The sequence below is a fragment of the Pseudarthrobacter sp. MOO13 genome, from assembly GCF_058267655.1.
The window spans coordinates 1587164-1700711 of record NZ_CM177848.1; the positions used below are offsets into that span (position 1 = coordinate 1587164).

Here is a 113548-nt window from a genome sequence, read left to right on the forward strand (position 1 = left end):
GGCCCAGAAGGCGTCGCCGGTGCGCTGGAAGCCGAACATGGAGTAGAACACGTAGACCGGGACCAGCGGCACGCCGTGGGTGGCGTAGGCGGTTCCGGCGGCGGTGAAGGCTGCCACAGCGCCGGCTTCGTTGATGCCGGGGTGGATCAGCTGGCCGGCGGGGGATTCCTTGTAGGCCAGGACGAGGTCGCGGTCCACGGAGAGGTAGTTCTGGCCCTTGGGGTTGTAGATCTTCGCGGTCGGGAAGAACGCGTCCATGCCGAACGTCCGGGCTTCGTCGGGAATGATCGGGGCGATGTGCTTGCCGAAGTTCTTATCCCGCATCAGGTCCTTGAGCAGGCGCACGAATGCCATGGTGGTGGCGGCCTGCTGCTTGCCGGACCCGCGCTTGGCAACCTCGTAGGACTTCGCGTCCGGCAAGGTGATCTCGGAGTGCTTGCTGCGCCGCTCGGGCACGGAGCCGCCCAGTGCTGCACGGCGTTCCATCATGTACTTGATTTCCGGCGCGTCATTACCGGGGTGGTAGTACGGCGGCCGGTACGAATCCTTCTCGAGCTGTTCGTCGGTGATCGGGATCCGGAGGTGGTCGCGGAACTTCTTCAGGTCATCCAGGGTCAGTTTCTTCATCTGGTGGGTCGCGTTGCGGCCCTCGAAGTGTGGTCCGAGTCCGTAGCCTTTGACGGTGTGGGCGAGGATGACGGTTGGTTTGCCCTTGAATTCGGTGGCGGCTTTGTAGGCGGCGTAGACCTTGCGGTAGTCGTGTCCGCCGCGTTTGAGGTTCCAGATCTGGTCGTCGGTGAGGTCCGCGACGAGGTCTTTGGTTTGCGGGGTTTTGCCGAAGAAGTGTTCGCGGACGAAGCCGCCGGATTCGGCTTTGTAGGTCTGGTAGTCGCCGTCGACGGTTTCGTTCATGATTTTCACGAGCGAGCCGTCGGTGTCGCGGGTGAGCAGGTCATCCCATTCCCGGCCCCAGACGACCTTGATGACGTTCCAGCCCGCGCCGCGGAAGAACGCTTCGAGTTCCTGCATGATCTTCCCGTTGCCCCGGACCGGGCCGTCGAGGCGCTGGAGGTTGCAGTTGATCACGAAGTTCAGGTTGTCCAGGTTCTCGTTCGCGGCGAGCTGGAGCAGGCCGCGGGACTCGGGCTCGTCCATTTCCCCGTCGCCCAGGAACGCCCAGACCTGCTGGTCCGAGGTGTCTTTCAGGCCCCGGTTGTGCAGGTAGCGGTTGTTCTGGGCCTGGTAGATCGCGTTCATCGGCCCGATGCCCATGGACACGGTGGGGAATTCCCAGAAGTCCGGCATCAGCCGCGGGTGCGGGTAGGAGGACAGGGCGTGGCCGGCGCGGGACTTTTCCTGCCGGAACCCGTCGAGGTCTTCCTCGGAGAGGCGTCCTTCCATGAACGCCCGGGCGTACATGCCGGGGGAGGCGTGGCCCTGGAAGAAGACCTGGTCCCCGCCGCCGGGGTGGTCCTTGCCGCGGAAGAAGTGGTTGAACCCGACCTCGTACAGGGTCGCGGCCCCGGCGTAGGTGGAGATATGCCCGCCGACGCCGATCTCGGGCCGCTGCGCCCGGTGCACCATGACCGCGGCGTTCCACCGCATGTACGCCCGGTACCGGCGCTCGAATTCCTCATTGCCCGGGAACTCCGCTTCCTGGTCCACCGGGATGGTGTTCACGTAATCGGTGGTGGTCACCATCGGCACCCCGACGCTCTGCGCGCCCGCGCGCTGCAGCAGGCTCCGCATGATGTATTGGGCACGCTCAGTGCCCTGTTCCCTGATCAACGCATCCAGGGACTCAACCCACTCGGCAGTCTCTTCCGGATCACGATCAGGCAGCTGGTTAGTCAACCCGCTGAGGATATGGGAGGTATCTTCTCCTGCAGCCACGTCCAACCTCTCTTTGCGCGCATGAATCGGCGCACTCAGGCCAGGCAGGGTGACTGCCCGGCGTATATACGCCGTGTGCGACGTATCGGTTACAACAGCCCGGTCATGTGTGCCGGGCAGCTTCCTAGCGCTCCTATGCCTGTCCGGAGTCACAGGGGTGTCGTCCCGCGGGCATAGTTGTCACCAGCCACTCTAGCCCTGACGGCAACGCGATGCGTAGCTGCGGTCCAGGTGCTGCTGTTGTATTTCGTTCGTCATACTGGTTGTGTGGCCAATACCCTTGCCGGGCGCAGCCGCAGCTGGATGTGACGCAGAATATGCGCACTCCCGGGGGCGGCAGCTTGAAGCGCAGGCGCAAAGGGTGTTGGCTTGGGAGTAATGGAAATCACTATGCACAACGCATTAATGACGTATTGGAGGAACACGTGAGCGAGGCCGACGCCGCCACTTCGGTAAATGTGGCGGAAAAATTGGGTTTCAAAAATGGGGATCTGATTCAGGAGTTCGGTTACGACGACGACGTCGATTTCGACTTGCGTGACGATATTGAAGACCTCACCGGTTCGGAGTTGCTGGACGAGGACGACCACGAGGTGGCGGACGCTGTCATCCTTTGGTGGCGCGACGGGGACGGAGACCTCGTCGACAGCCTGATGGATTCCCTCACTACCCTGAGCGAAAACGGGGTTGTCTGGGTCCTGACCCCCAAGTCGGGCAGGGACGGTTACGTTTCGCCGGCAGACATCCAGGAAGCCGCACCAACGGCCGGCCTGCATGTCACCACCTCTGCCGGTGTCTCAAAGGATTGGAGCGCGGCGCGCCTGGTCAGCAGGAAGAACAAATGACGGCAGCGGTCGTGGCCGCTTCCGCAGTTGTTCCCGCAGTGGGCACAACCGCGCCCGACTTTGAGCTGGCCAACCAGTACGGTGAGCCGGTGCGCCTCTCGTCCTTCCGCGGACAGAACGTGGCCTTGGTGTTCTACCCGTTTGCCTTCTCGGGGATCTGCACCGGCGAGCTCTGCGAGATACGTGACAACCTTGCCACGTTCGAGGATTCGAATGCCGTCGTTCTGGCAGTGTCCGCTGACAGCAAGTTCAGCCTTCGCGCCTACGCGGCCCAGGAAGGGTACGGCTTCGACCTGCTGGCTGATTTCTGGCCGCACGGGGCCGTGGCAGGCGCCTACGGCGTGTTCGACGCCGGCAGCGGCATGGCCAAACGGGCCACCTTCATCATCGATGCAGAGGGCACGGTCCGGTACAGCGTGGTGAACCCACGGGGCCAAGCCCGCGACTTCGGTGAGTACCGGGCGGCTTTGGCGGATTTGAAGCAGGCCTGAGGCGGATGGCTGAGCAGCGGCGGGGGACAGGCCTGACGGGCTTTGCCAGCATGCCGCCGGTGGCCCCGGCCCCGCCCTCGGGTGCGGATCTTGAGGTGTTGGTCCGGATCCGTGACCTGCTCGCGGGGGTTCGTTTCGCCCTGCTGACCGGGGCCGGGCTCAGCACGGATTCCGGGATCCCCGACTACCGCGGCCCGGACTCGCCGCCCCGTTCACCCATGACCTACCAGGAGTTTGTCCGCGACGCCGCCAACCGGCGCCGATACTGGGCCAGGAACCACATCGGCTGGTCGCATATGCGGCATGCTGATCCAAACCAGGGCCACTATTCCGCAGCCGAACTCGAGCGGCGCGGTTTCCTTACCGGACTCATTACCCAGAACGTCGACCGGCTGCACCAGGACGCGGGCAGTTCAAACGTCGTCGACCTCCACGGCCGGTATGACCAAGTGATCTGCCTGGACTGCGGGCGGACGTATTCCAGGCGCCTCCTTGCCGGTGTTTTCGAGGAACTCAACCCCGGCTTCCTGGAGCGGGCGGCAGCTTCCGGACTCGTGGAAATGGCGCCCGACGCTGACGCCACCGTCGAGGACCAGGCGCTCATCCACAGCTTCGTGGTGGCGCTCTGCCCTGCCTGCGGCGGAACGCTGAAGCCAGACTTTGTCTACTTCGGTGAAAACGTGCCCAAGGACCGGGTGGAGCGGTCCTACGCGATGGTGGACGAGGCAGCCGCCCTGGTCGTGGCCGGTTCTTCCCTGACGGTCATGAGCGGCCTGCGGTTCGTGCGGCACGCCGCCAAGCAGTCAAAACCGGTGGTCATCATCAACCGGGGTGCCACCCGCGGTGATGACAAGGCAACCATCAAACTCGAAGCCGGGGTCAGCCAGGCATTGGGCTACCTGGCAGCTGAACTTCCTCCCCTGTAGTGCGGGAAGGCCCCGGGCGGGCCGATTCGCGTTTGCGGTCCAACGTCGGGTAGAGTTTATGTTCGTTGGTTGCGGCGTTACCGCCGGAAACCGCGCAATTTGGGTCTTTAGCTCAGCTGGTAGAGCGCCACGTTTACACCGTGGATGTCATCGGTTCGATCCCGGTAGGACCCACTCATGTGAAACCCCGTTGTCCCGCCTTCCCGGTGGGGCGGCGGGGTTTTTGCTTTTCGGCTTTTCCAGTCCCGTTGTCAGTGCCCTGCCATACGGTGCAGGGATGGAACACGTCATAGTGCACACAGACAGCGAGGGAATGCCGACGGCGGTGGTGAGCCGCGGCAGGGAATGGGCGGTGGGTGCTGCGCCGGTGAGGTGGTACGAACGCGTCAATTGGTGGGAGACCAAACGCCGGATGCCGAAGGGCAACAGCGGCGTGGATGTGGAAGTCCTGCAGTTGCAGGTGCGGCTGGGTAACAACAGCCGGTCCGCGTTGACCACCATGTATCTCCAGCGTGACGGCCTGGGCGGCAGCTGGCGGCGCAGGGAGTCGGCAGCGGATGCGGCCTGACCGGCCCCGCTTGGTCCGTCGGCTTCGGGGCATTGGAAAACCCTCCACCGCGACTATTGGGGGATGCCGCGGTGGAGGGCCTGGGATGAATATACCGTGAACTCCCGGAAACAAAAAGTCCCGAGGCGCCCGCGTTATCGCCCAGGCGTCGGCGGGCACCGCAGGTCCGCCCAAGCCAGCCACTATGATGGGTTGTGTTCAGCTGAATGGACAGAGCTGATGAGTGCATGCGCCTACCGAAGGAGAATCATGGCCGATTCCCGCACCCCACGTTCCTCCGACGGGCCTGCAAGCGCTTCGCCTGCGCCTGCCGTTACCCGGGCTGCCGCCGTCCTGGAGGCACTGGCTGCGTCCGCAGGGGGACGGCTGACCCTCAGTGACCTTGCCCGCGAGCTGGGAATCCCGAAGTCCTCCACCTCCAACCTGCTGTTGGCGTTGGAGGACGCCCGCCTCATCAGCAGGCAGGGCTCCGAATTCATGCTGGGCCGCAAGCTGGTTGAACTTGGCGCGGCGTATCTCAGCCGCATGGACGAGGTCCAGGAGTTCTACCGGTACTGCGAGCAGGCGCCCACCCTTTCCGGTGAGACGGTGCGGATTGCCATGCTGGACGGGACCTATGTCATCTACCTGGCACGCTACGAGGGGCATCCGGCTGTCCGGCTCACCTCCAACATCGGCGACAAAATGCCGGTCTCCCTCTGTGCTGTGGGCAAGGTCTTGATCGCCAGGCTTCACGACCACGACATCGACGCCTTGTTCCCCGATGACGCCGAGCTGCCCGTCCTCACCCCTAAGTCCCTGCGGACCGGTCGCGAGCTCAAGGATCAGCTGCGGTCCATCCGGGAGCAGGGCTACGCCTTCGAGGACGAGGAATCCACTACGGGCGTGGTCTGCCTGGGCGTGGCCGTCCCCACCCGCGGCTCCCACGGACCCAGCCTGGGGTTGTCGGTGACGGCGCTGAAGGCAACCTATACCCCCGAGCAGGGTGCGCAGATGGTCAAGGAACTTCAGGAACTGGCACGGTCCTTGGGTAATCCCATGAGCTAGGAAGGCGTCCCGCAGGGGACGGTGCATGTACTTTTTGGCTTAACCGCTTGCCTGTTGTCCAACTTGCTGTACTCTGTTCAACATAGTGATCGACATCTCGGGTGTCGTTGCTGACCCGCCAGGCCAACGGGGGCCTGGCGCGTGATGAGGGAGTTCTTGTGACAACTCGTACTAATGCACCGCAGGCCGCGGACGGCACTGCCGTCGACGCCGACCAGCTGCGAAGGGCAACTCTTGCAAGTTCCGTGGGGTCCGCACTGGAGTACTACGACTTCTATATCTACGGCCTGGCGTCCGCGCTGATCTTCGGCCCGCTTTTCTTCGCCCCGCTGGGTGAAAGCGGCGCCGTTATTGCCTCCTTCGCCACCTACGGTGTGGGATTTGCGGCCCGGCCCTTCGGCGGCATCGTCTTTGGCCACATTGGTGACAGGTTTGGGCGCAAGATGGTCCTGATCCTCACCATCGGCCTCATGGGAATGTCCAGCTTCGCCATTGGACTCCTGCCCACTTTCGACCAGGCCGGAATGCTGGGTGCGGTCCTCCTCGTGAGCCTCCGCATCATCCAGGGCCTTGGCGCCGGAGCTGAACAGGCGGGTGCCACCACGCTGATCTCCGAGGTGGCACCGCGCCGCCGTCGTGGTTTCTTTGCCGCGCTGCCCTTCGTTGGCATCCAGCTGGGCACCCTCTTGGGCGCCGGAACATTCGCCTTGATGGCCATGGCCGACAAGTCCGTCCTGCAGGGCTGGCTGTGGCGTGTGCCGTTCCTTGCCAGCATCATCCTGATCGGCATTGCGGTGTTCATCCGCCTTCGCCTGAAGGAGACGCCGGTCTTCCAGGAACTGGAAAAGCACAAGGCTGTGGTGAAGAACCCGGTGTCCCAGATCTGGCGTCATTCCAAGAAGAACGTCCTGGTGGGGATCGGCCTGCGTATGGGTGAAAACGGAAACTCCTCCATTTACTCGGCCCTGCTGGTTTCGTTCATCAGCATGCCTGCCGGTGTCTTCCCGGGCGACAAGTTCATCGGACCAACCGGACTGCTGATCGCGGCCGGCTTTGCCGCCGTCATGGTGGTCGCATTCGGTGCCTTGTCCGACCGCTACGGCCGCGTCCCCGTCTACCGCTACGGTGCCCTGTTCCAGGCGGTCATCGCGCTCCCGGCCTTCTACCTGGTGACCCTCGGCAATGTCACGCTCGTCTGGGTGGTCATGGTGGTGGGCATCGCCCTCGGCGTCCAGGCCATGCTCGGGCCGCAATGTGCCCTTCTGCCCGAGCTGTTCGGTTCCCAGCACCGCTTTACCGGAGTTGCCCTGAGCCGCGAACTCTCGGCCGTCCTCGCCGGCGGCTTCGCCCCGATGATCGGCGTCGCCCTGCTGGCGGCCACCAACCACTCCTGGCTGGTTCCCGCCCTGTACTCCCTCGTCCTCGCTGTGATCTCGTTCATCACCACGTTCTTCACGCCGGAAACCGGCGGCCGGGACCTGGTCCTCGTCGAAGACGCCAGCTGACGCCGGCCTGACGCCCGGTCCGGATCATCCGGGCCGGGCGTTTGGCGTGTGCGGGAGACAAGCCGGCCGGCATCGCGGAGGTCGGGAGGTTCCGAGGGGCGCCGTTGATGCTGCGGCCTGATGGGCAGCAGTCCGGCGCCACAAAAAGAACGGCCGCTGCATCCCCTGGGCAGGGGATGCAGCGGCCTTGCCGGTGCCTTGGCCAAGGGTCAGTAGAAGTGGACCGTGTCCACGAGGTGGGGGAGTTCGCCGCCGTCGAGGAAGGTTCGCAGGTTGCTGCAGAAACGGTCGGTGATCAGCCTGTTCTCCGCGGCGCTCAAAGCTGACGTATGCGGCGACACCAGAACCTTCGGGTGGCCCCAGAGCGGGCTTTCGAGGGGGAGCGGTTCCACTGCGAAGACATCAAGGCAGGCGTAGGAGACCTGGCCATTATCCAGGGCCTCGAGCAGCGCGTCCTCATCCACCACGGTGCCGCGTCCGACGTTGACGAAGACGGTGCCGGGTTTCATGACAGCAAATACGTCCCGGTTGAACAGCTTCTCCGTATACGGGGTGCCCGGAAGGGTGTTCACCACGGCATCGGCGGTGGCAAGGAGGCCGGGAAGGCCGTCGTTTCCGGTCACCTGGTCGATGCCTTCCAGGGGCTCCGGGGTCCTCTTGGTTCCGCTGACGGCCATGCCCAGGGCGCGGGCAAGCCGGGCCGTCTCAAGGCCGATCTCACCGAGCCCCGCAATGACCAGCCGGGAACCGCTCACCAGCCGCGTGGGAGTGCGGAGTTCCGGCCAATTCCTGGCCTGCTGGTCCAGCGCCAGCTCGGCGGTGCGTTTGAACCCGTTCAGGATGCCCATCGCTGCGAACTCGGCCAGGGGAAGCGCGTGCACGCCGGCGGACGTTGTGACCTTGAACTTTTGCAGTGTCTGCTGGTCCAGGCCAGACGCTTTAACCGCGCCGCCTGCGCCGGCTGCCATGGCGTGGACCCACTGCAGGTGTCCGTTGTCCGTGGCAATCCGGGCCAGGCCCGACGGGCTTTCGTTGGGGAATCCGTAGAGGACCTGTGCGCTGTTCAGCATCGCCCAATAGCGTTCTTCCTGTTCCGGGGTCCGCCGGAAATCCGGATCTCCGGCGTGGTCCGCCGGGAAGCGCTCCGGCGGCAGGAGGTCGGGCTCGTACAGGACGGTCACGGACGGATCAACGGCCCTGATCCGGTCCACCAGCTCGGCTTCGAGCGGCACGGCAATGGCCACGGTAGTTATGGAAGTCATGGTGTTCATCATACTGAATCATGGCTAGGATATTGAACAAATCTTTAAAGCACGATGACGTGAGGCTGGGTAAATGGAGGACAAACGCGCAGGCTTTGCAGGCCTGGGATTGATGGGCGGACTGATGGCGGCAAACGCCCTCCGCAGCGGATGGCAGGTCACGGGCTGGAACCGGTCTCCAGGGGCAGCGGCCCGGTTGCGGGACCTCGGCGGAACAATTGTCCCCGCGGTGGAAGACCTGGGCCATCTTCCCGTCATCGTTTTCATGCTTCCAGACCTGCCACACATCGAGGAGGCGGCGGCCGGGCTCCTTGCCCGGTGGAAAAAAGAGCCGCCGGCGCCCCAGACCGTCCTGCTGGTCATGAGCAGTGTCTCGCCCACCGCCGTCCAGGTTTTCGGGCGCCGCGTCACCGAGCTCACCGGCGGGCGCGCCCAGGTTGTCGACGCCCCGGTCAGCGGCGGCACCAAGGGCGCCGCGGACGGCACCCTCGCCATCATGGCCGGCGGCGAGGAGTCCGCGTTCCGCAGGGCAGAGCCGCTCCTGCACGCCATGGGCACCACCGTCCGCCGCCTTGGTCCCCTTGGCGCAGGGTCGCTCGCCAAGGCGTGCAACCAGCTGGTCGTGGGGACGACGACGGCGGCGCTCGCCGAGGCTGCCGAACTGGCAGAGCGTTCCGGGCTCGAACCGGCGGCGCTCTTCGACGTCCTGTCGGGCGGTTTGGCCGGCAGCAGGGTGCTGGATATCGTCGGACCGCGCCTGGTCAGCAAAGACTACGCCCCCACGGGCCCGGCAAAATTCATGCACAAGGATCTTTCCTTCGTGCTCGACGCAGCCCGCGCAGCGGGAACGGCAACCCCGATCGCCACGGCCGCCGCCGAACTCTACGCCGAGCTGAAGCGCCAGGGCCTTGGCGACCAGGACCTCGCAGTAGTGCGCCAAACCATCTCCAACCTCAGCCATAGGGCCGCAGTTGCGGCGGAAGGAACAGCTGCTCCATGAGTTCACTTTTTGATTTGTCGGACCGGGTTGCGTTGGTCACCGGGTCGAGCCGGGGGATTGGCTCGTCGCTGGCCCGGGCGTTGGCGGACGCCGGTGCAACGGTTGTGTTGAATGGCATCAACGGGGAGCGGCTCAAGGAGGCCGAGGCGGCGATGGCCGCCGATTATGCCCCGGGCCGGGTGCATAGTGTCGCGTTTGACGTTACCGATGGCGAGGCGGCAGCCCGGGGTATCGCGTGGATCGAAGAGCATGTGGGTGCGTTGGAGATTCTGGTGAATAATGCCGGGATCCAGCATCGGGTGCCGATGCTGGAGTTGGACGTGGCGGATTGGGAGCGGGTGATTTCCACGGACTTGACCAGTGCGTTCCTGGTGGGGCGGGAAGCAGCCCGGCGCATGATTCCGCGGGGCCGGGGCAAGATCATCAATATCTGTTCGGTGCAGACGGACCTGGCCCGCCCCACGATTGCCCCGTATGTTGCGGCCAAGGGCGGGCTGCGGAACCTGACCCGGGCCATGACGGCCGAGTGGGCCGGGTCCGGCCTGCAGGTCAACGGGATCGCGCCGGGGTATATCCACACCGAGATGACGCAGAACCTGGTGGATGACGAACAGTTCAATGCCTGGATCCTGGGCCGCACCCCGGCCCGCCGCTGGGGCACGCCGAGGGATCTGGCCGGGCCGGTGGTCTGGCTGGCCTCGGACGGGTCGGATTTCGTGAACGGGCAGACCATTTTCATCGACGGCGGAATGACGGTGGTGGTCTGATGCCCGCGAACACACCCGTCCAGCCAGGGGCCCACATGCTGCCCGGCTCCGGGCCGGCCGTGGTGGCCCACGCCGCGGGGGATCTCCGGGTCGATGAGGTCCCGCTGGCCCGGCCGGCGGATGACCAGGCCGTGGTTGAGGTCTTGTACGGCGGGATCTGCGGGTCGGACCTGCATTACTGGCTGCACGGTGCGGCCGGGGAATCCATCCTGAAGGCGCCCCTGGTGCTGGGCCACGAAATCTCCGGCGTGGTGGTCCGCGCCGCCGCCAACGGCCAGGGGCCGCAGCCCGGAACCGCCGTCGCCGTCCACCCCGCCACCCCCGGTCCGGGCGCGGCCAGGTACCCTGTGGACCGGCCCAACCTCTCACCCGGGTGCACCTACCTGGGCAGCGCCGCCCGCTACCCGCACACCGACGGCGCCTTCAGCCGGTACGTGAACCTGCCGGCCCGGATGCTGCGGGCCCTGCCCGAGGGCATCGACCTGCGCACAGCCGCCCTGGTCGAACCCGCGTCCGTGGCCTGGCACGCCGTCTCCCGGGCCGGGGACGTGGCCGGGAAGACCGCGCTGGTGATCGGCTCCGGCCCCATCGGTGCCCTCGCCGTCGCGGTCCTCAAACGCGCCGGAGCCGCGCACATCACCGCTGTGGACCTCCATCCCAAACCGCTGGAGATCGCCAAGGCCGTCGGTGCCGACCAGGTCATCAACGCCGCAGACACCGAAGCGATCGCCGCCGTGGAGGCGGACGTGGTGATCGAATCCTCCGGCAACCACCACGGACTGGCCTCCGCCATCCGCGGCGCGGTCCGCGGCGGGACCGTGGTCATGGTCGGGCTGCTGCCCACCGGCATGCAACCGCTGCCCATCTCGCTGGCCATCACCCGCGAACTGGACCTCAAAGGCTCCTTCCGCTTCAACGACGAAATCGACCAGGTCATCGCGGCGCTTGCCGACCGATCACTGCACATCAGCCCCGTCATCACCCACCAATACCCCGTGGAGGACGCCCTGCACGCCTTCGAGATGGCCAAAGACTCCACCAGCTCCGGCAAAGTCCTCCTCAGCTTCGACGGGAACGGAAGCAGCTGACCGTTACTGCCGGACGGGGATGAACACCCGCGGTTGCTCCGTCCAGGTGTCAGCCATCTGTGACATGGTCCGCCGCATGATCCGGTCCGATGCCTCGCGGGCAGCGGGAGCGTCGCCCTTGGCGATCGCCTCTGCCACATCTTCGTGCCATTGCAGGGCGGCCTGGTGGGGATGGTCCGGCATCAGGCCGTGTACCGTCCGGCCCGTCAGTGTTTCGGCCACCTGCCCCATCAGGTTGGCGAACATCTCGTTGCCGGAGCCGGAGAGCAGCAGCGAATGGAAGCGGATATCCAGTTCCAGGAAGCGGGCAACCTCGCCCTTGTTGCCGGCCTCCCGCATGGCGCGGGCAACATCCACGAGTTCCAGGCGCAGCGGCGCCGGCGCGTTCTCTGCCGCCAGTTCGGCGGCTGCAGGTTCGACGGCGGCACGGAGTTCGGCGAGGGAGCGAAGCTGGGCTCCGCGCGCATCGCTGGCCAGCCGCCACCGGATCACCTGCGGGTCAAAGGGGTTCCAGCGGCTTGAGGGCAACACCCGGATCCCCACCCGCTTGGTGGTTTCCACCAGCCCCAGGGACTGCAGGACGCGCACGGCTTCACGGATTACGGAGCGGGAAACCTTCAGTTCATCCTCCAGCTGCTCGGCGAGCATGACGTGTCCGGCGGGGAGATCCCCTGAGATGATCCGGGTGCCCAGGTTCTCGATGGCACGGTGGTGGAGGCTGCTGGTCATGCTGTAAGCCTAGTTGCTGGCGGATGCGGGATTGCCGGCTGACCCGGACGGCCGGGACAGGGGAGTGCGGCAGTCCTAGACTGGCAGCGACACAATCGGTTTCATGACGCGGACGTTACTTTCGCGTCACCGCCAGAATATATATGCTTTATTCCGACCCCCTGATATGCCCCGGCGTCCCACCCCGCACCGGAACCTGGATCCGGGGCAAACAATGAATTGGAGTTATTGATGTCTGCACACATCGGTGTCACCGGCCTCGCAGTGATGGGCGCCAACCTTGCCCGCAACCTCGCCCGCAACGGGTTCACGGTTGCCCTGCACAACCGGTCGGTGGAAAAGACCGACGCACTGCTGGAGAAGCACGGCTCGGAGGGCGATTTCATCCGGACCGAATCCCTGCAGGAGCTGGTCGATTCCCTGGAGAAGCCGCGCCGGGTGCTGATCATGGTCAAAGCCGGAAAGCCGGTCGATTCGGTGATCGAGCAGCTGGAACCGTTGCTGGAACCGGGCGACATCATCATCGACGCCGGCAACTCACACTACGAGGACACCCGCCGCCGGGAAGCCGCGCTGGCCAAGAAGGATCTGCACTTCGTGGGCGTCGGCGTCTCCGGCGGCGAAGAGGGTGCCTTGAACGGTCCGTCCATCATGCCCGGCGGCTCCAAGGAGTCGTACAAGGCCCTGGGTCCGCTGCTGGAAAAGATTTCGGCAAAGGTGGACGGTGAGCCCTGCTGCGCGTGGATTGGCACCGATGGCGCCGGCCACTTCGTCAAAATGGTCCACAACGGCATCGAATACGCAGACATGCAGGTCATCGGCGAGGCCTTCGACCTCCTGCGCTCCGGTGCCGGCATCGAACCGGCCGAGCAGGCAAAGATCTTCTCCGAGTGGAACCAGGGCGAACTCTCGTCCTTCCTGATCGAGATCTCCGCCGAGGTCCTGGGCCACGTCGATGCCAAGACCGGCAAGCCGTTCGTGGATGTCGTCGTCGACGCCGCGGGCCAGAAGGGCACTGGACGCTGGACCGTGATCTCGGCCCTGGAGCTCGGTTCCCCCGTGTCCGGCATCGCCGAATCGGTCTTCGCCCGTGCGCTCTCCTCCCAGGCTGCCCAGCGCAAGCTTGGCCAGGAGCTGCTGGCGGGCAACGAGGCAACGGTTGAGATCCCCGAGACGTTCGTTGAGGATGTCCGCCAGGCGCTCTACGCCTCCAAGCTGGTCTCCTACGCGCAGGGCCTGGACATGCTGACCTCGGCAGCCAAGGAATACGGCTGGGACCTCAAGCTGGACGAAATCGCTTCCCTGTGGCGCGCCGGCTGCATCATCCGCGCGGAGCTCCTCAAGGACATCACCAAGGCCTACGCTGCGGACGAGAAGCCCGCAAACCTGCTGTTCGCACCGGCGTTCACCAAGGCCATTGGCGACGCCCTCCCGGCGTGGCGGCGGGTAGTAGCCACCGCCGTGCAGCTTGGCATCCCGGTGCCGGTGTTCTCCTCCTCGCTGGCCTACTACGACGGCCTGCGCCGCAAGCGCGTTGCCGCCGCCCTGATCCAGGGCCAGCGCGACCTCTTCGGCGCCCACACCTACGGCCGTGTGGACACCGAAGGCACGTTCCACACCCTCTGGGGCGAGGACAAGTCCGAAATTTCGGCAGTCGACACGCACTAGCCCACGGCGCTTCCGGCGCGGCGGCCGGCGCTTCCCTATACTCTGGGGGCGCCGGCCGTCGGCATTTCCGGCCGCACCGCCCCTGATCCGCGCAGCCCGCCCTCCCTCCGGGGCGGCGTCCCAAGGAGTCCGCCATGAACCAGCCCGTCGCTTTCGTCACCGGTGCGTCCACTGGAATCGGCTTCGAAGCTGCCCGGAAGCTCGCAGCCCGCGGATTCACCGTGTACGGCGGCGCACGCCGGGTGGAGAAGATGGAACCGCTCAAGGCCGACGGCGTCCGGACCCTGGCGCTTGACGTGACGGACGAGGCGACGATGGTCGCCGCCGTCGGGGAAGTCCTGTCGGCCCACGGCCGGATCGACGTGCTGGTCAACAACGCCGGCTACGGATCCTACGGCTCGCTTGAGGACGTCGAATTGGCGGAGGGCCGCCGGCAGTTCGACGTCAACCTGTTTGGCTTGGCACGGATGACGCAGCTCGTGCTGCCGGCCATGCGGGCCGCCGGCCGGGGGCGGATCATCAATATCTCCTCGATCGGCGGAAAGATGTACGAGCCCCTGGGCGCCTGGTACCACGCCACCAAGTTCGCCGTTGAGGGCCTTAGCTATTCGCTCCGGGTGGGGCTCAAGCCACACGGCATCGACGTCTCCATCATCGAACCGGGCGGCACCCAGTCCGAGTGGGGCGCCATCTCCGCGGAGGGCCTGCTGGCGAATTCGGGGACCGGACCGTACGCCGCGCAGGCCAAGGTGGTGGCGGCAGCGCTGGCTTCAACCGACGGTTCGGCGTTGTCCTCGCACCCCGCCGTGATAGCGGACGCAATCGTTCATGCCGCCACCTCGCCGCGGCCCAGGACCCGCTATCCGGTGGGCAAGGGCGCGCGGGCCATCCTGCTGCTGCGCCGGCTGCTTCCGGACCGCGCCTTCGACACCGTGCTGTGGAACATCTACAAGCGCTTCCCCGGCTAACAGGACAGCGGGCCAAGCTAGGGCCCGAACTTCGTCCAGGCAACGCCGGACCCTAGATCCGGTACTCGATATCGTATTCGGCCGGATCCACTGCGGGTTTGGTTTCCCGCTGCGCATCGCGGTGCCGCCACTTGGCAGGAACGCCGGTAACGATCGACTCCGGCGGCGCGTCCTTGACCACGACCGCGTTGGCACCGACCGCGCTGTCCCGGCCAATGGTAATGGGCCCCAGGATTTTGGCTCCCGCACCGATCGTCACGCGGTCCCCGATGGTGGGGTGGCGTTTAATCCGGGCCAGCGATCGGCCGCCCAGCGTGACGCCGTGGTAGATCATCACGTCCTCGCCAATTTCCGCGGTCTCACCGATCACCACCCCCATGCCGTGGTCGATGAAGAACCTGCGGCCGATGGTGGCACCCGGATGAATCTCGATGCCGGTGGCAAACCTGCCCAGCTGCGACAGGAGCCGTGCGGGAAAACGCAGGGCAGGGTTCTGCCACAACCGGTGGGTCAGCCGATGGATCCAGATGGCGTGCAGGCCGGAATAGGCGAAAAAGTTCTCAAAAGAACCTCGAGCCGCCGGGTCGTGGGACCGGGCGGCCTCGAGGTCTTCCTTCAGTCTTGCGAAAAAGCCCACAAAGTTCTTTCTACAGGAAACGGGCGGGCAGCTCAGTCTGCTTAGCCCCGGATGTCGTCATAGAGCACGGTGGAGATGTAACGCTCACCGAAGTCGCAGACCACGGCCACGATCAGCTTGCCCGCGTTTTCGGGGCGCTTGGCCAGTTCCAGCGCACCCCAGACGATGGCGCCCGAGGAGATGCCGCCCAGGATGCCTTCCTTGATGCCCAGCTCGCGGGCAACGCGGACCGAGTCCTCAAGCGAAGCGTCGATGACCTCATCGTAGACGGTGGTGTCCAGCAGTTCCGGAACAAAGTTCGCGCCGAGGCCCTGGATCTTGTGCGGGCCAGGAGCGCCGCCGTTCAGGATGGGGGAGTCCTTGGGTTCCACCGCCACGATCTGCACGCCGGGCTTGCGCTCCTTCAGCACCTGTCCGACGCCGGTGATGGTTCCGCCGGTGCCGACGCCCGCCACGAAGATGTCAACGGCACCGTCGGTGTCGGCCCAGACCTCTTCTGCGGTGGTCTTCCGGTGGATCTCCGGGTTGGCTTCGTTGGCAAACTGCTGTGCCCAGATGGAGTTCTCCGTGTTGGCCACGATCTCCTGGGCCTTTTCCACGGCTCCGCGCATACCCTCGGAGCCCGGGGTCAGCACGATCTCGGCGCCGAAGGCGCGCAGCATGACGCGGCGTTCGGTGGACATGGTTTCCGGCATGGTGAGGATGACCTTGTAGCCGCGCGCGGCACCGACCATGGCCAGGGCGATGCCCGTGTTGCCGGAGGTGCCCTCGACGATGGTGCCGCCGGGCTTCAGTGCACCCGACTTTTCCGCGGCGTCGATGATGGCGACGCCGATACGGTCCTTGACGCTGTTGGCCGGGTTGTAGAACTCCAGCTTGACCGCAACGGTGGCGTCCAGTCCCTCGCTGAGCCGGTTCAACCGAACCAGCGGGGTCCCGCCGACCAGTTGCGTTACATCGTCATAGATCCGTGCCATGTACATACGCCTATCTCTAAGGGGTGAATACTGAGGTCAGCCTAACGAGGCCGCGTAACGCAGGCTAAGCGTTAAGCCATGCAGAGTAATATTTCCTGGCCTTGGCCAGCTTGGGGTTGATGATCACCTGGCAGTACCCCTGTTCCGGGTGCTTGGCGTAGTAGTCCTGGTGGAATTCCTCCGCCACGTGGAACCGCGGCAGGCGGCTGACTTCGGTGACGATGGGGTGCTTCCACAGCGCCTGGTTGCGTTCGATCGCTTCCTCGAACAGGATCTTTTCCTCCGTGGTCTCGTAGAACATGGAGGAACGGTACTGGGTACCCACGTCGTACCCCTGGCGGTTGAGCGTGGTGGGGTCGTGCAGGGCAAAGAACATGTCCAGGATGACTTCGGCCGGAATGACCTCCTCGTCGAAGGTCACGGCCACAACCTCCGCGTGGCCGGTGGTGCCGCTGCACACCGAGTAGTAGTCGGGATGGGGATCGTGGCCGCCGGTATAACCGGACACCACCGAGGTGACGCCCCTGGTCTTCTGGTAGACAGCGTCGAGGCACCAGAAGCAGCCCCCGCCAAGAACAAAAGTTTTCATGACCTCTTCAATGGTTGACGGCCCCGGATGATTCCCGCCGGCCCTTCCCGGCACCGCAACATGCGGCGCCGGGAAGGCGATGGGGTAAAACTAAGACTATGGAACCTGTGGACACCGACGTTACCGGCCAGGCAGATCACGACGGCGAAGCCTCCTCCGACGCGCTGGGCCACGACAGTGCCCCCGAGGCTCCCACCCTGGCCGAATTGTTGCTTGCCGTTGAGGAACTGTGGCCCGAATCGCTGGCGGAGAACTGGGACGAAGTGGGGCTCGTGGCAGGCCACCCGTCCGCGCCCGTCAGCAAGGTGATGTTCGCGGTGGACCCCACCCTGGAGGTCATCGAAGAAGCCGTTGAGTGGGGTGCCGGCCTCCTCATTACCCACCATCCGCTGCTGCTGAAAGGTGTCACGTCGGTGGCGGCAACCACGGCGAAGGGACGGGCTGTCCACCGGCTGATCGAGTCGGGGACGGCACTGCTGACCGTGCACACCAACGGCGACTCCGCCGTCGGCGGCGTTTCCGATGTCCTGGCCGACGCGCTGGGACTGCAGGATGTTGCCCCGCTCACCGCGGCGGCCAACGGGCTGCCGGAGGAAGGCATTGGGCGGGTCGGCGACCTGGCGGACGCCATGAGCCTGGGCGATTTCGCTGCACGGGTGTTCGGCATCCTTCCCTCCGTCGCCGGGGGTGTGCGCGTTTCCGGGGACAAGGACGGCGTGGTGCGGCGGATTGCAGTGTGCGGCGGCGCCGGCGATTCCCTGTTCAACGAGGTCAGGGCCAGCAACGCGGACGTGTACGTCACCGCGGACCTTCGCCACCACCCTGCGTCCGAGGCCCGGGAAGCTGCCCTCAACGGCCGGCCCTACCTGGTGGACGTCTCGCACTTTGCCAGTGAATGGCTCTGGTTGCCGGCCGCCGCCGCAGCCTTGGGCAACGTCCTGGCGGACCAGGGGCACGACCTGGAGATCCGGGTCAGCACCACCAACAGTGATCCTTGGGACTTCATCCTCACTCCGGGCTGAGCCCGGCAGCGAGGCAACGGTTCAGCCCAGGCGATAGAGTCTAGGAAGCGCCCATAGGGTGCCCGGCCCCTGGCCGGAAAGGATCAAGCGGAGGTAACAGTGGCGAAGGCAGCACCGGCGGAACAGTTGAAGTTGCTCGAACTGCAAGGACTGGACGCCAGGCTGACCGGCCTCGCCAACCGCCGTCGGACGCTCGAAAATGATCCCCGGATCAAGGACCTCGAAGCGGCCCTGTCCGTGGCCAACGGAGAACTGGGCGCGGCCAAGGTGGCCGTGCATGACGCCGAAGCCGCGCTCAAGCGGGCGGAAGCCGACGTCGAACAGGTCGCTTCGCGCATCGAACGCGACGAGGCCAGGCTCAACAGCGGAACCGGGCTCTCCAAGGACCTTGTGGCCCTGCAGAAGGACATTGAATCGCTGAACAAGCGGCGCTCAGACCTCGAAGACGTGGAACTGGAAATCCTGGAGCGGCTGGACGCGTTGCGGGAACGGCAGGCCGCCCAGCAGGCGATCGTTGATGACATCCAAGGCTCGTTCGGCACGATCCGGGCAGAGCTGGACGCAGCCCTCGCCGAGGTGGCCGCCGAAGCCGAAGGGCTCGTGGCCCGGCGCGCCGAATTTGCGGCAGGCCTTGACGCAGGCATGCTGGCCGTCTACGAAAAGACCCTCGCCAAGCGGGGCGTGGGCGCCGCGCGGCTCTTCCACGGGACATCGGAGGCCTCGGGGATGAAACTCAGCCCAGGCGACCTTGCCGAGATCAAGGCGGCCGCGGCGGATGACATCGTGTTCTGCCCGGATTCCGGCGCCATCCTGGTCCGCTCGGACGACTGGGCCTGAACCGCCGGCGCCTCAGCCCGGCAGGATGATGTTCAGGGCATGGGGCCTGCGTGCCGTACCCGGCACCAGCTCCGCGTCCCATTTTTCGCGCGCAACCTTCAGCAGGTCCGAGGCCGCAGCCGGAGCCTTCCCGCGGCGGGCCAGGAGGTGCCGGGCCAGTTCGCCGCGGGTGTGCTTGGCGAAATGGCTCACCACTTTCCGGACTCCTGCGGCTTCGGTAAAGACGTTCACCGTGACCGTACGCTCCGGCGGCGCCGCCCAGGCGGCCGCGTAGGTGCTCGAACGGCAGTCAACCACCAGATGGCCCTCCGCGGCGCGGCCCAGCGTGTCATCCAGCTGTGCCTTCCAGAACGAAGCCAGCCGGCCGACGTCGGGCAATGCCGTCCCCATGGAAAGCCGGTAGGCGGGCACGCTGTCGCCAAAGCGGATTGCCCCCCACAGCGCGGAGACCACCAGCACGGACTCGTCGGCCTTGCGCCGCTGCGCGGGCGTCAGGCTCCGGTATCCCAGGGCGTCATACAGAACCCCCGAGTAGATGCTGTGTGCCGGCGCGGCCGGCTCAGCGTGGAGGCGGGTGTTGCGTTCGACGTCGTCCCGCAGCGAGGCGCCCACGCCCAGCAGCGAGAGGGCGTCCGGGTGCCCGCTGACCGCTTCCAGCGCCGCCAGGACCTTGGTGCGGCAGGGATTGAGCTCAGGGAAACTCAGCGAGGGCCAGTCGACGGCGGACCCGCGGCGCGCGGGTGTCTTGCCTTCGGAAGGGGGTAGCAGAATCAGCACCGTCCGATCCTACCGGCGACAAAAGCGGTCGGAGGCGCCCGGTAGACTGGATCCGGATGGGACAGCCAGACGGCCGCGCGCCACGCAAGTGGCTCGAGGAACGTCCGGGCTCCGCAGGGCAGGGTGGTGGGTAACGCCCACTCGGGGTAACCCGCAGGCCAGTGCCACAGAAAACAGACCGCCTGCATGTCCGGCCTTGGCCGGAGAGGGCAGGTAAGGGTGAAACGGTGGTGTAAGAGACCACCAGCTTCCCGGGTGACCGGGAAGGCTAGGTAAACCCCACCCGGAGCAAGGCTAGACAGGACACGTTCGAGGGCTGCCCGCCCGAGTGTCCGGGTAAGCCGCTGGAGGGTGCCGGCAACGGTACTCGTAGATGGATGGCCGTCGCTCCCTTGCCGGCAACGGCAGGGGAGAACAGAACCCGGCGTACCGGCTGTCCCATCCGCAAAACCGGGTTTGACCTTGGGCGCTGTGTTGGGGATGCTGGACCGTGCCCGTTATTACTGATCTCCGGCCGGCCGCCGGAACGGCCGGAACCCTGCCCGGCCTGCGCTCCCAAATTGTCGCCTTTGCGGGCTTCCTTGGACTGTCTGCTGCGGCGTGGGTGCTTGCCTCGATCCCCATCATCCTCAATTCCACGGGCTGGTATGCCGGCTCGCTCAAGGCGCCGTGGATGCCGCCGTCGCTGATGTTCCGGATCACCTGGATGGTGCTGTACGTCGGGGTGGCCGCCGCGGCGTGGCTGGTCTGGCGCAAAGGTGGATTGACCGGCCCGGCCCTGGCAGGGTACTCCGTCCAACTCGTGCTCAACGCCGCGTGGCCGGTGGCGTTTTTCGCGATGTACCCCATGGCAGGCGCCGCGGCTTTGTGGGCGGCATTCCTCGTCATCTGCACCCTGGCCGCGACCCTGGCGTTCCTGATCGTCCGGTTCGGCCCGGTGGACGCCACCGCAGGGCTGCTGGTGTTGCCGTACTTCTCCTGGGTGGTCTTTTCCGCCAGCCTCAACTTGTATGCTGCCATCCACAACTGAGCCCACGGGGTGAGCCGTGTGAGTGATTTCACGCAGCGCAGGCGTGTTCGGGGGGCTGCGCCAAATTAGAATGGATCCCGGACGCAGGAGTTCTACCGCCGAAAGTTGCGTTCGCAGCCGGCGGTTTTTCTTTGCACGCGATCCAGGTGCCTGGGGGCCGACCCCTGCAGGTGCCGGTGCCCCTGGACATCATCAGGTGGCCTACATCTGTGTACGAGGACGTACACGGCTGACCCGAGGAAGGTATTTCAGTGAGCCAGACGTCTGATTCTTGTCTTGATACGTGGATGGGCCGGGAGGCCCTCGCCGAGGCCATGATCCCGGTGATCGGCAGGCTGTACCGGGAAAACAACGTGGTGACCAGCATCCACGGCCGGAGCCTGATCAACAAGTCCACCATGAACATCCTCAAGGCACATCGCTTCGCGCGCCGGATGAGCAAGGACGAACTGCTCCTGGAGGACACGGCACCGCTGCTCAACACGCTGGCCGGGCTGGACCTGGGCGCCGCCGCGATCGACATCGCCCGCCTGAACCAGAAATTCAAGGAAGAGGGCAACGGGGCCACCCTTGAAGAGTTCCTCCGCGCCGAACTCGCCGAGATCGTTGGCAAGCGTGGCGGCGACGAACGCACCAGCACCGATGTGGTGCTCTACGGCTTCGGCCGCATCGGCCGGCTCCTGGCACGCCTGCTGATCGAAAAGGCCGGTGGCGGCCACGGCCTGCGCCTGCGCGCCATCGTGGTCCGCCGCGGGTCCGACAACGACCTTTCCAAGCGGGCCAGCCTGCTCCGCCGGGACTCGGTCCACGGTTCCTTCGAGGGCACCATCCGGATCGATGAAGAGGCCAACACCATTACGGCCAACGGCGTCCGTATCCAGGTGATCTACTCGAACGATCCCGCCACCATCGACTACACCGCCTATGGAATCAAGGATGCCCTGGTGGTGGACAACACGGGCCGCTGGCGCGACGCCGAAGGACTGTCCCAGCACCTCCAGAGCAAGGGTGTTGCACGCGTCCTGTTGACGGCTCCGGGAAAGGGTGAACTGAAGAACATTGTCCACGGCATCAACCACCGGGACATCGACGACTCCGACCGGATCGTTTCCGCAGCCTCCTGCACCACCAACGCCATCACTCCGGTCCTGAAGGCCATCAACGACAAGTTCGGCGTGATCCACGGGCACGTGGAAACCGTGCACTCCTTCACCAACGACCAGAACCTGATCGACAACTTCCACAAGGGCGACCGCCGCGGACGCTCGGCCGCGCTGAACATGGTCATCACCGAAACCGGTGCCGCCAAGGCGGTGGCCAAGGCCCTGCCCGAGCTCCTGGGCAAGCTGACCGGCAGCTCCATCCGCGTTCCCACCCCGGACGTCTCCCTGGCCATCCTGAACCTCAGCCTGGAGAACGGCACCACCAAGGATGAGGTGAACAACTACCTGCGCGAGATGTCGCTGCACTCGGACCTGCGCAAGCAGATCGACTACATCGACTCGCCCGAGGTGGTCTCCACCGACTTCGTGGGTTCCCGCCGCGCCGGCATCGTTGACGGCCTGGCCACGGTGTCCACGGACAAGAACCTGGTCCTCTACGTCTGGTACGACAACGAATTTGGCTACAGCTGCCAGGTGGTCCGGGTCATGGAGGAGATGGCCGGCGTGAACCCGCCGTCGTTCCCTGCCAAGGAAAGCGCGGCCGCCCTGGCCGCCATCGCCGTCTGACCAAAAGCGACACGTCCTGCCAATTCCCGGCTGGTTCACTGGAATCAGCCGGGAAACCGGACCAGACTGGTGGCATGGACAACGAATCGACGCTTCAGCACGAGACCACCCTCGAACACGCACTCGACGTGGCGAAGGCCAACCACAAGGAAGCCCTCAGGCTCCTGGAGGGCGCCCGCGCCGCCCACCAGGCCGGGGACGCCAGCGAGGAGCGCGTCCGCCAACTCGAGGAACTCCTGGCCACCGCGGAGGAGGACCTCCGGAGGGTCACGCGCGAGCAGTAGATGCCGCGGGCGGGTGAGGGATCACCCGTCCTCCACAGTGTGGATATCGGCCGCCGGCCGGGCTCCCCGTCCTAGGCTCGTGGGGTGCCTCCCACTAGTGATCCGGTATCACCGCCGTGACTGTCAGCTGGTCCGACTATCGCCGTGCCCGCCGCCGGTCCCGGCAGGCTTGGGGTCTGCTGGCCGCCTTCGCCGTCTCAGCGGTGGCCGCGCTTTTCTGGTTCTTCACCGCCGGACAGTTCGCGGCAGCCGGACCTGCGGCCGCCGGGCCGACGGAGGCGCCGGTGTTCGATGCCGCCTGGATGAAGCCGGTGGCGGAGCCCCATCCGGTACCGGGAGGGGCCGCCGTTTCTGCCCTGGATGGCCTGGCCGTGAAGGGCAGGGCGCCGAATACGGGCTACAGCAGGGAAGCCTTCGGCCAGGCGTGGCTGGATGCGGACCGGAACGGGTGCGATACCCGCAACGACATCCTGCGGCGCGACCTCGCGGGAGTCATCTTCGCCGACGGTTCCACGTGCCAGGTATCGGGCGGTCATTTCCAGGAGCCGTACACCGGACACGCCATTGAATTCCGCCGCGGCGCCGACACCAGCAGCGCGGTGCAGATCGACCATGTGGTGGCCCTGGGCGACGCCTGGCAAAAGGGAGCACAGGGCCTGACCCCGAAGGAACGCCAGAGCCTCGCCAACGATCCGCTCAACCTGATCGCCGCCGACGGGCAGGCGAACCAGAAAAAGGGTGCCGGTGACGCCGCAACCTGGCTTCCGAAAAACACTGCGATCCGCTGCCACTATGTAGCCCGGCAGATCTCCGTCAAGGCCGCCTACGGCCTGTGGGTGACTGCGGCGGAGAAGGATGCCATGAAGAAAGTGCTGGCATCCTGCCCCGGGCAGCCAACGATCACCGCCGGCTGAGGGGCGGCCCGGGAACCGCTTAGTGGCCGAACGGGTCGGGATCGACGCCGGGCATCCAGGTCAGCCCTGGCACGCCCCACCCGTTCTTCTTGGCCTGTTTCAGGGCCTTCCGGGCGTAGCGGTCCATCAACCGGTTGACGTACAGCTTGCCGTCCAGATGGTCGAATTCATGCTGGATGACCCTGGCAAACCAGCCCGTCGCCTCGAACTTCACCGGCTCGCCGAAACCGTCGAAGCCTTCCACCCGGGCCCACTCGGCCCGCTTCAGCGGGTACTGCTCGCCCGGGAAGGACAGGCAGCCCTCTTCTTCCTCGTCCGGGTCCGGGGCGGCGCCGGAAACCTTGGAGAGGGTGAGGACAGGGTTCACCAGCACACCGCTCAGTGGCGCGCCGTCGTCGTTGGCGTACTTGTAGACGAAGATCCGCTTGCCCACGCCGACTTGCGGCGCCGCGAGACCCACGCCGTTGGCGGCGTCGTTGGTCTCGAACATGTCGGCAATCAGGCTGCGCAGATCGTCGTCGAAAACCTCGACTTCGGCTGCCCGGCGGTGCAGGACGGGCTCGCCCCAGATGGTAATCGGCAGAACGGTCATAGCATTAGTCCTTCGGCTTCGGGGCCGGCAGCGCCGGCGTCCCTGCACGTATCTTGGTGGGACACAACAAAGGAGGCCGCACCGGATATCCGGTGCGGCCTCCTTGTTGACGGCTGCAAGTGCCGCCCCGTGAGGGTGAGCGACGGGGGTTGAACCCGCGACCTCCTGGACCACAACCAGGCGCTCTGCCAACTGAGCTACGCCCACCATGTGTTTCAAGGTCAGGCCGTGTTACCGGCTCCCTGGAAACGCAACTCAAATAGCTTACCTGCTCGGAAGGGGTGCTTTGTCCACTTTCGGCGATTTCCGCGAAATTTCCTCCAAACGTGGCGCAGATTACTCGCCGGCAGGGTTGGCAGCGTCGCCGCTGGTGATGCGCCTGGCGATCTTCTGGGCGGTGGCGCTGTCAGGGCCCGGCGCCGGCACGAACACCGCTTCGCGGTAGTAGCGGAGTTCATCAATGGAGTCCTTGATGTCGCCCAGTGCCCGGTGGCCGCCCTTTTTCGCCGGTGACTGGAAGTACGCCCGCGCGAACCAGCGGCGGGAGAGTTCCTTGATGGTGCTGACGTCAATCACCCGGTAGTGCAGGTGCTCCACGACGGCGGGCATGTCGCGGGAGAGGAACACCCGGTCGGTGCCCACGGAGTTGCCGCCCAGGGGAGCCTTCCGCGGATCCGGAACCCACGCGGAGATGTACTCCATGACGGCGGCCTCAGCCTCCGCCATGGTCTTGCCGTGGGGGAGTTCCGCCAGGAGCCCGGACTTGGTGTGCATGTCCCGGACGAAGTCGGACATCTGGGCGACGGCCGCGTCCTCGGGCTTGACCACCACGTCGACACCGTCCCCGAGGATGTTCAGTTCCGAATCGGTGACCAGGGCTGCCACCTCGATGAGGGCGTCGTTCTTGATGTCCAGGCCGGTCATTTCGCAGTCGATCCAGACGATTCGTTCGTTAGATATAGGCACCGGACCAGCCTACCGTTACCGCCCCGGACGCCCCGCCGATGCTAGGATTTCGGGTACGCGGCGGGTCGCCCCGCCGCCTTCGAAGATGTTCCGGCCGCCCACGCGGTCCGCCGGGTAACAGCGGAAACGCAAGAAGATTGGACATTCCTGAGATGACGGCGCCTGTGCCCGCAACGGGGGAGATGGCGGCGGCTGGTACTGCCCCGGCGGGCGGTGCCGAGGTGGACAATCCCCGCTCTCCACTGCTTGCCGGCTTCCTCGGGTCGATGTTCATGATGTTCGGTTCCGCCGGCGTGGGCTGGCTCGCGCCGGTCTCCGAACTCCGCCGCATGCCGCTGTTCATCTGGATGCGCACCGAAGCGCCGGGCGTGGCCCTGTCCATCGTGCTGGTCGCGGCAGGGGGCATGCTGCTGGTGCGCGCCTGGCTGCGGCTCGGCCAAAAAGTCCGGGTGTGGGGCGGCCAGGCCCGTCGCGCCACGTTGGCGGCGGTGGTGGCGTGGGGGCTCCCCATGATGTTCAGCGTCCCGTTGTTCAGCCGCGACGTCTATGCCTACATCGGCCAGGGGCGGCTGATGGTGGAAGGGTTCAACCCGTACGAAAACGGCATTTCCGCCCTGTCCAACTACTTCCAGCTGGGAGCCGACAAGCAGTGGACCGAAGCTCCGGTTCCCTACGGCCAGCTGTTCCTCTGGATCGAGCAGTTCGTTGTGTGGGTGACCAACGTCCAGCCGGAAGCCTGCATCATGCTGTTCCGGCTGGTTGCCTTGGCCGGCGTGGTGCTCTGCGTGATCTACGTGCCCCGGCTCGCAGAGCTGCACGGCATCAACCCGCACAGGGCCTTGTGGCTCACCGCGGCCAACCCGCTCTTCCTGACCAACTTCATTGCCAGCGTGCACAATGACTCACTCATGATCGGGCTGGCCCTTGCCGGGCTCTACTACTCCGCGACCCGCCGGGAGGTCCGGGGCGTCGCGCTGGTCACGCTGTCCATCGCCGTCAAGCCCATCACCATCGTGTTCCTTCCGTTCATCGGCCTCCTCTGGGCGGGCAGGAACGCGGGGTGGCTGCGAAAGATCGCATTCTGGGCGCTCACGGCCGGCCTGAGCCTGGCGTTGCTGGCCCTGATGAGCCTGGTCAACGGCTTCGGCTTCGGCTGGATCAACGGACTCTCCGCCCCCGGCAGTATCTCCATCTGGTATGCCCCGGTGGGCCTGCTCGGCATGGTGGTGGGGTCCCTTGCCAACGCGTTCGGCCTCGACGGCTCAGTCCCGGCGGGCTGGGTGTTCGACGCCGGCAAGCTGCTTGCCGTGGCCATCCTTGCCTGGCAGATCCTCAAGGGCGACCATGACCGGCTGATGCGCCGTCTCACGCTCGGCCTGGCCGCCGTGGTCCTGCTGGCCCCCATCATCCAGTCCTGGTATGTAGTGTGGCTGATTCCGTTGTTCGCCGTGACGGGCATTCGTAATGACTGGCAGGTCAAGGCCCTGTACTTCGTGGTGTCGTTCTTCATGATCTACGCAATCTCGGACCAGCTGGACGTCTTTCCCTACCTGCAGACCCAGGACCTGGGCTTCGCCCTCCTGCTGGCCCGGATTGCGGCTGCCCTGACCGCCTTGCTCTTTGGGCTTTACCTGATCTTTTGGGATCCCGGCACCCGCCGGCTGTTCCGGAAGTCGCACGAGCCCGTCGTCGAACGTCCCGTCATTTAGCGGGGACGCTGCGGCCGGCCGGCGCTGATCCTCCGCAGGGCCTCCCTGCGGGACAACGGACTCATCTCCTGCCCGTGCAGGGCGACGAATTCCTGCACCCACTCCGGCGCCGTTTTGGCGTACTCGCGCAGCGCCCAGCCGATCGCTTTGCGGATAAAGAATTCCCGGTCCGCCAGGTTCGGTTCAATGACATCGGCAAGCAGCACCGTATCGGTGGCTTCCTTGGCCCGCAGCTGCGATGTGATGGAAGCGCGCCGAATCCAAAAGTCCGGATCACGGCTCCACGTCCTCAGCACCGCGGACATCTCGGCCGGGTGAGCCAGCAGCAGGTTGCAGATCCTGCCGGACACGCCGTCTGCGAAATCCCACCATGCTCCGGTGCGGATGATTTCCTCGTACACCGGCAGCGTGTCCAGGTCTTTGGCAACCAGCCGGTTGCCGGTCAGGTCGATGGCTGCATAGCGTTCTTCCCGGAACGCTGCCGTGCGCCACAGTTGCAGCGCTGTGGCGCGCAGCCCGGCGGCTGATGCCGGAGGAAACTCTGCCGTAGCGTGCGCCGCGATCCGCCGGACATCCGGGACCCGGACACCCAGCGACGGAACGGAAGACTTCATGTACGCCTGCGCGCCGGCGGCACGATCGGGGTCGGACAGCTCCCACAGTGCGCTCCTGACGGCGGCGATAAGGTGCTGGTCGGGTGCCGCTTCCATGGGGCAACTCTAGCCAGCCGGATTCCGTTGCGATGACGTATGCTGTTTTAGCGCTAACAAAGATCATCGCGGAGGAAGCCATGCCCGGAACCGAAGTCCGCATTACCCACGGACCCTACACCGCCGTCGTGACCACCCGCGGTGGCGCCCTCCGGGAGCTGCGCTGCGGGGACCGGAACCTGGTGGTGGGCTTTGGGCCGGAGGGCGGGGTCCCGGACTACCGGGGCGTCATCTGTGCACCGTGGCCCAACCGGCTCGCTGACGGTGCCTATTCGTACGCCGGCCAGTCCTATTCGGCCGCCATCAATGAGCCGGAGCGCGGATCGGCCCTGCACGGGCTGGCCATCCATCAGGCCTGGGACATTGTGGAGGCATCGACGGACCGGGTGGTGTTGGGCTGCCGCGTTCCGGCCGGGCCGGGCTACCCGGGCAGCCTGGAACTCACGGTCGCCTATTCCCTCTCCGATGTCGGCCTCCGCGGTACGGTCACCGCCGTCAACACCGGTACCCGGGCCGCGCCGTATGGAGTGTGCCCCCATCCCTACCTTGTCGCCGGCCCTGCTCCACTGGATGACTGGTCCCTGGAACTTCCGGCAGCTGCCTACCTCGAGGTCACCCCGGACCGGCTGCTCCCGGTGGCCATCCGGCAGGTGGAGCAGGATGCTTTCGACTTCCGCCTCCCGCACAGGTTGGGACCGGTCAGGATCGACCACGCTTTCACCGGTATCTCCCGCGACGCTGCCGGACTGGCGCGCGTGCGCGTCATGGATCCATCGGGCACGGGCGTGGAGCTTGAATGGGGGCCGGAGTGGCCTTGGGTCCAGGTGCACACGGGAGACAAGCCTGTCGGTCCGGACCGGCTGGGCCTCGCGGTTGAGCCCATGACCTGCCCGCCGGACGCGTTCAATTCCGGAACGGACCTGATCCACCTGGAGCCGGGAGAGTCCCACTCGGCGGGCTGGACCATCCGCGCGGTGGACCGGCGGGGCTAAAGGCGGCCGGCTGCTGCGGTGAGGGTTGCTGCGGCCGTGGGCTCCGCCCAGCCGGCACGAACCAGCCAGGACGCGCACAAGGACGTCCACTGTCCGGGGCCGGGGTCACCGGCTGCCAGTCCGAGTCCGTGCCGCCCTTCCGGGAAGACGTGCAGTTCGGCAGGAACGCCGGCGGCGATCAGCGCCTTGGCGTAGTTCAGGCTGTTGGCCACCGGGACAGCGTCGTCGTCCGCGGTGTGCCAGAGGAAAGCCGGCGGGGTCCGGGCTGTCACGTTCCGGTCCGCGGAGAGGTCCGCAAGAAGGTTCGACGGCGGCAGCCCGCCCAGGAGGTTGTCCACCGACCCCTGGTGCGTGTCCTGGATCAGCGACACCACAGGGTAGCAAAGGACCGAGAGGTCCGGGACGGCGGCATCGACGTCGAGGTCCCGGTTGCCGGTGGCTGCTGCGGTGGACAGCGTGGCCGCCAGATGGCCGCCGGCCGAGAATCCCAGGACGCCCACACGCTCGTGGTCAACGGCCAGGCCGTGCGGTCCGCTCCGGATGGAGAGCATGGCCTCCTTGGCGTCTTCAAGGGGCGCCGGGTGGCGGTCCGGCGCCACCCGGTAACGCAGGACGAAAGCGTGGATACCCAGCGCTGCGAGCCATTCCGCAACCGGCTCCGCCTCGTGGTCCGCCTGGCGCGCGTAACCGCCGCCGGGCAGGACAAGGATGGCCGGGCGGGGGCCCGCGGCTTCAGTGCAGGCCGGAACCGCGGTGATCCTTCGCGGCATCATACGGCGGCGGCCTCGGTGCTGCGCCGCAGCGTGACCTCGCCGGTAACGGCTTCGTCGGGCGCTGCTTCCTGGTCCTGGCCGGCCGGGCGGGGGCGGGTGGCCCTGGTTGCCAGCCGTCCAATATCTTCGAGCGGCAGGCGCACGGTGGACAGGGCCGGCCGGAAGTCCCGCAGCGTTTCGATGTCGTCGAAACCTGCGATTGACGCGTCGCGGGGAATCCTCAGCCCCTCGGACCGCAGTGCTGCTGCGGCGCCGATCGCCATCACGTCGTTGACCGCGAAAATGCAAAGCTTCGGCGCGGCAGGGTTGCCGGCGGAGGCTGCCTTGATCCGTGCGGCCAGTTGCAGGCCGGCCTCGTAGCCGCCCGAACGGTTGAAAGCGCTCCTGAGCACCTCTGCCGGGCGGTGTCCGGCGCGTGCCAGGCCTTCCTGGAAACCCCGGACCCGGTCATCGGAGGTGTACAGGCCGTCGGGCCCGCCGATGATGACGAAGTCGCCATCCCAGCCGGCGGCAAGCTCGGTGGCCAGCCGGCCCGCAAGCTCCTGGTTGGGGACTTCGACGACGTGGTAGCCCTCCAGTGCGGTGGCGCCCACCACGGGATGCCCCACCACTGCCACCCTGCCGCCGTTGCGGCAATAGCGGTCCAGTTCGGCGGCCAGCTGTGCGTTGCCCTCCTGGTCCTCGGCGCGGCAGGAGCGCGAACCGGCGATCACGATGGAGTCGGCACGGCGGGCGGCGAAGGCGGCCACGGCCTCCTTTTCTTCAGCGGGGCCGCCCCCCGTCGTGGCAAGGAGCACCATTTTCCGCTGTTCCCGAGCGGCATCCTGCACGCCGCGGGCAATGGCGGCGAAATACGGGTCGGCGATGTCGTGGACAATCAGGCCGATCAGGCCCGAGCTGGATTTGGCAAGGCCCTGGGCTTGCGCATTGGGGATGTACCCCAGTGAGTCCGCCGCCTGGCGGACGCGCTCGGCAATGTCCTTGCCTGGGGTCCGGGCGGAGCCGTTCAGCACGCGGGACGCCGTGGCAGGCGAGACGCCGGCGAGGCGGGCAACCTCGGTAAGGGTACTAGCAGCCACAGCATCTCCTGGTGGTCGGGGCGGCCTGAACGGCTAAGGACATTATGACAGTTCAAACTACTTCCGGAAAGCGCTTGCCAAGCGGAACGGCGCGGTGCATCATGGAAACAGAGGGAATGCGCTTTCCCGATTCTTCTTGAGTACACCTTGCTCACTCACCGTGGAGGACACATGGGCTTCGAAACTAAAACGATCCGTATTGCCATGAACGGCATCACCGGCCGCATGGGCTACCGCCAGCACCTGCTGCGGTCCATCCTGCCCATCCGCGACGCCGGCGGCTTCACGCTGGAAGACGGCACCCGGGTCCAGGTGGAGCCCATCCTGGTGGGCCGCAACGAAGCCAAAATCCGCGAGCTGGCGGAGCAGCACAAGGTGTCCGAGTGGACCACGGACCTGGACGCCGTGATCAACGACCCCACCGTGGACGTCGTCTTCGACGCGTCCATGACCAGCCTGCGCGCCGCCACCCTGAAAAAGGCCATGCTGGCAGGCAAGCACATCTTCACGGAAAAGCCGACGGCAGAAACCCTGGAGGAGGCCATTGAACTGGCCCGCATCGGCAAGGAGGCCGGCGTGACGGCCGGCGTTGTGCACGACAAGCTGTACCTTCCCGGCCTGGTCAAGCTCCGCCGTCTGGTGGACGAAGGCTTCTTCGGCCGGATCCTGTCCATCCGCGGCGAGTTCGGCTACTGGGTCTTCGAAGGCGACATCCAGGCGGCCCAGCGCCCGTCCTGGAACTACCGCAAGCAAGACGGCGGCGGAATGACCACCGACATGTTCTGCCACTGGAACTACGTGCTCGAAGGCATCATCGGCAAGGTCAAGAGCGTCAATGCCAAAACCGCCACCCACATTCCGGCACGCTGGGACGAAGCCGGCAAGGAGTACAAGGCAACCGCCGACGACGCCTCCTACGGCATCTTCGAGCTCGTTACCCCGGCCGGCGACGAAGTCGTCGGCCAGATCAACTCCTCCTGGGCTGTCCGGGTATACCGCGACGAACTGGTGGAATTCCAGGTGGACGGCACCCACGGCTCGGCCGTCGCCGGCCTGAACAAGTGCGTCGCCCAGCAGCGTGCCCACACTCCCAAGCCCGTCTGGAACCCCGACCTTCCGGTGACGGAGTCGTTCCGCGACCAGTGGCAGGAAGTACCGGCCAACGCCGACCTGGACAACGGCTTCAAGCTGCAGTGGGAGGAATTCCTCCGCGACGTCGTCGCCGGCCGTGAACACCGCTTTGGCCTGCTCTCCGCCGCCCGGGGCGTCCAGCTCGCCGAGCTGGGCCTGCAGTCCAACGACGAACGCCGCACCATCGACATCCCGGAGATCACGCTCTAATGACTTCCCTCATCCTTCCCTCCGAAGACGGCGGCACCAGGGAGTACCGGCTGCAGGGCGGCGCCACGTGGGCCCGCCCCACGGCACCCCTGACCGCACGCCGGGCGTACGCCGCCGCCCACGTCATCCCCGAAGTCCTCGCCGACAACACCCCGGGTACCCCCGCGCGGCTGGACTGGGACGCCACGCTGGCCTATCGCCACGAGCTGTGGTCCTACGGCCTGGGCGTGGCCGACGCCATGGACACCGCCCAGCGGGGCATGGGCCTGGACTGGTCCGCCACCCAGCAGCTCATCAAGCGGACCGGGGTGGAAGCTGCCTCCGTGGTTTCGTCCGGCAACGCGGCCACCGCCGGCAAGTCCGTCCGCGACCTCGTCTCCTGCGGCGCCGGCACCGACCAGCTGGACATCGACGCCCTGCCCTCCGGCGAGGCCGGCATCAAAGCCGTCCTTGAGGCCTACCGCGAGCAGATCGCCGTCGTCACCGAGGCCGGGCCCAAGGTCATCCTCATGGCCTCCCGCGCCCTGGCAAAAGTGGCACGCGGCCCCGAAGACTACCTGGAGGTGTACTCCACCCTGCTGCAGGAAGTGGACCAGCCGGTCATCCTGCACTGGCTGGGCACCATGTTCGATCCCGCCCTCGCCGGCTACTGGGGATCGGACGACGTTGCCACGGCCACCGAAACGTTCCTCGGCCTCATTATGGACAACTCCGCCAAGGTGGACGGTGTCAAGGTCTCGCTGCTCGATGCCGGCCACGAGGTGGCCCTGCGGGCGGCCCTGCCCGAGGGCGTCCGGCTCTACACCGGCGACGACTTCAACTACCCGGAACTGATCGACGGCGATGGCAGCCACCACTCCGACGCCCTGCTGGGCATCTTCGCGGCAATCTACCCCGCCGCTTCGGTCGCCCTGCAGAACTACGACGCAGGCAACGCCGCCAAAGCCCGCGAAATCCTCGACTCCACGCGGGAACTGGGCAAGCACATCTTCAGCGCCCCTACGTTCTACTACAAGACGGGCATCGCGTTCATGTCCTGGCTCAACGGCAAGCAGCCCGGTTTCCAGATGGTGGGCGGCCTGCATTCGGGCCGCTCGGTCTGCCACCTGGCCAGGACCTTCGAGCTCGCGGACCAGGCCGGACTGCTGAAAGACCCCGCACTGGCGGCCTTCCGGATGTCCGACTACCTGCGCATCAACGGGGTGGGCGTATGAGCGACTTCGCGCGCCTGTCCATCAACAGCGCCACCACCAAGAAGTGGACGCTCGCCCAGGTGGTGGAGGGGTGCGTCAACGCCGGCATTCCCTCGATCGGCCCCTGGCGGGACCGGGTGGAGGAGGCCGGCCTGGACAAGGCGGCCCGCCTGATCAAGGATGCCGGCCTGCGTGTATCCTCGCTGTGCCGCGGCGGGTTCCTCACCGCGGCGGACGCCGACGGCCAGGCGGCTGCGCTCGCGGACAACCGCGCGGCGATCCTTGAGGCTGTGGCCCTGGACACCCGGGAACTCTTCCTGGTGGTCGGCGGCCTGGCCCTGGGGGAGAAGGACGTCGTGGCGGCGCGGCAGCGCGTTGCCGACCGGCTCGCCGACCTGGTCCCGTTCGCTGCGGAGCACGGCGTACGCCTGGTGCTGGAGCCGCTGCACCCGATGTATGCGGCCGACCGTGCCCTGATTTCCACGTTGGGGCAGGCGCTGGACCTCGCCGCGCCGTTCGATCCCTCAACGGTGGGCGTCGCCGTCGACACCTTCCATGTCTGGTGGGACCCGGAACTGAAGGCGCAGATCGGGCGCGCGGGCCGGGAAAACCGCCTCGCCTCCTACCAGGTGTGCGACTTCAACATGCCCATCGCCGCGGACCCGCTGCTGTCCCGCGGGTACATGGGCGACGGCGTGGTGGACTTCGCCACGATCGGCACCTGGGTGCGGGACGCCGGCTACACCGGAGACATCGAGGTGGAGATCTTCAACCAGGAGATTTGGGACACGGACGGCAATGCCGTCCTGGCCACGGTCAAGGAGCGGTACGCGGAGCTCGTCCTCCCGTTCGCCTGACCGGATACAGACCGTGGGCTCCTGCCGGCGTTTTCCGCAGGCAGGAGCCCGCGCCCCATATGGAAGGACCCGGACCGCCGCAGGCGGTCCGGGTCCTTCGTGGTTTCGCGGACCGACCTAGGCGTGCGCCAAGGCGACGCTGCGGTAGCGGGCCAGCACGCCGGCGTCGTCCGTTCCCACGGGCAGCTCGACGGCGTCCGCGGACCAGGCGGGGAACTGCCCGGTGAGTGCGGCGGCGGCCTGGCGGGCCGCTCCGTCCGCGACATACTCGCCCGGGAGGGGAACCGTGACACGGGTTCCCAGCAGGCGCGCTGCGACGTCCTGCACTGCGTCGGACTGGGCGCCGCCGCCCACGAGGAGGATCCTCCGCGCGGCCACGCCCTGGTCCTGCAACGCTGCCAGGCCGTCAGCCAGGGAGCAGACCACGCCTTCGACGGCGGCGCGCGCCAGGTTGGCGGGGGTGTAGTTGGCCCGCGTGATGCCATGCAGGGTGCCGGTGGCGTCCGGGAGGTTGGGCGTCCGTTCCCCGTCGAAGTACGGGACCAGGGCCAGGCCTCCGGCGCCCGGTTCGGCAGAGAGTGCCAGCCTGTTGAACTCCGCCAGGTCGACGCCCAGCAGGGCGGCGGTGGCATCGAAAACACGCGTGGCGTTCAACGTGCACACCAGCGGAAGGTAGTGGCCGGCTGCATCGGCGAACCCGGCCACCAGTCCCGATGCATCCGCCGGCGCCGTGTCCGAGACGGCAAATACGGTTCCGGAGGTGCCCAGGGACATGACGACGTCGCCCAGGTCCGCTCCGGCGCCGAGCGCGGCGGCCGCGTTGTCCCCGGCACCGGCTCCGAGCAAGGAGCCGGCGGGGGTGCGGCCCGCCTGTTCCAGTGGCCCGAGAACCTTGGGGACGGCGGGGACGTGTCCCAGCGCGGATGCCAGGACGTCCGGCAGGTACCGGCCCTCCGCCGACGAGTAGTACCCGGTGCCCGAGGCATCAGAGCGGTCCGTTGACAGTGCGGCCAGGCCCGATGCGCCGCTGCCGGGCCCGTAACCGGCGAGCCGCCAGGTCAGCCAGTCGTGCGGGAGGCATACGGCCGCGACCTTGGCGGCGTTGTCCGGCTCGTTCTCCGCAAGCCAGCGCAGCTTGGTCACTGTCAGTGAGGCCACGGGGACGGTGCCCGTGGCGTTGGCCCAGTACCGGGCGCCGGCAACGGGGTCTCCGCTGCCGGCGCCGTTGATGAGCTCCACCGCTGCCCCGGCGCTGCGGGTGTCGTTCCACAGCAGTGCCGGACGGACCACGTCACCGTCTGCGTCGAGGCAGACCATTCCGTGCTGCTGGCCGCCGACGGAGATGGCGGCCACGTCATCCAGGCCGCCCGCTTCGGCAACGGCTTTTTGCAGCGCCGTCCACCAGTGGTCCGGATGGATCTCGGTGCCGTCGGGGTGGCCGGCGCGGCCTTGGCGGAGCAGTTCTCCGGTGTCCGCGTCGCGGATTACCACTTTGCAGGACTGGGTTGAACTGTCGATCCCTGCGACGAGTGCCATGGCCTAGCGGGCGCCCAGGAGGTGTTCGATGGCAAGCTGGTTGAGGCGGACGAACGCGAAGGAGCGCTCGGCGGCCTTGTCGGCGTCGAAGTCCTCGAAGGAGGCGGCGTCGGCGAGCAGGTCCGCGGTGCTTTCGCCGGCGTTGAGCGTGGGCTCGCCGAGTTCGAAGACGCCGGAGGCCTTGAGCGCCTCCTGGACTTCGGGGTTGGCGCGGAAGGCGAGGGCCCGCTCCTTGAGCAGCAGGTACATGGACATGTTGGCCTTGGCGGATTCCCAGACGCCGTCGTAGCCGTCGGTGCGGGAAGGCTTGTAGTCGAAGTGGCGCGGGCCGTCGTACTTCGGTCCGCCCCCCGGGAAGCCGTTTTCGAGCAGGTCCACCGTGAAGAAGGCGCTGGTCAGGTCGCCGTGGCCGAAGACAAGGTCCTGGTCGTACTTGATGCCGCGCTGTCCGTTGAGGTCGATGTGGAAGAGTTTGCCGGCCCAGAGGGCCTGGGCGATGCCGTGGGTGAAGTTCAGCCCGGCCATCTGCTCGTGGCCGGTTTCCGGGTTCAGGCCCACGATGTCGCCGTGTTCCAGTTGGGCGATGAAGGCCAGGCCGTGTCCGACAGTGGGCAGGAAGATATCGCCGCGGGGTTCGTTGGGCTTGGGTTCCAGTGCGATCCGCAGGTTGTAGCCCTTGTCCTTGATGTAGCCCGCTGCGGTGTCCACGCCCTCCTTCATCCGGTCAAGCGCGGCGGCCAGGTCTTTGGATCCGTCGTACTCGCTGCCTTCGCGGCCGCCCCACATGACGAAGGTTTCGGCGCCGAGTTCCGCGGCGAGGTCGATGTTGCGCAGGACCTTGGAGAGGGCGAAGCGGCGGATGGAGCGGTCGTTCGAGGTGAAGCCGCCGTCCTTGAACGCCGGGTGGCTGAACAAGTTGGTGGTGACCATCGGAACCTTCAGGCCGGTCTCTGCCAGGGCTGCGCGGAAGTTCTTGTGGATCAGCTCCCGCTCGGAGGCGGTGGCGTCAAAAGGGACCAGGTCGTTGTCGTGGAAGGTGATGCCATAGGCGCCCAGTTCGCTGAGCCGGTGGACTGCTTCCACGGGATCCAGCGCGGCGCGGGTGGCCACGCCGAACGGGTCGGCGCCGGTCCAGCCGACGGTCCAAAGGCCAAAGGTGAACTTGTCAGCGGGGGTGGGGGAGTGAGTCATGATGCGTCCTTGCAATCGAGTGCTCCGCCGGATGCGAAGCTTTAGTTTATTGCCTGAACTATATGGGTGGACGTAGGGTGGGGTCAAGGGTCCGGCGGGCACATGACGGCCGGGCCCACGTGCTGACGGAGGAGCTTTGTGATGGTGATACCGGCACCTGCCGTGGCGGGATCCGGGGGGTCGGCCCCTGGAAGCGTGGGTGACGTCCGGCGAAGCAACCTGGCCTTGGTGCTGGGGCGGATCGCCGAGTTCCCGCGGGGGGCCCATCCCAGCCGTGCCCAGCTGGCAGCCGCTACCGGCCTGACCAAGGCATCCGTGTCCAGCCTGGTGCTGGATCTCCTGCATGCCGGCATCATCCGCGAGATCGGCTTCAACCCGCAGGGGCGCGGGCGGCCGGGTGTCGGGCTGGAACTCAACCCCGGCCGGGCAGTGATGGGGATGGAGATCAATGTGGACTACATCTCCGCTGCAGTGGTTGACCTGGCCGGAAAAGTGCTGGTCCGTGAAGTGCAGGAACGCGACAACCGCAACAGCGTGGAAGGTCCCGTCATGGCGGCGCTCGCCGTTCTGGCCGCCCGGGTACGGAGTGCGGCCGGGGAACACGGCGTCGAGGTCCTGGGCGGCGGGCTCGCCGTGCCCGGGCTGGTGGACCCTGCCGCCGCACGGGTGCTCACGGCACCCAACCTGGGCTGGGCCGGCGTCGACCTTGACCTTGGCGCCCTCCTGCCGGAAGCGCCGTTGGGGGTTGCCCTCTTCAACGAAGCCAACGCTGCGGCCTTGGCCGAGCTGCGGCACCGGCCCGATGGGGCATCCGATTTCCTCTTTGTCTCCGGTGAGGTGGGCGTCGGTGGCGGCCTGGTGATTGGGTCCGAACTCTTCACGGGCCCCGGCGGCCACGCCGGCGAAGTGGGCCACATCGTGGTGGACCCCGACGGCGCGCGATGCTCATGCGGCGGGACGGGCTGCCTGGAAACCGTGGCCGGCCAGGATGCCATCTTCGAGGCGACCGGGATTGGACCCGTGGAACATTCGCGTTCGGCCGCCATGGCCAAGCTCCTCCAGGCGCTGGACGCACGGCAGCCCGGGGCGTTGGCCGCCGTCGAGCGTGCGGGGCGCTGCCTGGGCATAGCGCTCGCGTCAACAGCCCGGGTGGTCAATATTGCCTCCGTCGTCCTCGGCGGCCACTTCGCCGTCCTCGAACCATGGCTCCGCACTCCGCTGCTTGAGAGCCTGCAAAAGTACGCTCCAGGCAGGTACGCGGCCGGCCAGGTCTCGGTTTCGGCCGTGGGGGAGTCGGGGGCGCTCTTGGGTGCCGCCGGCAGTGTCATCCGGTCGCTCGTCGAAGCGCCGCACAGGCTGCTGGCATAGCAAGGGTTAATGCAAAAAACGCCCCGGTCCGAAGACCGGGGCGTATCCGGGTGCCCCAGGAGGGAATCGAACCCCCGACCGGCGGATTAGAAGGCCGCTGCTCTATCCCCTGAGCTACTGAGGCAATGGGTTCCGGCCTGTACGCCGGCGCCTCGAAAAGTTTACCTTGCCGGAGCTGCCGGCGCTGTCATCCGCCACCCACTGTCCCTCCACAAAGGCACCTGCACCATCGTTGTCCACATACACCAACCTCCCCCTCCTTCCGTCCGCCGCCGGGCGCAATGCTGGTCATGCCTGCACAGGGCAGCACCATTGAGACAGGACGAAGAGATGAGCGAAACGATCACCATCCGGGGCTTCGTGGCCACCGAGATCACGAGTTCCACCACGCCGGGGGGAGTGGCCACGGCCTCTTTCCGCGTCGGTTCCACCAGCCGCCGTTTCGACCGGGAATCCAAAACCTGGCATGACGGCCACACCAACTGGTTCACCGTCCAGGGCTACCGCCAGCTCGCGGGAACCCTTGGATGCAGTATCAGGAAAGGGCAGCCCGTCATCGTGGTTGGCAAACTGAAGATCCGCACCTGGGAGAAGGACGGGCGCATCTACCACTCCACCGTCATTGACGCCGACACCGTGGGGCACGACCTTTCGCTGGGATCGGCCAACTTCATCCGGACATCGTCACGGCCGGCGCTCTCGCTCGTGGAACAACCACCAGCCCCCGAGCCCGGCCCCCACCCGGGCTTGGACCAACTCCCGGATGAGCCCGAGGACAGGGACGACGAACACCCGGACGATGAAGGCCATCTGTCAGTGGTCATCGAGGACAGTGATGGTGCCATGGCCTCGCTTGACCTCGAAACGGGGGAACTCGCAGAAGCCTAGGAACCACGCATCAGCCTTCAGCGCGTCCCATCAGGTCCCGGGCGGGCGGAGCGGCGGCACCCCCCGGCCGTCCACCGCCCGTCCGCTTACGGGGCCATGGCAGAATGGCACCATGCGGCACACCCTTTCCCACCGGCAGTACAACCGGGCCGGTGCAGCGCTGGCGTGCGCCGTCCTGGCCACACTCTTGACAGGGTGCGTTGCCGGTCCTGCATCGAACGATCCTGCCATGGCCCAGCCCGGCAACCCGGCTCCGTCAGCTGTCGCCCAGGCCACGCAGGGACAGTCCGCGCGGCCCCAGGCCTCGGCGGCCACTGGTGAAAACAGCGGCGGGGCGCTCGCGGACACCTCCGGAGCTTCGTCGCAGGCCGCCGACGCCGCGGCCACCGAGACGGTGAAGCGGACGGTCACCGACGCCCTGACCAAGTTGGCCGCCGGTGCCCCCAAACCCGCCACGGGGCAGGTAAGCGACGCCCTGACGGGAGCCGGCATTTCACCGGGCGTGCTCCAGGTCTCGCAAAGCCGCACGCCGACCGGGCTGGAAGCGGATGCCATCGAGGCGGCGGTGCTGCAAGGCAAGGACTGCGTGATCGGACAGGTCCGGGAAGGGGCCGTGACCGTCACCGTCCTGCCCGTCCTTGCCAGCGGGAAGTGCTTCGTCGGGTCCTGATCGATCCGAAGGATCCCTGCAAATGTGAGATCTGCCCGCCGACCCACTAGATTTGAGACCATGGCGGAATTTATCTACACAATGACCAAGGCCCGCAAGGCCGTTGGCGAAAAGCTCATCCTTGATGACGTAAGCATGTCCTTCTTCCCGGGTGCCAAGATTGGTGTTGTGGGCCCCAACGGTGCCGGTAAGTCCACCATTCTCAAGATCATGGCCGGGCTGGACACGCCCTCCAACGGTGAGGCCAGGCTCAGCCCCGGATACAGCGTGGGCATCCTGCTTCAGGAACCGCCGCTGAACGAGGAAAAGACCGTCCTGGGCAACGTCCAAGAAGGCGTTGGCGAGATCTACGGCAAGATCCAGCGCTTCAACGAGATCTCCGAGGAAATGGCCAACCCGGACGCCGACTACGACACCCTCCTCGAAGAGATGGGCAAACTGCAGGAAGCCATTGATGCCGCCGACGCCTGGGACCTCGACTCCCAGCTCGAGCAGGCCATGGATGCCCTCCGCTGCCCGCCGGCCGACGCCGACGTTACCAACCTTTCCGGTGGTGAGCGCCGCCGCGTGGCACTGTGCAAGCTCCTGCTGCAGAAGCCGGACCTGCTGCTCCTCGACGAGCCCACCAACCACCTGGACGCCGAAAGCGTGCTGTGGCTCGAGCAGCATCTTTCGAGCTACCCGGGCGCCGTCCTCGCCGTCACCCACGACCGGTACTTCCTCGACCACGTGGCCGAGTGGATCGCCGAGGTGGACCGCGGACACCTCTACCCCTACGAAGGCAACTACTCCACCTACCTGGAGAAGAAGCGCGCCCGCCTTGAGATCCAGGGCAAGAAGGACGCCAAGCAGGCCAAGCGCCTCGCGGAGGAACTGGACTGGGTCCGCTCCAACGCCAAGGGCCGCCAGACCAAGTCGAAGGCGCGTCTGGCCCGGTACGAGGAAATGGCTGCGGAGGCCGACCGCACCCGCAAGCTTGACTTCGAAGAAATCCAGATCCCGCCGGGACCCCGCCTCGGCGGCGTGGTGCTGGAGGCAAAGAACCTCCAGAAGGGCTTCGAGGACCGGACCCTCATCGACGGGCTGTCCTTCAGCCTGCCGCGGAACGGCATCGTGGGCGTCATCGGCCCCAACGGTGTTGGCAAGACCACGCTGTTCAAGACCATCGTGGGCCTGGAACCGCTTGACGGCGGCGACCTGAAGATCGGCGAGTCGGTCAAGATCTCCTACGCGGACCAGAGCCGTGGCGGCATCGACCCCAACAAGACCCTGTGGGAGGTCGTGTCCGACGGGCTGGACTTCATCCAGGTCGGCAACGTGGAGATGCCCTCCCGCGCCTACGTTGCAGCATTCGGCTTCAAGGGCCCGGACCAGCAGAAAAAGGCCGGCGTCCTGTCCGGTGGTGAGCGGAACCGCTTGAACCTTGCCCTGACCCTGAAGCAGGGCGGCAACCTGCTGCTCCTTGACGAGCCCACCAACGACCTCGACGTCGAAACCCTCAGCAGCCTGGAAAACGCTCTGCTGGAGTTCCCCGGCTGCGCCGTCGTCGTTTCCCACGACCGGTGGTTCCTCGACCGGGTGGCCACCCACATCCTCGCCTACGAGGGTGACGAGGAAAACCCCTCGAAGTGGTACTGGTTCGAGGGCAACTTCGAATCCTACGAGGAGAACAAGGTCGAACGCCTCGGACCCGACGCTGCCAAGCCGCACCGTGTGACCCACCGCCGCCTCACCCGCGACTAAACCGCGGCCGACAAAGCGGCCTACCCACGAAGACATAAGGGCGGCACCCGAGAGGGTGCCGCCCTTATGTCGTCCAGGGATTCCCTATGACCCGGATTCGGGCGTTCCCGCCGTGTCGAGCGGGACCCGCACCATGCCCTCCTGGGCCACGGAGGCGACGTGCTGGCCTGCCCTGTTGAAGATCCTGCCGGTGGCCAGGCCGCGGGCGCCCTGGGCGCTGGGCGACTCCTGGACGTACAGCAGCCAGTCGTCCACCCGGGCGGGACGGTGCCACCACATGGCATGGTCCAGGCTGGCAACGTTCATCCCGGGGGTGATCCAGCTCAGTCCGTGCCTCCGGAGGATTGACTCGAGCAGGGTGTAGTCGCTGGCATAGGCCAGGGCCGCCCGGTGCAGGTTGGGGTCGTCCGGCACGGGACCGAGGGTCTTCATCCAAACGGCGTTGCGCGCCTCGCGCGGACCATTGGCCGAAACGTACAGGGCAGGGTCTACATGCCGGATGTCGAAGGGCCGCTCATACGCCCAATGCCGCGCCACCGGATGGTCGAACTTGCCCAGCAGGTCCGCAGTGCTGGGAAGCGACTCCGGATCCGGGATCCCGGCCGGCATGGCGGCCGCGTGTTCAATGCCCTCCGCTTCAACCTGGAAGGAAGCAATCATGGACAGGATCGGCACACCGTCCTGGTAGGCATGGACACGCCTGGCCGAAAACGACCTGCCGTCCCGCAACCGCTCCACACCGAACGTGATGGGCTTGTTGGCGTCGCCGGGCCGCAGGAAGTAGCCGTGCATGGAATGGACCAGCCGGTCCGGATCAACCGTCCTGGTGGAAGCAACAAGCGACTGCGCCAGCACTTGGCCGCCGAAGACCCTGTGATGCGGCTGCCGCTGGGAGGGGCCGAGGAAGATGTCCTCGTCCGTCCGGGCGCCTTCGAGATCACCAAGGTCCAGCAGTTCGATCAGCGATGAGGTGGGATCGCCGCTGGGGGGCGCCAGCAGTCCGGCTTCGGCTTCAGTCATGGTCCGACTCTAGACGGCGGCCGCGGAACCACTCAACCTGCCCGCAGCCGGTAGTGTTCTTGTTGTGTCTGATCTCCTCACTTCGTCCTTCCGTTTCGCCGATCCCAGGGATCTTGCGGACCTGAAGACGTTCGCCACCCGCGCCAAGGCAATTGACGACGGCGCCATCCGGCTCCAGGCCGCCGGCTCCGTCCTGGCGGCCTACGTGTGCGTCCTGCGGCCCCGGCTGCTTGGTGAATCGACCCCCACCATCCTGGGCCTGCGCACCATGGCGCTGGCGGAGCCGTCAGCGACAGACGTCACGGTGCCCCTGGCGGCCGTCCTGGACCGGCTTGCCCGCGCCGGCGCATCCGACGTCGACCTGCCGGTTCCGCCCACCACCGTCACCGAATCCTGGACCGGGGTAGGCGCCCCGCGTGGCGGATGGGAGCCGCTGGGCGCCATCAGCGACGCCCGCCTGCGGGAGGCCGCCGAGTCGGGCATCGGCGAAGTGGCGGGCATCGTGCCGGACAAGCCCGGCGCCCTGATCGTCAACAACGCCCGGGCTGCCGTGTGGGGACGCGAACTGGACCACTCCGGCCTGCCGGCCGGCGCAGCTTTCGCAGCACTTGCCCTGGGGTTCCTTGCCGACGGCGAACAGGCACTCTACCGTGCCGGCCGCTGGTTCAGGCTCAGTGGCCCGCGCGGGCACGTCCTGGCGCGCACCGGCAGCGGCCTCCTGTAAACCCGGGCTCCCGGCGGGCGGGCATCACGCGCCGGACGGACTGTTCACCATGGACAGGGCCGCACGCTCCATGTACTCCCACAGTGTTCCCTCATAGAGCGGCGGCAGGTCCAGGGTGTCCACTGCCGCGCGCATGTGGAACAGCCACCGGTCCTTTGCCTCCGGCGTGACCTTGAAGGGCATGTGCCGCATCCGCAGGCGCGGATGCCCGCGCTCCTCACCGTAGGTTGTGGGTCCGCCCCAGTACTGCTCAAGGAACATCAGGAACCGGCGCTTTGCCGGAGCCAGGTCTTCCTCCGGGTACATCGGCCGAAGCAGCGGATCGGCGGCGACCCCGTCGTAGAAAACATCAATGAGCTTCACGAACGTCTCGTGGCCGCCCACGGCTTCGTAGAAACTGTCGGTGTACGCCGGCTGGCTGAAGGGGTCGTTCTGCATCAGCTGGGGCCGCTGTGGCTGGAGGGGGCCCGGGACCCCGGGGCGTGGTTCGATGGGAAGAGTCATGCTACTCGCCGGCTTTCTGGTCAGTCTTTGGGGTCTCCACGTGGGCAGAGGCCTGGTCGGTGGTACCGTCCTCGGACTCATGCAGCGGAAGGTAACGGCCCTGCGAGCGGTTTCCCACGCGCAGGATCTCGCCATTGCGCAGGTACCAGATGGCGCCGTCGTCGGAGCGGACCCGCGTGATCCGGAGCCCCATGGACTCCACGACGCCCACCACCTCGCTGGTTTCGATGACATCGCCGATGCCGTACTGGTCCTCGATGGTGATGAAGATCCCGGCCAGGAAGTCGCGGATCAGCTGCTGGGCGCCAAAGCCGATGGCCACACCCAGGATTCCCACGCTGGTCAGCAGGGGAGCGATGTTGATGTCCAGGTTCTGCAGGACATACATGCCGGTGATGACTGCCACCAGGACCCCGACGATGCTGTTCAGCAGCGACCCGATGGTTTCCGCCCGCTGGACGCGCCGTTCGTGGTCCAGGGCCCTGAGGGCAGGTGCCACCCACTTGAACGTGGGTTTCTTGAAGAAATTGCTTCCGGACGCCACCCGCTTGGTGATGCGCGAGATGATGAAGGTGGCAACAAGCCAGACGCCGACACCGACACCGACGCTGATCACTATGCCCGGAACGCTGACGCCGCCGGGCTGGCTGGAGACCGGGGGAATGATGGACAACATACTGACCATGGGGGGAAATAGCTCCTTGGGGGTTTGCGCTGTTCTCTTTCAACCCTAGCGCCGTAGCGTGGAGCAATGCGCATCCTCATCCTGGGCGGTACGGCCTTCCTCTCCAAGCACATTGCCGCGCAGGCGTTGGCCGCGGGACACGCCGTCACCTGCCTGGCCCGGGGAACCGCGGGTGGACCGCCGCGGGGCACGGCATGGGTGCAGGCGGACCGGTCCGCCGGCGCTGCGGCATATGCCCAGGTGGAGGGCGAGTGGGATGCCGTGATCGAGGTGGCGCGGGACCCCGGACCTGCCCGCGGCGCACTCAAGGCGCTGGCCGCCCGGACGGGGCACTGGACCTTCGTTTCCAGCTGCTCGGCCTACGCGGACCATTCGGTTCCGGGCGCGGCGGAGGACGCACCCCTCCTGCCTCCGCTCGCTCCGGGGATCCCGTCCGCGCCGGAGAACTATGGAGAGTCCAAAGTGGCCATCGAGGCGGCCACCCTTGAGGCGACTGCCGGGAACGCCCATCTGTGCCGCGCCGGCCTGATCAGCGGCCCCGGCGACCCGTCCGACCGATACGGCTACTGGCCCGCGCGCTTCGCCCGTAACCAGGAGCCGGTACTGGTCCCGGATATTGCCGCCCATCCTACCCAGGCCATTGACGTCCGGGACCTGGCCGCCTGGATCCTGGCCGCGGCCGTACAGGGCACCACCGGTGCTTTGAACGCCTGTGGGGAAGAGGTGCCGTTCGGCGCCCTGGTGGATGCCTGCCGGCAGACAGGAGGCCACCAAGGTGCCCTGGCCCCTGCCGCCGAAGCGTGGCTGGTGGCGCAAGGGATCAACTACTGGTCAGGCCCGGACTCCCTGCCGCTCTGGCTCCCGCCCGGCCACGAGGGTTTCATGGCCCGGAGCAACCAGGCCGCCAGGGCCGCAAGAATGGTGCTGCGGCCCTGGCGGGAAACCCTGGCGGACACATTGGCCGACGAACGCGCCCGGGGGCTGGACCGGCCCCGCAAGGCAGGCCTGTCGCCCGAGGTGGAGCAGCGGCTGATCGCTATGCTCCACCAAGGCGGTGCCTAGCCTGCCACCGTAACGGGCTGGTGCCCCACCGGGAAGTTCACGCTCCGGGCAATGAAGCACACCTGGTTCGCCTCATGGTGCAGCCCGCCGGCCAGCTCAACCTGGCCGGCGTCGGCGACGGTGACCCTGGGGTGCAACGTCACTTGTTCGAACTGGCCGCTGCCGTCGCGGTTGAGCCGCATTACCCCGGAGGCCTCGTCCCGATAGTCAGTGACCACCACGCCATGCTTCACGGCCACGTGCAGGTAGGACAGCATGTGGCACTGTGCCAGGGCCGCCAGGAGGAGCTGTTCGGGGTTGTACCGTTCCCGGTCCCCATGCAATGTCGGGTCCGCCGAGCCCTTCAATACCGGCAGGCCCGGGATGAGCACGTCATGGTCCCGCGAGTAGCTCCGGTACGACGACGTGCCGCCACCCCGGTTGCCGGTCCACTGGACCGTCAGCGTGTAGGTGTGTTCGCCGATGCTCACCCCGCGCTGCCGTCCGGCAGCACGTCGGCTGCGCGGGCGCGCAGGGCCCGGGCCACGCCGTCGCGGTTTTCCAGCATCATCCGCCGCAGCGCGGCGCTTTCCGCGGGCAGCGACGCCAGGAAGGCGTCGGTCTGGTCGATGGTGGCCTGCGTGGTCAGCAGCGCCGGGTAGAGGCCGACGACGATCTGCTGGGCGAGTGCGTGGGTCCGGGTCGCCACGATGGCCGGCACCGCCGCGAAATACTTCTCCGCGTACGGCTCCAGCAGCGACCGGTCCCGGACCCGCATGAAGCCGGCCACGGCCGATCCCTGCAGGGCGTTGGACAGGTCACCCTTGACCACGATCGACTCCCAGGCGGCCGCTTTGGCCTCCGCCGTGGGAAGCGCGGCCTTTGCCAGGGCCGCGGCGTTCTGCCCGCTGGACGTGTTGTCCCGTTCCAGCTCGGCGTCGATGCCCTCCTGGCCCATCCGGCCGCCGGCCACCAAGGATGCCACGAGCTCCCACCGGAGGTCCTGGTCGACGGCCAGCCCGTCCAGGACCGCTGAGCCGTCCAGCAGGGCCGCTACCCGGTCGAGCTGGGACGCGCTGCCGGCAAGGAGGGCAAAGGACTTCACGAACTGCAGCTGCGCGTCGGAGCCGCCGGGGACTTCCGATGCCAGCTCCCACAACCTGTCTGCGGCTGCCACCATGGTGGCTTCGCGGTGTTCTTCCGTCACGTAGAAATTCAGGGTGGTGGCCAGCTGGCGGAGCTGGACCAGGATGACGGACGAATCGGTCTCCGCGGCCACATTGGCCAGGATCAGCTCCACGTACTTCCGTGCCGGTGCCTGGCCGTCCCGGGCCGCATCCCATGCCGAGTTCCAGACGAGGGTGCGGGGCAGGCTGGCCTCGAAGTCCTTGAGGTGTGCGGTGGCGGTGGCCAGGGATTTCGGGTCCAGCCGCACCTTGGCGTAGGCGAGGTCATCGTCGTTGACGAGGATCAGGTCCGGCTGCGCCAGGCCGGCCACGCCCGCCACCTCCGTGCGTTCGCCGTCGACATCCAGCTCCTCGCGGTGCACCCGCTCCAGCTTTCCGGCGTCGTTGAGGTTGTAGAACCCCACGGCAAGGCGGTGCGGCCGGAGGGTGGGCCACTCCGGAACGGCGGACTGCACGATCGCCAGGGACTTCAGCGTCCCGTCCTGGTCCACGTCCAGCTCGGGGGTGAGGGTGTTCACGCCCGCCGTCTCGAGCCACTGCCGGCCCCAGCCGTCAAGGTCGCGTCCGCTGGCCTTCTCCAGCTCCACCAGCAGGTCGCGCAGCTCGGTGTTGCGCCAGGAGTGCTTGGCGAAGTACTCCCGGACGCCGGCCATGAACTGTTCAGGACCCACCCAGGCCACCAGCTGCCGGAGCACCGAGGCGCCCTTGGCGTAGGTGATGCCGTCGAAGTTGACCTCGACATCCTGCAGGTCGTTGATCTCGGCGAAGATGGGGTGGGTGGTGGGCAGCTGGTCCTGGCGGTAGGCCCATGACTTCTCCACGGACGCGAACGTGGTCCAGGCACTGGTGAAGGACGTGGCCTCCACCGCGGCCAGGTGGGACATGTACTCCGCAAAGGACTCGTTGAGCCAGAGGTCGTTCCACCACCGCATGGTCACCAGGTCCCCGAACCACATGTGGGCCAGCTCGTGGAGCACCGTAATGGCGCGCCGCTCGATCTGCGCGCCGGTGACCTTGCTGCGGAAGACGTAGCCCTCCAGGATGGTGACCGCGCCGGCGTTTTCCATGGCGCCGGCATTGAATTCCGGCACGAACAGCTGGTCGTACTTCTCGAACGGGTAGGGGCAGCCGAACTGGGCTTCGAAGAACCCGAAGCCCTGCCGGGTCAGTTCGAAGATATTGTCCGCGTCCAGGTACTGCATGAGCGACTTCCGCGCGAACACGCCCAACGGGATGACGCGTCCGTCCGAGCTGGCCACCTCGCTGCGGACGGACTGGTACGGTCCGGCGATCAGCGCGGTGACGTAGGAGGACAGGCGCGGGGTGGGCGCAAATGCCCATACGGACCTGGCTCCGCCGTCCTCCGCGGGCGGGGCCTGCACCGGCTCCGGGGTGGGGGAATTGGACACCACATCCCAGTGCGAGGGCGCCGTGACCGTAAACGCGAAGGTTGCCTTCAGGTCGGGCTGTTCGAAGACGGTGAACATGCGGCGTGAATCCGGAACCTCGAACTGGGTATAGAGATAGACCTCGTTGTCCACCGGATCCACGAACCGGTGCAGGCCTTCGCCGGTATTCATGTAGGGCATGTCAGCCACGACGGTCAGCTCGTTGTGCTCCTCCAGCCCGGGCAGTTGGATCCGCACGCCGTCGGACACGGTTGCGGGATCGAGGGCGCGGCCGTTCAGCGTCACGCGGTGCACGGTCCGGGTCACAGCATCAATGAAGCTGGACGATCCCGGCACGGCCGTGAACTTCACGGTGGTGGTGCTGCCAAAAACCTCTCCGCCCCGGGTCAGGTCGAGGCTGACATCGTAGGACTCGGCGGTGATCAGTTCGGCGCGCTCACGGGCTTCGGCGCGCGTCAGGTTCATACCTGGCAAAGGAGGGCCTCCAGAGAAGTTTCGGTTGCCGGCCGGTGGTCCCGGTTCCGGCACTGTGCTGCATTCTTTCATCCTTGCAGTCCTTGGCAAGTTGCCCGGGTCACAGCTTGCCCGGGTCACAGCGCGCCGCGGCCCCGGCCGCGTCATTTCCTCCCGGGGTTGCGGGGGTAGCGTTGGATGCATGGGAAAGCTGCTGGATTCGGTGGATGCCAAGGCGCTGCGCTTTGCCCTCGGGTTCCCCGTCGCGCTCGCCGCCGCCTTCGCCTTCTGCGCCTGGCTGCTCCGGCCTGACCTTCCAGACCCGCTCGCGGTGCGCTGGACGGCCGACGGCGGTGCCGCCTTCGCCCCATTCGGCGCCTATGTGGGCGCAGGGGCCGGGGCGATTGTGGTTGCCGGCTGGGTGGTCCTGCTGCAGGCGGTGCCCCTGGGCAGGCCCGTGCTGATGCGCCGGATCATGATGGGCACCGGCTTCTTCCTCAGCCTCTTTATCACCTCGGCCCTGGCGGCAGGCCTCATCGGCCAGGTGGGGCTCGCTGACGCCCGGCAGTCACGCGTGGACATGACCGTCCTGGCGCTCGGGAGCGGCGCTGCTGTTTCCCTGGGCGTCACCATGGCCATGGTCTACAAGGCTGACCGGCAGTGGTCCCCGGACGACGACCGTGCCCTGCAAACCGCCATCGCCAGGGAAACGGACCCGGATCTCGCCTTGGACACCATCCGGTTGTGGGTGCACGCCCGGAGCTCGGTCTTCGTCATGATCGGCATCGCCACGCTGTTCCCGGCAGCGCTGCTCGCCGTCGTGCTGCCGTGGCTCGGGATCCTGCTGGTCCTCCTGGCCGCTGTCAGCACGGCGTTCCTGTTCGCCCGCGTCAAAGCTGACCGCGGCGGCCTGAAGGTCCTGCTTGCCGGAGTGGTACCTGTCATGGATGTCCCCGCCGGCGCCATTTCGGCCGCCAGCGCAGCCGAGGTGAGGGCCGCTGACTACGGCGGGTGGGGCTACCGGCACCATCGCGGCACCGCGGCGATGCTGGTCAGCAGCGGGCCCGCCGTCGTCGTGCGCAAGACGGACGGCCAGCGCCTGGCCGTAAGCGGCGGCACCCTGGACTCTGCGGCACGGCTGGCCGATGTCCTGACCAGGGTCGCGGCCAGGGCACGGCGCGGGGGCGGACCGCCGGCGGTTGGGCAGCCCGGGTCCTGACCCCGGAGCAGTCCTAGTATCCTTATCGGTGTTGTTCCGGCCCCCACCCGGCCGGCCGCCAGCCCACCGAACCGAACGGATCTTGCTCGTGACAACTTCCCCTGCCTTCCCGCGGGTCCACATCGCTACCGACCACGCCGGGATGGAGCTCAGTGCCCACCTGGTGTCCCACCTGACGGGCAAGGGGTACGAGGTGGTGGACCACGGGCCCAAGGTCTACGACGCCCAGGACGACTACCCCTCCTTCTGCATTAACGCCGCCCTCGCCGTGGTCGCCGACCAGCAGGCAGGCGTGCACGCCTTGGGCATCGTGCTGGGCGGTTCCGGAAACGGTGAGCAGATTGCCGCGAACAAGGTCAAGGGCGTACGTGCCGCCCTGGCATGGAACCTTTCCACCGCCACCCTCGCCCGCGAGCACAACGACGCGAACGTTGTTGCGGTGGGCGGCCGCCAGCACTCGGTGGAAGAAGCCACCGAACTGATTGAGGCCTTCCTTGCCGAGCCGTTCAGCAACGATGAGCGCCATGTCCGCCGGATTGGCAAAATCGCAGCCTATGAGGCCACGGGCGAGGTCATCGAGTAGTGCCTGAGGGACATTCGGTCCGCAGGCTCGCCCGGCAGTTCGGAGACGTCTTCCTTGGCGAAACCCTGGCTGTTTCCAGCCCGCAGGGCAGGTTTGCCGGGGGAGCGGCCCTGCTTGACGGGCACGCCCTCGTCGCCGCCGAGGCACACGGCAAGCACCTGTTCCTCCACTTTGACAACGCGTTGGTACTGCACGTCCACCTCGGCCTGTACGGCGCCTGGAGCTTCGGCGGCGACAGCACTTTCGCCGGCGCCTCCAGTATTGGCGCGCCCCGCCGGGTGGGGGAGCGGGAAGCCTTTTCCGGCGGGGACGACGACGGCGGCGAAGCGTACGGGGGTCCGCCGCCACCGGTGGGGGCCGTCAGGGTCCGGCTGGCCGGGAGCCATGGCTGGGCGGATCTGCGCGGGGCAACCACCTGCGAAACCATCACCGCCGCGGAGGCGGACGCCGTCCTGGCCCGGCTCGGACCGGATCCGCTGCGGAACCTGCGGGGCGACGCGGGCCGGTTCGCGGCGAACCTTCGGGCCCGGAAGACGCCGCTGGCTGCGCTGCTGATGGACCAGAAGATCATTGCCGGGGTAGGCAACGTCTACCGCGCCGAAGTTCTGTTCCGGCGCCGGCTGGATCCGTGGCTTCCCGGCGGCGCCGTCGCGGACGGCGATGCCCGGAAGCTGTGGCGTGACGTCGTCGCCGTCATGGCCGACGGCGTCGCCGACGGGCGGATCATCACCACGCCGCCAAAGTACTGGAATCTCAACGGAACCACGACGGCCAAGGCCGCTGCGGCCGGGAATCCCGTGCCGCCCAAGGGCGCGCACTTCCCCGCCCGCGAGGACGTCCACTTCGTCTACAAGCGGCAGGGCCTGCCCTGCAGGGTGTGCCGGACCACCGTGCTCGTCACCGACCTCGTGGGGCGAAACCTCTACTGGTGCCCCTCCTGCCAGCGGCCGGCCGAGTAGGAAAAACGAAGAAGGCCCCTCCATGGAGGGGCCTTCTTGTGTTTATGGAGGGGACGACGGGAATCGAACCCGCGTAATCAGTTTGGAAGACTGAGGCTTTACCATTAAGCTACGTCCCCGAAGGAAGATCCGCTTTTCGCGGAAACTCCGGGCTGGCTGTTGAAGCCGGATACAACTAAACCTAATCCATGGCCTACGTGTCAAATGTGCATTCGCGACGCGTATCACCGTAGACTTGCCTGTGCACTTACGGGGTGTAGCTCAGCTTGGCTAGAGCGCCTGCTTTGGGAGCAGGAAGTCGCAGGTTCAAATCCTGTCACCCCGACTCTGCGGCCAGGACCAGCAGGCCTGGACATCCAACGCGTTTTGCAGAAACCCATCCCACAACCCAGGAGTACTTAGACCGTGAAGAGCGCTGTCGAGAACCTCACCCCCACGCGGGTCAAGCTCAATGTTGAGGTCCCCTTTGAGGAACTGAAGCCCAGCATCGACTCGGCCTACAAGACCGTTGCCTCGCAGATCCAGGTCCCCGGGTTCCGCAAGGGCAAGGTTCCCGCCAAGCTCATCGACCAGCGCGTCGGCCGCGGCTACGTCCTGGAGACCGCCATCAACGATGGCCTCAACGGCTGGTACCAGGCTGCCGTGCAGGAATCCGGCATCCGCCCCCTGAGCCGTCCCGAGGTGGAGATCACCGAGGTGCCCGATCCTTCCGCAACCGACGGCGGCCTGAAGTTCGCCGCAGAGGTTGACGTCCGCCCCGAAATCGAACTCCCGGATTACTCCGGCATCGAGGTCCAGGTCGCCGCCGCGGAATCCTCCGAGGCTGACGTCGACAAGGCCCTCGACGAACTGCGCGGCCGCTTTGGCACGCTCAAGTCCGTTGACCGTCCGGCCGCCGACGGCGACTTCCTGACCATCGACATCACCGCCACGATCGACGGCGAAGAGGTTGACTCCGCTGCCGGCCTGTCCTACCAGGTGGGTGCCGGCACCATGCTCGAGGGCATGGACGAGGCCGTCACCGGGCTCAGCGCGGATGAGGACGCCATTTTCGACACCACCCTCGTGGGTGGCGACCACGCCGGCGAAGCCGCCCAGGTCAAGGTCGTCGTGAAGGCCGTCAAGGAGCGTGAACTGCCGGAGGCGAACGATGATTTCGCCCAGCTGGCCTCCGAATTCGACACCCTTGCCGAGCTCCGCGAGGACCTCGCCAAGCAGGCTGCCGACTCCAAGATCGTCGAGCAGGGCGTCGAAGCCCGCGACAAGGTCCTCGACAAGCTCGTCGAGCTGGTTGAGGTCCCCGTTCCCGACTCGGTGGTCGAAGAGCAGCTTGAAGCCCACTTCCAGGAGGGCAACGGCCACGGAGACGGCGAACACGACACCGAAGAGCACCGCGAAGAGGTCCGCGCCAACACGGCCCGCGCCTTCCAGAACGAAATCATCCTCGACGCCATCGCGGAGAAGGAAGAAGTCAACGTCAGCCAGAACGAGCTGATCGACTACATCGTCACCACCGCCAGCCAGTACGGCATGGACCCCAACCAGTTCGCCCAGATCATCGATCAGAGCGGCCAGGTCCCCATGATGGTCTCCGAGGTCCGCCGCCGCAAGGCACTGGCCGTCGTCCTGGGCCAGGCCACGGTGACCGACACCGAGGGCAACGCAGTCGACCTGAGCGACTTCGTCCGCCCCGGCGGCGAGGAAGTTCCCGCCGAGGAAGCCCCGGCTGAAGCTGACGCCACCGACGCGGCGGAAACCGAAACTGCCGAGGCAGCGGAAACCACTGCCGAGGCCAAGGCATAGTCCTTCCCAGCCGCAGTGAACGGCCCCTGGATCCTTCCGATCCGGGGGCCGTTCGCGTTGGGCGGCAAACCGGAGCGGGGCGCTGTCCGCCGATCGTGCGCCGTCAGCGAACAGCAGTCAGTGCGCGAACAAATCATCCGGGAAACCGGTTAGTGTCCAAGTAGTGATTTTCAGTGATGTCACCGTCACCAGTGAGAGGTAAATAAACATGTCACAGCACTCAGAGGCCCCCCGGATGGCGACCGTCGATCCTGCAGCCCAGGACAACTACATTTACAACCGCCTCCTCAAGGAGCGGATCATCTGGCTGGGCTCGGAGGTGCGTGACGATAACGCCAACGCCATCTGCTCGCAGCTGCTGCTGTTGTCCGCCGAGAATCCTGAAAAGGACATCTACCTCTACATCAACTCGCCCGGCGGTTCCGTGACGGCAGGCATGGCCATCTACGACACCATGCAGTTCATTCCCAACGACGTCGTCACCGTGGCCACCGGCCTGGCAGCCTCCATGGGCCAGTTCCTGCTGTCCTCCGGCACCAAGGGCAAGCGCTACGCCACGCCGAACGCACGCGTGCTGATGCACCAGCCCTCCGGCGGCATCGGCGGCACCGCCTCGGACATCAAGATCCAGGCCGAGCTCATCCTGCACATGAAGAAGGTCATGGCGGAACTGACTGCCGAGCAGACGGGCCAGACCGTGGAGACCATCCTCAAGGACAACGACCGCGACAAGTGGTTCACCGCCACCGAAGCCCTTGAATACGGCTTCTTCGACAAGATCGCCGCGCACGCCGGCTCGGTTTCCGGCGGCGGCGGAACGTCCAACGGATCCTCCGGCGAATCAGCCTCGCAGAACTAACCGGCATCCAGAACCCTTTCGATCAGGAGTAAACACAATGAACTACAACTTTGGGTGGTCCGCCGGGAATCTTCCGTCCAGCCGCTACGTCCTGCCGCAGTTCGAGGAACGCACGCCCTATGGCTTCAAGCGCCAGGACCCGTACACGAAGCTCTTTGAGGACCGCATCATCTTCCTCGGCGTGCAGGTGGACGACGCATCTGCCGACGACATCATGGCGCAGCTGCTGGTGCTGGAGTCCACTGATCCGGACCGTGACATCACCTTGTACATCAACTCTCCGGGTGGCTCGTTCACGGCCATGACTGCCATCTACGACACCATGCAGTACATCCGTCCCGAGATCCAGACGGTCTGCCTGGGCCAGGCCGCCAGTGCGGCGGCCGTTCTGCTGGCCGCCGGTACCCCCGGCAAGCGGCTGGCACTGCCCAACGCCCGCGTCCTGATCCACCAGCCGGCGCTCTCCGGCGGCCAGGGCGGCCAGGCCTCCGACCTTGAGATCCAGGCGGCAGAGGTCATGCGGATGCGCTCCTGGCTGGAGGACACCTTGGCCCACCACTCCGGACGCACGTCGGAGCAGGTCAACAACGACATTGAGCGCGACAAGATCCTGACGGCCGCTGAAGCGCAGGCCTACGGCCTGATCGACCAGGTGCTCGATTCCCGCAAGATCAAACCGCAGGCGATCACGCGGTAGCAGTGCCATTAGCCGGTGCGGCCAAGTTCATTTGGCCGCACCGGCCTTTTCATTCCACCCTTGGCGTCGAATGTGACCTAGAGTGGAAGATGTCACAAACCGGTCCCCGCTGGCCGGAAGAGATTTTTCAGCAACGGCGCAGGGCTGCCTGGCAGCAGGATACTAAGGGGTTCACATATGGCTCGGATTGGCGAGAGCACTGATCTGCTGAAGTGCTCTTTCTGCGGAAAGAGCCAAAAGCAGGTCCGCAAGCTCATTGCCGGGCCCGGTGTCTACATCTGCGATGAATGCATCGAGTTGTGCAACGAAATCATTGAAGAGGAACTCGCCGAAGTCGCGGACCTGGGCAGCTTCGAACTTCCAAAACCGCGGGAGATCTTCGACTTCCTGCAGGAATACGTCATAGGCCAGGAGCCCGCCAAGCGTTCCCTCGCCGTCGCGGTCTACAACCACTACAAGCGCATCCAGGCCGGGCACGCGCCCAAGTCCGGGAGCCTCGGCGACGCCGGGCACCATGACGACGTCGAGATCGCCAAATCCAACATCCTCCTCATCGGTCCCACCGGCTGCGGCAAGACCTACCTTGCCCAAACCCTGGCCAGGCGCCTGAATGTTCCGTTCGCCGTGGCAGATGCCACCGCTTTGACGGAGGCGGGTTACGTCGGCGAGGACGTCGAGAACATCCTGCTCAAGCTCATCCAGGCTGCGGACTACGACGTCAAGAAGGCCGAGCAGGGCATCATCTACATCGATGAGATCGACAAGATCTCGCGGAAGAGCGAAAACCCTTCCATCACCCGGGACGTGTCCGGCGAGGGCGTCCAGCAGGCACTCCTGAAGATCCTGGAAGGCACGGTGGCGTCGGTCCCGCCGCAGGGCGGCCGGAAGCATCCGCACCAGGAATTCATCCAGATCGACACCACGAACGTCCTGTTCATCGTGGCCGGTGCCTTCGCCGGGTTGGAAGAGATCATCGGCTCGCGCTCCGGGCGCAAGGGCATCGGCTTCGGCGCCCCGCTCAACGAAGCCAGCAAGAAGGTCGACTCATACGGCGAAGTCATGCCGGAGGACCTGCTGAAGTTTGGCCTGATCCCCGAATTCATCGGCAGGCTTCCTGTCATCACCACCGTCTCCAACCTGGATCGTGACGCCTTGATCCAGATCCTGTCCACGCCAAAGAATGCCCTGGTGAAGCAGTACCAGAAGATGTTCCAGATTGATGGCGTGGAACTGGTGTTCGACGACACCGCCCTGGACGCCATCGCGGAGCAGGCCCTTGAGCGCGGCACCGGTGCCCGCGGCCTTCGCGCCATCCTGGAGGAAGTCCTGCTTCCGGTGATGTTCGATCTGCCAAGCCGCGAGGACGTTGCCAGCGTGGTCATCACCGAGGATGTGGTGCTGCGGGGCGCCGAACCCACCCTGATTCCGCACGCGGCCAAGCGCCGCAAGTCTGCCTGACCGAGAGGATTTTCGTGACTGCACCCGCCAAGAACAAAGCCGATTTCTGGTTCGACCCCCTGTGCCCGTTCGCGTGGATTACGTCCCGCTGGATTGGCGAGGTGGAGGCCGTCCGTGACATCGAGACCGAATGGCACGTCATGAGCCTGGCCGTCCTGAACGAGGGCCGCGATCTTGAGCCGGCCTACCGGGAATCCATGGACAACGCCTGGGGTATGGTCCGCGTGATCATCGCGGCCCGCGAAGGGCACGGCCCGCAGGTCATCAAGCCGCTGTACGACGCCATGGGAACCCTGATCCACGAGCGTGGGGAGAAGGACCGGTCGGAGGTCATTGCCAAGGCCCTCGCCGAATGCGGCCTCCCAGAGTCCCTCGCCGACGCCGCGGCCACTGACGCTTTTGACGCTGAGCTCCGGGCCAGCCACGAGGAAGGTATCTCCCTGGTGGGCCAGGACGTTGGGACGCCGGTGGTGGCCTTCAACGGAACAGCCTTTTTCGGCCCCGTCCTGACCCGCATTCCGCGCGGCGAGGTTGCCGGGCAGCTGTGGGATGCCACCACCGCGATCGCCGGCTATCCCCACTTCTTCGAGCTGAAGCGCAGCCGCACTGAGAGCCCCGAGTTCGACTAGAACCCGGTTCGATTGCACGCCAAGGGCCCCGGGGGAACTACTGTCATGTAGTTCCCCCGGGGCCCTTGCACGTGGCCCGGCACGGGAGAACAATGGTTCTTACCCACTTCGAAAGAAGCGGGACGCAGGAACCAAAGATTCAGTGATATGCAATTTCGACGCAGCCATCGGCAAAGTCGAAAGCAAGCTGCCAGTGACGGAGCAGTAAGACCTGGAAACTCAGCGGATCCTGCCAGACCATCGGACAAACGTCACCAGATGGCCGAAAAGTCGAAGCCCCACCAACGGCAAAACGCTGATGGGGCTTCCCCTTTGCCCTGGAACCAGGGCGGCCTGACGGGACCGGGTGTCAGGCCTTGGCGGGCTCGTCGCTCGCGGCGAGGGCAACGTCGGTGACCGCAAGATCCCCGTCACCCACCACCAGGGTAATTTCGCGGGCGTTTGATGCCGCCTTCAAATCCGCCAGCCCGGCCCGCAGCTGTGCCGTCAGGGCCTCAGTTGCGGTGATCGTGGCAGACAGCACCTCGGTCCGCTGCTTGACCTTCGCCTCGGATTTGGCCTTGCGGACTCCGCTGAGGGCAATCCCCACCGTGGCCAGCATGGTGGTGTCCCCGCCGGGAATCTCCAGCGCCGACGGCCATGCTGCGCGGTGGACTGAGCCGCTGCGCCACCAACTCCAGACTTCCTCCGTGGCGAACGGGAGGAAGGGGGCAAAGAGCCGCAGCAGGGCGTCCAGGGTGGTTGCCAAAGCGGCCAGCACCGACGCCTGCTCTGATTCGCCGGCGGCACCGTAGGCGCGGTCCTTGATCAGTTCCACGTAATCGTCCGTGAACTGCCAGAAGAACGATTCCGTGAGTTGCAGGGCCCGGGCATAGTCGTAGTTCTCAAACGCCTTGGTGGACTGGGCAACGACGTCGGCAAGTTGCGCCAGCAGTGCGCGGTCCAAGGGGTTGGTCAACACCGAAAGATCGTCAGAGAGGACAGAGTTTTCGGTGGCGCCCAGGTTCAGCACGAACTTGGAGGCGTTGAGCAGTTTGATGGCCAGGCGCCGGCCGATCTTCATCTGCGCAATCTCATAGGCGGTATCGGCCCCGAGGCGCGCAGAGGCGGCCCAGTAACGGACCGCATCCGAGCCGTACTCATTCAGCACATCCGTGGGGACAACGACGTTGCCCTTGGACTTGGACATCTTCTTGCGGTCCGGGTCCAGGATCCAGCCGGAGATGGCCGCGTGCTTCCAGGGCGCACTCTCCTGGAGGGCGTCGGCGCGGACCACAGAGGAAAACAGCCAGGTGCGGATGATGTCATGGCCCTGGGGGCGGAGGTCGAACGGGTACACCTTCGCGAAGAGGTCCTCGTCGCGGCTCCAGCCGCCCACGATCTGCGGGGTCAGGGATGACGTGGCCCAGGTGTCCAGGACGTCGGCATCTCCGGTAAAGCCGTTTGCCTGGTCGCGCTGCGTCTCGTCGAAGCCGGGCGCGGCGTCCGCTGCCGGATCCACGGGAAGCATGTCGTCCGAGGGGAGGATGGGGTGGTCGTAATCCGGGTTGCCCTGCCCGTCCAGCGGGTACCAGACCGGAATGGGCACGCCGAAGAACCGCTGCCGGGAGACCAGCCAGTCGCCGTTCAACCCGGCGATCCAGTTCTCGTAGCGGGACCGCATGAACGAGGGGTGGAAGTCGATCTCCTTGCCGCGGCCGATCAGGCGTTCGCGGCGGTCCTCGTCGCGGCCGCCGTTGCGGATGTACCACTGGCGTGAGGTCACAACCTCGAGCGGCTTGTCGCCCTTCTCGAAGAAGTTCACCGGGTGGGTGATCTTCTTCGGCTCACCGTCCAGCAGGCCGGCTTCCTTGAGCAGTTCCACCACGGCCTCCTTCGCGGAGAACGCCGTCTTGCCGGCAATGGCCGCGTATGCCTCCTTGCCGGACTCACTGGTGATCCACTCGGGGGTTTCGCCGATGATGCGGCCGTCACGGCCCATGATGGCGCGCGTGGGCAACTGCAGTTCGCGCCACCAGGTGACGTCAGTCAGGTCGCCGAAGGTACAGACCATGGCGATACCCGAGCCCTTGTCCGCCTTTGCCAGCGGGTGGGCCTTGACCTCCAGTTCGACGCCGAACAGCGGCGACGTCACGGTCTTGCCGAACAGCGGCTGGTACCGCTCGTCGTCGGGGTTTGCCACCAGCGCGGCGCACGCGGCCAGCAATTCCGGACGTGTGGTCTCGATGAAGATCTTTTCGCCGTCTTCGGTGAAAAAGGGGTAGCGGTAGTAGGCGCCGGGAACTTCGCGGTCCTCCAGCTCTGCCTGCGCCACCGCCGTGCGGAACGTCACGTCCCACAGGGTCGGGGCCTCGGCCATGTAGGCGTCGCCGGCGGCCAGGTTGGCCAGGAAAGCGCGCTGTGACACGGCACGGGAGGTGTCATCGATGGTGCGGTACGTCAGGTCCCAGTCGACGGACAGGCCCAGGGTCTGGAACAGGTTTTCGAAGACCTTCTCGTCCTCGACAGCCAGTTCCTCGCAGAGTTCGATGAAGTTCTGCCGGGACACGACGTCGAAATCGCGCTGGTTCTTGGCCGGCTGGGCCGGTGGCCGGTAGTCGGCGTTGTACGGAACAGCGGGGTCGCACCGCACGCCGTAGTAGTTCTGCACGCGCCGCTCGGTGGGCAGGCCGTTATCGTCCCAGGCCATGGGGTAGAAGACGTTCTTGCCCGTCATGCGCATGTAGCGCGCCTGGACGTCCGTCTGGGTGAAGGAGAACATGTGCCCCACATGCAGGGAACCCGACGCGGTGGGCGGGGGGGTATCGATCGAGTAGACCTGCTCCCGGGTGGTGTCGGGGTTGAACTTGTAGGTTCCTTCGGACAGCCAGCGCTGGGTGAGCGTGGCTTCCAAGCCTTCGAGGGCCGGCTTGTCCGGAACGTTGATGGGGGCGGTGGTGGGCGTGTCTGTACCCTGCGTGTCTTCAGCCATTGGGCAATTCTTTCATGCCCGCTTCAATCCCACCCAACCAACGCCGGGCCGCCCGGTCCCGTTAGGGTGGTGCCATGACTGAGGACTTGCAGAAAAAGGCAGCATTGGTGACCGGAGCGAGCAGCGGAATCGGGGAAGCATCCGTCCGTGCCCTGCGCGCAGAAGGCTGGACAGTCTTCGCCGTCGCGCGCCGGGCAGACCGCCTCGCCACCCTGGCGGGTGAGACAGGCGCCGTGGCGATCCCGGCCGATATCGCAGAGGACGACGACGTGTCCCGGCTTCTTGCCCGGGTCACCGATGCGGGCGGCATCGATACGCTCATTAACATCGCCGGCGGCGCCCGCGGCGCCGACAGGGTAGGAGATGCCAGCACGGAGGACTGGGAGTGGATGTTCCGGGTCAACGTCCTGGGAACCATGAAGCTGACCCGCGCTTTCCTGCCGATGCTCCGCGCCACCGGCCGGGGCACCGTGCTCAACCTGACGTCGACGGCGGGACTGGACGCCTATGAGGGCGGCGGCGGCTACAACGCGGCCAAGTTCGGCCAGCACGCCATGACCAATGCCCTCCGCCTGGAGGAAGCGGAGCACAACCTGCGCGTCATTGAGGTGGCGCCGGGCCTGGTGCAGACCGAGGAATTCGCGCTTAATCGGCTGGGCGATGCGCAGGCCGCCGGGAAGGTCTACCAGGGGGTGGAAAAGCCGCTGACCGCGGCGGACGTCGCGGACGTGGTCCGATACGCCGTCTCCGCCCCGCACCATGTCAACCTGGACCAAATCGTTGTCCGGCCTGTGGCGCAGGCCGCGACACACAAATTGATCAGGAAGGGCTAGGAGCCCCGACGTGCAGGGTGGCAACCACCGCCGCATGGTCGGTGCCCGGAACCGGCTGGACTGAATAGTTCGTGGACCTGATGTCCGGGCTGGTCACCAAATGGTCCAACGTGATCCCGGGCAGCCGGTAGTCGCGCATCGGCCAGGTGGGCACGAGCCTCGTTCCCAGCGAGGCGGCCACGTCCACGAGGCTTCGGGTCCGGCCGGTTCCTGCCAGCAGCGACCGGAATTCGTGATGGTCGCAGGTGGCGTTGAAGTCGCCGGCCAGCAGCAGCGGTCCGGAGCCGGTGTCCACTCTCCCCACGGCCGAGAGGTCGCTGCGCCATTGCCTGACGGCCGCGCCTACGGGCGCCAAGGTGTGAACGGCCACCACCCGCAGGGCCGTCCCGCTGTCATCGGCCAGTTCGAGGCTGGCCACGGGCATGGTGAATTGGGTGCCGGGCAGCACTCCGGACTCTTTGAGCCTGTAGGTGGAATAGATGGCGGCGCCGCCTGCGCCCTCCCTGGCATGGGCAACGCGGTGGGGGAGCAGCTGGTCCAGGCCGGCCGCCGTCAGCCTCCGTGCCAGCGCGGGCGTGTACTCCTCCACGGCCAACAGGTCCACGCGCCGGTCACGGACCATCCCCACGATGCTGGGTGCGTCCGCACCGCCCAGTTCTGCGTTAATGGTCATGGCTACCAGCGTGACCGGCGCTGCGGCCTCGACCGCAGGCTCCCTGATGTCCAGTGGAACAAGCCACAAAACCTGGACCCCCAGCAGGACGGCTGCCACAGCCTGCTGCCAGCGGCGCCGCCCCGCGAAAGCCAAGGCAAGTGCTGCGGCGCCCGGGACTGCGAGCCACGGAGTGAAGGCCACCAGTTGCACCCCAAGCACCGGCCAATCGGCTGGTATTGCACGGAGGGCTGTTCCCGCCGCCACAGGCAGGACCGCGGGAAGAAACAGCCACCTGCACACCGCAGCCGCCCGCGCGCCGGGGGAAGAACCTTTCGATGCTGTCATGGGGCGAGTCTAGGCACCCCATGCCCCGGGTGTGATCGTGTTGGACATGGACGTCTCCTCTTTGAGGCATTGCCTGGCCTCGACTACATCTACTCCGCCAGGATCGACAAGGCCGCAGGTTCAACGTTGAGGCTCCAGCCACGGGGCCAACCCTGTGGCAGATCGGTATCCCCAACACATCGGCTGAAGAATTCCACGTCCACGGTGGGCTGGCCGATCCTGCGATGCCGGCCAAGGCACCCACCAGCGGCAACCGGATGCAGCCGATGGCACCGTGCCGCCACCCCGGCCTTCGGAATGGCACTGGACGCGGCGGAAATAGTAGACTGGCCAGTGGCTATGACCCGGCAATCACCGGTGAGCTTCCGGAAGAACACGCTGCCGCCCGTCAACGGCGGCCGCGCCAGTAGAACCGGACGGGTAAGCCCGTCACAGCAGTCAACGAGAGGCCGGTGCGGCGCCCGTTCCGCGAGGGACACGCAGTGCCGGTAAGTGAGGTGGTACCGCGGTGAGCGTGCAGTCCGAGGACGGCGCGGACGCCGTCCTCGCATCCTGAACGGAACAGCCGGCCCGCGCCGGAGGTTCACCGCGCCCAACCCAGGATGTCGAACATGACGTTTTACCCCAAGGCCTCAGCCTCCAGCACCCCAGCCAGCGGCAATGCCGGCGTTTCCGCCTCCGTGAAGTTTCCGGAGATCGAAGAGCGCATCCTGAAGTACTGGGACGAGGACGGAACGTTCCAGGCCAGCATCGACCAGCGCAGCGCGGATGCCCCCGGCGGCGAGCCGGGCAGCAACGAATTCGTGTTCTACGACGGCCCGCCGTTCGCCAACGGCCTGCCGCACTACGGCCACCTCCTCACCGGTTACGCCAAGGACCTCGTGGGCCGCTACCAGACCCAGCGCGGGCGCCGCGTCGAGCGCCGCTTCGGCTGGGACACGCACGGACTGCCCGCCGAGCTCGAAGCCATGAAGCAGCTGGGCATGACGGACAAGACCCAGATCGAAGCCATGGGCATCGACAAGTTCAACGACGCCTGCCGGGCATCCGTCATGAAGTACGCCGACGAATGGCGCAGCTACGTCACCCGCCAGGCACGCTGGGTGGACTTCGACAACGACTACAAGACCCTGAACGTCGAGTACATGGAGTCGGTGCTCTGGGCCTTCAAGCAGCTGCACGACAAGGGCCTGACCTACAACGGCTACCGCGTCCTGCCGTACTGCTGGAAGGACGAGACCCCGCTGTCCAACCACGAGCTGCGCATGGACGACGACGTCTACAAGAACCGCCAGGACCAGACGGTCACCGTCACGTTCCCCATCCTGGCCGGCGACTCCGCGCTGTCCAAGCAGCTCGACGGCGTCCAGGCCCTCGCCTGGACCACCACGCCCTGGACGCTGCCCACCAACGCCGCGCTCGCCGTCGGCCCCGCCATCACCTACGCGGTGCTCCCCGCCGGACCCAACGGCGTCAAGGCTGCCTCGGCCGACGCCCCCGTGACGGGCAGCTTCCTGCTGGCGGCAGACCTGCTGGGCAACTACGCCAAGGACCTCGGATACGACAGCTTCGAGGACGCCGAGGCGGCGGTCTTTTCCACCCACACCGGTGCCGAACTGGAAGGCCTGGAGTACCGGCGGCTCTGGGACGACTTCGCCGACAACGAAAAGTACGGCATGGAGAACGCCTGGCGCTTCCTGGTGGCCGACTACGTGACCACCACGGACGGTACCGGTATCGTGCACCAGGCTCCGGCCTACGGCGAGGACGACCAGAAGGTCTGCGAGGAAGCCGGCATCCCGGTGGTGCTCTCCGTTGACGAGGGCGCAAAGTTCCTGCCCCTGTTCAAGCACGGCGAACTCCACGACATTGCCGGACTGCAGGTCTTCGAGGCCAACAAGCCCATCACCCAGGTGCTCCGCGCCCAGGGCCGGCTGGTCCGCCAGGCGAGCTATGAGCACAGCTACCCGCACTGCTGGCGCTGCCGCAACCCGCTGATCTACCGGGCCGTGTCCTCCTGGTACGTCGAGGTCACCAAGTTCAAGGACCGGATGTCCGAACTGAACCAGGAGATCAACTGGATCCCCGGCAACGTCAAGGACGGCCAGTTCGGCAAGTGGCTGGACAACGCCCGTGACTGGTCCATCAGCCGCAACCGCTACTGGGGCAGCCCCATCCCGGTGTGGCAGTCCACGGATCCCGACTACCCGCGCACCGACGTCTACGGTTCCCTCGCCGAACTCGAAGCGGACTTCGGCCGCCTGCCGCTGAACAAGGACGGCCAGGTGGACCTCCACCGCCCGTTCATCGACGAGCTCACCCGGCCCAATCCGGACGATCCCCGCACCCCGGAAGAGGGCCAGTCCGTGATGCGCCGGGTCGAGGACGTCCTGGACGTCTGGTTCGACTCCGGCTCCATGCCCTACGGCCAGGTCCACTACCCGTTCGAGAACGAAGCCTGGTTCAACACGCACAACCCGGCAGACTTCATCGTGGAGTACATCGGACAGACCCGCGGCTGGTTCTACATGCTGCACATCCTCTCCACGGCGCTGTTCGACCGCCCGGCGTTCCGGAACGTCATCAGCCACGGCATCGTGCTGGGCTCCGACGGGCAGAAGATGTCCAAGAGCCTGCGCAACTACCCGGACGTCTCCGAGGTCCTGGACCGCGACGGCTCCGACGCCATGCGCTGGTTCCTGATGTCCAGCCCCATCCTCCGCGGCGGCAACCTGATCGTCACCGAGCAAGGCATCCGCGACGGCGTCCGCCAGGTCATCCTGCCGCTCTGGAACGTGTACAGCTTCTTCACGCTCTACACCAACGCCGCAGACGGCGGCCGGGGTTACGACGCCACGCTGCGCTACGACGGCTACGCGGACACCCTGGACCAGTACCTGCTGGCCAACACCGGCGACCTGGTCCGGAACATGACGGCCCAGCTGGACTCTTATGACATCTCCGGTGCCTGCGACTCGCTGCGCAGTTACCTGGACATGCTCACCAACTGGTACGTCCGCCGCAGCCGGCAGCGGTTCTTTGATGAGGACAAGGACGCCTTCGACGCCCTGTACACGGCCCTCGAGACCGTCACCCGTGCCGCGGCGCCCCTGCTGCCGCTGGTGTCCGAGGAAATCTGGCGCGGCCTGACCGGCGGCCGGTCCGTGCACCTGGCAGACTGGCCGGACGCGGGCCTCTTCCCCGCAAACCCCTCCCTCGTCGAAGCCATGGACCGGGTCCAGCAGATCTGCTCGACAGGATCCTCGCTCCGCAAGGCAGCCAACCTGCGCGTCCGGCTGCCCCTGCAGGAGCTCACCGTGGTGGCACCGGGTGCCGGTGCGCTGGACGGTTTCGCCGCCGTCGTCGCCGATGAACTCAACTTGCGCGCAGTCCGCCTGCTCGACGCCGAGAACGCGTCCCCGGAGGAATTCGGCATACAGCAGAAGCTGGTAGTCAACGCCCGCGCCGCCGGCCCGCGGCTGGGCAAGAACGTCCAGGCCGCGATCAAGGGCGCCAAGTCCGGCGATTGGTCAGTGGACGACGACGGTGTGGTCACCGCGGGCGGGTTGCGCCTGGAGCCCCAGGAGTACAACTTGGAGACCGTCGTGGCGGATTCCGATGGCGGTGACGGCGGTTCCAAGGCCGTGGCCGTGCTGCCCGGTGGCGGCTTCGTGGTGCTGAACACCGAAGTGACCCCTGAACTTGAGGCCGAAGGCCTGGCCCGCGACATGGTCCGCGCCATCCAGCAGGCCCGCAAGGATGCCGGACTCAATGTCAGCGACCGGATCCGCACCACGGTAACCGCCGCGCAGAACGTCGTGGCCGCCCTGCTGGCGAACGCCGAACTGGTCAAGGGCGAGACCCTGACCGTTGACCTGGCTGCCGAACCGGCAGACGTGGACGAACCCGCCGTCGTGGTGGAAAAAGTGGAGGCCTAGGACATGACCGACGAATTTTCGGTGGAAAGCGTCTACGCGGAACTGCTGGGCCGGGCGCCGGAAAACAAGATGGAGCCTCGCCTGGCTCCGCTGTTCCGCGCCATGGACGTCCTCGGCGAACCCAACAAGGCGTTCCCGATCATCCACGTGACGGGAACCAACGGCAAGACCTCCACGTCGCGGATGATCGAGTCGGTGCTCCGCGCCCATGGCCTGAGCACGGGGCGGTACACCAGCCCGCACCTGTCCAAGGTCACCGAGCGGATCAGCATCGACGGACACCCCGTGCCGGATGAGACGTTTGTGCGGATCTGGGACGAAATCCGGCCCTACCTGCAGATTGTGGATTCGGAACTGGAAGCCGAGGGCCAGCCGCGGCTGACGTACTTCGAATGCCTCACCATCCTTGGCTTCGCCATCTTCGCTGACCAGCCGGTCAACGTGGCCGTCATCGAGGTGGGCCTGGGCGGCATCACCGATGCCACCAACGTCGGGGACGGCCAGGTCTCGGTGGTTACCCCGATCTCCTTGGACCACACCGACCTGCTCGGTGACACCACGGAGGACATCGCCCACGAAAAGGCAGGCATCATCAAGCCCGGCGGCTACCTCATCAGTGCCGCCCAGCCCATCGACGCGGCCCAGGTCCTGCTGGAGAAGGCCAAGGAAGTTGGCGTGCCCTTCCGCTTCGAGGGGGTGGAGTTCGGCGTCGAGTCACGCACCGTGGCCGTGGGCGGCCAGATGGTCACCATCCAGGGCATCGCCGGGCGCTACCCTGACCTGCTGGTGCCCCTGCATGGATCCCACCAGGCCCAAAACGCCGCCGTGGCGGTCGCCGCACTGGAGGCGTTCTTTGGCGGCGAAAAGGAACTCGACTTCGAGGTCCTGCAGGAAGGATTCGCTGCAGTGACCTCGCCCGGCCGCCTGGAAGTGGTGCGCACGGCGCCCACCATCGTCGTGGATGCCGCACACAACCCGGACGGCATCCGGGCCTCCGCCGCCGCCCTGCAGGAAGCATTCACGTTCACCAAGCTGGTTCCGGTAGTGGGCGTACTCAAGGAGAAGGACGCCGAAGAGATCCTGCGCGAACTCAAGGAATCCCTGGGCGGCCTGGCAGACGAGTACTGCTTCACCCAGTCCAACTCCCCGCGCGCAGTTCCGGCAGCCGAACTCGCCGAGCTCGCCATTGACCTTGGCTTCGGCGAAGACAAAGTGCACATCGCCGAGAAGCTGGACGACGCACTGGAATGGGCCGTTGAGCGGGCCGAAGCCAACGACGACCTCTCCGGCGCCGTCCTGGTCACGGGCTCCATCACCCTGGTGGCTGAGGCACGGATCCTGCTCGGAAAGACTGAGGCGTAATCCATGGCCAGACTGACAAAGGCACAGCGCGAGTGGCGCCCCGGGATGCCAAAGAAGCGCCGCTCCACCAAGGTCATGTTTGCCTCCACGGTGCTGCTCCTGGAAGCGTTCGTCATGTTTTTCGCCACCCTCGCGGTGTTCGGCCTGCGCCGGGAGGAGTTCCCGCCCGCCCTCATTTTGGGCGTGGGCCTTGCCCTGAGCGCCGTCATGGTGATGGCCTGCGCGGTCCTCAATAAGCCCTGGGGGGTGGCGCTGGGGTGGATCCTGCAGGTCATCCTGATCCTGACCGGCATCTTTGAGCCGGCCATGTTCCTGGTGGGCGCCCTGTTCGCCATCGCCTGGTGGTACGGGATCCGCACCGGCATCCGGCTTGACCGTGAAGCGGCGCAGCGCGCCCGCGAGCAAGCTGAATGGGAAGCCTCCCACCCGGACCAGGCCGCCGGCCCGGCCCAGCCATAGTCCCCGTAGACTTGACCTGAAACCCCACCCGAACCCTTGGAGCAGTTGTGACCACAGAGCGCACCCTCGTCCTGATCAAGCCCGACGGCGTCGCCCGTAACCTGACCGGCGCCATCCTGGCCCGGATCGAAGCCAAAGGCTACAGCCTTGTTGAGCTGAAGAAGGTTGACGCCACCCGCGAACTGCTGGAGCAGCACTACGAAGAGCACGTGGGCAAGCCGTTCTATGAGCCGCTGGTGGAGTTCATGCTCAGCGGCCCGGTCGTGGCAGCCATCTTCGAAGGCCACCGCGTCATCGAGGGCTTCCGTTCACTGGCCGGGACCACCGATCCCACCACGGCGGCGCCGGGCACCATCCGGGGCGACTTCGGCCGCGACTGGGGCCTGAAGGTCCAGCAGAACCTGGTGCACGGCTCGGACTCCACCGAATCCGCCGGGCGCGAGATCAAGATCTGGTTCCAGGGCTGACAGGCCCCGGAACAGCAAGAAGCCCTTGGTTCTTCGGAACCAAGGGCTTCTTTCGTCTGCGGCCTAGAAGCCGGAGGTACCTGCGAACACCTGGATGAACGCAAAAAAGATGGTGGCGATGACGGCAACATACAGCAGCGCCGTGATGATCCAGCCGGAGTCACCGAGGATGCGGGTTGCCCGGGCGGGCAGGGGGATCACTCCTGCCGTGATGTTCCTGATGGTGGTCCAGACGAAGAGCGGGATCATGGCCGACCACACGATCATGCAGAACGGGCACAGGATGTGGATGGAGTACAGGGCCTGGGACCACAGCCACACGACGAATGCGAAGCCCAGCGTGACGCCCGCCTGCAGGCCAACCCAGTACCAGCGGGCGAAGGTGGCGCCGGCGAGCAGGGCCATGCCCACGGTAATGATGATGGCGAAGGCCACGATTCCGATGAACATGTTGGGGAACCCGAACAGTGAACTCTGCCAGGTCTGCATGACCTGGCCGCATGAGATCCACGGATTCACATCGCAGACGGTGGTGTGGTTGGGGTCCTTGAGAACCTCGAGCTTCTCCAGGACAAGGGTTCCGGAGGCAAGCCATCCCACGATTCCAGTGATGACCAGAAGCCAGCCGAACGGCCGGTTCCGGGTCATCCGGGGAAGGTTTTCGGCAGCAGCGGTGCGCGGCGCAACGGCTCGATCGCTTTCGTGGGCGCTGACGGGGGAGATGCTGGGCATGGGTGTGGCGTCCTTTTCATCCGGTGCTCCTGTGCCTGATTGTAACGCCGGTGGCTGGTCCCGCCACCCAGGAAGGCAGGAGCAGCGCGGGCCTCCGCGGCGATCCGGCCCGGGTATGAGAGAATGAACGTGGCTGGAAGCCGATCCACATTCGGACTCCGGTCCGGTGGTTTGTTCCCAAGACCGCCAATGATGAGCAGGGCAGGCTTCGGAATTCTCCGGCACTCCCGCGACTCCATTGAGCGGCACCTGGTTGTGGCACGCAGAACAACGGGTTTCAGAACATCCACCGGCTCCTGTGGGCTGCCGCACCCCAATGACGGTGCGAACCCGGGAGCATCCATTTGACTTCTGTCAACGCCTGCGGGTTTTGACAATATGTGCCCCAATGGGTGCCGGATGTGGCGGTACGTCAGGGGCAGGAGTGTAGCCACATATGGATATTGATCGAGAACTGGCCGTTAACGACGAAGCAGTGGCCCCGGAGGCCGCTGCTGCACCGAAGAGGGCTCCAAGGGTCCGGCGCAAGGCGGCGCCCAAGGCTGCCGAAGCCGTAGCGGACGAAGCTGCCGCACCAGAGCCTGCGGCCGACGCGCCGGTGGAAGAACCAGCCGCGGAGAAGAAGGCCCCGGCCCGCCGCACCCGCGCCCGGAAGAAAGCCGACGCCGCCGAACCCCTGCCCGCGTTCGCCGACGACGCTGCGTCCACCACCGCCGCAGCCGTTGCCGCAGTTGAGGTATCCGCACCGGCGCCGGCCGATGAGGCCCCGGCTGCCGGCCCCGCCCCGGATGCCGAGGCGGACGTCGAAACGAAGCCTGTGCGCCGCCGTCGGGTAGCCACCCGCAAGGTCGCTTCCCCGGCTCCGGCCCCGGAAACTGCAGCGGCGGAAGCTGCTGCCGCCGCTCCGGTGCAGGACGCCGTGGAGGAAACCGCAACGGAGGAAACCCCCGAGGCGTCTGTTGCTGCCCCGGAAGCCGCCGCCCCCGCGGTCGAGGAGGTCCCGCAGGCGCCGGTGCAGGCACAGGAGCCCGCCGCCGCACCTGCAGCTCCCGAGGCCGGAAGCGACGCCGCGTCCACGGCGGCAGCAAGCCCCTTTGGTTCGCTGTTCCTGGAACCAGGTTCCCCCACGTCAGTCCTCTTCCAGGCGCCGGACCTGAGCACCGTGGTCCGCCCCGCAACGCCCGCGGCGGAAGAGACCGACGAGGAAGAGACCGACGACGCAGACGATTCCGCCAGCCGCCGCCGGCGCCGCAGCCGTGGCCGCCGTGGCCGCAGCCGCATCGGCGAGCGGACAGATGAAGACGTCGAGGGCGGCACCGATGACGCCGATGCCGAAGACGAAGCCGACGAGGACGCCAACGGGCCACTGGAAGACGGCGTGACCTCCCGCCGTCGCCGCCGCCGCCGCCGCGGTGACCAGGACCTGGAGTTGACCGGTGGGGAAGGCGACGATCCGCCCAACACGGTGACGAGGGTCCGTGCGCCGCGCGCGGTCAGCGAAGCGCCGGTCAACAACCGGGTCACCAGCGTCAAGGGCTCCACCCGCCTTGAGGCCAAGAAGCAGCGCCGCCGCGAATCCCGCGATACCGGCCGCCGCCGCACCGTGATCACCGAAGCCGAGTTCCTGGCCCGCCGCGAATCCGTGGACCGCCAGATGATCGTCCGGCAGCGCGACGACAGAATCCAGATCGGCGTCCTCGAAGACGGCGTCCTGGCTGAGCACTTCGTGTCCAAGACCCAGCAGGACTCGCTGATCGGCAACGTCTACCTGGGCAAGGTCCAGAACGTGCTGCCGTCCATGGAAGCCGCTTTCGTGGACATCGGACGCGGCCGCAACGCCGTGCTCTACGCCGGCGAGGTCAACTGGGAAGCCGTCAACCTCGAAGGCAAGCAGCGCCGGATCGAAAACGCCCTGAAGTCCGGCGACACTGTCCTGGTCCAGGTGACCAAGGACCCTGTGGGCCACAAGGGCGCCCGCCTCACCAGCCAGATCTCCTTGCCCGGACGCTACCTGGTGTACGTGCCCGGCGGCTCCATGACCGGCATTTCCCGCAAACTGCCGGACGTCGAACGCAACCGCCTCAAGCGCATCCTCAAGGACCGCCTCCCCGAACACGCCGGTGTCATCGTCCGCACCGCCGCAGAGGGCGCCTCCGAAGAGGAACTCACGCACGACATCAACCGGCTGCGCGCACAGTGGGAAGGCATCGAAAGCCAGTCCACCTCCACCAAGGTCCTTGCCCCCGAACTGCTGTACGGCGAACCTGACCTGACCATCAAGGTGGTCCGCGACGTCTTCAACGAGGACTTCTCCAAGCTGATCGTCTCCGGCGAGGAAGCCTGGGACACCATCGAGGCCTACGTCACCTACGTCGCCCCGGACCTGGTGGGCCGCCTCGAGAAGTGGACCAAGGACCAGGACATCTTCTCCGCCTGGCGGATCGATGAGCAGATCCACAAGGCACTCGAGCGCAAGGTGTTCCTGCCCTCCGGCGGATCCCTGGTCATCGACCGGACCGAAGCCATGACCGTGGTGGACGTCAACACCGGCAAGTTCACCGGCAGCGGCGGCAACCTCGAGGAAACCGTCACCAAGAACAACCTCGAAGCTGCCGAGGAAGTGGTGCGCCAGCTGAGGCTGCGCGATATTGGCGGCATCATCGTGATCGACTTCATCGACATGGTGCTCGAATCCAACCGGGACCTGGTCCTGCGCCGCCTCGTCGAGTGCCTGGGCCGCGACCGGACCAAGCACCAGGTTGCCGAGGTCACGTCCCTGGGCCTGGTCCAGATGACCCGCAAGCGCATGGGCACGGGCCTGCTGGAAGTCTTCGGCGAGCAATGCGAGGCGTGTGCCGGACGCGGCGTCGTGACCCATGACGATCCTGTGGAGCACCGCCGCGCCAACATCGTGGCGGCCGAACACCACGTCCAGCGCGCCGACAACCGTCCCGAAGCCCGCGGGGAGGCCCACCGCCCCGACGGACAGCGGACCGATGCCGGCCAGCCCGGTGCACGCCCCGAGCGGAAGCGCCGCCGTGGACGCGGCGGCCAGCAGGCCGAGGCAGTACCGGCGCCGGCAGTGCACGTGCACACTGTGCAGCCGGATCCCGGTGACGCCGAGCGGCACGCCAAGGCTGAAGCCACCCGGCTTGCGTTGGCCAACATCGCCGCGGCGGCCCACGCGGCGCACCTCCACGACGACGAGCTGGCAGCTGCCCGGCACGCGCCGGCGGAGCAGGCTACGGCCCCGCAAGCACCGGTCCAGCCTGCACCGGCAGCTGACGGGGAAAGGCACGACGCCGATACGCACGGGCGTCCCGCGGCGGTCCTGACGTTCGGCGGCGAGAAAGTCCCGCTTCCGTTCGTGGAGCACGCGGAGGAGCAGCAGCCCAAGCCCGCCCTGACGCTGGACCGGCTCGCGGAAGCATTCGCGCACCTCGGCCAGCCGGTTTCCGCCGTCGAGGACGCTCCGAAAAATCCTGCAGCGGCTGAACCGGCACCGGAACAGGCCGCACAGGAGCCCCGGCCGCAGGGCGGCGAAGCCCCTTCGCGGGCCGCGGAAGCACCGGCTGAAAAGGACTACTCCGACCACACGCTGGAGCAGACAAGGCAGCGCAGGCCGCGCCGCCACCGGGCCGCCAGCCGAGCCCAGGGCGCCGCGAACGAAACCGCCGTCCAGCACCATGAGAACGTCCAAGCCGCAACTACCGGGCACTCGCACGCAGCCAAGGCCCCCGAGCCCGCGAACCAGCAGCCCGCTGATAGCGGCAAGCGTTCCGAGGAACCCATCATCCTCGGCGTGGGCGTCCCGGCTTCGGAGCTCTAAATTCCGGCAGACCACGGCGTCGCTAGGTGAAGTCCCCGTCTCGTGGACCATTCCCCCCGAAAGTACAGGGGGAACAGTCCACGGGGCGGGGACTTCCTGCATCCGGCCGCTGTCACCTTTAGCCCGGTACCGCGCCACCGGCTAGGCTGGGAAACCGACACGGGGTGCCGCGCAGAAGGCCGGCTGAGATCCACACCCGTTGAACCTGTCCGGCTAGTACCGGCGAAGGGATGTCTGTTGTCTTCGACCCTCTCCATGCCCCTGCCAAGTGCCTCCACTGACTCCTCCGGGACCCCTGCGGGGCGCGATATCCCACGCGTCCTCTCCATTGCGGGCTCTGATCCTTCCGGCGGAGCAGGAGTCCAAGCGGACCTGAAGAGCATTGCAGCGCACGGCGGATATGGCATGGCCGCCATCACGGCACTGACGGCGCAAAATACCCGTGGCGTTGTGGCCGTCCACGTCCCGCCTGCTGCGTTCCTGGCGCAGCAGCTCGATGCCGTCAGCGACGACATCACCATCGACGCCGTCAAGATCGGCATGCTCGGCGACGAAGCGGTGATCCGCACGGTCCAGCAATGGCTCGACAAGGTGCGTCCCGCCGTCGTAGTCCTGGACCCGGTGATGGTGGCCACCAGCGGCGACCGCCTGCTGAAGGAAACCGCCGAAGCCGCCCTCCGCGACCTGCTTCCGCTTGCCCACCTCATCACCCCCAACCTGCCCGAACTGGCCATGCTGGTGGGCGAAGAGCCAGCGGGGGACTGGGAAGGTGCGCTGGACCAGGGCAGGCGCCTGGCGGATGCCACCGGCGCCACCGTCCTGGTAAAAGGCGGACACCTGTCAGGCGAAGGCTGCCCGGACGCCCTGGTGAACACCGCCGGTGTGCTGGCCCGGGACGTGGTGGAAGTGCCCGGCCCCCGCGTCAACACCCGCAACAGCCACGGGACGGGTTGTTCGCTGTCCTCTGCCATGGCCACGGTCCAGGCCCGGTTGGGCGACTGGGAAGGGTCGCTGCGGACGGTCAAGCCCTGGCTGGCCGGAGCGCTTGAGGATTCCGGCAGGCTGGAGGTCGGCCACGGGAACGGGCCCGTGCACCACTTCCACCATGTGCGGCCCCACCTGCCGGAAGGCGGCTTCGCGGCCAGGCTCTGGGCCGAAGCCCGGCAGGACCTGGCGGATATTTACGCCCTGGACTTCATCCAAGGCCTGGTCTCCGGCGAACTGGCGGAAAAGGACTTTGCCTACTATCTGGCCCAGGACGCCCAATACCTGAACGGCTACTCCCGGGTCCTGGCCCGCGCCAGTTCCCTGGCCCCCTCCGAAGAGGAGCAGCTGTTCTGGGCAGGCTCGGCCCGGCAGTGCCTGGAGGTTGAATCGGAACTGCACCGCTCATGGCTCAGCACCCGGCCCGGGCAGACAGGCCTGGGACCCGTCACCAAGTCCTACGTTGACCACCTCACAGCCGTCTCGGCGTCGGGCAGCTATGCCGTCCTTGCCGCCGCCGTCCTGCCCTGCTTCTGGCTCTACGCCGAGGTTGGCAGGACACTGCACGCCCGGTTCCTCGCGGCGGGCGAACCGGACGGGCACGCGTACGCCGCGTGGCTCCGCACCTATGCCGACGAGGGCTTCGCCGAGGCCACCCGGCAGGCCATCGCCATGGTGGATGCGGCCGGACGGAAGGCCTCCGACCATGAACAGGCCGCCATGGTCACGGCGTTCAAGCAGTCCTGCCGGCTCGAAGTGGAATTCTTCGACGCGCCGCGCATTCACTCCTGACGTCCAACGGCGGCGCCCCGGCTACAATGGATACGCACGGTTGCGGCGCTGCATGCCATGCTGTGGTTACTATCACAGCCGGCCCTCCGGAACCAGCCTCATTTGCGGCTGGAGACGGATTTAGCGTATTCTGGATCTTCGGTGCTTACGCCAACACTTGGGTTATGACCCCACGGCGTTGAGGCACAGCGAGAAACCAGGCTTTTATTGAGTCGGTTCCGCACGCAAATTTTGTTATAAACGTCGAGAGAAGTGAGTTCCCAAGTGGTGTACGCGATTGTCCGCGCAGGCGGCCGCCAAGAGAAGGTTTCCGTTGGAGACTTCGTTACCCTGAACCGCGTCGCCGGTGGAGCCGGCAGCACCATTGAGCTGCCCGCACTGCTCCTGGTTGACGGTGACAAGGTCACCTCCGCAGCCAAGGACCTGGCCAAGGTAACTGTTACGGCTGAAATCCTCCAGGACCTGCGTGGTCCTAAGATTGTCATCCAGAAGTTCAAGAACAAGACCGGCTACAAGAAGCGCCAGGGTCACCGCCAGGAACTGACCAAGGTCAAGATCACCGGCATCAAGTAACCACCGGTTACTGTTCAGGCATTTCAACAGATTCCCCAGAATTTAGAGGCAGGCATTCCAGATGGCACATAAAAAGGGCGCGAGCTCCACTCGCAACGGTCGCGATTCCAACGCACAGTACCTCGGCGTCAAGCGCTTCGGCGGCCAGGTCGTTTCCGCAGGCGAGATCATCGTCCGCCAGCGTGGCACCCACTTCCACCCGGGCGCCGGCGTAGGCCGTGGCGGTGACGACACCCTGTTCGCACTGACCCCGGGCGCCGTTGAATTCGGCACCCGCCGCGGACGTCGCGTGGTCAACATCGTTGCTGCTGCAGCCGCAGAGTAACAACCAGTATTGAAGCGGTGGAGCGGGCCTGAGGGCCCGCTCCACTGTTCTTTTAACCGCATTACAATCGTTGTGGCGTCCCCGGGCGCCGCTTGAACAGCATCTGAGGAGATCCACGTGGCCAGCTTTGTAGACCGGGTAGTACTGCATGTATCCGGCGGTACCGGCGGCCATGGATGCGTTTCCGTCCACCGTGAGAAGTTCAAGCCCCTTGGCGGGCCCGACGGCGGTAACGGCGGCAACGGCGGCGACGTGATCCTCCGGGTGGACCACCAGACCACTACCCTCCTCGACTACCACCACGCGCCGCACCGGCACGCCAGCAACGGCGGACCCGGCATGGGCGACTGGCGCGGTGGCAAGAACGGCGAAACCCTGGTCCTTCCCGTTCCGGACGGCACCGTGGTCAAGTCCAAGGACGGCACCGTTCTGGCCGACCTGGTGGGTGAAGGCACCGAATATGTGGCCGCCGCCGGCGGCATCGGCGGACTCGGCAACGCAGCCCTGTCCTCCCAGAAACGCCGTGCTCCCGGTTTTGCCCTGCTGGGAATCGAAGGCGAATCCCGCGATGTGGTCCTGGAACTGAAGTCCATTGCAGACATCGCGCTGGTGGGATTCCCGTCCGCGGGCAAGTCCAGCCTGATCGCCGCGATGTCTGCCGCCCGGCCCAAGATCGCCGATTATCCCTTCACCACCCTCATCCCCAACCTGGGCGTCGTCCAGGCAGGCGACGTCCGCTTCACGATTGCCGATGTCCCCGGCCTGATTGAAGGCGCCAGCGAAGGCAAGGGCCTCGGGCACAACTTCCTGCGCCACGTTGAGCGCTGCGCCGCCCTGGTGCATGTGCTCGACTGCGGCACGCTCGAATCCGACCGCGATCCACTCTCGGACCTCGCCATCATCGAAGGCGAACTCGAAAAGTACGCGGTGGACATGAGCTACGCAGGCTCCGACGGCCAAGTGGTCCCCCTCAACCACCGCCCCCGCCTCGTCGCACTGAACAAAGTGGACCTGCCCGACGGCAAAGACATGGCAGAATTCGTGCGCCCGGAACTGGAATCGCGCGGCTACCGCGTCTTCGAGGTCTCCGCCACCAGCCACGAGGGCCTGCGCCAGCTCGGCTTCGCCATGGCCGAAATTGTCCAAGCCGCCCGCGACGCCGTCGCCGCCGAACCTCCCAAGGTCCAGCCGGTCGTGCTCCGGCCGCGCGCCGTCAATGAAACCGGGTTCAAGATCCGCCGCGAGGAAAAGAACCTGGAGCCGCTGTTCCGTGTCCTCGGCGAGAAGCCCGAGCGCTGGGTCAAGCAGACCGACTTCACCAACGAGGAAGCCATCGGCTACCTTGCCGACCGGCTGGCCAAGCTGGGCGTGGAAACCGAACTGTTCAAGCAGGGCGCCAAGCCGGGGGATACCGTGGTCATTGGCGAGGACGACGGCGTTGTCTTCGACTGGGAGCCCACCATGATGGCAGGCGCGGAACTCCTGGCTTCACCCCGTGGCACGGACGTCCGGTTCGCCGATATCGGCGACCGCCCCACGCGCAGCCAGAAGCGTGAGGAACAGCAGGAACGCCGCGACGCCAAAGCCGCCGCCCGTGCCGAACTCGAGGCCGAGCGCAAAGCCGGTATCTGGACCGAGTCCGTCAGCGGACGCCGTGCTGCCCGCCCCGTCCAGGACAGTGGAATGGAAGCGGACGATGACCTCTAGGGTCGTGGACGCGGCGCCGGTTGCGGGCTCCGCGGACAGAAGCCTGCTGGCAGATGCCCGCCGCATCGTGGTGAAGGTGGGGTCCTCCTCACTGACCAGCATCAAGGGCGGCATTTCCGAGGAGTCGCTCACCGCGCTGGCCGACGCCCTCGCCGCCAAGCGCAACGCGGGTGCCGAAATCATCCTGGTCTCCTCCGGCGCCATCGCCGCCGGGTTGGCCCCGCTGGGGTTGGAAAAGCGTCCCCGGGACCTGGCCACCCAGCAGGCGGCGGCCAGCGTGGGCCAGGGCCTCCTGATGGCCCGTTACACCCAGGCGTTTGGCGCCCACGGCGTCACTGTCAGCCAGGTCCTGCTCACGGCCGAGGACCTGATGCGCCGCAGCCAGCACACCAACGCCCTCCGCGCCATGGACCGGCTGCTCAGCCTCGGAGTGGTCCCCGTCGTGAACGAAAACGACACCGTGGCCACCCACGAGATCCGCTTCGGCGACAACGACCGGCTCGCCGCCCTGGTGGCACACCTGGTGCGCGCCGACGCGCTTGTGCTGCTGTCCGACGTCGACGCCCTCTACGACGGTCCGCCGGCCCACGGTGCCAAGCGCATCCCGCTGGTCACCGGAGCGCAGGACCTCGAGGGCGTGTCCATTGGCAAAGCAGGCAAGGCCGGGGTGGGCACCGGAGGAATGATGACCAAGGTGGAAGCCGCCAGCATGGCGGCAGGCTCCGGCATCCACGCGCTGGTGACATCCACGCCCAACGCCGCCGCCGCCCTGAACGGCGAGGACGTCGGCACCTGGTTCTCCGTGAACGGCTCGCGCAAGCCCGTCCGCCTCCTCTGGCTGGCACATGTCGCGTCCGTGCAGGGCCGCCTGGTCCTGGACGACGGCGCGGTGCGGGCCGTGCGCCACCATCACACGTCCTTGCTGCCGGCGGGCATCTCAGCGGTGCATGGCGACTTTGAAGCGGGCGACGCCGTCGAACTGGCCGGTGCCGACGGCACCGTAGTTGCCCGGGGACTGGTGAACTACTCATCCCAGGAGCTGCCGCACATGCTGGGGCGCTCCACGAGGGAGCTGGGCGAGGAACTCGGCAGCGGCTATGACCGCGAAGTTGTTCATGTAGATGACCTGGTGCTGGTCCAGGCCCCCGGCTCGCCTAAACTTGGACTATGACTGACGCCCTGATCCACGCTGCCGTTGATACCGGAACCACTGCTGACCACGCGCAGACGGGCCCGGCGGCAGGACAGGAGACAGGGGTGCCGGCCGCCGCAGCGGACGTCGAAGCGGCAGTCCACGCCATCGCGGACCGATCCCGCCACGCCGCCCGCGGCATGGCCACCGCCAACCGGGCATGGAAGGACCGCGGCCTCCGCGCCGTGGGCGCGGCCCTGCAGGAGAACGTGCAGGCAATCCTCGCAGCCAATGCCATGGATGTCCGGCGCGGCCGGGACAACGGCACCTCCAAAGCGCTCCTGGACCGGCTCACCCTCACCGAAAGCCGTGTTGACGGCCTGGTGGCGGCCCTCGAGAACCTGGCCAACCTCCCGGACCCCGTGGGCAACGTTGTCCGCGGCCAAACCCTCCCCAACGGACTGCGCCTCCGCCAGGTCAACGTGCCCATGGGCGTTGTGGCAGCCATTTACGAAGCACGCCCCAACGTCACTGTGGACATCGCCGGCCTGGCGCTCAAGAGCGGCAACGCCGTCATCCTGCGCGGCGGCAGTGCAGCAGAAGCCACCAACCAGGTCCTGGTGCGGGTACTGCGCGAAGCCCTCGAATCCGTAGGCCTGCCGGCCGACGCCGTCCAGACCGTGGACCAGTTCGGCCGCGCCGGCGCCAATGTCCTGATGAAGGCCCGCGGCCGGGTGGACGTGTTGATTCCCCGCGGCGGCCGCGACCTCATCCAGACGGTGGTGACCAATTCCGCCGTGCCGGTCATCGAGACGGGAGAGGGAAACGTCCACATCTTCCTGGACGAATCCGCTGACGAGACCATGGCGGTGGAGATCCTGCTCAACGCCAAGACCCAGCGGCCCAGCGTCTGCAACACCGTCGAAACCCTGCTGGTCCACTCCGGCGCGACCGTGCTGCCCGCCGTCGCAACAGCCCTTCGAAACGCCGGGGTCCGATTGCATGTGGACCAACGGATCGGTGCAGCCTTGCCCGCCGGGATCGACGCGGAGCCGGCCACGGACGAAGACTGGGCCACGGAATACATGGACCTGGACCTTGCCGTGGCCATGGTGGACAGCCTCGACGAAGCCGTGCAGCACATCCGCACATGGTCCACGGGCCACACCGAAGCGATCCTCACCAACAACCTCGCCAACGCTGAACGGTTCATCGCAGAGGTGGATTCCGCAGCGGTCATCGTCAACGCCTCCACACGCTTTACCGACGGCGGTGAACTCGGCCTGGGCGCCGAGGTGGGGATCTCCACCCAGAAGCTGCACGCCCGCGGCCCGATGGGACTGACCGAGCTGACCACCACGAAGTGGATTGTCCAGGGCGAAGGCCAGGTCCGCGGGTAGCAACGCGGTAACATAGACCAGAACCTTAGAAAGCAGCGGAAGGTTCCGCTGCCTGAAAATCCTTGACCATAGGGGAGAAAATGCTGCTCCAGCAGATCGTCACGTCCATCGCCGCGGCAGGCGACGCAGCCCATGAGGAGCCCGCCCCGCTGCTGGCAGAGCCGTGGGTCTTCGGCGTGTCAATGTTCGCCATCCTGGTGGTCCTGATGTTCATCACGCTGTCCTACAACAACCTGGGCAACCGGCACGCGGCCACCGAAGAGCACGCGGATCCGCACCGCCAGCACCCCAACAAGCACGATCGCGGGCAGGGCCACTAACATTTCGCACAACCTGCACCGCAATGGTGCCCGGGGAAGGCTGCGGCTTGGTGTCATGGGTGGGACGTTCGATCCCATCCACCATGGGCACCTGGTGGCGGCCAGCGAGGTCGCGGCCGAATTCGACCTCGACGAGGTGGTCTTCGTGCCTACCGGGCAGCCATGGCAAAAGTCCCATAAACAGGTCAGCGAGCCTGAGCACCGTTACCTGATGACCGTGATCGCCACGGCCTCCAATCCACGTTTCACCGTCAGCAGGGTCGACGTGGACCGGCCGGGTCCCACGTACACCATCGACACCCTGCGCGACCTCCGGGCCCAGCGGCCGGACGCCGACTTGTTCTTCATCACGGGTGCTGACGCCTTGGCGCAAATCCTGTCCTGGAAAGACATTGACGAGCTCTGGTCGCTGGCCCACTTCGTGGGAGTCACCCGCCCGGGGCACGTCCTGGACGGGATGGGCCGTAAGGACGTCAGTCTCCTGGAAGTGCCTGCCATGGCCATTTCGTCCACGGATTGCCGTGCCCGCGTGGCAGCGAACCATCCGGTGTGGTATCTGGTCCCGGACGGGGTGGTGCAGTACATCGCCAAGTACGACCTCTATGCCGATCCGCCGGCAGGCGCGGATGAACCACTTTCCGAAGCACGCGAACCAGCCAGTACTGAATGAGTTCTCAATGAGTCAGGAACAGCCTCCCATCCGCAGCCGCCGGGAACTCCGGAAGGCCAGGGACGCCCAACAGGGCACCCCGGCCACCACGGAGCAACGCCCGCCTGCCGCGAATCGGCCGGCCGAGGGTGCGCCCGAACCTGCCAGGCGGGCACCTGCCGCGCAGGACCCTGCGGTCCGCCCTGCTTTGACCGCAAGCGCCGAGCCTGCTGCGCGTCCAGAGGCTGTTCCAAGCCAGTCCGCCCCCCAGCGCTCATCCCAGATCCGTGCCCGCGACCGCGCCGCATTGCGCACCATCAAGGAGCTCGAAGAGAAGGAGGGGCAGCTGTCCGCCGGCGGTCCGCCCACCCGGCGCCAGCTGCGGTTGCAGCAGCTCAAGGAGCAGGCACTGACGGCCGCGAATCCAGTGGTTCCACCCGCGGCCGGCCCAACCTCCCCGCCGGCCGCCGGAGCGCCTGCGCCCACGGCCAAGCCCGCCGGCGGAAAGAACAGTGCGCCAGGTGACACCGTCAACCCGGGACCTACGACGGAAGCCGGCAGTTCCGCCCCGGACGGCATGACCGTGGAGCAGGCCTTGGAAGCACGGGCCCTCATCGCCGCACAGGCGCGGAACCAGATCGCCAAAATGGAGCACATCGCCTCCCAGGACCCCGAAGCGGTGGACCCGGAAATCCTCGCCGAACAGATCGCGCTGGCCGAGAGGGCCGCTGTCATGAACCGGCGGGCGATGGCCCGGCAAAAACTCGCCGAACAGGCGGGAGGCCAGGCCCAGGCCGCGGATCCAGCGAAGCAGGCAGCGGCTGCGGGCACCCAGGACCAATCCGGCCCATCCACTGCCAGCAACCTTGCCATGGTCACGCCGCTTGAGTTCGTCCAGGTGCCCGGCGTGGAGCGCCCGGTGATGAAACCGCCGGCAACTTCGCATGTTCCGGTCACCACCCGGCCCGGTACGAAGGTCCAGGCTGGCGGCAAACGCCGGCCGGCAGCCCGTACCAAAGCAGCGCCAGCCGAGTCCGGCACCGGCCGGTCCCAGGTGATTGCCAGGGCCGAAGCGGCCGCAAAGGCGGCCGGCCGGCCCAAACCGGCTGCGCGGCCGGAGGGCCAGTCCGAAGACCTCTTCGAAGACCTGCCCCGGGTACCCGCACGGTCCGCCTACGGCCTTGATCCGCTGGACGCCGCAACAGCAGGGCTCACCAGGGCGCGGCGCAACCGGGTCCTCCAGTTCTGCATCCTCGCGTTCGGGATCCTGGCACTGGTTGCCGGCATCATCCTGATCGTCACCGGCATGTCCCGCTGATCCCACCAGCGGCAACAAACACTTTACCCAAACAAGGAGTCCCGTGACTGCAACACAAACGTCCATCGCCATGGCCCGTACGGCCGCCAAGGCTGCCGCTGACAAGATAGCCCACGACATCGTGGCCCTTGACGTGAGCGAACGGCTGGCCCTGGCCGACGTCTTCCTCATCGCCTCTGCACCCAGCGAACGCCAGGTCAACGCGATAGTGGACGGCATCGAGGAAGAACTTGCCAAGCAGGACCTCCGCCCGGTGCGCCGCGAGGGCCGCTCCGGTGGCCGGTGGGTGCTCCTGGATTACTCGGACATCGTCATCCACGTCCAGCACGAGGAAGACCGCGTGTTCTACGCCCTCGAGCGGCTCTGGAAGGACTGCCCGGTGGTGGACCTGCAGCTCGGCGACGACGTCCCCGCCCAGGCCGGTGCGGTGGCCGACGGCGAGTAGGCGAGACGCCAGATCCCTGAATATTCCCGATTTGGAATTTTCGGAATTGCTGTTCTAAGATATTTGAGTTGCTTCGGGGGAGACCCCGAACAAAGCTTCTCGGAGCGGCAACATTCCGGGGCTGTGGCGCAGCTGGTAGCGCACCTGCATGGCATGCAGGGGGTCAGGGGTTCGAGTCCCCTCAGCTCCACCGGACATCCGCCGGAACCATCACGGTTCCGGCGGATTTTTTTGTACTGCTGTGTTCACGGCAGCCGCCGTCAGCTTCCGGCGGCGGTCAATCGCCGCCGGTGCCGCGGGAAAAGCCCGATTGGCGTCCAGCGGAAAAGTGCATTACTCTGGTCAGGTTGCTCCGGGGAAATCGACCGAAGGGACGCGAAGTACGGGGCTGTGGCGCAGCTGGTAGCGCACCTGCATGGCATGCAGGGGGTCAGGGGTTCGAGTCCCCTCAGCTCCACCGTGCAAAGTAGGAAAAAGGGAACCATCACCTGGTGATGGTTCCCTTTTTCATTGCTCCCTGGAAGCGGGCCGGCCCCGGTGCAAAACCCTTCCCGCGCAGGTCAAACCGGCGTACAACTGATCATGGAGGGCACAGCGTCCCGCCGCTGGTCTTCATTCACCAGAGTCCAGCCCCGGGACGTCGCTGACGAGGAGGTCGCAGATGTCCCAGGCGAATGATTCCGGCTACGGTGCGAATGGCGAAGGGGTTCCCCGCGGAACGCCGCTGTCGCGTGACACAGCCATCCGGGGACCGGCCAGGCCGGCTCCGTATATTGGGGCCGGCCTCCTGCTGGCGGCAGCCATTCTCCTCCCGCTGATGCCGCAGCTGTACTCCTTTGACGCACCCCGGCTGGGCGGCATGCCGTTTTTCTACTGGTACCAGCTGGCATGGGTGCCAATTTCCGCCGTGCTGACCGGCACAGCCTATTGGCTGGTCACCAGGGAAGACCGACGACGGCGGGCTGAGGCACGGGCCGGCGGCCCGCCGAGGGCGGGTGGCGCCTCCGCCCGGCCCGGCCGGGGAGGGGACCGGCCATGAACGGGCGCGAAATCAACTGGACCGCCCTGGTCATCGTTGTGCTGCTGTTCGTCGTCGTGGCCGTGATGGGGTTCCTCGCTGCCAAGTGGCGGCGCGGATCCGAAGTGGAGGGCCTGCACAGCCTTGACGAGTGGGGCCTGGGCGGCCGCGGGTTCGGAACCTGGATCACCTGGTTCCTGCTGGGCGGGGACCTTTACACCGCCTACACCTTTGTGGCGGTCCCGGCGGCCATGTGGGCCACGGGCGCGGTCAGCGGCTTCTTCGCCGTCCCCTACACGATCGTCCTCTACCCGATCATCTTCATCATCATGAGCCGGCTGTGGTCGGTCTCCCACCGCCACGGCTACGTCACCTCGGCCGACTTCGTGGGCGGCCGGTACGGCAGCCGTTGGCTTTCCCTGGCGGTGGCAGTCACCGGAATCGTAGCCACCATGCCGTATATCGCGCTGCAGCTTGTCGGCATCAAGGCGGTGCTCACGGTCCTGGGCCTGGGCAGCTCCGGCAACGTGCTGTTGACCGACCTGCCATTGATCCTGGCTTTTGTGGTCCTGGCCGCCTACACGTACACCTCGGGGCTGCGTGCACCGGCGATGATCGCCGTGGTCAAGGACCTGCTGATCTACCTCGCCGTCATCGTGGCCGTGATCTACCTGCCCATCAAGTTTGGTGGCTGGGACACGATCTTCAATTCCGCGCAGGCCAAACTGGGCACCGTCAACCAGGCCACGGGCAAGCCGGCCGGCGTCTTCATTCCAGGCGCCGCCAACTACTCCGCATACTGGTCACTCGCCCTTGGTTCAGCCATGGCACTGTTCATGTACCCGCACTCCGTGACGGCCGTGCTGGCCTCGAAGGCACGGAACACCATCCGCCGCAACGCCGCGATCCTCCCGCTGTATTCGCTGATGCTCGGCTTCCTGGCCCTGCTGGGATTCGTTGCCATCCAGGCCGGGACCAAGCCCATCGACCTGGATGGATCGGTCAACCCGCAGCTGGTGGTCCCTCAGTTGTTCCTTGACCACTTCCCGGCCTGGTTCGCGGGAATCGCGCTGGCCGCCATCGCCATCGGTGCCCTGGTGCCGGCAGCGATCATGTCGATCGCCGCCGCGAACATGTTCACCCGCAACATCTACCGCGACTTCATCCGGCCCGACGTGGACGCCAGGACCGAAGCGAAAGTATCCAAGATCGTCTCCCTGGTGGTGAAGGTGGGCGCACTGGTCTTCGTCATCGCCATGGACCAGTCCGCCGCCATCAACATGCAGCTGCTGGGCGGCATCTGGATCCTGCAAACGTTCCCGGCGGTAGTGGCCGGCCTGTACACCCGCTGGTTCGACCGGTGGGCCCTCCTGGCCGGCTGGGCAGTGGGCATCGTGTTCGGAACAGTCTCCGCCTATAACGTGGTCAACCCTGTCACCAAGGCGCACTTTGGTGGCTCGGTGGCCGCCTTCCCGGGGACGGACTTCAGCGTGTACATCGCGGTGTCCGCGTTCGCGCTCAACCTGGTGGTCGCCGTCGTCCTGACTGTGGTGCTGCGGGCACTGAAGGTCCGGACGGGGGAGGACCTGACGCGGCCCACGGACTACGCCGCCGATGAGACCGACCCGAAGGTCGTGCAGATCGAGCAGACCCAGCATTACACCCAGCCGGGAGGCCCGTCGCCAGTGGCTTAGCCGCCCATCCGGGCCTGGTGTCACAACCAGTCGTGGCGGCGCAGTGGCGGCTCAGCCCCGCCCGGCCGGCGGGCAAGGACCTGGTTGACGCCGGTCAGCCCGTTTTCGAAGCCCAGGGCGCTGGCCGCCATGTAGAGGCGCCATACCCTGGCGCGCCCCGCCCCGGCGAGGGCTACAGCTTCGTCCCAGTTCTCTTCCAGCCGCCGGACCCAGGCCCGGAGGGTCAGGGCATAGTGGCGGCGAAGGGCCTCGACGTCGAGGACTTCGAACCGGGCTGTTTCCAAGGCGGCCACCATCTCGCCCAGGCTGATCATTTCCCCATCGGGGAAAACGTACCGGGGAATGAACGAGTCGGGATCGGGGCTGGTGGGGCCGGCATTCCAGGAGATGGCGTGGTTCAGCAGCCGGCCGCCGGGCTTGAGCAGCCCGAAGAGCGCTGCGGCGTAGGAGGGGGTCTGGGCCCGGCCCACGTGCTCGGACATGCCAATGGAGCTGATGGCGTCGAACGGTCCGTCGTGCACATCCCGGTAGTCCTGCACCCGGATCTCCACGCTGCCGGTGAGGCCGGCATCTGCAGCCCGCTTGGCGGCCAGGGCGGCCTGTTCCGTCGACAGCGTCACCCCCACCACGCTGACCCCGTACCTGGCGGCCGCGTGGAGGGCGAAGCTGCCCCAGCCGCACCCCACGTCCAGGACCCGCATCCCGGGCTGGAGGCCCAGTTTGCGGCAGACCAGGTCCAGTTTGGCCTCCTGCGCGGCGTCCAGGCCCACGTCCGGCGCCTGCGGATCCGGCGCGCCGGCGGCCGGCCATACCGCGCAGGAATAGACCATGGAGGATCCCAGCACCAGGGCATAGAAATCATTGCCGACGTCGTAGTGATGGGAGATGGCGGCAGAATCCCGGCCCCGGGAATGCATCCGGCCCTTCCGTGCAATGCGGGCCTCCTCCGGCGGCGGAACCGGGTTGGGACCCACCGCGCCCAGCCTGACCGCAGTCCGTGCCAGCAGCAACAGTTCGCGGGCAGTGGGCGGACGGAAGGGGCCGGGCTCGGCAAACTTCCCTGCCGAGCTCAGTGCCCCGAAGGCCGCGAACACGTCTCCCGGAGCGTCGATCTCACCCGCTACATACGCCCGGCTCAGTCCCAGTTGCCCCGGTGACCACAGCATCCGCCGGAGTGCCCGGCGTGACCTGAACTCCAAGACCGGGGCGTCCGCGGGCCCGGCCTCGGAGCCATCCCAGGCCCTCAGGCGCAAGGGGATCCGATCCGTCCCCAGCACCACCCCCAACGCTGTTGCCAGCCGGTCAGCATGTCCCGTGGCCTTGGTGGCTCCCGCAGTGTCCATGGGCCCACCCTAAGGCTGTGCTGCCCTCCGCGACTATCATTGGGGAGTGATTCCTGAGCCGACCGATGTGGTGGTCATCGGGGCGGGCCAAGCCGGCCTGTCCGCCGCCTACCACCTGCAGCGCCGGAGATTCGGTTTTGCGGTGCTCGACGCCGAGGACGGTCCGGGCGGTGCCTGGCGGCATCGGTGGAAGAGCCTGCGCATGGCAACGGTCAACGGAATCAGCGACTTGCCGGGGATCCCCAAACCGGACGTCGATCCAACCGAGCCCAGCTCCCAATTCCTGACCCGCTACTTTGGCGGCTACGAGGCCGCCCTGGGCCTTGCCGTGCACCGGCCCGTCAAAGTGCGTGCTGTCCGGCGGGAAGACGAGGACCCGGCCGGACGGCTGAGGGTGGAGACGTCCGACGGCGTCTGGAGCGCCAGGGCCCTCATCAACGCCACAGGCACCTGGAGCCGCCCGTTCTGGCCCATCTACCCGGGCCGGTCCTCATTCCGCGGCCGCCAGCTGCACGTTGCCGACTACGTCTCCGCCGCTGAATTCACGGGCAAGCACGTGATTGTGGTGGGCGGCGGCATCTCCGCCGTCGGCCTGCTGGACGAGATTTCCCGGGTGACGTCCACCAGCTGGTTCACGCGCCGGGAACCGGTCTGGCGGGACGCCCCTTTCGATGCCCGGGCCGGGCACGACGCAGTGGCCCTGGTGGAGGACCGTGTCCGCCGGGGCCTCCCGCCGCAAAGCGTCGTATCGGCGACCGGACTCATCTGGACTCCGGCGCTCCGCGCAGCACGGGAGCGCGGCGTCCTTGACCGGCAGCCCATGTTCACGTCCATCGAACCGGACGGAGTCCGCCGCGCCGATGGCAGTTTCCTGAAGGCGGACGTCATCCTGTGGGCCACCGGCTTCAGGGCCGAACTGGAACACCTTGCCCCGCTCCACCTCCGCGGACCGGGCGGCGGGATCGCGATGGAAGGAACCCAGGTGGCAGCTGAGCCGCGCGTCCACCTGGTGGGCTACGGTCCGTCGTCGTCCACCATCGGCGCCAACCGGGCCGGCCGGGCTGCAGTGGCAGCCATCGCGGCACTGCCCGGGATGGCTCCGGCGGCGGAAACGGTAACGTGGGGGTGACTCCGGGGAACCCGGGGCCGGCACGGACGACAGAAGGCGGCAGGACAGCGGTGGCAGCACATACCCTGGCGGAGATTTTCGATGTCCTGCGCCGGCGGCCCGATGTTGAAGCGCCCAACCTCCACGCCTGGGACGCCACGGACCGGCTGCTCCTGGACACCGCTGTGCAGCTTGGCCGGTCCGGCAGCACCATTGCCGTCATCGGTGACCGTTACGGCGCCCTGACCTTGGGCGCCTCCGCAGTCCTCGCCCCGGCCTCCCTGCGCGTGCACCAGGATCTGGTGACGGGGGAGCGGGCGCTGCGGTTGAACGCCGCGCAATGCGACGCACAGTTGCCGGGATACGCCGGTGACGGCACGGAGTTCGTCCAGCTGCCCCTCGGGCCTGAGCTCCTGGCAGGCGCGGAAACTGTCCTGCTGCAACTGCCCAAGACCCTGGCGGAGCTGGAGGAGATTGCGGCTGCCGTCGCCCGCCATGCGGCCCCCGGGGTGCTGCTGCTGGCCGGCGGCAGGGTCAAACACATGTCCCTGGGCATGAACGCGGTCCTGGAACGCTTTTTCGCGTCCGTCCAGCCGCAGCTCGCCCGGCAAAAGTCGCGGCTGGTCCTGGCCGCCGGACCAAAGCCGGCCGCACCGCCACGCTTTCCGGTGGTGGAGCACCTCGCTGAGCTGGACCTTGACGTTGCCGCCCACGGCGCTGTCTTCGCCGGCGCCAAACTGGACATCGGCACCCGATTCCTGCTGACGTTCCTGCCCGCCATGAAACCGGCACGGCACGCCGTCGACCTCGGCTGCGGCACCGGCATCCTCGCCGCCATGTACGCCCGCCAGTTCCCTGGCGCCGCCGTGACGGCCACCGACCAGTCCGCGGCCGCCGTGCAGTCGGCCCTCGCCACCGCACGGGCGAACGGCCTGGCGGACCGGATCACTGTCTTGCAGGATGACGCGCTCAGTACCTTCCCCGACGGCGCTGCCGATGCCGTCCTGCTGAACCCGCCCTTCCACGTTGGCGCCGGCGTCCACGCGGGCGCCGGGATCAAGATGATCGAGGCGGCAGGACGCGTCCTGGCCGCCGGCGGGGAGCTGTGGACGGTCTTCAACCGGCACCTTGCCTACCTGCCGGCGCTGGAACGGCACGTCGGACCCACCGTCGTGGAAGGCATGAATCCTAAATTCACCGTCACGCGAAGCGTCCGCCGTCCCCGCTGATCCGGGCCGGCGGCTGCCACCCGTTGACCGGCGCCCACCGCCAACCCGCCGCTGACGTGGACCGTTCCCGCGCCGCGCCGCCGCCCGGCCATGTGGGCGGGCGCCCGCCCGTAACGTACGATTCAAAGCATCACCGTATGCAGGTAGCCGAAGACGTTTAGGGGACACCGTGTCTGAGATCCGCCAATCTTCTCCGAGGCGCGGAACCAACTTGCCCAGGATGGGGGATTTCAACCTCACCGTCATCCTCGACGCGATCCGCAGGACCACCGGCGGTTTGAGCCGCGTGGAACTCGCGCAGATCGTGGGCCTGTCCCCGCAGACCATCTCCAATATTTCCCGGCGCCTGCTGGACCAGAACCTGATCGTGGAAGCCGGCAAAGAGGGCAGCGGACCGGGCAAGCCACGCACCATCCTGCGGCTCAACCCTGGCGGAATGTACGCCTTGGGTGTCCACCTTGACCCGGCAGTGACCACGTTCGTGGTCCTGGACCTCGTGGGGGCGGTGGTCCGGCATTCACGCATCAAGACCCCGGGCGGGAACGATCCCTCCGCCGTCATCACCACCATCGCCGCGGAACTGGCGCAGCTCGTCACCGATTCCGGCGTGGACCGCAGCCGCATCGCAGGCGTGGGCGTGGCCGCTCCCGGCCCCATCGACCTGGACAACGGCACCGTGGTGGACCCGCCGCTGCTGCCGGGCTGGGACCGGGTGGAACTGCGTGAGGCGCTGGCCAGGGCCACCGGCTACTCGGTGCTGGTGGACAAGGACGTCACCAGCGCGGCCGTGGCGGAAACCTGGGCGGGCGGCCCCAGCGGCGCGGGGAGCTTCGTCTTCATGTACATGGGGACCGGCATCGGCTGCGGCATCGTCCTCAACGACGAGGTCATTCGCGGAACCTCCGGCAATGCCGGCGAGATCGGCCACATCGTGGTGGATCCGGACGGCCCTCCCTGCGACTGCGGCCAGCGGGGCTGCGTCAAATCCTCCTGCATCCCGCAGGTGCTGGTGGCAGAGGCGGAAGCGGCCGGCATCCTGGAAGGGCCCCCCGCCAGCAGTGCCGCCGAAATCAAGCAGAGCTTCGCCGATCTCTGCGCACGCGCCTACGGCGGGGACGAACGGGCCTCCGCCATCCTGGACAAGTCAGCCGTCCTGGTGGCACGCGCAGTTTCAGTGGTCACCAACACCCTGGATGTTGAACGGGTTGTCTTCGGGGGACCGTTCTGGACGTGCCTGTCCCAACGCTACCTGGAGCTGATCCCGTCCCTCCTGGATACCAACAGCGCCGCCCGCCTGATCCACCCCATCGAGGTTGTGGGCACCGGCGTAGGCGAGGACGTGGGCGCCATCGGCGCAGCATCGCTGGTCCTGGAACATACCCTCGCGCCCCGCGCCCAGCGGCTGCTGCTGGAAAGCTGACCGGACCATGCTTCGCCGGGTATCCGCCACGGTGTCCCTGCTGGCCGCCGCAGCACTGGCCCTCGCCGGCTGTACTCCCGCCGATCCTGCAGGCGGCAAGACGATCAAGGTGGCCTACCAGAAGACGGATTCCTTCACCGCACTGGACACCATGTTCCAGGACGCCAAGAAGGAGTTCGAAGCAGCGCACCAGGGCATCACAGTTGAACTCCAGCCCATCCAGGCAAACGACGACGACTACGGCACCAAACTGGCCCTCGCGCTCAGGTCGCCTGCCACCGCCCCCGACGTTTTTTACGAAGACACTTTCAAGGTCCGTTCGGACGTGGATGCCGGGTACCTCTTGAACCTGGACAGCCGGCTGGCGGCGTGGGAAGACTGGGACAAGTTCGACGCCGGCGCGAAGGAAGCCGGGAAGGCGGACGACGGCGGCACCTACGCAGTGCCGCTGGGCACCGACACACGGGCCATCTGGTACAACAAGAAAGTCTTTGAAGCCGCGGGCATCGCGCTGCCCTGGCGCCCGGCCACCTGGCAGGACATCCTGGACACCGCCAGGAAGATCAAGGCCTCGAACCCCGCCGTGATCCCGTTCAACATGTACGCCGGCAAAGGCACCGGCGAGGGAACAGTGATGCAGGGGTTCTACGAGCTGCTCTACGGCACCGGTGCCGGCCTCTATGACCAGGATGCGAAAAAGTGGGTCGTCGGCTCAGCAGGCTTCAAGGATTCACTCGCCTTCCTCCAGACGCTTTACCAGGAGGGCCTCGCAGTGCCGCCTGCCGATGCGCTGGACCCGAACGTCTGGAAGAAGGTGTTCGGGGACTGGTTTCCGAAAGCACAGTTGGGCGCCACCGTGGAAGGCTCCTATACGCCGTCGTTCTGGCAAAAAGGTGGAAGCTATGAATGGCCGGCGTACGCGCAGGACATGGGCGTGGCCCCGTTCCCCACGCAGAACGGCGGGGCACCGGGTGCCGTGAGCATGTCCGGCGGCTGGACCTTGGCCGTGGGCGCGGAAACCAAGCAGCCTGACCTCGCCTTCACGTTCCTGACCACGGCGCTGAATGCAAAGAACTCCCTGCAGTTCACGGTCGCCAGTTCACAGATCGCCGTCCGCACCGACGTCGCAGCCGATCCGGGCTACCAGTCCGCCAACCCCTTCGTCAAAGACGTGTCCAGCCTGGTGTCGGTGACCCGATACCGCCCCGCCACCTCGGACTACCCCCGGATCTCCGCTGCCGTCCAGGAGGCCACCGAAGCCGTCATCACGGGCAAGAGGACCCCGGAGCAGGCGGCCGCCGACTACGACACGGCCGTGGCAGGCATCGTGGGCGGCGACAAGACCGTCCGGAAGTAGCGGTGGCACGCCACCACCAACGTCGGCAGCTCGCCCGCTACCTGCCGGTCCTGCCGGCCGTCCTGCTGCTTGCTGTCTTCCTGGCGGGCCCGGTGCTGTGGGCGTTCCAGGCCTCGCTGACCAATGCCGGACTGACCGGCCGGCATGCCAGGAACCCGGAATGGGTGGGTCTGGAGAACTACCAGCGGCTGTTGCAGGACCCGGTGTTCCCGCTCTCGCTGGCCCTGACGGTGCTGTTCGTGGGCGGCTCCGCCGTTCTGGGCCAGAACGTCCTGGGACTGGCCCTGGCGGTCCTTCTGCGCCGGGCACGGCCCGCAGTCTCGGCGGTGGTGGGTACCGCCGTCGTTGCCGCCTGGGTCTTGCCCGAAATCGTGGCGGCTTTCGCTGCCTACGCCTTCTTCAGCCGCGACGGGACGCTCAACCAGTTGCTCGGTGGGATGGGACTGGCGGAGGTCGACTGGCTCTACGCCGTGCCCATGCTGGCCGTGATCATGGCGAACGTGTGGCGTGGCACCGCCTTCTCCATGCTGGTGTACCGCGCGGCGCTGGGCGGGGTACCGGCCGAGCTCACCGAAGCGGCACACATGGACGGTGCCGGCGCCTGGCAGCGGCTGGTGTTCATCACCCTGCCGGTGATCCGGGGCAGCATCGCCACCAACCTGATGCTGGTCACGCTGCAGACCCTGGCCGTGTTCACCCTGATCTGGGTCATGACCGCGGGCGGTCCGGCCAACGGCAGCTCCACATTGCCCGTCATGGCCTACCAGGAGGCCTTCAAATTCGGCGATATCGGCTATGGCACGGCGGTCGCTTCGGTGCTGATCCTGATCGGGGCAGTGTTCGGGGCCGCCTATCTTCGACTCTTGCGGGAGCAGAAGCCGTGACCGCCGCACGGACTGCCCTCCGGCCACGGGCCCGCCGCCGTCCGCGGGGGAGCGCGGTGGCGGATGCCGTCCTGCTGGTGATCGGCGCGTGCTTCGTGCTGCCACTGCTGTGGCTGGTCCTCGGTTCACTGGACCCGGCCGCCGGGCATGGCACCAAAGTTCCGCTGCGGCCTGCCCTGGACAATTTTTCCGCAGTCCTCACCCCGGAGCTGCTGTTCCGGCCGCTGTGGAACAGCCTGTTGCTTTCTGCAGGGACCGGTGCCGTGACGCTGGCAGCGGCCGTATTGGCTGCCTATCCGCTCTCCCGTTTCCGGTCGCGGTTCAACACCCCGTTCCTCTACGGCATCCTGTTCGGCACCTGCCTGCCGGTGACGGCCATCATGGTTCCGGTGTACGGATTGTTCGTTCAGCTTCAGCTGTTGGATTCCTTGCCCGCCACAGTGCTGTTCCTGTCCGCGACCAGCCTGCCCATGGCCATCTGGATGACCAGGAACTTCATGGATGCGGTGCCCTTGGCCGTGGAGGAGGCAGCCTGGGTGGACGGGGCATCCCGGCTGGCTGCCTTGCGTTCAATCGTGCTGCCGCTCATGGGCCCGGGCCTCGGCGTGGTGTTTATCTTCGTGTTCATCCAGGCCTGGGGGAACTTCTTCGTACCGTTCGTGCTCCTGCTCTCTGAAGCCAACCAGCCGGCGGCGGTATCGATCTTCAGCTTTTTCGGCCAGTACGGGGCCGTGGCGTATGGCCAGCTGGCCGCGTTCTCCATCCTGTACTCCCTGCCGGTGCTGGCCCTCTACGGCATCGTGGCGCGCGGCGCCGGCAACCCGTTGGCGCTGTCGGGAGCTGTCAGGGGTTAGTCGATGTCCTCCAGCACCACCCCGAAGGGGAGGGTATCGTCCAGGTGGGCTTGGTGTCCGTGGTGGGTGTCCACCACGCGGACGCCGTGCAGTTTGTCCGCCGCGGACTGCATCAGGACAGGCCTGACGGTGTCGACGAACAACTGGTTCTTGCCGGCGAGGTACTCCTTGTAACTGTCTGGAAGCTCGGTCATGGCAAAAGGATAGACCTGCCCGGCCCGCATGGGGAGGGGTGCCCATTGCCGTTCCGGGCCCCGCGGTCTTGGATAGGATGGCGGGCGGGACACGGCCGGCCCGGCCCGCGACTCCATCACCGTCACCAGGGGGAATACCAGTGCTTTCGACCAGCGTGCCCGCAAGAATCGAACCGGCGGAGCTGGCCAGGGCGCAGCAGGTGGTCGCGAACATTTCCCGCAGTTTCGACGCCAAGGTGGTGGGGCAGTCCCGGCTGCGCGAATCGCTCCTGGTGGGCCTGCTGACCGGCGGCCACATCCTCCTCGAAAGCGTCCCGGGACTGGCGAAAACCACTGCGGCGCAAACGGTGGCCGAGGCCGTCAGCGCCGAGTTCCGCCGGATCCAGTGCACCCCGGACCTGCTGCCCAGCGACATTGTGGGAACCCAGATCTACGACGCCGCCAAAGGAACTTTCGTCACCCAGCTGGGTCCGGTGCACGCAAACATCGTGCTGCTGGACGAGATCAACCGCTCCAGCGCCAAGACCCAGAGCGCCATGCTGGAGGCCATGCAGGAACGCCAGACCTCCATCGGCGGCCAGGACTACCGGCTGCCCTCACCGTTCCTGGTCCTGGCCACCCAGAACCCGATCGAGCAGGAAGGCACATACCAGCTCCCCGAAGCCCAAATGGACCGCTTCATGCTCAAGGATGTGCTGGACTACCCCTCGCCTGCGGAGGAAGCGGAGATTATCCGCAGGATCGATGCCGGCATCTTCACCGCGGACCAGAAGCCTGCTGCCGCCGCCTCCCTCGACGCCATCACCGAAATCCAGGCCCTCGCCAGGCGGATCTACATTGATCCTGCGGTGATCAACTACATCGTGGGGCTGGTGTACGTGACCCGGCATGCTTCGCAGTACATCGACTCCCGGCTTGCCGGATTCATCGAATTCGGCGCCAGCCCCCGCGCCAGCATCGCCTTCAGCCAGGCGTCCCGTGCGGTGGCCCTGTTGAATGGCCGCGACCACGTCATCCCCGAGGACGTCAGGTCGCTGGCCCACCGGGTGCTGCGGCACCGGCTGATCCTGAACTTTGACGCCGTGGCCGAGCAAGTACCGGTCGAATCGGTGATCGACGCCATCGTCGCAGCCGTCCAGACCCCCTGACCCCGCATGCCAAGCCTGCTCCAGCGCGTGAAGTCGAAGATGGCCATCTTCGCGCACCGGAAAGCCCGGGGAATGCTCGACGGCGAATACGGTTCCGTCTTCCGTGGCCGCAGCCTCGACTTCGATGACCTGCGCGCCTACGTTCCCGGTGACGAGGTCCGCGACATCGACTGGAAGGCCTCGGCGCGCCACGGCTCACCCCTGATCCGGCGCTATGTGGCAGTCCGGAGGCAAACAGTCCTCCTCGTTACCGATACCGGGCGCAACATGGCTGCGGAGGCCAAATCCGGGGAGGCAAAGAAGGACATTGCCATCCTCGCACTGGGAGTCCTGGGCTACCTTGCCCTCCGCCATGGTGATGTGGTGGGCCTGGTCTGCGGCGACTCTTCCACCACCCGGTCCCTGCCCGCTAAGGGCGGTGAGGAGCACCTGGAGCGGATGCTGAGGCACGTCGACACCAACACCAGGCTGGACGGCCCCCCGAGCAGGCTCCAGGACCAGTTGCAGCACGTGGCCGGCAACGTCAAGGGCCGCCGCCTGTTGTTCGTCGTCGCGGATGAACTGCCCGCTGATGACGCCACGGGCCGGCTCCTCCGCAGGCTCCGCGCGCAGCACGAGATCCTCTGGCTGACGGTCCGGGACGCGGACCTGGCGCCGTCCAGCCAGGAAATACGGGAATCTTCCACAGCCGATTCCTACAGCGTCGCCGATTCCGCGGTCCTGGCCTGGCAGCCTGCGGCGGCGGCCGGCGTGGCGGCCGCCTATGCCACCGCGGCCGCCCAGCGCGATGCGGAGCGCAAGGCCATGCTGCGTGCTGCGGGGATCGTTGAGGGGGATGTGGCCGCCAGCGACGACGTCATGACCGGCCTGTTTGCCCTGCTGGAAAGGCACCGGCGTGCAGGCTGACCCCGGATTCTACGGACCGCTGCCGTACAACCCCGCATGGGTGTGGTGCGGAGCGGCAATCCTGGCTCTGGTGGCCGGCTGGTACGCCTACGTGTGGTTAAGCTCCCGTGCCGGCCCCGATTCCGGTTCCGCACCGGCGCGTCCCGCCCTGACAGACCTCCCGTCGCTCAAGGCCGCCTACCTGCAGCGCATCCGTGACGTGGAACTCGATGCTGCAGCAGGCACCCTCGACGCCCGGGCCGCGCACCAGCAGATCAGCATGCTCCTGCGCGGATTCGTCCGGGACGCCACCGGGGTGGACGCCACCCGGATGACACAGCAGGACCTGGCGCAGCACCCGCTTCCTGCGGCCGCGGACGCCGTCGAAGCCCTCTACCCGGCCGAATTCGGGCCCGGTCCGCTGCCCTCCGTGGGCGCCTCCGCGGCAAGGACTTCGGCGGTGGTGCGCGCATGGAGTTGATGTTGTGGTGGGTGCTGCTGCCGGCTGCTGCTGCCGTGGCGTGGGCCGTGTGGGCCGGGCTGCGGCGCAACGGACGGGAAGACGTTCGACGCCGTCCGGTGGCCCACGCGGACCGGCTCACCGCGCTGCCGGAATACCAGGCAGCCCTTCGGCGGCACCGGAGACGGCTGCTCGTGGCCGGGACCGCGTGTGCCCTGCTGCTGGCCTCGACGGCGGTGGCTGCTGCCCGCCCCGTGGACGTGGCAACCACCCGGCCGGAGCAGCACAACCGGGACATCATGCTCTGCCTGGACGTATCCGGCTCCATGAGCAACGCCGACGCCGCAGTGGTGGACGTCTTCGCCGGCCTGGCCAGGAAGTTCGACGGCGAGCGGATCGGCCTGACCATTTTCGACAGCAGCGCTATCCAGGTGTTCCCGCTGACGGACGATTACGCTTACGCCCAGGAGCAACTCCAGGCCGCCAAGGACGCTTTCGACGGCAAGCCCGGCAGCTCCGGATTCCTGGACGGCACCTGGAGCGGCCGTGGTTCCTCGCTGATCGGCGATGGCCTGGCGTCCTGCCTGAACAGTTTCCAGGGCGCCACCGGCCCGGGTGCCGCCGGACCGCAGCGCTCGCGGTCGGTAGTGCTGGCCACTGATAACTTCCTTTCCGGCAAACCCATCATGACCCTGGAGCAGGCGGCGCAACTGGCCAAGGAAAGGTCGGTGCACGTCTACGCCCTGAATCCGGGAGACGTTGACTACGGCGCCGGGACGGACCAGCCGGGCGCCCGGCTGCGGGCTGCGGCGGAGTCTACGGGCGGCTCCTACTACGCCCTGGACAGCCCTGACGCCGTGGCCGGGATCGTGTCCAGCGTCGAAAAGACCGAGGCTGCTGCAATCCAGGGAGCGCCGCGGGCCGTGCTGACGGAGGTTCCCGGAGTACCGCTGGCCACCGCAGCTCTGTCAGCACTGGTACTCTGCGCTGCACTTTGGCAGGTGCAGCCACCGCTGAGGCGCGGCCGGCATGGCACGCCGCCACGTCCCGCCGGGCCGGGGCGCCGTGCATGGTTCAGGCGTTCCGCCGTCGTCCTGCTCGTCGGGGCAGCAGCCCTGCGGCCCGGCCTGCCCGGCAGTAACGTGCCGGCCGCCTCGACGGACCTCAACGTGTTCTTCGTGGTGGACACCACCACCAGCATGGTGGCCGAGGACTACGGCGGCGCAACCCCGAGGCTGGAAGGCGTCCGCAAGGACATCAAGGCCATTGCGGAACAGCTGCCGGGCGCGCGTTTTTCAGTCATCACCTTCGACACCACCGCCCATGTCCGGATGCCGTTGAGCACCGATACCCTGGCCCTTGAGACCATCACCGACGTCCTCGAGCCCCAAGTCACCGCGTACGCCAAGGGCAGCAGCATCACCGCCGCCAGGCAGGTCCTCGCAGAGCGGCTGGCCGCCGCCCGGGACAGCCACCCCGGCCGCCCGCGGCTGGTGTACTACCTGGGTGACGGGGAACAGACCAGCGGCACGGAACCGGAGGCAATGGCGTTCGACGCCGGACTGGTGGCTGGGGGAGCGGTCCTCGGCTATGGCACGGCGGAGGGCGGCCGGATGAAGGAAAACTCCGGCCTGGACGCCGGCGACGGCTCTGCCGGCGGCGCTGGGACAGGACCGCACGGCGGATATGTCCAGGACAACGGCGCAGGGGACGCACGCTCCGTCATCGACGAGGGACGGCTCCGGACCATTTCGGCGCAACTGGGCCTACCGTACGTGCATCGGGACGCGGGCGCCCCGGTGGCGGACATGATGCGGCAGGCGCACCCGGGAAAGGCGGAACACTCGGACGGCGACGGTTCCGTCGCGGCCCGGACCGAGGTGTATTGGCTGTTGGCCGCCGGTGCGTTCCTGCTGGCCCTGCCCGAAGCGGCGGCGGTCCTGCGCCGGCTGCGCGGGCTCCCGCGGCCGGCACGGGCGGAGGCCGTACGGTGAGGCCTTCCGGTCCGCCGCCGTCGCCTGCTGCTCTGGTCGCTGCTGCCGGTGCTCCTGGCGCTGTGCGTGGCGGCAAAGCTCCTCAGCCTCGGCGTCCTCGCCGAGCATGCTGCCGTACGGTACGCGGCCGGGGACGCTTCCGGCGTGGACGCCGCCGCCGGTGGCCTCGGCGTGGCCAACGTGGTGGAGCCGCACAAAGCGCCGTTCGCCGCCGGCGGCGCTGCGGTGCTGCGCGGAGACTACGGGGCCGCCCGGACCGACTTCGAAACGGCTCTCCGCACCGTCCCGGCCGGTTCCGGGGATGAATGCCTGATCAGGGTCAACCTGGCCCTGGTGATCGAACGCCTTGGTGACGAACGGCTGGAGGCCGGGGATCCGGCGTCGGCCGCTGCCCTGTACCAGTCCGCACTGGCCGCGGCGAAGGAGGCACCGGGTTGCTTGTCGCCGGACGCGCCAGCCGGGGCCGGTGGACGGTTGGGGCAAGCCGCCGAACGGCTGGAAGGAAAGCTTAGCTCCGCCGCCCAAGGGCCAGGCCCAACAGCGGCACCATCGACGGAGCCCGCGCCTGACCCCTCGGCAGAGGCGCGGCAAAGCCAGCTGGACCAACTTCAGGACAGTGCACGGCAGGCCGAGCGGGAACGGAACAGCGGCCGTGAACGCGAGCAATACCTGGACGACTCCAGCGGAACGGCGCCGGACCGGCCCTGGTAGGGCTGGTCCACCGGCGAAGGAAATTCTGCAGCGGGCGTGGAACACGCCGTAAAACTGCGTCTTATTCGGTTGCCGACTTGAATGCACCCTCCGTGCCCCCATAGAGTCGTAAACAAGTTACCGCGGTAACGTGTCAGCGATCCTCCGTTCCGGAGGGTGTGGGTGCCCCCATGTGGGCCTGACATTTGCTCACGGACTACTTCATTCCAGGCGTAACAGTCGCGGCTGCGTCCTCAATGGAGTCCCTCCGTGTTCCCCAAACTCAATTCATTGCGGGTTTCCCTGTAGATTTACCGGCAGGCAACCCCAGTGGCCCAAAGCCAAGGACGCAAATGTCACCACCAAGCCTCATTGAAGCACACCCAAACCTCTCGGACACCGCCCCGGTGGCACTGTCCTATGAGCTGTTCCCGCCGCGCTCCCCGGCCGCCGCCGAGACGCTCTGGACCACCATCCGTGAACTCGAAACCACGGCGCCCGACTACGTCTCCGTGACGTACGGTGCCAGCGGATCCAACCGTGACACCGCGGTCGAACTCATTAACCGGCTCCTGCTCGAGACCACCCTCCGGCCGCTGGCACACCTGACCTGCGTTGGAAACACGCCGCAGGAGCTGGCCGGAATCATCGGCGAACTGCTGGACATCGGAGTGCGGGGCATCCTCGCGCTGCGGGGCGACCTGCCCAAGGACGGCGTCCGGCCCTCCGACGGTGCACTGCGGTACGCCCAGGACCTGATCGAGCTGATCAGGCGGGTGGAGCAGCGGCGTTCAGCACTGCTCTGCGCCGGAAAGATCGCCGTCGGCGTGGCCGCATATCCCTCCCGGCACCCGGAATCGCCCAGCGAGGAACACGACGTCGAGGTGCTGCTGGCCAAGCAGCGTTCCGGCGCCGACTTCGCCATCACCCAGGTGTTCTTCGAGACCGAGCAGTACGCGAACCTCCTCACCAGGGCACGCCGCGCCGGAGTCACCATCCCGATCATCCCCGGCGTCATGCCGCTCACCAGCCTCCGCCGGCTCACCCGGCTCGGTGAACTGGCCGGCGTCGAACCGGCACCCGCACTGATGGAACGCCTGGCCGCCGCCGACAGCGACCTCGAACGCCTCCACATCGGCGTCGACGCCACGGTGGACCTGGCCAATGCCGCCCTGGATGCCGGAGCCCCCGGTATCCACCTCTACACCTTCAACGAGCACCAAAGCGCGCTCGAAGTGCTGGACAAGCTGGCCCTGCCGCGCCACAGCCGCCTGGGCACCCGCCGGGACTCCGCCGCCCGGCCCCAGCTTGCCAGCTGAGCACTTCCCGGCTGAACCCCACAGACCACCCCCGCACGCTCCACACTTCCTAGGAGAACTCCATGCCTGAACTGACCGCGCCCAAAAACACCCCGTTCCCGTCGGCATCGCTGCTCGGCTACCCGCGCATCGGCCGCCGCCGCGAACTCAAGAAGGCCGTTGAAGCCTACTGGGCAGGCAAAATTGACGCCGCCGCCCTCGACGCCGCCGCCAAGGACATCCAACTGACCATCGCCCGGCGACTGCAGGACCTTGGCCTGACCGAAGCCGCCGCCGTGCCGGGGACGTTCTCCTACTACGACCAGGTCCTGGACACCACCGCCCACCTGGGCGCCGTCCCGGCCCGCTTCGGCAAGCTCCTCGACGCCGAGGGCCGCCTGGACATCGACGCGTACTTCACCCTGGCCCGCGGCAACAAGGACCAGCAGCCGCTGGAAATGACCAAGTGGTTCGACACCAACTACCACTACCTGGTCCCGGAGATCGGCCCGGAGACCGAATTCACCCTCGCCTCCACCGCCAAGGTGGACGAGTTCGCGTTCGCGCTGGAGAACGGCATCGAGACCCGCCCCTACATCGTGGGTCCGGTCACCTACCTGCTGCTGTCCAAGGCGTCAGACGACGCACCGGCCGGCTTTGCGCCGCTGTCGCGGCTGGCGGACATCCTCCCCATCTACGTCCAGCTCCTCGAACAGCTCGCTGCCGCGGGCGCCAGCTGGGTCCAGCTCGACGAGCCCGCCCTGGTGGTCGACCAGGACATCCCTGCCGCCCATATCGAAGCCGCGGTTGCCCGGGCCTACGAGGTACTGACCGCTGCGGCCAACCGCCCGCAGATCCTGGTCTCCACCCCGTACGGTTCCCTCGACGGACAGCTTGGCACCCTTGCTGCCACCAACATCGACGCCCTGCACATCGACGTTTTCAAGGGCGCCGTTCCGTCCGCCGCGGCGCTGGCAGGACTGGGCAACAAGACCCTGGTTGCCGGCGTCGTTGACGGGCACAACATCTGGCGCAACGACCTCGCAGCGTCGGCGGCGAAGCTGGACGAACTGAAGGGCGCCGCCGCCAAGGTCGCCGTCTCCACGTCCACCTCCACCCAGCACGTTCCCCACGACGTCGAGGAAGAAACCCAGCTGTCCGCGCAGCTCCGCAGCTGGCTGGCGTTCTCCGACCAGAAAGCCGCCGAAGTCAAGATCCTGGCGTCCTGGCTGGCCGACCCCGCGGCCGCACAGGCAGCCATCGATGACGCCACCGCCGTGATCGCTTCGCGTGCCACCGCCCACGGTGTCCGCCGCCAGGATGTGCGGGCCCGCACCGAAGCATTGACGGCTGCCGACTTCAGCCGTTCCGAATACGCCGTCCGCGAAGCCGCCCAGGAAGCGGCGCTGCAGCTGCCGCCCCTGCCCACCACCACCATCGGCTCCTTCCCGCAGACCTCGGAGATCCGTTCCGCCCGTGCCCGCAACACCAAGGGCGAGCTGAGCGACGACCAGTACGAGCGGCTCATGAAGGACGAGATCAAGCGCGTCGTGGACCTGCAGGAAGAGCTGGGCTACGACGTCCTGGTGCACGGCGAGCCTGAGCGCAATGACATGGTCCAGTACTTCGCCGAGAACCTCGAAGGCTTCGACGTCACGGTCCACGGCTGGGTCCAGTCCTACGGCTCCCGCTGCACCCGCCCGTCCATCCTGTGGGGCGATGTCACCCGCAGCGCCCCCATCACGGTCAAATGGGCGGAATACGCCCAGTCCCTCACCGCCAAGCCCATGAAGGGAATGCTGACCGGGCCCGTCACCATCCTGGCCTGGTCCTTCGTCCGCGACGACCAGCCGCTGGGCGAGACCGCCAATCAGGTTGGCCTGGCGCTGCGCGACGAAATCGCCGACCTCGAAGCCGCCGGCATCAAGGTCATCCAGGTGGATGAGCCCGCCCTGCGCGAGCTGCTCCCGCTGCGCAAGGCGGACCAGGCCGGTTACCTGAAGTGGTCCGTTGACTGCTTCCGCCTGGCCACCGCCGGTGCCGCAGACGCCACCCAGATCCACACCCACCTCTGCTACTCGGAGTTCGGCGTGATTATCGACGCGATCGACGGCCTGGACGCCGACGTGACCTCCATCGAAGCAGCCCGCTCCCGCATGGAGGTTGTCCACGACCTCGAGTCCCACGGTTTCGGCCGCGGCGTTGGCCCCGGCGTCTACGACATCCACTCGCCGCGCGTTCCGGGCGAAGCGGAAGTCACCGAGCTGCTGTCCACCGCCGTCAAGCACGTCCCGTCCCGCCAGCTTTGGGTCAACCCGGACTGCGGCCTGAAGACCCGCGGCTACGCCGAGACCGAAGAATCCCTGCGCAACCTGGCCAAGGCAACCCAGACGGTCCGCGCCGGCCTGCTGGAAGCGGCCAAGTAGGAAGTTTGAGAAGCGGGCACGCGGCCGGTCACATCACGTGGCCGGCCGTCGCCGGTTTCTTCATCCGCCATGCGCCGACCGTCAGCCACACCGCCGACACCACGATGGCCGCAATGCCCACCAGCGTCGGGACCGCATTGTCGGCGGAGAACCCGGATTCCCCGATAATCCACCCTTGCGCCATATAGGCCAGCCCGGCCAGCGCCATCGCATAACCGGCTGTCCGGGACATTCGGTGCGAAGCGGCCACCACGAAACCCAACAACACCAACGCCGTGCCCAGCAGGATACTTTGATAGCTGCGCATGCCCCATTCCAGCCAGCGGATGCCCTCCGCCGTGGCGAACCGCGAGGCCTTCTCCGGTTCGGGCGAGGCAGCCCAGGCGTCCACCGCCTGTTTCAGGGCCACCCCGTCCACCGCCTGCAGGGCCGCGTACAACGCAATGGCCGCAGCAGCGAAAAGGGCACCAAAGCGTGCGGTCCACGCGAGCGACCGGCGCTGGCCACCGAGCACGGTGCCCAGGCAAACCAGGCCCGCGCCCACCAACGCCATGCCCACGAACTGGCCCAGATGCACCGCGGTCCAGATTCCACTGTTGGCGTAGGCGGTGAAGGATGCCACGTGATCATTCGCGTCGTGGGATTCGGCGTGCAGGATGCCGGCGAGGATCGACACCACGACGCCGGCCAGCAGCAGCGAGGACGCCAGCCGCCGGGTTCCGCGACTGTCATCAAACACATCCATGGCGCCTGCACTCCTTAGTGCCGGGGTGTCACAACAGCGCCGGCAGCCTCACGACTCCCAGACGATCTCGTCGTCGACCACGCCGTCCTGGTCAGCGCAGGCCACCAGGACCTCATCGGTGAAGTGCTCGCCGAGGGTGAAGTCCAGGACAAAGTAGCGTTCGGGCTGGCCGGGGTAGATGCCCACATGGCCGAGCTTCAGTGCTTTGAGGAACACCTCATTGGTGAGCTGGCTGCGGTCCTGGACACCGAACACCTTGTGCAGGTGTTCTTCCTTGAGCGCGTTGCAGTGGAAATGCAGGTATTCCTGCGGGCTGGTGCCCTCCTGCTCAAGTTCCTCGGCGATCATCTCGCGGACCTCGTCCACCAGTTCGGGCAGGAAACGCAGCCGGTATTCGACTTTCCGGAGCGCGGCTTCATCGAAGTGGTCGTGGGCATTGATGTTCAGGTCGAGTTCCAGCGGGTGGCCGCGCAGCTCGTGCCGGGCGGCGAAGAGATGATCCATGCCGTGGTTCAGGTCGATCTCTCCAAAGTGCTGGCTCGCTACCTTGTTCATATTCTCAACATAGACCCGAAGTCCGGCCCATTCCAGCGTTCGGGGCTAATTCACTGCGGTGCGCATGCCGGCAAGGGTTTCGGCCAGCAGGTCGACGAACAGCTGCACCCGTGCCGTTTTCCGGTCATTGATCAGAAGCGCGAACACGTTGCGTGCCAGCCGGATCTCGGGGACGTCCAGCACCACCACCCCAGCCGGTTTGTTCCGCAGCGCGAGCTCCGGGACAAGGGCGGCGCCCAGCCCGGCAGCTGCCATTTCCAGGCTTGCGTGGAAGTCGTCGCTGTGCGCTACCACGCGCGGGTGCAGGTTGCAGCCGGCGAAGAGCCGCTCAATCACCATGGCATCACTGGTGCCGGGGTGGTGCATGATCCATGGCATGTCGGAGAGATGGTCCGCTGCCACCTTCGCGTCGGCGCGGAATCCCCAGCCGGCAGGCAGCACCACCCGGAAGTCGTCGTCGCCAATCCATTGCCGGTTGATCGTGTTGGGCCAGGCGAAGCCGGTCTGGCCCACCTGGAACACCACCGCCAGGTCGAGGTCGCCGCCCGTCCGCAGCCCCTGGATGGTTTGGCCCGGTTCAGCCACGGACACCCGCAGGTCAATGCCCAGCTTCTTCCAGGCCGGATTTTTCAGGATCCGGGGCAGGACATAGGTGGCGAGGCTGGGGAAGATTCCCAGCCGGAGCTCCTGGCTTCCCGTGTCCTGTGCCCTGGACGCTGCCGCCATCAGGGCTTCGATGTCCGTGAGCACTTTCGCGGCGTGGCGGGTCATGACGACGGCGGCTTCCGTAGGGACCACGGCCCGCGCCGAGCGCTGGAAGAGCGTGACGCCGGTGTCCCGCTCCAGGGCGGACATCTGCTGCGAAACAGCGGAGGCAGTATAACCAAGTGTCGCGGCGGCCGCGGCGAATGAGCCAAGCCGCGTGACCTCCAATAAGGTCTTCAAGTGCACGGGGTTTACCACCAGCCCACAGTACTGCACCCATCCGCCGCCGCCACGGTACCGAATTGCCCTCTGTACACCCGGTCCGGCGGCAGATGTCCAACAGAGGAGCACGAATTGTCACCTAATCCAGCAGTAGATGCAGGCGGGCGGCGGCGCATCGCCGTCATCGGCAGCGGCGTGGCCGGACTTACGGCCGCCTACGTGCTGAACCGGCAGGACAACGTCACCTTGTTCGAGGCAGATTCACGCCTGGGCGGCCATGCCCACACCCACGACATGCCCCAGCCGGACGGCAGCGCCATCGGCGTCGATACTGGTTTCATTGTTCACAATGAACGGACCTATCCCACGCTGCTGCGCTTGTTCGCCGAACTGGGCGTGGAAACCCAGGACTCGGAGATGAGCATGTCCATCCGCTGTGACGGCTGCGGACTCGAATATGCCGGCGCCCGGGACGGTGCACGCGGCATCATCGCCAAACCGTCGAGCCTGCTGCGCGGCCGCTACCTGCTGATGCTCCTGGAGGTCACCCGCTTCTACCGGAAGGCGCGCGAACTGCTCAGGACCGCGCCGCCGTCGGCCGTCAGCGGCGGGGTGGACGTTCCCGACCTGACGCTCGGCGCCTTCCTGGAGCGGGAGAAATTCAGCCCCTACTTCATCTCGCACTTCATGACCCCGGTAGTGAGCGCCGTCTGGTCCTGCGACCCCACTACCGCATTGTCCTACCCTGCGCGGTACCTCTTCACGTTCCTCGGCCACCACGGGATGCTGGGCATCAAAGGCTCACCGCAGTGGCGCACCGTCACCGGCGGCTCCGCCCGCTACGTCGAAAAGCTGGCTGCGGCCCTTCCCGATGTCCGGTTGGAAACCCCGGTCACTGCCCTTCGGCGGACCCCTGACGGTGTGGAACTGGCAACTGCCGCTGGGCTGGAAGCCTTCGACGCCGTCGTCATCGCCACCCACCCGGCGCAGGCACTGGGGTTCCTGGCCGACGCCACGCCTGCGGAGAAGGAAGCGCTCGGCGGCATGCCGTACTCGGTCAACCACACCGTCTTCCACCGGGACCCCGCAGTCCTGCCCGCGGCGGAGAATGCCAGGGCTTCATGGAACTACCGGCTTCCCGGCTGCGACGCCCGACCGGACAAAGTCCTGGTCAGCTACGACCTGACGCGCCTGCAGCGGCTTGAACCGGCCGACGGCAGGCCGTACCTGGTCAGTCTTGGCGAGTCCGAACTGATTGCCGACGTCGCCGTCCTGGACAGGATGGTCTACGAGCACCCGCAGTACACCCCCGAGTCCCTGCAGGCCCAGCAGGCCATCAAGGCTCTCAGCAACGACCGGATCGCCTATGCCGGGGCCTATCTTGGCTGGGGCTTCCACGAAGACGGCGCCCTCTCCGGGGTCCGTGCCGCGGAGCAGCTCGGCCGCACCTGGCCGGTGGCCAGGGCCGATGACGGCGGAAACTCCTCCGGCGAGGGGGAGCGGGAACTGCTTGCCGCGGAACCGGCGTGACCATGGGTGCCGCCATCTACCGCACCGCCATCGCGCATGTGCGGCAGACTCCGCTGAAGAACGCGTTCACCTACCGCAGCTACAGCTGGTTCGTGGACGTGGATGACCTGCCACGCCTGCCCCGCCTGCTCCGGCCACTGGCGGAATTCCGCGCGGGAGACCATCTGGGCGATCCCGGGGCCAGCTTCAGGGCCAACGTGGAGCGTTACCTGCGGACGCAGGGAATCGAGCCCGACGGCGGCCCCATCCACATGCTGACCAGTGCCAGGGTTTTTGGCTACGTCTTCAACCCGCTGACGCTTTTCTGGTGCTACGGCACCAACGGAGAGCTCCGGTGCGTGGTGGCCGAGGTCCACAACACCTACGGCGAACGGCACTGCTACCTGCTCCGGACAGACCCCTCGGGACGCGCGTCAGTGCCGAAGGCTTTCTACGTTTCACCCTTTAACGACGTTGACGGCGAATACCGGATGAAGCTACCCGCCCCCGGAGAGCGGCTGGCGGTGTCAATCGTCCTGGAACGCGAAGGGCACCGACCCTTCGTGGCAACCATGGACGGCAGGCGTAAACCGGCCACCATCCGGAACATCCTCGCGGCAGCCGTTGCAGTGCCTGCCGCGCCGATGCTGGTATCCGCACTTATCCGGCTCCAGGGCGTTAAGCTCTGGGCAAGACGCCTGCCCGTCGTCGCCAGACCACATCACCCCCCACAGGAGGCAGTTCAATGACAATGACGGACGATAACGGCACCGCCTCGGCTGAGCGGCCGGCGGACCATCACGGTTCCGCCGCACCGTACACCGTGCCGCGGCCACCCGCGTCCATCGATGCGGGCATCTGGCCGGGAATCGCCGCCGTGCCTTCGGGTTTCAAGGCGAACGGTGCAGCGCGGATTGCGGACGGGATCTTCAAGGCCGCGGTGCGGCGCCTTCCGCTCGAGGTGCGCTACCCCGATGGCCAGGTGCTGGGTTCTGCCCCGGCCGGCTCGGGCGCACCCGTCATGACCATCCACCGGCCCGCGCAGTTTGCCCTGCGGCTGGGCGACGGGGGCTTGATCGGCCTGGGCGAGTCCTACATGGCCGGCGACTGGGATGCGGACAACCTGACAGCAGTGCTGGAGGTCTTCGCGGAGCGGGCGGGCACCCTGATACCGGCTCCGCTGCAGAAACTGCGGTCCATTTTCCTGCCGCGCCAGCCGCGGACGGAACGCAACTCCCTGAAGAACACCCGCTCCAATATCTCCCGTCACTACGACCTCTCCAACGAACTGTTCGCCACGTTCCTCGACGAGACCATGTCCTACTCCAGCGCGCTCTTCCCTGCATCGGGAAGCGCCGTGAAGGACATGCCGTGGGAGGGCTTCGCCGCCGCCCAGCAGGCGAAGATCGACCGACTGCTGGACAAGGCCGGCGTCGGACCCGGAACCCGGGTGCTTGAGATCGGCACCGGGTGGGGCGAACTGGCGCTGCGTGCAGCCGCCCGCGGCGCCACCGTCTACTCGGTCACGTTGTCCAGCGAGCAGCAGGCGCTGGCCCGGAAACGGGTGGCGGAGGCAGGCTACGCGGACCAGGTGACCATTGAGCTGAAGGATTACCGTGCCGTGGAGGGCGAATACGACGCCGTCGTTTCGGTCGAGATGATCGAGGCCGTCGGTTACGAATATTGGGCCACGTACTTCCAAACCATCGAGCGTGTCCTTGCCCCCGGCGGAAAGGTGGCCATCCAGGCCATCACCATCGCGCATGACCGGCTCCTGGCCACCCGGACCGGATACACCTGGGTGCACAAATACATCTTCCCGGGCGGCGTGATTCCGTCGGTGCGGGCCATCGAGGAAGTCACAGAGAAGCGGACCGGACTGCAGGTGCGTGAACGCCTTGCCTTCGGCGAACACTACGCCGAGACGCTGCGCCTCTGGGAGGAACGGTTCATGGCGCGGAAGGACGAGGTTGCTGAACTCGGCTTCGACGCCGTCTTCCAGCGGATGTGGCTCTTCTACCTTTGCTATTCAAGGGCCGGTTTTGCCTCGGGCTACCTGAACGTCCAGCAAATTGTGCTGGACCGGAGGAAGAACGCTGCCGTCAACGGAGGCCGCTGATGACCGCTGCACTTGCCGAAACGATCGCAGAGGTGCTGCGGCCCGTGGTGGGCGGGGACCTGCCTGTCCGCCTGAAGGCCTGGGACGGTTCGGAAGCGGGGCCGGTGGACGCCCCGGTGGTCCTGCTCAACAGCCCGGACGCCATCCGCCGGTTGCTGTGGAACCCCGGCGAACTTGGCGCCGCACAGGCTTACGTCACGGGTGAACTGGACATTGACGGTGACCTCAATTCGGCGCTGCAGCAGCTGTGGGAAGTGGTCCGGCAGCGCCGGTTGTCCGGCATCCGCCTTACGCCCGGAGTCATCGCCGGCATCGGCAGGATCGCCCGCTCGGCCGGGGCCCTGGGGACACCGCCGGCGCCCCCGGCAACACAGGCCAAGGTCCGGGGACGGCTGCACAGCCTGATCCGTGACCGCGCCGCGATCAGCCACCACTACGATCTCAGCAACGACTTCTACGGCCTGATCCTGGACCCGCAGATGGCCTACTCCAGCGGTTACTGGACGGAAGCTCCCGGTCCAGGCTACGGCGTCGAGGATGCCCAGCGCGACAAGCTGGACCTGGTGTGCCGCAAGATCGGGCTGGAACCTGGTATGCGCCTGCTGGACGTTGGCTGTGGATGGGGTTCCCTCAGCCTGCATGCCGCGCGGCAGTATGGAGCCAAGGTAGTTGGTGTCACTCTCTCCGTGGAACAGAAAGCATTCATCGACGCCCGGATCAACGAGTACGGCCTGGCGGACCAGGTGGAGATCCGGGTACAGGATTACCGCGAGATCCCGGACGGGCCATTCGACGCCGTTGCCTCCTTGGAGATGGGCGAACATGTGGGGCAGAAGAACTATCCCGTCTACGCCCAGGCCTTGTTCGACAACCTGGCGCCGGGCGGGAAAGTGCTGGTACAGCAGATGTCCCGGCGCGGCCGCCACCCCGGCGGCGGTCCGTTCATCGAATCATTCATCGCGCCGGACATGCACATGCGCCCGGTGGGGGAGACGTTGAACTTCCTCGAGGGCGCAGGGTTCGAGGTGGAGGGGGTCGAGGGCATGCGCAGGCACTACGTCCGCACCCTTGACGCCTGGTACGCGACGTTCGAGCAAAACCTGGACCGGGCCCGGGAAATGATGGGCCCGGAAGTGGTCCGTGTCTGGCGGCTGTACCTGGTGGGGGCCCTCCGCAGCTTTGCCGAAGGCCGGATGGGCGTAGAGCAGATCCTCTGCAGCAGGCCCGCCCCGCTGTAGCGGCGCCCGCCGCTTCCACCGGCACCAGGCGGCCGGTGCGATTGGTCACCCCAAGGGGTTCCGAAGGTCACTTCGGGACCCCTTTTCCGTGCCCGGAAGCCCTGTGGACAACGCCGCGACACGCCGTCGATTTCGCGACACGCTGGCCGTTAATTGTGGCTAAGTACTCCACAGGGTGTGGACGGACCTTCCAAAAATCCCGGGATCCCGGCCATTTTATGGGCCCCTGCCTGTGGATTAACGGTGCATTAAATGACATACTTGTAATACATCATCTTGGGGTCCAAAAGAGGCGCCTGCACTACATGTAGTATCTACATACGGCTTGGACGGGGACACCGCACCAGCAAGAGATTTCAACTAAGGGGACAGCGACAATGACCGTAACGGTTTACACGAAGCCTGCGTGTGTTCAGTGCAACGCCACCTACCGTGCGCTCGACAAAAAGGGCATCACCTACCAGAGCGTCGACATCTCCCAGGACGCCGAGGCGCTGGAGCGCCTGAAGGCACTGGGCTACATGCAGGCTCCCGTTGTGGTCACCGACCAGGATCACTGGTCAGGCTTCCGCCCGGACAAGATTGAGGAACTGGCACTGTCCGCCGTTTCCTCCGTAGCCTAAGGTTTCCGCTTTTCCCGACAGCAACAAGCTGAGGTGACGTCCATGGTGGCACCCACAGCACAGCGTGACCATGCGGCTCAGCGCATGGAGGCGTCCGCATTGGCCGGTGCACAGGCTGATGCAGGGCCGGTCAGTACCGGCAGCCAGCTCATCTACTTTTCCTCCGCATCCGAGAACACCAGCCGCTTCGTCAGGAAGCTAGGCCGTGAGGTGGCCCGGATCCCGCTCTACGCGAAGGACGCACCCCTCCTCGCCACCCGGCCGTTCGTGCTGGTGGTGCCTACTTACGGTGGCACCGGGGGAGAGGGGTCCGTTCCGAAGCAGGTCATCCGGTTCCTCAACAACCCGCAGAACAGGCAACTGCTCCGCGGCGTGATTGGTGCCGGCAACACGAACTTCGGGGACAACTACTGCATGGCCGGTGACATCATCGCCGCCAAGTGCAAAGTACCCCACCTTTATCGATTCGAACTTATGGGAACGCCGGAAGACGTCACCCGGGTCAACCAAGGATTGGACACGTTTTGGACACGACTGTCGCAGACACAGAAGTAACCAGGGCCGGGAAGCCCGAGATGCCGGCCGCCTACAAGGGCCTGGGCTACCACGAGCTGAACGCCATGCTGAACCTCTACGGTCCCAGCGGCGAAATCCAGTTTGAGGCGGACCGCGAGGCCGCCCACCAGTACTTCCTGCAGCACGTGAACAACAACACCGTGTTCTTCCATGACCTGGAGGAGAAGCTCGACTACCTGGTGAAGAACCAGTACTACGAGCGCGAAACGCTGGACCAGTACACGATGAACTTCATCCGCGAACTGTTCAACCGTGCCTACAAGAAGAAGTTCCGCTTCGAAACCTTCCTCGGTGCCTTCAAGTTCTACACCTCGTACACGCTGAAGACCTTTGACGGCAAGCGTTTCCTGGAGCGCTACGAGGACCGTGTGTGCATGGTTGCCTTGCACCTGGCCCGCGGCAACGAGCAGCTCGCCCTGCAGATGGTGGACGAGATCATCGAGGGCCGCTTCCAGCCGGCCACCCCCACCTTCCTGAACGCCGGCAAGAAGCAGCGCGGCGAGCTGGTCTCCTGCTTCCTGCTCCGCATCGAAGACAACATGGAGTCGATCGGCCGCTCCATCAACTCCGCGCTGCAGCTGTCCAAGCGCGGCGGCGGCGTGGCCTTCGCCCTGACCAACATCCGCGAGGTGGGCGCGCCCATCAAGCAGATCGAGAACCAGTCCTCCGGCGTCATCCCCGTGATGAAGCTCCTCGAAGACAGCTTCTCCTACGCCAACCAGCTCGGAGCCCGCCAGGGCGCCGGTGCCGTATACCTGCACGCCCACCACCCGGATATCTACCGCTTCCTGGACACCAAGCGGGAGAACGCGGACGAGAAGATCCGAATCAAGACCCTCTCCCTGGGCGTCGTCATCCCGGACATCACGTTCGAGCTGGCCAAGAAGGACGAGGACATGTACCTGTTCTCGCCGTACGACGTCGAACGCGTCTACGGCATGCCGTTCTCCGACGTCTCGGTCACCGAAAAGTACTACGAGATGGTGGACGATTCCCGGATCAAGAAGACCAAGATCAAGGCGCGCGAGTTCTTCCAGACCCTCGCCGAAATCCAGTTCGAGTCCGGCTACCCGTACATCATGTTCGAAGACACCGTGAACCGGGCCAACCCGATCGACGGCAAGATCATCATGTCCAACCTGTGCTCGGAGATCCTCCAGGTCTCCCAGCCCACCACGTACAACGATGACCTGTCCTACGCCGACACCGGCAAGGACATCTCCTGCAACCTGGGCTCGCTGAACATCGCCAAGACCATGGACTCGCCGGACTTCGGCCTCACCATCGAGACTGCGATCCGCTCGCTGTCCGCCGTCTCCGACATGTCCAACATCACCTCGGTGCCGTCCATCGCCAAGGGCAACGACCAGAGCCACGCCATCGGCCTGGGCCAAATGAACCTGCACGGCTACCTGGCGCGGGAGCGGGTCCACTACGGCTCCGAAGAGGGCCTGGACTTCACCAACATCTACTTCTACTCGGTGGTGTACCACGCGGTGCGCGCCTCCAACCTGCTGGCCATCGAAACCGGCCAGACGTTTGGCGGCTTCGAGAAGTCCAAATACGCCTCGGGGGAGTTCTTCGATAAGTACACGGAGCAGGAATGGGTTCCGCAGACCGAGAAGGTCCGCGAGCTCTTCAAGAACGTGCACATCCCCACGCAGGCTGACTGGCGCGAGCTGAAGGCTTCGGTCATGGAGCACGGCATCTACAACCAGAACCTGCAGGCCGTGCCGCCCACCGGCTCGATCTCCTACATCAACAACTCCACCTCCTCCATCCACCCGGTGGCGTCCAAGATCGAGATCCGCAAGGAAGGCAAGCTGGGCCGCGTGTACTACCCGGCGCCGTACCTGACGAACGACAACCTGGAGTACTACCAGGACGCGTACGAGATCGGCTACGAAAAGGTCATCGACACCTACGCCGCCGCGACCCAGCACGTGGACCAGGGCCTGTCCCTGACGCTGTTCTTCAAGGACACCGCCACCACGCGCGACATCAACAAGGCCCAGATCTACGCCTGGAAGAAGGGCATCAAGACGATCTACTACATCCGTCTCCGCCAGCTCGCGCTGGAAGGGACCGAGGTGGAAAATTGCGTTTCCTGCATGCTGTAACCAGAATCGGTTGAGTTCTGCTTAGGAGAGAGATGGAAACGACGACGGCGGCGGGCGGCTTGGTCTACGGCATCCGGCTTCGGCGGGAGGTCGAGTACCGCTACGTCGGTATCACCACCAAGACGGCCAGTCGTCGTTTCCATCAACACCTCCGGGCAGCAGCGGAGGGCCGAAAAACGCCGTTCTACGATTGGGTCCGCAAGCACGATCCCGCCGACCTGATCGCGGACGAACTGGATTGGATCGAGGGCTTGCAGGATCTGGGCCGGGCCGAGATGGAGTGGATCAGCTTCCTGCGCCGCGAGGGTGATCGCCTGCTGAATCTTTCCGATGGCGGACTTGGTCCCACGGGCGTCATCTGGACGGACGAGATGCGGGCGGCAGCCAGTGTACGTGGTACCGGGCGTAAGGGGTCGAGCCGGCCGGGTGCAGCGAACCCCTTCTACGGCGGAAAGCACAGCGTGGAGCAGCGCAGCAAGTGGTCACAGGACCGCAAAGGTACGAATTCCGGGACCGCTAACCCGAATTACGGCAGGTTCGGGCCGGACCATCCAGGGTTCGGACGCACTGTCGGCGAAGAAGCCCGAAGGGCACTTTCTGAAGCCAGGAAGGGCGCCGGGAATCCGAACTTCGGGAAGAAGGCCAGCGAGGAAACCCGTGCGAAAATGTCAGCGGTTCGGAAGGGCCGTCCAATGCCTTCCAGCCAGCGCAGCGCACACACTAGACATCACACCAACAAAGGCATCGAGAAAGCCGACTGCAAGTATTGCGTCGAGGACTCAGCCAAACCAAGTCTCTCTTCAGAAAGCGAGTCGGAGTCATGACCGAAAAAGTGAAGCTTCTCAGTCACGTCGAGGCCATCAACTGGAACCGCATCCAGGACGACAAGGACGTGGACGTCTGGAACCGCCTGGTGAACAACTTCTGGCTGCCGGAGAAGGTGCCGCTGTCCAACGACGTCCAGTCCTGGAACACGCTGACGCCGGCCGAGCAGCAGCTCACCATGCGCGTGTTCACCGGCCTGACCCTGCTGGACACCATCCAGGGCACCGTTGGTGCTGTCTCCCTGATCCCGGACGCGCTGACTCCGCACGAGGAAGCCGTGTACACGAACATCGCGTTCATGGAGTCCGTGCACGCCAAGAGCTACTCCTCCATCTTCTCCACCCTGGCCTCCACCAAGGAGATTGACGAGGCGTTCCGGTGGTCCACGGAGAACGAGAACCTTCAGAAGAAGGCCCAGATCGTCATGGACTACTACCAGGGCGACGATCCCCTGAAGCGGAAGGTGGCCTCCACGCTGCTGGAGAGCTTCCTGTTCTACTCGGGCTTCTACCTGCCCATGTACTGGTCTTCGCGGGCCAAGCTGACGAACACGGCTGACCTGATCCGCCTGATCATCCGCGACGAAGCCGTGCATGGCTACTACATCGGCTACAAGTTCCAGAAGGGCCTGGAGAAGGTTTCCGAGGAGAAGCGCCAGGAAATCAAGGACTACACCTTCGA

General features: G+C 66.5%; 103 protein-coding genes, 7 tRNA genes, 1 other RNA gene and 1 riboswitch (2 of these 112 cut by a window edge). Of the genes, 81 read left to right on the top strand and 30 right to left on the bottom strand.

All coding sequences use genetic code 11. From position 1 onward, the window contains the following. Positions 1–1893: the 5' portion of a pyruvate dehydrogenase (acetyl-transferring), homodimeric type gene (aceE, locus tag AC4EEO_RS07410; RefSeq protein WP_491340182.1), read on the bottom strand. It extends 849 nt beyond the left edge of the window; the window shows 1893 of its 2742 coding nt (coding positions 1–1893); it begins with the start codon at positions 1891–1893; its stop codon lies beyond the left edge, outside the window. Positions 1894–2318: 425 nt separating this feature from the next. On the opposite strand from aceE, the gene AC4EEO_RS07415 reads away from it, so the two are divergent. From AC4EEO_RS07415 to AC4EEO_RS07445, 7 genes are all read left to right on the top strand, one after another. Next, positions 2319–2738, top strand: coding sequence for a DUF3052 domain-containing protein (locus AC4EEO_RS07415; RefSeq protein WP_026265207.1), 420 nt, complete (start codon positions 2319–2321; stop codon positions 2736–2738). Then, a complete protein-coding gene (locus tag AC4EEO_RS07420; RefSeq protein ID WP_491340183.1) occupies positions 2735–3229 on the top strand; it encodes a peroxiredoxin in 495 nt (164 codons plus the stop codon). The genes AC4EEO_RS07415 and AC4EEO_RS07420 overlap by 4 nt, the downstream gene beginning before the upstream one ends. A gap of 5 nt (positions 3230–3234) precedes the next feature. Further along, positions 3235–4155 (top strand): NAD-dependent protein deacetylase, encoded by a 921-nt coding sequence (locus AC4EEO_RS07425; RefSeq protein WP_133832861.1) that lies wholly within the window; start codon positions 3235–3237, stop codon positions 4153–4155. A 101-nt stretch (positions 4156–4256) separates the two neighbouring features. After that, positions 4257–4329: transfer RNA gene (locus tag AC4EEO_RS07430), tRNA-Val, on the top strand. A 103-nt stretch (positions 4330–4432) separates the two neighbouring features. After that, complete coding sequence (locus AC4EEO_RS07435; protein ID WP_285317869.1) at positions 4433–4723, top strand: hypothetical protein; 291 nt, start codon at positions 4433–4435, stop codon at positions 4721–4723. 249 nt (positions 4724–4972) lie between these two features. Beyond that, entirely contained in the window at positions 4973–5770 is a 798-nt protein-coding gene (locus tag AC4EEO_RS07440; protein ID WP_491340184.1) for an IclR family transcriptional regulator, read from the top strand. A gap of 158 nt (positions 5771–5928) precedes the next feature. Continuing rightward, positions 5929–7275 carry an MFS transporter gene (locus AC4EEO_RS07445; RefSeq protein ID WP_491330089.1) on the top strand — a complete coding sequence of 449 codons (1347 nt, stop codon included), beginning with the start codon at positions 5929–5931 and terminating at the stop codon, positions 7273–7275. A 209-nt stretch (positions 7276–7484) separates the two neighbouring features. On the opposite strand, the gene AC4EEO_RS07450 is transcribed toward AC4EEO_RS07445, so the two are convergent. Continuing rightward, positions 7485–8549 carry a D-2-hydroxyacid dehydrogenase gene (locus AC4EEO_RS07450; protein ID WP_491330088.1) on the bottom strand — a complete coding sequence of 355 codons (1065 nt, stop codon included), beginning with the start codon at positions 8547–8549 and terminating at the stop codon, positions 7485–7487. A 61-nt stretch (positions 8550–8610) separates the two neighbouring features. Here AC4EEO_RS07450 and AC4EEO_RS07455 point away from each other — a divergent pair, with 61 nt between their 5' ends. Genes AC4EEO_RS07455 through AC4EEO_RS07465 form a run of 3 tightly spaced genes read left to right on the top strand, consistent with a single transcriptional unit; the run spans position 8611 to position 11392 of the window. Continuing rightward, the gene (locus AC4EEO_RS07455; RefSeq protein ID WP_109044429.1) at positions 8611–9537 is read left to right on the top strand and encodes an NAD(P)-dependent oxidoreductase; all 927 of its coding nucleotides are present in this window, start codon (positions 8611–8613) and stop codon (positions 9535–9537) included. Beyond that, positions 9534–10304: an SDR family oxidoreductase gene (locus AC4EEO_RS07460; protein ID WP_491339342.1), complete on the top strand. Its 771-nt coding sequence runs from the start codon at positions 9534–9536 to the stop codon at positions 10302–10304. Before AC4EEO_RS07455 ends, AC4EEO_RS07460 begins: the two co-directional genes overlap by 4 nt. Continuing rightward, positions 10304–11392 (top strand): L-idonate 5-dehydrogenase, encoded by a 1089-nt coding sequence (locus AC4EEO_RS07465; RefSeq protein WP_491340185.1) that lies wholly within the window; start codon positions 10304–10306, stop codon positions 11390–11392. Before AC4EEO_RS07460 ends, AC4EEO_RS07465 begins: the two co-directional genes overlap by 1 nt. Positions 11393–11395: 3 nt before the next feature. Here AC4EEO_RS07465 and AC4EEO_RS07470 read toward each other — a convergent pair whose 3' ends face one another. Next, the gene (locus tag AC4EEO_RS07470) at positions 11396–12121 is read right to left on the bottom strand and encodes a FadR/GntR family transcriptional regulator (protein WP_109044432.1); all 726 of its coding nucleotides are present in this window, start codon (positions 12119–12121) and stop codon (positions 11396–11398) included. 231 nt (positions 12122–12352) lie between these two features. On the opposite strand from AC4EEO_RS07470, the gene gnd reads away from it, so the two are divergent. Together gnd and AC4EEO_RS07480 are read left to right on the top strand one after the other, a co-directional pair. After that, a complete protein-coding gene (gnd, locus tag AC4EEO_RS07475) occupies positions 12353–13789 on the top strand; it encodes an NADP-dependent phosphogluconate dehydrogenase (RefSeq protein WP_018761620.1) in 1437 nt (478 codons plus the stop codon). A 134-nt stretch (positions 13790–13923) separates the two neighbouring features. Continuing rightward, on the top strand, positions 13924–14757 hold the full coding sequence (locus AC4EEO_RS07480) for an oxidoreductase (protein WP_491340186.1): 834 nt from the start codon (positions 13924–13926) through the stop codon (positions 14755–14757). A 52-nt stretch (positions 14758–14809) separates the two neighbouring features. Here the strand turns inward: AC4EEO_RS07480 and epsC are convergent, their stop codons facing one another. From epsC to msrA, 3 genes are all read right to left on the bottom strand, one after another. Further along, the gene (gene epsC, locus AC4EEO_RS07485; protein WP_018761618.1) at positions 14810–15394 is read right to left on the bottom strand and encodes a serine O-acetyltransferase EpsC; all 585 of its coding nucleotides are present in this window, start codon (positions 15392–15394) and stop codon (positions 14810–14812) included. Positions 15395–15435: 41 nt separating this feature from the next. Further along, positions 15436–16371 (bottom strand): cysteine synthase A, encoded by a 936-nt coding sequence (cysK, locus tag AC4EEO_RS07490; protein WP_026264549.1) that lies wholly within the window; start codon positions 16369–16371, stop codon positions 15436–15438. A 64-nt stretch (positions 16372–16435) separates the two neighbouring features. Continuing rightward, on the bottom strand, positions 16436–16960 hold the full coding sequence (msrA, locus tag AC4EEO_RS07495) for a peptide-methionine (S)-S-oxide reductase MsrA (protein ID WP_018761616.1): 525 nt from the start codon (positions 16958–16960) through the stop codon (positions 16436–16438). A 98-nt stretch (positions 16961–17058) separates the two neighbouring features. On the opposite strand from msrA, the gene AC4EEO_RS07500 reads away from it, so the two are divergent. Beyond that, on the top strand, positions 17059–17982 hold the full coding sequence (locus tag AC4EEO_RS07500; protein ID WP_206073876.1) for a Nif3-like dinuclear metal center hexameric protein: 924 nt from the start codon (positions 17059–17061) through the stop codon (positions 17980–17982). 99 nt (positions 17983–18081) lie between these two features. Then, the gene (locus AC4EEO_RS07505) at positions 18082–18819 is read left to right on the top strand and encodes a zinc ribbon domain-containing protein (RefSeq protein WP_491330081.1); all 738 of its coding nucleotides are present in this window, start codon (positions 18082–18084) and stop codon (positions 18817–18819) included. Between the two features lie 12 nt (positions 18820–18831). Here the strand turns inward: AC4EEO_RS07505 and AC4EEO_RS07510 are convergent, their stop codons facing one another. Continuing rightward, positions 18832–19596 carry a YaaA family protein gene (locus tag AC4EEO_RS07510; RefSeq protein ID WP_018761613.1) on the bottom strand — a complete coding sequence of 255 codons (765 nt, stop codon included), beginning with the start codon at positions 19594–19596 and terminating at the stop codon, positions 18832–18834. Positions 19597–19653: 57 nt separating this feature from the next. Between AC4EEO_RS07510 and rnpB the strand changes: the two genes are divergently transcribed. The 5 genes from rnpB (at position 19654) to AC4EEO_RS07535 (ending at position 23554) form a co-directional block, all read left to right on the top strand. After that, positions 19654–20041, top strand: an RNA gene (gene rnpB, locus AC4EEO_RS07515) — RNase P RNA component class A. A gap of 45 nt (positions 20042–20086) precedes the next feature. Then, complete coding sequence (locus AC4EEO_RS07520; protein ID WP_165837974.1) at positions 20087–20626, top strand: TspO/MBR family protein; 540 nt, start codon at positions 20087–20089, stop codon at positions 20624–20626. Between the two features lie 251 nt (positions 20627–20877). Next, on the top strand, positions 20878–22356 hold the full coding sequence (locus AC4EEO_RS07525; RefSeq protein WP_081624127.1) for a glyceraldehyde-3-phosphate dehydrogenase: 1479 nt from the start codon (positions 20878–20880) through the stop codon (positions 22354–22356). Between the two features lie 74 nt (positions 22357–22430). Further along, a complete protein-coding gene (locus AC4EEO_RS07530; protein ID WP_018761610.1) occupies positions 22431–22640 on the top strand; it encodes a hypothetical protein in 210 nt (69 codons plus the stop codon). A 116-nt stretch (positions 22641–22756) separates the two neighbouring features. After that, a complete protein-coding gene (locus tag AC4EEO_RS07535; protein WP_491330080.1) occupies positions 22757–23554 on the top strand; it encodes an HNH endonuclease family protein in 798 nt (265 codons plus the stop codon). Positions 23555–23573: 19 nt separating this feature from the next. Here the strand turns inward: AC4EEO_RS07535 and def are convergent, their stop codons facing one another. The 3 genes from def to orn form a co-directional block, all read right to left on the bottom strand. Continuing rightward, entirely contained in the window at positions 23574–24146 is a 573-nt protein-coding gene (gene def, locus AC4EEO_RS07540; protein ID WP_491330079.1) for a peptide deformylase, read from the bottom strand. Between the two features lie 134 nt (positions 24147–24280). After that, positions 24281–24353, bottom strand: a tRNA-His gene (locus tag AC4EEO_RS07545). Positions 24354–24482: 129 nt separating this feature from the next. Then, a complete protein-coding gene (gene orn / locus AC4EEO_RS07550; RefSeq protein WP_491340187.1) occupies positions 24483–25112 on the bottom strand; it encodes an oligoribonuclease in 630 nt (209 codons plus the stop codon). 152 nt (positions 25113–25264) lie between these two features. On the opposite strand from orn, the gene mptB reads away from it, so the two are divergent. Then, complete coding sequence (mptB, locus tag AC4EEO_RS07555; RefSeq protein ID WP_491330078.1) at positions 25265–26821, top strand: polyprenol phosphomannose-dependent alpha 1,6 mannosyltransferase MptB; 1557 nt, start codon at positions 25265–25267, stop codon at positions 26819–26821. On the opposite strand, the gene AC4EEO_RS07560 is transcribed toward mptB, so the two are convergent. Then, on the bottom strand, positions 26818–27531 hold the full coding sequence (locus AC4EEO_RS07560) for a DNA alkylation repair protein (RefSeq protein ID WP_491330077.1): 714 nt from the start codon (positions 27529–27531) through the stop codon (positions 26818–26820). The two genes, mptB and AC4EEO_RS07560, sit on opposite strands and share 4 nt — an antisense overlap. 80 nt (positions 27532–27611) lie before the next feature. Between AC4EEO_RS07560 and AC4EEO_RS07565 the strand changes: the two genes are divergently transcribed. Beyond that, positions 27612–28523: an aldose 1-epimerase family protein gene (locus AC4EEO_RS07565; RefSeq protein WP_491330076.1), complete on the top strand. Its 912-nt coding sequence runs from the start codon at positions 27612–27614 to the stop codon at positions 28521–28523. Here AC4EEO_RS07565 and AC4EEO_RS07570 read toward each other — a convergent pair. Both AC4EEO_RS07570 and AC4EEO_RS07575 read right to left on the bottom strand, forming a co-directional pair. Then, positions 28520–29296, bottom strand: coding sequence for an alpha/beta hydrolase (locus AC4EEO_RS07570; protein WP_491330075.1), 777 nt, complete (start codon positions 29294–29296; stop codon positions 28520–28522). The genes AC4EEO_RS07565 and AC4EEO_RS07570 overlap by 4 nt on opposite strands. Beyond that, entirely contained in the window at positions 29293–30375 is a 1083-nt protein-coding gene (locus tag AC4EEO_RS07575) for a LacI family DNA-binding transcriptional regulator (RefSeq protein WP_109044442.1), read from the bottom strand. The genes AC4EEO_RS07570 and AC4EEO_RS07575 overlap by 4 nt, the downstream gene beginning before the upstream one ends. A gap of 171 nt (positions 30376–30546) precedes the next feature. Here AC4EEO_RS07575 and AC4EEO_RS07580 point away from each other — a divergent pair, with 171 nt between their 5' ends. From AC4EEO_RS07580 to AC4EEO_RS07590, 3 genes are read left to right on the top strand one after another with little or no spacing between them, the layout of a single operon-like run. Then, entirely contained in the window at positions 30547–31716 is a 1170-nt protein-coding gene (locus tag AC4EEO_RS07580) for a Gfo/Idh/MocA family protein (protein ID WP_491330074.1), read from the top strand. After that, positions 31716–32930 carry a dihydrodipicolinate synthase family protein gene (locus AC4EEO_RS07585; protein WP_491330073.1) on the top strand — a complete coding sequence of 405 codons (1215 nt, stop codon included), beginning with the start codon at positions 31716–31718 and terminating at the stop codon, positions 32928–32930. Before AC4EEO_RS07580 ends, AC4EEO_RS07585 begins: the two co-directional genes overlap by 1 nt. Further along, a complete protein-coding gene (locus AC4EEO_RS07590; RefSeq protein WP_491340188.1) occupies positions 32927–33766 on the top strand; it encodes a sugar phosphate isomerase/epimerase family protein in 840 nt (279 codons plus the stop codon). The genes AC4EEO_RS07585 and AC4EEO_RS07590 overlap by 4 nt, the downstream gene beginning before the upstream one ends. Positions 33767–33883: 117 nt before the next feature. Here the strand turns inward: AC4EEO_RS07590 and xylB are convergent, their stop codons facing one another. Together xylB and xylA are read right to left on the bottom strand one after the other, a co-directional pair. Continuing rightward, positions 33884–35302 (bottom strand): xylulokinase, encoded by a 1419-nt coding sequence (xylB, locus tag AC4EEO_RS07595; RefSeq protein WP_491340189.1) that lies wholly within the window; start codon positions 35300–35302, stop codon positions 33884–33886. Positions 35303–35305: 3 nt separating this feature from the next. Continuing rightward, a complete protein-coding gene (gene xylA / locus AC4EEO_RS07600) occupies positions 35306–36493 on the bottom strand; it encodes a xylose isomerase (RefSeq protein ID WP_491340190.1) in 1188 nt (395 codons plus the stop codon). Between the two features lie 141 nt (positions 36494–36634). Between xylA and AC4EEO_RS07605 the strand changes: the two genes are divergently transcribed. After that, positions 36635–37861: an ROK family protein gene (locus AC4EEO_RS07605; protein WP_491340191.1), complete on the top strand. Its 1227-nt coding sequence runs from the start codon at positions 36635–36637 to the stop codon at positions 37859–37861. A 51-nt stretch (positions 37862–37912) separates the two neighbouring features. Here the strand turns inward: AC4EEO_RS07605 and AC4EEO_RS07610 are convergent. Then, positions 37913–37985 (bottom strand) — tRNA-Arg (locus AC4EEO_RS07610). 206 nt (positions 37986–38191) lie between these two features. Between AC4EEO_RS07610 and AC4EEO_RS07615 the strand changes: the two genes are divergently transcribed. The 3 genes from AC4EEO_RS07615 (at position 38192) to ettA (ending at position 41162) form a co-directional block, all read left to right on the top strand. Further along, positions 38192–38749, top strand: coding sequence for a single-stranded DNA-binding protein (locus tag AC4EEO_RS07615; RefSeq protein WP_491340192.1), 558 nt, complete (start codon positions 38192–38194; stop codon positions 38747–38749). A gap of 112 nt (positions 38750–38861) precedes the next feature. Beyond that, a complete protein-coding gene (locus AC4EEO_RS07620) occupies positions 38862–39419 on the top strand; it encodes a DUF6993 domain-containing protein (RefSeq protein WP_491340193.1) in 558 nt (185 codons plus the stop codon). A gap of 60 nt (positions 39420–39479) precedes the next feature. Continuing rightward, positions 39480–41162 carry an energy-dependent translational throttle protein EttA gene (gene ettA, locus AC4EEO_RS07625; protein WP_018761593.1) on the top strand — a complete coding sequence of 561 codons (1683 nt, stop codon included), beginning with the start codon at positions 39480–39482 and terminating at the stop codon, positions 41160–41162. Positions 41163–41246: 84 nt separating this feature from the next. Here the strand turns inward: ettA and AC4EEO_RS07630 are convergent, their stop codons facing one another. After that, positions 41247–42182 (bottom strand): acyl-CoA thioesterase, encoded by a 936-nt coding sequence (locus AC4EEO_RS07630; protein WP_133831679.1) that lies wholly within the window; start codon positions 42180–42182, stop codon positions 41247–41249. Between the two features lie 64 nt (positions 42183–42246). Here AC4EEO_RS07630 and AC4EEO_RS07635 point away from each other — a divergent pair, with 64 nt between their 5' ends. Further along, a complete protein-coding gene (locus tag AC4EEO_RS07635; RefSeq protein ID WP_018761591.1) occupies positions 42247–42906 on the top strand; it encodes a DUF8185 domain-containing protein in 660 nt (219 codons plus the stop codon). A 24-nt stretch (positions 42907–42930) separates the two neighbouring features. Here AC4EEO_RS07635 and AC4EEO_RS07640 read toward each other — a convergent pair whose 3' ends face one another. Next, positions 42931–43410, bottom strand: coding sequence for a globin (locus AC4EEO_RS07640; protein ID WP_133831677.1), 480 nt, complete (start codon positions 43408–43410; stop codon positions 42931–42933). A gap of 1 nt (position 43411) precedes the next feature. Next, positions 43412–44095, bottom strand: coding sequence for a mechanosensitive ion channel family protein (locus tag AC4EEO_RS07645; protein ID WP_018761589.1), 684 nt, complete (start codon positions 44093–44095; stop codon positions 43412–43414). A 66-nt stretch (positions 44096–44161) separates the two neighbouring features. Between AC4EEO_RS07645 and AC4EEO_RS07650 the strand changes: the two genes are divergently transcribed. Beyond that, the gene (locus AC4EEO_RS07650) at positions 44162–45157 is read left to right on the top strand and encodes an NAD-dependent epimerase/dehydratase family protein (protein WP_491340194.1); all 996 of its coding nucleotides are present in this window, start codon (positions 44162–44164) and stop codon (positions 45155–45157) included. Here AC4EEO_RS07650 and AC4EEO_RS07655 read toward each other — a convergent pair. Beyond that, positions 45154–45627 (bottom strand): OsmC family protein, encoded by a 474-nt coding sequence (locus tag AC4EEO_RS07655; protein WP_491340195.1) that lies wholly within the window; start codon positions 45625–45627, stop codon positions 45154–45156. The two genes, AC4EEO_RS07650 and AC4EEO_RS07655, sit on opposite strands and share 4 nt — an antisense overlap. Continuing rightward, complete coding sequence (gene pepN / locus AC4EEO_RS07660) at positions 45624–48197, bottom strand: aminopeptidase N (RefSeq protein WP_491340196.1); 2574 nt, start codon at positions 48195–48197, stop codon at positions 45624–45626. Before pepN ends, AC4EEO_RS07655 begins: the two co-directional genes overlap by 4 nt. A 190-nt stretch (positions 48198–48387) precedes the next feature. On the opposite strand from pepN, the gene AC4EEO_RS07665 reads away from it, so the two are divergent. The 3 genes from AC4EEO_RS07665 (at position 48388) to AC4EEO_RS07675 (ending at position 50946) form a co-directional block, all read left to right on the top strand. Further along, the gene (locus AC4EEO_RS07665; RefSeq protein WP_133831674.1) at positions 48388–49404 is read left to right on the top strand and encodes a hypothetical protein; all 1017 of its coding nucleotides are present in this window, start codon (positions 48388–48390) and stop codon (positions 49402–49404) included. Positions 49405–49492: 88 nt separating this feature from the next. Further along, entirely contained in the window at positions 49493–49987 is a 495-nt protein-coding gene (locus AC4EEO_RS07670; RefSeq protein WP_018761584.1) for a ribose-5-phosphate isomerase, read from the top strand. Next, complete coding sequence (locus AC4EEO_RS07675) at positions 49987–50946, top strand: Fpg/Nei family DNA glycosylase (RefSeq protein ID WP_491340197.1); 960 nt, start codon at positions 49987–49989, stop codon at positions 50944–50946. Before AC4EEO_RS07670 ends, AC4EEO_RS07675 begins: the two co-directional genes overlap by 1 nt. A 45-nt stretch (positions 50947–50991) precedes the next feature. On the opposite strand, the gene AC4EEO_RS07680 is transcribed toward AC4EEO_RS07675, so the two are convergent. Next, positions 50992–51065, bottom strand: a tRNA-Gly gene (locus AC4EEO_RS07680). Between the two features lie 131 nt (positions 51066–51196). On the opposite strand from AC4EEO_RS07680, the gene AC4EEO_RS07685 reads away from it, so the two are divergent. From AC4EEO_RS07685 to AC4EEO_RS07710, 6 genes are all read left to right on the top strand, one after another. Then, a tRNA-Pro gene (locus tag AC4EEO_RS07685) sits at positions 51197–51271 on the top strand. Between the two features lie 80 nt (positions 51272–51351). After that, a complete protein-coding gene (tig, locus tag AC4EEO_RS07690; RefSeq protein WP_491340198.1) occupies positions 51352–52749 on the top strand; it encodes a trigger factor in 1398 nt (465 codons plus the stop codon). Between the two features lie 235 nt (positions 52750–52984). Beyond that, a complete protein-coding gene (locus AC4EEO_RS07695) occupies positions 52985–53608 on the top strand; it encodes an ATP-dependent Clp protease proteolytic subunit (RefSeq protein WP_018761581.1) in 624 nt (207 codons plus the stop codon). A 37-nt stretch (positions 53609–53645) separates the two neighbouring features. Further along, the gene (locus tag AC4EEO_RS07700) at positions 53646–54305 is read left to right on the top strand and encodes an ATP-dependent Clp protease proteolytic subunit (protein WP_018761580.1); all 660 of its coding nucleotides are present in this window, start codon (positions 53646–53648) and stop codon (positions 54303–54305) included. A 177-nt stretch (positions 54306–54482) separates the two neighbouring features. After that, positions 54483–55763 (top strand): ATP-dependent Clp protease ATP-binding subunit ClpX, encoded by a 1281-nt coding sequence (clpX, locus tag AC4EEO_RS07705; RefSeq protein ID WP_018761579.1) that lies wholly within the window; start codon positions 54483–54485, stop codon positions 55761–55763. A 14-nt stretch (positions 55764–55777) separates the two neighbouring features. Beyond that, positions 55778–56392: a mycothiol-dependent nitroreductase Rv2466c family protein gene (locus AC4EEO_RS07710; RefSeq protein WP_304598357.1), complete on the top strand. Its 615-nt coding sequence runs from the start codon at positions 55778–55780 to the stop codon at positions 56390–56392. A 349-nt stretch (positions 56393–56741) separates the two neighbouring features. On the opposite strand, the gene valS is transcribed toward AC4EEO_RS07710, so the two are convergent. After that, positions 56742–59363 carry a valine--tRNA ligase gene (gene valS / locus AC4EEO_RS07715; RefSeq protein WP_491340199.1) on the bottom strand — a complete coding sequence of 874 codons (2622 nt, stop codon included), beginning with the start codon at positions 59361–59363 and terminating at the stop codon, positions 56742–56744. Positions 59364–59437: 74 nt separating this feature from the next. Between valS and AC4EEO_RS07720 the strand changes: the two genes are divergently transcribed. Continuing rightward, on the top strand, positions 59438–60196 hold the full coding sequence (locus AC4EEO_RS07720) for an SDR family oxidoreductase (protein WP_491340200.1): 759 nt from the start codon (positions 59438–59440) through the stop codon (positions 60194–60196). Here the strand turns inward: AC4EEO_RS07720 and AC4EEO_RS07725 are convergent. After that, positions 60183–61196, bottom strand: coding sequence for an endonuclease/exonuclease/phosphatase family protein (locus AC4EEO_RS07725; protein WP_491340201.1), 1014 nt, complete (start codon positions 61194–61196; stop codon positions 60183–60185). The two genes, AC4EEO_RS07720 and AC4EEO_RS07725, sit on opposite strands and share 14 nt — an antisense overlap. Positions 61197–61807: 611 nt before the next feature. Between AC4EEO_RS07725 and ileS the strand changes: the two genes are divergently transcribed. Genes ileS through ndk form a run of 4 tightly spaced genes read left to right on the top strand, consistent with a single transcriptional unit; the run spans position 61808 to position 67422 of the window. Next, the gene (gene ileS, locus AC4EEO_RS07730) at positions 61808–65134 is read left to right on the top strand and encodes an isoleucine--tRNA ligase (protein WP_491340202.1); all 3327 of its coding nucleotides are present in this window, start codon (positions 61808–61810) and stop codon (positions 65132–65134) included. Between the two features lie 3 nt (positions 65135–65137). Next, entirely contained in the window at positions 65138–66496 is a 1359-nt protein-coding gene (locus AC4EEO_RS07735) for a bifunctional folylpolyglutamate synthase/dihydrofolate synthase (RefSeq protein WP_109044460.1), read from the top strand. 3 nt (positions 66497–66499) lie between these two features. Next, on the top strand, positions 66500–66955 hold the full coding sequence (locus AC4EEO_RS07740; RefSeq protein ID WP_026264535.1) for a DUF4233 domain-containing protein: 456 nt from the start codon (positions 66500–66502) through the stop codon (positions 66953–66955). Positions 66956–67002: 47 nt separating this feature from the next. Further along, a complete protein-coding gene (gene ndk / locus AC4EEO_RS07745) occupies positions 67003–67422 on the top strand; it encodes a nucleoside-diphosphate kinase (RefSeq protein ID WP_018761571.1) in 420 nt (139 codons plus the stop codon). A 63-nt stretch (positions 67423–67485) separates the two neighbouring features. On the opposite strand, the gene AC4EEO_RS07750 is transcribed toward ndk, so the two are convergent. After that, the gene (locus AC4EEO_RS07750) at positions 67486–68154 is read right to left on the bottom strand and encodes a vitamin K epoxide reductase family protein (protein WP_018761570.1); all 669 of its coding nucleotides are present in this window, start codon (positions 68152–68154) and stop codon (positions 67486–67488) included. Positions 68155–68590: 436 nt separating this feature from the next. Between AC4EEO_RS07750 and AC4EEO_RS07755 the strand changes: the two genes are divergently transcribed. The 15 genes from AC4EEO_RS07755 to mctP all read left to right on the top strand — a co-directional run bounded on the left by AC4EEO_RS07755 (position 68591) and on the right by mctP (position 84340). After that, positions 68591–71983, top strand: coding sequence for an Rne/Rng family ribonuclease (locus AC4EEO_RS07755; RefSeq protein ID WP_491340203.1), 3393 nt, complete (start codon positions 68591–68593; stop codon positions 71981–71983). 150 nt (positions 71984–72133) lie between these two features. Next, a riboswitch (TPP riboswitch) is annotated at positions 72134–72231 on the top strand. A gap of 7 nt (positions 72232–72238) precedes the next feature. After that, complete coding sequence (gene thiD / locus AC4EEO_RS07760; RefSeq protein ID WP_026264534.1) at positions 72239–73759, top strand: bifunctional hydroxymethylpyrimidine kinase/phosphomethylpyrimidine kinase; 1521 nt, start codon at positions 72239–72241, stop codon at positions 73757–73759. A 264-nt stretch (positions 73760–74023) separates the two neighbouring features. Then, positions 74024–74332: a 50S ribosomal protein L21 gene (rplU, locus tag AC4EEO_RS07765; RefSeq protein ID WP_018761567.1), complete on the top strand. Its 309-nt coding sequence runs from the start codon at positions 74024–74026 to the stop codon at positions 74330–74332. 61 nt (positions 74333–74393) lie between these two features. Next, on the top strand, positions 74394–74657 hold the full coding sequence (gene rpmA, locus AC4EEO_RS07770) for a 50S ribosomal protein L27 (RefSeq protein ID WP_009372867.1): 264 nt from the start codon (positions 74394–74396) through the stop codon (positions 74655–74657). Positions 74658–74774: 117 nt separating this feature from the next. Next, entirely contained in the window at positions 74775–76364 is a 1590-nt protein-coding gene (gene obgE / locus AC4EEO_RS07775) for a GTPase ObgE (RefSeq protein WP_109044463.1), read from the top strand. Further along, entirely contained in the window at positions 76354–77535 is a 1182-nt protein-coding gene (gene proB, locus AC4EEO_RS07780; protein ID WP_109044464.1) for a glutamate 5-kinase, read from the top strand. The genes obgE and proB overlap by 11 nt, the downstream gene beginning before the upstream one ends. Continuing rightward, entirely contained in the window at positions 77532–78896 is a 1365-nt protein-coding gene (locus AC4EEO_RS07785; protein WP_491330060.1) for a glutamate-5-semialdehyde dehydrogenase, read from the top strand. Before proB ends, AC4EEO_RS07785 begins: the two co-directional genes overlap by 4 nt. A gap of 80 nt (positions 78897–78976) precedes the next feature. Further along, positions 78977–79216 (top strand): hypothetical protein, encoded by a 240-nt coding sequence (locus AC4EEO_RS07790; RefSeq protein WP_018761563.1) that lies wholly within the window; start codon positions 78977–78979, stop codon positions 79214–79216. Between the two features lie 55 nt (positions 79217–79271). Continuing rightward, entirely contained in the window at positions 79272–79886 is a 615-nt protein-coding gene (gene nadD, locus AC4EEO_RS07795; RefSeq protein WP_018761562.1) for a nicotinate-nucleotide adenylyltransferase, read from the top strand. Positions 79887–79893: 7 nt separating this feature from the next. Then, positions 79894–81183: a hypothetical protein gene (locus AC4EEO_RS07800; RefSeq protein WP_491340204.1), complete on the top strand. Its 1290-nt coding sequence runs from the start codon at positions 79894–79896 to the stop codon at positions 81181–81183. Between the two features lie 43 nt (positions 81184–81226). Continuing rightward, positions 81227–81628, top strand: a complete 402-nt coding sequence (gene rsfS, locus AC4EEO_RS07805; RefSeq protein ID WP_491330058.1) for a ribosome silencing factor — start codon at positions 81227–81229, stop codon at positions 81626–81628. A gap of 117 nt (positions 81629–81745) precedes the next feature. After that, a tRNA-Ala gene (locus AC4EEO_RS07810) sits at positions 81746–81818 on the top strand. Positions 81819–82012: 194 nt separating this feature from the next. Then, positions 82013–82085, top strand: a tRNA-Ala gene (locus tag AC4EEO_RS07815). Positions 82086–82289: 204 nt separating this feature from the next. Next, complete coding sequence (locus AC4EEO_RS07820) at positions 82290–82667, top strand: DUF3311 domain-containing protein (RefSeq protein WP_491330057.1); 378 nt, start codon at positions 82290–82292, stop codon at positions 82665–82667. Continuing rightward, entirely contained in the window at positions 82664–84340 is a 1677-nt protein-coding gene (gene mctP, locus AC4EEO_RS07825; protein ID WP_109044468.1) for a monocarboxylate uptake permease MctP, read from the top strand. Before AC4EEO_RS07820 ends, mctP begins: the two co-directional genes overlap by 4 nt. A gap of 20 nt (positions 84341–84360) precedes the next feature. Here the strand turns inward: mctP and AC4EEO_RS07830 are convergent, their stop codons facing one another. After that, positions 84361–85683 carry a class I SAM-dependent methyltransferase gene (locus AC4EEO_RS07830; RefSeq protein WP_491330056.1) on the bottom strand — a complete coding sequence of 441 codons (1323 nt, stop codon included), beginning with the start codon at positions 85681–85683 and terminating at the stop codon, positions 84361–84363. Between the two features lie 46 nt (positions 85684–85729). On the opposite strand from AC4EEO_RS07830, the gene AC4EEO_RS07835 reads away from it, so the two are divergent. From AC4EEO_RS07835 to AC4EEO_RS07860, 6 genes are all read left to right on the top strand, one after another. After that, positions 85730–86812, top strand: coding sequence for an FAD-dependent oxidoreductase (locus AC4EEO_RS07835; RefSeq protein WP_491340205.1), 1083 nt, complete (start codon positions 85730–85732; stop codon positions 86810–86812). A gap of 50 nt (positions 86813–86862) precedes the next feature. After that, on the top strand, positions 86863–88020 hold the full coding sequence (locus AC4EEO_RS07840; protein WP_109044470.1) for a class I SAM-dependent methyltransferase: 1158 nt from the start codon (positions 86863–86865) through the stop codon (positions 88018–88020). Between the two features lie 220 nt (positions 88021–88240). Continuing rightward, positions 88241–89440, top strand: a complete 1200-nt coding sequence (locus AC4EEO_RS07845; RefSeq protein WP_133831660.1) for an ROK family transcriptional regulator — start codon at positions 88241–88243, stop codon at positions 89438–89440. 7 nt (positions 89441–89447) lie between these two features. Further along, positions 89448–90797, top strand: coding sequence for an extracellular solute-binding protein (locus tag AC4EEO_RS07850; protein WP_133831659.1), 1350 nt, complete (start codon positions 89448–89450; stop codon positions 90795–90797). Positions 90798–90799: 2 nt separating this feature from the next. Then, complete coding sequence (locus AC4EEO_RS07855; protein WP_109044473.1) at positions 90800–91681, top strand: carbohydrate ABC transporter permease; 882 nt, start codon at positions 90800–90802, stop codon at positions 91679–91681. Continuing rightward, positions 91678–92535, top strand: coding sequence for a carbohydrate ABC transporter permease (locus AC4EEO_RS07860; RefSeq protein WP_109044474.1), 858 nt, complete (start codon positions 91678–91680; stop codon positions 92533–92535). Before AC4EEO_RS07855 ends, AC4EEO_RS07860 begins: the two co-directional genes overlap by 4 nt. Here the strand turns inward: AC4EEO_RS07860 and AC4EEO_RS07865 are convergent. Continuing rightward, positions 92532–92759 (bottom strand): hypothetical protein, encoded by a 228-nt coding sequence (locus AC4EEO_RS07865; protein ID WP_018761550.1) that lies wholly within the window; start codon positions 92757–92759, stop codon positions 92532–92534. The two genes, AC4EEO_RS07860 and AC4EEO_RS07865, sit on opposite strands and share 4 nt — an antisense overlap. A gap of 110 nt (positions 92760–92869) precedes the next feature. Here AC4EEO_RS07865 and AC4EEO_RS07870 point away from each other — a divergent pair, with 110 nt between their 5' ends. The 7 genes from AC4EEO_RS07870 (at position 92870) to metE (ending at position 101630) form a co-directional block, all read left to right on the top strand. Then, positions 92870–93877: an AAA family ATPase gene (locus AC4EEO_RS07870; protein WP_109044476.1), complete on the top strand. Its 1008-nt coding sequence runs from the start codon at positions 92870–92872 to the stop codon at positions 93875–93877. 6 nt (positions 93878–93883) lie between these two features. Continuing rightward, positions 93884–94783 carry a DUF58 domain-containing protein gene (locus AC4EEO_RS07875; protein ID WP_491340206.1) on the top strand — a complete coding sequence of 300 codons (900 nt, stop codon included), beginning with the start codon at positions 93884–93886 and terminating at the stop codon, positions 94781–94783. Further along, positions 94773–95243: a hypothetical protein gene (locus tag AC4EEO_RS07880; RefSeq protein WP_491340207.1), complete on the top strand. Its 471-nt coding sequence runs from the start codon at positions 94773–94775 to the stop codon at positions 95241–95243. The genes AC4EEO_RS07875 and AC4EEO_RS07880 overlap by 11 nt, the downstream gene beginning before the upstream one ends. Then, positions 95234–97216, top strand: coding sequence for a vWA domain-containing protein (locus AC4EEO_RS07885; protein ID WP_491340208.1), 1983 nt, complete (start codon positions 95234–95236; stop codon positions 97214–97216). Before AC4EEO_RS07880 ends, AC4EEO_RS07885 begins: the two co-directional genes overlap by 10 nt. A 66-nt stretch (positions 97217–97282) precedes the next feature. Beyond that, positions 97283–97927: a hypothetical protein gene (locus AC4EEO_RS07890; RefSeq protein WP_491340209.1), complete on the top strand. Its 645-nt coding sequence runs from the start codon at positions 97283–97285 to the stop codon at positions 97925–97927. 332 nt (positions 97928–98259) lie between these two features. Beyond that, positions 98260–99225, top strand: coding sequence for a methylenetetrahydrofolate reductase (locus tag AC4EEO_RS07895; protein ID WP_018761544.1), 966 nt, complete (start codon positions 98260–98262; stop codon positions 99223–99225). 62 nt (positions 99226–99287) lie between these two features. After that, the gene (gene metE / locus AC4EEO_RS07900; RefSeq protein ID WP_491340210.1) at positions 99288–101630 is read left to right on the top strand and encodes a 5-methyltetrahydropteroyltriglutamate--homocysteine S-methyltransferase; all 2343 of its coding nucleotides are present in this window, start codon (positions 99288–99290) and stop codon (positions 101628–101630) included. A 28-nt stretch (positions 101631–101658) separates the two neighbouring features. Here the strand turns inward: metE and AC4EEO_RS07905 are convergent, their stop codons facing one another. From AC4EEO_RS07905 to AC4EEO_RS07915, 3 genes are read right to left on the bottom strand one after another with little or no spacing between them, the layout of a single operon-like run. Next, positions 101659–102375 carry a DUF4386 family protein gene (locus tag AC4EEO_RS07905; protein ID WP_491340211.1) on the bottom strand — a complete coding sequence of 239 codons (717 nt, stop codon included), beginning with the start codon at positions 102373–102375 and terminating at the stop codon, positions 101659–101661. A gap of 48 nt (positions 102376–102423) precedes the next feature. Beyond that, positions 102424–102930, bottom strand: a complete 507-nt coding sequence (locus AC4EEO_RS07910) for a DUF2004 domain-containing protein (RefSeq protein WP_018761541.1) — start codon at positions 102928–102930, stop codon at positions 102424–102426. Positions 102931–102975: 45 nt separating this feature from the next. Then, positions 102976–103893, bottom strand: coding sequence for a LysR family transcriptional regulator (locus AC4EEO_RS07915; RefSeq protein WP_026264521.1), 918 nt, complete (start codon positions 103891–103893; stop codon positions 102976–102978). A gap of 96 nt (positions 103894–103989) precedes the next feature. Between AC4EEO_RS07915 and AC4EEO_RS07920 the strand changes: the two genes are divergently transcribed. The 9 genes from AC4EEO_RS07920 to nrdF all read left to right on the top strand — a co-directional run. Then, positions 103990–105387: an NAD(P)/FAD-dependent oxidoreductase gene (locus AC4EEO_RS07920; RefSeq protein WP_018761539.1), complete on the top strand. Its 1398-nt coding sequence runs from the start codon at positions 103990–103992 to the stop codon at positions 105385–105387. Further along, positions 105384–106115 (top strand): DUF1365 domain-containing protein, encoded by a 732-nt coding sequence (locus AC4EEO_RS07925; RefSeq protein ID WP_018761538.1) that lies wholly within the window; start codon positions 105384–105386, stop codon positions 106113–106115. The genes AC4EEO_RS07920 and AC4EEO_RS07925 overlap by 4 nt, the downstream gene beginning before the upstream one ends. Beyond that, positions 106112–107485, top strand: coding sequence for a class I SAM-dependent methyltransferase (locus tag AC4EEO_RS07930; protein WP_018761537.1), 1374 nt, complete (start codon positions 106112–106114; stop codon positions 107483–107485). The genes AC4EEO_RS07925 and AC4EEO_RS07930 overlap by 4 nt, the downstream gene beginning before the upstream one ends. Further along, positions 107485–108723, top strand: coding sequence for an SAM-dependent methyltransferase (locus tag AC4EEO_RS07935; protein WP_133831649.1), 1239 nt, complete (start codon positions 107485–107487; stop codon positions 108721–108723). The genes AC4EEO_RS07930 and AC4EEO_RS07935 overlap by 1 nt, the downstream gene beginning before the upstream one ends. Before the next feature lie 377 nt (positions 108724–109100). Then, a complete protein-coding gene (gene nrdH / locus AC4EEO_RS07940; RefSeq protein WP_013601222.1) occupies positions 109101–109346 on the top strand; it encodes a glutaredoxin-like protein NrdH in 246 nt (81 codons plus the stop codon). 84 nt (positions 109347–109430) lie between these two features. Then, positions 109431–109901 carry a class Ib ribonucleoside-diphosphate reductase assembly flavoprotein NrdI gene (nrdI, locus tag AC4EEO_RS07945; protein ID WP_026264518.1) on the top strand — a complete coding sequence of 157 codons (471 nt, stop codon included), beginning with the start codon at positions 109431–109433 and terminating at the stop codon, positions 109899–109901. A 20-nt stretch (positions 109902–109921) separates the two neighbouring features. Beyond that, positions 109922–112042: a class 1b ribonucleoside-diphosphate reductase subunit alpha gene (gene nrdE, locus AC4EEO_RS07950; protein WP_109044486.1), complete on the top strand. Its 2121-nt coding sequence runs from the start codon at positions 109922–109924 to the stop codon at positions 112040–112042. 32 nt (positions 112043–112074) lie between these two features. Beyond that, positions 112075–112866, top strand: coding sequence for an NUMOD3 domain-containing DNA-binding protein (locus AC4EEO_RS07955; protein WP_109044487.1), 792 nt, complete (start codon positions 112075–112077; stop codon positions 112864–112866). Beyond that, positions 112863–113548 carry the 5' portion of a class 1b ribonucleoside-diphosphate reductase subunit beta gene (gene nrdF, locus AC4EEO_RS07960; RefSeq protein WP_018761532.1) on the top strand. It continues 289 nt past the right edge of the window, so only the first 686 of its 975 coding nucleotides appear in the window; the start codon lies at positions 112863–112865; the stop codon falls past the right edge of the window. The genes AC4EEO_RS07955 and nrdF overlap by 4 nt, the downstream gene beginning before the upstream one ends.

Bases quoted from the DNA above. Each gene is read 5' to 3' on its own strand.
- xylB (WP_491340189.1), bottom strand. From the start codon at position 35,302: ATGGCACTCGTCGCAGGGATCGACAGTTCAACCCAGTCCTGCAAAGTG.
- AC4EEO_RS07645 (WP_018761589.1), bottom strand. From the start codon at position 44,095: ATGGTCAGTATGTTGTCCATCATTCCCCCGGTCTCCAGCCAGCCCGGC.
- AC4EEO_RS07820 (WP_491330057.1), top strand. From the start codon at position 82,290: ATGTCCCAGGCGAATGATTCCGGCTACGGTGCGAATGGCGAAGGGGTT.
- AC4EEO_RS07620 (WP_491340193.1), top strand. From the start codon at position 38,862: ATGCGGCACACCCTTTCCCACCGGCAGTACAACCGGGCCGGTGCAGCG.
- AC4EEO_RS07845 (WP_133831660.1), top strand. From the start codon at position 88,241: ATGGGGGATTTCAACCTCACCGTCATCCTCGACGCGATCCGCAGGACC.
- AC4EEO_RS07460 (WP_491339342.1), top strand. From the start codon at position 9,534: ATGAGTTCACTTTTTGATTTGTCGGACCGGGTTGCGTTGGTCACCGGG.
- gnd (WP_018761620.1), top strand. From the start codon at position 12,353: ATGTCTGCACACATCGGTGTCACCGGCCTCGCAGTGATGGGCGCCAAC.
- metE (WP_491340210.1), top strand. From the start codon at position 99,288: ATGCCTGAACTGACCGCGCCCAAAAACACCCCGTTCCCGTCGGCATCG.
- clpX (WP_018761579.1), top strand. From the start codon at position 54,483: ATGGCTCGGATTGGCGAGAGCACTGATCTGCTGAAGTGCTCTTTCTGC.
- AC4EEO_RS07560 (WP_491330077.1), bottom strand. From the start codon at position 27,531: ATGGAAGCGGCACCCGACCAGCACCTTATCGCCGCCGTCAGGAGCGCA.
- msrA (WP_018761616.1), bottom strand. From the start codon at position 16,960: ATGAAAACTTTTGTTCTTGGCGGGGGCTGCTTCTGGTGCCTCGACGCT.
- AC4EEO_RS07630 (WP_133831679.1), bottom strand. From the start codon at position 42,182: ATGACTGAAGCCGAAGCCGGACTGCTGGCGCCCCCCAGCGGCGATCCC.
- AC4EEO_RS07910 (WP_018761541.1), bottom strand. From the start codon at position 102,930: ATGAACAAGGTAGCGAGCCAGCACTTTGGAGAGATCGACCTGAACCAC.
- AC4EEO_RS07530 (WP_018761610.1), top strand. From the start codon at position 22,431: ATGGACAACGAATCGACGCTTCAGCACGAGACCACCCTCGAACACGCA.
- cysK (WP_026264549.1), bottom strand. From the start codon at position 16,371: ATGGCACGGATCTATGACGATGTAACGCAACTGGTCGGCGGGACCCCG.
- AC4EEO_RS07790 (WP_018761563.1), top strand. From the start codon at position 78,977: ATGCTGCTCCAGCAGATCGTCACGTCCATCGCCGCGGCAGGCGACGCA.
- AC4EEO_RS07750 (WP_018761570.1), bottom strand. From the start codon at position 68,154: ATGCCCAGCATCTCCCCCGTCAGCGCCCACGAAAGCGATCGAGCCGTT.
- ileS (WP_491340202.1), top strand. From the start codon at position 61,808: ATGACGTTTTACCCCAAGGCCTCAGCCTCCAGCACCCCAGCCAGCGGC.
- AC4EEO_RS07755 (WP_491340203.1), top strand. From the start codon at position 68,591: ATGGATATTGATCGAGAACTGGCCGTTAACGACGAAGCAGTGGCCCCG.
- AC4EEO_RS07420 (WP_491340183.1), top strand. From the start codon at position 2,735: ATGACGGCAGCGGTCGTGGCCGCTTCCGCAGTTGTTCCCGCAGTGGGC.
- nadD (WP_018761562.1), top strand. From the start codon at position 79,272: ATGGGTGGGACGTTCGATCCCATCCACCATGGGCACCTGGTGGCGGCC.
- AC4EEO_RS07465 (WP_491340185.1), top strand. From the start codon at position 10,304: ATGCCCGCGAACACACCCGTCCAGCCAGGGGCCCACATGCTGCCCGGC.
- AC4EEO_RS07435 (WP_285317869.1), top strand. From the start codon at position 4,433: ATGGAACACGTCATAGTGCACACAGACAGCGAGGGAATGCCGACGGCG.
- AC4EEO_RS07935 (WP_133831649.1), top strand. From the start codon at position 107,485: ATGACCGCTGCACTTGCCGAAACGATCGCAGAGGTGCTGCGGCCCGTG.
- proB (WP_109044464.1), top strand. From the start codon at position 76,354: ATGACCTCTAGGGTCGTGGACGCGGCGCCGGTTGCGGGCTCCGCGGAC.
- rpmA (WP_009372867.1), top strand. From the start codon at position 74,394: ATGGCACATAAAAAGGGCGCGAGCTCCACTCGCAACGGTCGCGATTCC.
- AC4EEO_RS07425 (WP_133832861.1), top strand. From the start codon at position 3,235: ATGGCTGAGCAGCGGCGGGGGACAGGCCTGACGGGCTTTGCCAGCATG.
- AC4EEO_RS07590 (WP_491340188.1), top strand. From the start codon at position 32,927: ATGAGCGACTTCGCGCGCCTGTCCATCAACAGCGCCACCACCAAGAAG.
- AC4EEO_RS07720 (WP_491340200.1), top strand. From the start codon at position 59,438: ATGACTGAGGACTTGCAGAAAAAGGCAGCATTGGTGACCGGAGCGAGC.
- AC4EEO_RS07665 (WP_133831674.1), top strand. From the start codon at position 48,388: ATGGGAAAGCTGCTGGATTCGGTGGATGCCAAGGCGCTGCGCTTTGCC.
- def (WP_491330079.1), bottom strand. From the start codon at position 24,146: ATGACCGTTCTGCCGATTACCATCTGGGGCGAGCCCGTCCTGCACCGC.
- xylA (WP_491340190.1), bottom strand. From the start codon at position 36,493: ATGACTCACTCCCCCACCCCCGCTGACAAGTTCACCTTTGGCCTTTGG.
- AC4EEO_RS07895 (WP_018761544.1), top strand. From the start codon at position 98,260: ATGTCACCACCAAGCCTCATTGAAGCACACCCAAACCTCTCGGACACC.
- pepN (WP_491340196.1), bottom strand. From the start codon at position 48,197: ATGAACCTGACGCGCGCCGAAGCCCGTGAGCGCGCCGAACTGATCACC.
- AC4EEO_RS07785 (WP_491330060.1), top strand. From the start codon at position 77,532: ATGACTGACGCCCTGATCCACGCTGCCGTTGATACCGGAACCACTGCT.
- AC4EEO_RS07605 (WP_491340191.1), top strand. From the start codon at position 36,635: ATGGTGATACCGGCACCTGCCGTGGCGGGATCCGGGGGGTCGGCCCCT.
- mctP (WP_109044468.1), top strand. From the start codon at position 82,664: ATGAACGGGCGCGAAATCAACTGGACCGCCCTGGTCATCGTTGTGCTG.
- AC4EEO_RS07470 (WP_109044432.1), bottom strand. From the start codon at position 12,121: ATGACCAGCAGCCTCCACCACCGTGCCATCGAGAACCTGGGCACCCGG.
- AC4EEO_RS07695 (WP_018761581.1), top strand. From the start codon at position 52,985: ATGGCGACCGTCGATCCTGCAGCCCAGGACAACTACATTTACAACCGC.
- AC4EEO_RS07875 (WP_491340206.1), top strand. From the start codon at position 93,884: ATGCCAAGCCTGCTCCAGCGCGTGAAGTCGAAGATGGCCATCTTCGCG.
- mptB (WP_491330078.1), top strand. From the start codon at position 25,265: ATGACGGCGCCTGTGCCCGCAACGGGGGAGATGGCGGCGGCTGGTACT.
- AC4EEO_RS07650 (WP_491340194.1), top strand. From the start codon at position 44,162: ATGCGCATCCTCATCCTGGGCGGTACGGCCTTCCTCTCCAAGCACATT.
- AC4EEO_RS07570 (WP_491330075.1), bottom strand. From the start codon at position 29,296: ATGATGCCGCGAAGGATCACCGCGGTTCCGGCCTGCACTGAAGCCGCG.
- AC4EEO_RS07740 (WP_026264535.1), top strand. From the start codon at position 66,500: ATGGCCAGACTGACAAAGGCACAGCGCGAGTGGCGCCCCGGGATGCCA.
- AC4EEO_RS07930 (WP_018761537.1), top strand. From the start codon at position 106,112: ATGACAATGACGGACGATAACGGCACCGCCTCGGCTGAGCGGCCGGCG.
- AC4EEO_RS07455 (WP_109044429.1), top strand. From the start codon at position 8,611: ATGGAGGACAAACGCGCAGGCTTTGCAGGCCTGGGATTGATGGGCGGA.
- AC4EEO_RS07440 (WP_491340184.1), top strand. From the start codon at position 4,973: ATGGCCGATTCCCGCACCCCACGTTCCTCCGACGGGCCTGCAAGCGCT.
- AC4EEO_RS07885 (WP_491340208.1), top strand. From the start codon at position 95,234: ATGGAGTTGATGTTGTGGTGGGTGCTGCTGCCGGCTGCTGCTGCCGTG.
- nrdE (WP_109044486.1), top strand. From the start codon at position 109,922: ATGCCGGCCGCCTACAAGGGCCTGGGCTACCACGAGCTGAACGCCATG.
- AC4EEO_RS07585 (WP_491330073.1), top strand. From the start codon at position 31,716: ATGACTTCCCTCATCCTTCCCTCCGAAGACGGCGGCACCAGGGAGTAC.
- AC4EEO_RS07565 (WP_491330076.1), top strand. From the start codon at position 27,612: ATGCCCGGAACCGAAGTCCGCATTACCCACGGACCCTACACCGCCGTC.
- nrdI (WP_026264518.1), top strand. From the start codon at position 109,431: ATGGAGGCGTCCGCATTGGCCGGTGCACAGGCTGATGCAGGGCCGGTC.
- AC4EEO_RS07615 (WP_491340192.1), top strand. From the start codon at position 38,192: ATGAGCGAAACGATCACCATCCGGGGCTTCGTGGCCACCGAGATCACG.
- thiD (WP_026264534.1), top strand. From the start codon at position 72,239: ATGCCCCTGCCAAGTGCCTCCACTGACTCCTCCGGGACCCCTGCGGGG.
- AC4EEO_RS07480 (WP_491340186.1), top strand. From the start codon at position 13,924: ATGAACCAGCCCGTCGCTTTCGTCACCGGTGCGTCCACTGGAATCGGC.
- AC4EEO_RS07830 (WP_491330056.1), bottom strand. From the start codon at position 85,683: ATGGACACTGCGGGAGCCACCAAGGCCACGGGACATGCTGACCGGCTG.
- valS (WP_491340199.1), bottom strand. From the start codon at position 59,363: ATGGCTGAAGACACGCAGGGTACAGACACGCCCACCACCGCCCCCATC.
- AC4EEO_RS07850 (WP_133831659.1), top strand. From the start codon at position 89,448: ATGCTTCGCCGGGTATCCGCCACGGTGTCCCTGCTGGCCGCCGCAGCA.
- nrdH (WP_013601222.1), top strand. From the start codon at position 109,101: ATGACCGTAACGGTTTACACGAAGCCTGCGTGTGTTCAGTGCAACGCC.
- ettA (WP_018761593.1), top strand. From the start codon at position 39,480: ATGGCGGAATTTATCTACACAATGACCAAGGCCCGCAAGGCCGTTGGC.
- AC4EEO_RS07905 (WP_491340211.1), bottom strand. From the start codon at position 102,375: ATGGATGTGTTTGATGACAGTCGCGGAACCCGGCGGCTGGCGTCCTCG.
- AC4EEO_RS07450 (WP_491330088.1), bottom strand. From the start codon at position 8,549: ATGATGAACACCATGACTTCCATAACTACCGTGGCCATTGCCGTGCCG.
- AC4EEO_RS07735 (WP_109044460.1), top strand. From the start codon at position 65,138: ATGACCGACGAATTTTCGGTGGAAAGCGTCTACGCGGAACTGCTGGGC.
- AC4EEO_RS07955 (WP_109044487.1), top strand. From the start codon at position 112,075: ATGGAAACGACGACGGCGGCGGGCGGCTTGGTCTACGGCATCCGGCTT.
- AC4EEO_RS07800 (WP_491340204.1), top strand. From the start codon at position 79,894: ATGAGTCAGGAACAGCCTCCCATCCGCAGCCGCCGGGAACTCCGGAAG.
- AC4EEO_RS07500 (WP_206073876.1), top strand. From the start codon at position 17,059: ATGGAACCTGTGGACACCGACGTTACCGGCCAGGCAGATCACGACGGC.
- AC4EEO_RS07580 (WP_491330074.1), top strand. From the start codon at position 30,547: ATGGGCTTCGAAACTAAAACGATCCGTATTGCCATGAACGGCATCACC.
- AC4EEO_RS07725 (WP_491340201.1), bottom strand. From the start codon at position 61,196: ATGACAGCATCGAAAGGTTCTTCCCCCGGCGCGCGGGCGGCTGCGGTG.
- AC4EEO_RS07865 (WP_018761550.1), bottom strand. From the start codon at position 92,759: ATGCGGGCCGGGCAGGTCTATCCTTTTGCCATGACCGAGCTTCCAGAC.
- AC4EEO_RS07640 (WP_133831677.1), bottom strand. From the start codon at position 43,410: ATGACTCTTCCCATCGAACCACGCCCCGGGGTCCCGGGCCCCCTCCAG.
- AC4EEO_RS07700 (WP_018761580.1), top strand. From the start codon at position 53,646: ATGAACTACAACTTTGGGTGGTCCGCCGGGAATCTTCCGTCCAGCCGC.